Raw genomic sequence first — 115,343 nt, forward strand, 5'->3', positions numbered from 1 at the left:
GCAGCTGCAACCTGCCCCTGATCTGGTCATTATTGGTAATGCCATGTCACGTGGCAATCCGGCTGTGGAGTACACACTGGATCAGAATATTCCTTACAGCTCTGGCCCACAGTGGCTGGCTGAACAGGTATTGCATCAGCGTTGGGTGCTGGCTGTGTCTGGTACTCATGGCAAAACTACCACCAGTAGTATGCTGGCCTGGGTGCTGGAGTATGCGGGTTTAAAGCCTGGCTTTTTAATAGGTGGTATTCCGCAGAATTTTGATAGCTCAGCCCGTTTAGGTGACTCGCCGTTTTTTGTTATTGAAGCTGATGAATACGACACGGCTTTTTTTGATAAGCGTTCCAAGTTTGTGCACTACAGACCCCGCACTTTGGTGATTAATAATCTGGAATACGATCATGCCGATATTTTCCCGGACTTAGCCGCTATTCAGCGTCAGTTCCATCATTTGTTGCGTATGGTACCGGCCACTGGTCTGGTATTGAGCCCAGCCCATGTGGAAGCTGTGGATCAAACCTTAGCTATGGGCTGTTGGAGTGAGCAGCAGCGTTATGGCAAAGACTGGACTGTGGAATTAAAACAGCCGGATGGCAGTGTGTTTGAATTGTTTTACATGGCGGTATCACAAGGTACCTTACACTGGGATTTATGTGGCAACCATAATGTCGAAAACGCTGTGATGGCGATAGCTGCTGCCCGTCATGTTGGTGTGCCTGTGGCTGTGTCTATTGAAGCTTTAATGCAGTTTGTCGCGCCAAAACGCAGGATGGAACTCAAAGGCACAGTCAAAGGCATTGCTGTGTATGATGATTTTGCCCATCACCCAACAGCTATTGAAACCACCTTAGCGGGTTTAAGAGCCCGTGTAGGGGATGCAAAAATTTGGGCAGTGCTGGAGCCGAGATCCAATACTATGCGGATGGGCGTACATAAATCTGCTATCGCTGATTCGCTGCATGATGCTAATGACGTGCTGCTGTTTGAACCTGCTAATTCTGGCTGGTCCCTGGCAGCTGTGGCAGAACAAATGCCGGGCAGAGCGCAAGTGTTTCAATCTGTGGAATTAATAGTGGCGGCTTTGGTTGAAAAAGCGTCCGCAGGGGATCATATAGTGATTATGAGCAACGGCGGTTTTGGTGGTATACATCAGAAACTGCTGGACGCATTATCTGCAGCCCGTCGTACTTGAAGCTACAGCTTTGTTGGCTGCCTGTTCGCGCCCCAGTCACATAGGTTAACTATGCTCCTGGGGTCTTGAACACTTGCCGCCTCCCTGCAACTCCAATTACTTAGGGTTCGGATCAGCGGGAAAAATAAGTGTCATCATTTTATAAAGAGAACTCCATGACCCAAGAAGTCACTTTAGCTTTTACCGGCGCTTCAGGCGCTGGTTATGGCTGGCGTTTGCTGGAAAACTTGCTGGCGCAGCAGGTCAAAGTGCATCTGTTAATTTCCAGTGCTGCCCGCGTCGTATTTGCCACTGAATATGATTTAAAACTGCCGGGTGGTCCTGAAGCCTGTCGTGATTTTATTCTGAAAAAAAACGGTGCCACTAAAGAGCTGTTAGCCGTATATGGCAAAGATGACTGGTTTTCGCCTTGTGCTTCAGGCTCAGCTGCACCAAAACAGATGGTGATTTGCCCATGCTCCACTGGTACTGCAGCCGCTATTGCCCATGGCATGAGTGACAATCTGATTGAGCGCGCTGCGGATGTCGTATTGAAAGAACGCGGTCAGCTCATCATAGTGCCACGCGAAACTCCATTGAGTACCATTCATCTGGAAAACTTACTGGCCTTGTCCAAAGCTGGTGCTGTGGTCATGCCGGCAGCGCCTGGTTTTTATCATCAGCCTCAATCTGTCGATGACTTAATCGACTTTATGGTGGCGCGAATTCTTGACCATTTAGGTTTAAAGCAACAGTTAGTCAGCCGTTGGGGCTATGGAGATCAGCAGTGACCTTAGCGTTAGAAATTAAACAGTTACACAAAGTGTATAAAAGCGGCACCGTCGCTTTAACTGGTATTGATCTGGAAGTGCAGCAAGGCGATTTTTTTGCCTTATTGGGGCCGAATGGTGCTGGCAAAAGTACCAGCATCGGCATTATCAGTTCGCTGGTCAATAAAAGCAGTGGGACTGTCAAAGTCTTTGATTATGATCTGGACACCCACCTTGAAGATGCCAAAAGCCAATTAGGTTTAGTGCCACAGGAATTTAACTTCAACCAGTTTGAAACTGTGCTGCAAATTGTACTGAATCAGGCTGGTTATTATGGTGTGCCACGTTCTGTTGCCATAGTCCGTGCTGAAAAGTACTTAGGTCAGCTTGGCTTATGGGAAAAACGTCATGCCCGTTCGCGTGAACTCTCTGGTGGTATGAAACGCCGGCTGATGATAGCCCGTGCCTTAATGCATGAACCTAAGCTACTGATTTTAGATGAACCTACAGCCGGCGTTGATATTGAACTGCGCCGTTCTATGTGGGAGTTTCTCAAAGAAATTAACCAGCAGGGTGTGACTATTATTCTGACCACCCACTATCTGGAAGAAGCTGAGTCTTTGTGCCGCAACATCGCCATTATCGACAAAGGCCAGATAGTCGAAAACACCAGCATGAAAAACCTGCTGAGTAAGCTGAACAAAGAAACCTTTTTACTCGATATAGCGCCGACAGAAGCGGTGATCACATTGGAAGGTTATACATTCCGTCAGACAGACAGCCATAGTCTGGAAGTGGATGTGGTTAAAGCTCAGGGCTTAAATGGCGTATTCAGCGCTTTAACAGCGCAGGGCATTCAGGTGCTTTCAATGCGTAACAAAGCCAACCGTCTGGAAGAATTGTTTGTCAGTCTGGTCGAAAACGGACGCGGAGCCAAAGCATGAGTTCACGTAATTTAATAGCGCTACAAAGCATTCTCTATAAAGAAACCAACAGATTTATGCGTATTTGGGTGCAAACCCTGGTGCCGCCTGCCATTACCATGACGTTGTATTTTGTCATTTTTGGCGCTCTGGTTGGTTCGCGTATTGGTGATATGGGCGGCTTCAGTTATATGGAGTTTATTGTGCCTGGCCTGATTATGATGTCAGTGATTACGAACTCGTATTCGAATGTGGCTTCATCTTTTTTCAGCGCCAAGTTTCAACGTAATGTCGAAGAGCTACTGGTCGCTCCTGTGCCTAACTACATCATAGTGCTGGGTTATGTTGGTGGTGGCGTTGCGCGCGGTATTCTGGTTGGATTGATTGTCTCTTTGTTATCGCTGTTTTTTGTTGATATCAAAGTGCATCACTTGTTTATTCTGATGTCGACTGTGGTATTAACAGCTACTTTGTTTTCGTTAGCCGGTTTAATTAACGCCATTTACGCTAAGACTTTTGATGACATCAGCATTATTCCAACTTTTGTGCTGACGCCTTTAACCTATTTAGGTGGGGTATTTTATTCACTGAGTTTATTGCCACAATTCTGGCAATACGTGTCGCAAATCAACCCTATTGTGTATATGGTCAACGCCTTCCGCTACGGCTTTTTAGGCGTCAGTGACGTGAATCTGGTGTTTGCGTTTAGTGTGATTATTGGTTTTATTCTGGTGTTTTTTAGCTTTGCTATGTACCTGATTAATAAGGGCACTGGTCTTAGAAGCTAAACAGAAGCTCAAATTTAAGATGAATAAAAAAAGAGGCGCTTATATAGCGCCTCTTGTTTTTATACTGAGCCTCTTTCGTAGTAGCGCAGCGGTACTGGTGCCGCAGGGCCAAAATAGTAACCTTGCGCATAACTGATACCACAACGTTCCAACGCATCCAATGACTGTTTGCTTTCCACCATCTCAGCGATGATCAGTAACTGGGTTTGTTTGGCAAAAGAGCTGATATGTTCAATAAAGAGCTGAGCGTCAGGATCTGAGCTTATCAGCTCAATTAAACTGCCATGAATTTTTAATCCATCCACCCGCAACTGCAGCAAGTCGGCCATACCTACGCCACTGGCTACACCAAAATCATCCAGCAGTACTTTGGCTCCGGCTTTTTGCAAAGCGGCTATGGCGTCGCGGCAACGTTCAAACTGAGGTAATACTCCGGCTTCAGCCAGTTCAAAATACACCCGTTCAGGTTTGGGATAATGCTGCAGATAGTCGAGGAAAAACTGTTGTAAATCATCATCCAGTAAGTCACGGCAATTGACGTTAATAGACCAGCTGACTTCAGAAGCGGCAAACTGACTGGCACTTTTTATAAACATCATCTTGGTCAGCTCTGTATCCAAATGACTGCGGTTGATGATGCTTAAAAACTGATCCGGCGTCAGTATGCTGCCATCACTACGTAAAATACGGGCCAGACATTCGTACTGAAAAATCTCGCCAGTGCTGATTTGTACCAGGGGCTGGAAGTAGGGCACTATTTGTTCATGGCCTATGGCTTCGCGCACTTCTTTAGCCATTTTGATATTGGTATGCAGATGCTGTTTCAGTGCCAGTAAGTTGTCTGAATACACTACTAAAGATTGTTGCTGCAAACGTGCTGTGTTCACAGCCAGCATGGCATTTTCCAGCACTACAGCGGCAGGCGACAAGGCTACACCTAAAGTCACAGTAAAGAGTAAATAGGGGTCATTCAGCACAGGTTGAGTGAAATCAAAACTTTTGAGCTTGTCATGTAACTCGTTATCAGAAACGCTGGCCACACGACGTATCGCGAGTTTCTCAAAAGACAGGCGATATAAGCGGAAAGGACGGCCTAAATGCAGTTGCAACTGGCTGATAAATTGGTTGATGGCTTGTTCGGCTATCAGCGTGCCATACAAATGACTGATTTCCTCAAGATTGTTGACTTGTAAAATCGCCAACTGGCTGAGGCCACTTGTTTCATGACGAAGATGAGCTTCCAAAGCTAAGGCATTACGCCGACCTGAACTGCGATCTGTCGTCAGGTTGTGGCGCAGCACCATGGCGTAACTTAACGCCAGCAATAAAGCCAAACCAAAAAATATCGAGCCACTTAAAATGGATTGTTGCATGCTGGCCATCAGCCACTGATCCAGATCGGTAATAGCAATATCAGCGCCAGCTAAATACACAGTGCCATCGGCGCTTTGGTACGGAACCAATACAGACCGGAAATGGCCAAATTGATCAACAGACTCTTCAAATACCGGGGCTATGGAAGCAAAAGCTGCTTTGTTAGCTTCGGTCGCTTCGGGATAATAGTCGTAAAAGTAACTTAACTGTCCACGCAACAAGTCATCTTCTGTATAACTGGATGAGGTGAAGTGCACTTTGCCATCGACCTGGATCATGCTGTAGACATACTGCAATTTTAAATCTTTGGCATAAAGGCTGAGCTTTTTGGCCAGCTCCAGATACTCAGCGCGGGAAATATGTTGAGGGCCACTGATGTTGTTATGGTAATTCTCGCCAAGCAAATAAGGCACGGCTTTCACTGCATTGGTTAACTGCAGATCAACCTGTGCTAGTTTGGTCTGGTAGGTTTGCTGATACTGGTAATACACGTAGCCAGCTATGGCGAGCAAATACACCACTAGGCTTATCATAATAAAATGTGCTGAACGGATCCGTAGCATGCAATGACTCGTAAAAAGGAACCTGAAAACAATACGTTAATAGCTTAGCTGATTTAAATCAGGCTGGCAGCTAATACTTTAATCTGATTCAAAGACCCGCTATCCCGCAGATTTGTTGCAATCAGGTGGGGACATTCGGCAAAAATAGGCTGTTTATCCGGTTTTTACAGCATCTTTGCAGCAAGATGATCGACAGATGAATTTTTTTAAAGACATTTAAAGGTGCATTTAGTACAGTGACCTCCTTTTTGACTTACTGATTTTACGGCCTGAAAACACAAAATAAGAAGCCGAAATAGAGACGACGGTGAGACAGGATACGAATGACAGAATTAAACAAACGTCAGGCTACTGCTTCTGAAGAAGCCTTGTGGCGGATATTTACTGTACCAGAGGCTCCGGACTCGACTTTAAGTATCATCGAACAGAATATTTCGCAAAACCTGGCTGGTTTTTTACGCGAAAGTATTGTCGCTGTGGAAAAACCACTGTGGCAAATTGAACGCGATTTCCAGGCTCACCAAATTCCTTCTGAACCAAAATTTGTGTCGGACTATGCCGAACAGATGATGGAAAAGCTGGTGGCGCATTCAGTGCATACCGCAGCGCCAAGTTTTATTGGTCATATGACCTCGGCTTTGCCTTATTTTGTCTTACCGCTGTCAAAAATGATGGTGGGTTTAAACCAGAATCTGGTGAAAATCGAAACCTCCAAAGCTTTTACTCCGTTAGAGCGTCAGGTCATCGGCATGATGCATCATCTGGTGTATGGCGAAGGCGACAGCTTTTATAAAAAATGGATGCACAGCGCCAACCATTCCTTAGGTGCTTTTTGTTCTGGCGGCACCATTGCCAATATCACCGCACTCTGGATTGCCCGTAACCGTTTATTAAAAGCCGATGGTGACTTTAAAGGCGTGGCCAAAGAAGGTTTGTTCCGCGCTATGAAATATTATGGCTATGAAGGTTTAGCTATTTTAGTCTCAGAGCGTGGCCATTATTCGTTGGGCAAAGCGGCGGATATTTTAGGTATTGGCCGTGAGTTTTTAGTACCGGTCAAAACCGATGCCAATAACAAAGTGCAAAGCGATGAAATGCGTCGGGTCAGTCGTGAACTGAATGACAAAAACATCAAAGTGATGGCGATAGTGGGGGTGGCTGGTACTACAGAAACCGGTAACGTCGACCCACTGAATGATTTAGCCGATTTAGCTGCTGAACTGGGCTGCCATTTCCATGTCGATGCCGCCTGGGGTGGTGCAACCTTACTCTCTGATAAATACCGTCATTTGCTGAGTGGCGTAGAACGCGCTGATTCAGTGACCATTGATGCACATAAGCAAATGTATGTGCCTATGGGCGCCGGTATGGTGGTGTTTAAACATCCATCTTCGGCTCATGCGATAGAACATCACGCTGAGTATATTTTGCGTAAAGGCTCAAAAGATTTAGGTAGCCAGACATTGGAAGGTTCACGCCCTGGTATGGCCATGCTGGTGCATGCCTGTTTGCAGGTCATTGGCCGTCAGGGTTATGAAATTCTGATCAACCGCAGTCTGGATAAAGCCCGTTATTTTGCCGGTTTAATTAAGGATCACGCGGAGTTTGAGCTGATCACTGAACCTGAGCTGTGTTTATTAACCTATCGTTATGTGCCAGCCGAAGTTCAGCGTGCTATGGCGAAAGCTTCGCCCGACAAACTACATAAGTTTAATGAGCTGCTCAACGGTTTAACCCGCTTTATTCAGAAAACCCAAAGGGAAGAAGGCCGCTCTTTTGTCTCCCGTACCCGGATTAAACCTGAACGTTATCAGCGTCAGGACACAGTGGTGTTCCGTGTGGTATTGGCAAACCCTCTGACCACAGATCAGATTTTATTTGATGTGCTGGAAGAGCAGCAGCAAGTAGCCGCTTTGGATAAAGAGTTTTTACCTAAATTGCTGCAATTGGCAAAAGACAGCGCCGCCTGAATCTATTCTGTGAGGCCTGAAGCAGGTCCAGCGTCATTAAAAAGCCCAATCACAGCAGTGTGATTGGGCTTTTTTACAGAGCGATCAGTAGAAGCTTATTTAAGGTTCAATCGCCATGCCAAGCAGAGCCTGACCATCTGCCAAAGTCCCCAGCTTTTTGTTTTGTCCTGTTTGTAAATCCAGTTGATACAGAGTACTGGCAGGCACTGCTGTAGTGCTAACCGCAATAAAACTCAGATTACTTAAGTCAGAAATATCAAAGGCTATCTGTTGCAGCGATTGCAGTCCAAGGCTGCCTACGGTAAACAACTGTCCTGTATTAGGTGATACAGCTGGCGTGGTGCCTTCTTTACTGCCTTGTGTTACCAGTGTGCCATTGGTTTTATCTATGGCGTAGTTGGTCGTCAGCGTGCTGTCTTGCTGATTGTAGGTATAAGCTGCAGCCACTACAGTGGGTTTTTTGCCAAAGTTAGCGTCCTTGTCTGCGTATTTCAGTTCAGGGTCAACAGAAGCTAAAGCTGCGGTCTCTGGGTGTAATCTTAAGTTTTGACCATGCTCATTCACCACCCGGATCCTGTCAGCGACAGGATTAAAATCAAAGCCAAACTGGCCTTTTTTTAATGTGTCTGCAGGTAAAACCGGGCCTGTGGCAGTCACTTTTCCTGTGCCGGTATCTATGCTGTAGAGCTGGCCTTGGTCGGATAATGCAAATAAAACGCCGTAAGCAACGCGGTAATCTATGCCAACTAACGTCTCGCCTGTTGCCAGACCTGAAAGTGGCTTCTGTTCGACGATTTTATCCGGAGCTGCCACCTTCACCTTGATCAATTGATGCGCCTGATCAACTAGCCAAAGGGTTTCATTGCCTTTTAAAGTTGGCATAGTGGCCGCGCCAAGGTCGGTAGATAAGAGCCCTGCGGATAAAAGGCCAGTTAGAGTCAACAGGGTAGAGCCGAAAATCTGTTTTGTTATTTTCATACATCCTTTCCTTTATTACTTTCAACTGACCCTGTATCGGGCCTGCTTTATCATTAAAAGAGCCATAGCTCTGTTACTTGTAACCATAGTGCAGCCTCAAGGCTCTGGTAAGCATACGGTTCTGAACGAAATTCGATCAGTTTTGTCAGGCAAAGCAGATTTCAGCAAACTGAAGCCAAATATAGTTGCTTACATCTTCAGGCATTGCTTCATGTCTCGTGCAGGGTTACTTTAGAGTTCAGGTTTATTAAAGAGGGAAGTATGATGTCAGATAAAACCTTAGCTTTATCAAATGATAAAATGATCGCAGGAGTCTGTGGTGGTATAGCCGACTATTTTGGCTGGTCCAGCGGTGGTGTGCGTCTGGTGTATGTGTTGTTGTCAGTGTTATCAGCAGCTTTTCCCGGCTTATTTGTGTATCTGATTTTATGGCTGTTGATGCCAAGAAAAGACAGCCTGTAAGCGGCTGTCATTAAAAGAACGGATTTGTTATGTATTCAGGCCAATGCCTTTGTGGTGAAGTAAAAATTGAAATTTGTGGCGGTATTACTGACATTATTCATTGCCACTGTTCATTGTGCCGCAAATCCAGCGGCACGGCTTATGCTACCAATGGCTTTGTATCCAGTGCAGAATTCAGTGTGATTCAAGGCGAACAACTGCTCAAAGCCTTTTCGTTAAAACAAGGCAGGTTGCGGCATTTTTGCTCCAACTGCGGCAGTCCTGTGTACAGCTCAAGCGCTGCAGATCCAGGTCGGGTCCGCATTCGTTTGGGCATACTGGATTCAGAAATAGCCGAGCGTCCCATCAGCCATAACTTTGTCTCGTCAAAAGCCAGCTGGGACAATCTGGATGCAGACTTGCCCCGTTATGATAGCCATGAGCCTGGCCGAAGCTGAATCACTGCGGCTCTGAAGCTAAACACCAGACCAACTGATGGGGTTGAGCATCCAATGGTAGCTGCAAAATACCTTCGTTGTAATACATTGGGTCTGCAGCTATATCCTGATCGTCCAAAGTGACGGAAGCTGCAGGCTGATGTTGCAATAGCTCCAGTTGATAGTCAGTACCAGCCACAGACAGCTTGATGCTAAAGCCCGGCCATGCTGCTGGGATACAAGGTGCAAACTGCAGCCATTGGCCTTTGCGGCTTAACCCTAAAATAGCTTCAATACCAGAGCGGTACATCCATGCCGCAGCCCCGGTGTACCAACTCCAGCCACCGCGGCCGTTATGCGGCGCTACCGAATAAATATCAGCAGACACCACGTAAGGCTCAGTTTGATAACGAGCCACAGCGTCCGCGGTCAGCGCATGCTGAATGGGGTTGAGCATACTAAACAGCGCTGTGGCTTTTTCTGCCTGATCAAGCTTTGAAAAAGCAAAAATAGCCCACATGGCGGCGTGGCTGTATTGGCCACCATTTTCACGCAGCCCTGCCGGGTAACCTTTGATATAACCCGGATTGGGTTCGATAAACTCAAAAGGCGGGCTGAATAATAAGGCTAAACCTTGCTCTGGTTTAATCAGATGCTGGCTGACGGACGCCATAGCGGCTTTGGCTCTGTCCGGGCGGGCTGCTTCAGAGAGCACAGCCCATGACTGGGCGATAGAATCAATTTTGCATTCGGGTGATAGCGTGCTACCAAGCCAGCTGCCCTGGTCAAAAGTAGCTCTTTTATACCAGGCCCCATCCCATGCATACTGCTCCAGTGCCAGCGTTAATTTTTTCGCATACTGCTGCCAGCAATTGGCTCTGTCCTGCTCTTCTTCAGGCACAAAAGGCAAAAACAGTTGAATACTGGCAAGTACCAGCCAGCCTAACCAAACACTTTGACCTTTGCCTTCGGCTCCGACCAGGTCCATACCATCATTCCAGTCGCCCGATCCCATTAATGGCAAACCAAGCTCCCCTGTTTGGGCAATACACAGATCCAGCCCACGAGCGCAATGTTCAAATAACGAAGCACTATGATCGGACGGCATAGGCTGATAAAAAGCATCATGCTGGTCAGCCGTCAAAGCCGGACCTTGCAGAAACGGCAGTTGCTCTTGTAGTACAGCCAAATCACCAGAGCTTTGTATATAGCTGGCGCAAGCAAACACTAACCAGACTTTATCGTCCGAAATCCGGCTGCGCACACCGGCGCCGGAATGCGGCAGCCACCAATGTTGCACATCTCCTTCAATAAACTGCCGTCCTGCCGCTTTGAGTAAATGCTGGCGGGCAAAAGAGGGATCAGCAAAACTCAGCGCCATGCTGTCCTGCAACTGATCACGAAAACCATAAGCGCCACTGGCCTGATAAAAGGCGGCTCTGGCGTAAAGCCGGCAGACTATGGTTTGGTACAACAACCAGCCGTTCAGCATAATATTCATCGCTGCGTCAGGCGTTTGCACTTGCACAGCGGTCAGCTTTTGTAGCCAGAAATCTTTGACCTGCTGCAATACTTCATCTAAATCCGCTTGCTGATACTGTTGTACTAAAGCTGTTGCTTTGCTGCTGTCTGAAGTTTGACCCAATAAAAACACCAGCTCAGAGCTCTGGCCTGGCGCCAGAGTCAGTTTGAGCTGCATGGCAGTACAAGGGTCTAAACCTGCGCCACTGCGTTTGGCTAAAGGTGCTGTGCCTGTTAAAGCCAAAGGAGAAGCCAGATTGCCATTTCGACCAATAAAGCCGGTACGATCTGCAGTCCAGCCCGTTAAAGCGCAAACAGAGTTTTGCTCTTTATTGGTGTGGCTTAAGGCAGCAAAAGCGATACGACCAGCAAAAGCTGTATTCCATGGATTAGACACCAACATGGCCTGACTATCCTGATCCAGTATGGTTTGTAAAAAAGCGCTGCTGGCGCTGCGATCCCGACCCAGCACCCATTCAGCATAAGCTGTGACTGTGAAGTGCCTTGTTGTAGCCGAATGGTTGGTCAGGGTCAGACGTGATATTTTCACAGGATCGGCCACTGGCACATACTGTAGCAACTGCATGCCAAGATCGGCTGCCTGATGATCAAAACGACTATAACCAAAACCATGGCAGGCTTTGTAATGGCCGCCATCATTGATCGGTTGTGCTGTAGGGCTGAATAACTCTGATCTACCTTGCTCCTGCACATAAAAGACTTCAGCAGAAGGGTCGGTCACAGGATCGTTTGACCAGGGAGTTAATTGATTTTCTCTGCTATTTTCTGCCCAGCTAAAACCACTGCCTAAGGTCGACACCTGAAAGCCAAAATTCGGATTGGCGATGACATTGATCCAGGGCATAGGAGGGCGCTGATGCTGTTGCATATGAGTATGGTATTCACGACCATCTGCACTAAAACCACCTAAGCCATTAAAAAACTGCAGGTCAGGTTCTGCCGCCAGATCTGGTACAGGCAGTCTGACTGCTTTAGCCAGGTTGGCTTTCAAAGGCTCAGCTACAGGTACTGGCATCCGGCTTAACTGAGTGGCCAGACTGCCGCGGTTGGCATAAAGCACTACGCGAGCCACTGCGGCTAATAAAGCGCGGGATTCAACCGACATTAAATCTGCGCGCAAACAAAATACACTGCCACCAGCTAAGCGTAAGCCAAGGTTGGGTTTGCTTTGACTGCTACGAACCTGCACTTCAATAGCTGACTGTAAATCCTGCACATAAGACGCCGCTCTTTCATTGATAATGACCAAATCCACGGTCAGCTGTTTCATACGCCAGTATTCGTGAGCACGCAGCAGTTGCTGCACGACGGACAGGTCTTCTATATCGTCAATATGCAGCAGGACTATAGGCGCATCACCGGAAATGGCATGTTGCCATAAGCCGGATTGAGCGGCTGCTCCACGGCTGATGGCTGCTGCTGTCGCTCTGAAGCGCAGGTCGTTGTATAACAGCGGACTGGTCAGACGCTGAAAATCAGCGGCTTCCGCCACACTGATCGCCAGATGACGTAATTGCACCTGGGCCTGAGTCCAGGCCAAAGTGCAGGCTCTGTCATAGGCACTGCGTTCATTATGCTGATCAACCAGATCCAAAAGCTCTTGTCGTGATGAGGCCACTAAAGTCCAGAATGCGACACGGCAGACCTGGCCAGGTGCAATACGCACCGACTGACGCAAAGAGAAAATCGCATCCAGCACAGTACCGCTGCTGTTGCTCAGCGCTTTGCTTCGCATGGCCGCGGCATTACTCAGCTGATGACCCTGGCCAAAAAATAATGCGCGGTTGGTTTCGTATTGCAGTGGCGCACAAATTTCACCTTCCACTACAGTAAAATGGGCGACAAATACAGCTGCCTCAGTGGCTGAACGCAAACGACGGGTGGCAAACAAAGCGCCATACTCTGCAACAAATTCGGTCTGAACAAATAATTTGGCAAAAGCAGGGTGGGCATTGTCTGTACTGACCGGAGCCAATACCAGCTCAGCATAAGAGGTGAGTTCGATTTCACGGCTGAAGCTACTGTGATTAATCAGTGAAACCCGTCTGACTTCACCCTGATGTTCGGTGGATACCACCACTTCGACTGTGCAGGTTAAATCATGGTGCTGGCGGCTGAACTCAGCGTGATCTTCGCTGAAGATTGCCACTGGCGCAGTGTTTTTACTGAAGGCGGATTTTTCAGCCCTGCTGTTGGCTCGCCGCTCGGGTAGCTTAGGGTTTAGTGTACTCGACCAGACCTGCTCGCTGTGTTTATCCCGCAGCAATACAAAGGAACCCCATGGGTCAGTGCTGCTGTCTTCGCGCCAACGGGTAATAGCAATAGTGCCCCAGCGACTGTAGCCAGCTCCTGCTGCTGTGAGCATCACGGCATAACCACTATTGGATAGTAGATGGCTGCATGGCGGGCCTGAAGCTGCTGCGTCCAGCCTGCGTTCTGTCAGTGGTTGTACAGCACCAGAGTTGGCGGCAATACTGACTTCTTCCGCTTTCGGATGCGCTATAGCAACATAACGGGGCAGTCGCTCCTGCAGCAACAACTCACAGGCCTGGATCATGGGTTCACGGTGAAAGCGGTTGCGCATCACGCCTTGCTGCAGGGTATTGGCGATAGCGACTATGGTCATGCCCTGATGGTGTGCCATAAAACTTTGCACCAATGCCAGACTGCTGTCCTCCGGCAAGCGGCTTCGGGTATAGTCAATGGCCTCAAAAAAGCCGTAGTCGGCTAATGCACCGCAGGCTTTTAACCGTTCAAAGTTGGCACAGGCCGCTACCGGATTGACCATAGTGGCCAGCGCTGTCGCGTAAGGGGCTATGACTTTGTTTTCTGCCAGGCCACGTTTTAACCCCAAACCCGGCACTCCAAAGTTGGAATACTGGTAGGTAAACTCCAGATCTCTGGCATTGTAAGCGGATTCAGAAATGCCCCATGGGATCCCGAGTTGACGGCCGTAGCCAATTTGCCGCTCGACAATCAGCCTGTTGCTTTGCTCCAGTAAACTGCCTTCTGCTGCTCTCATCACTAAAGAGGGCATCAGGTACTCAAACATTGAACCTGACCAGGACAATAAAGCCGAACCATAACCTAAAGGGGTGGCGCTTCGGCCTAAACGAAACCAGTGTTTACTATCGGCGTCGCCTTTGGCTATAGCAAACAGACTGGCGAGCCTGGCTTCAGAGGCCAATAGATCGTAGCAGCTGGTATCTAAACGATTTTCCTCTACCGCATAACCTATGGACAATAAATTGCGTTCAGGGTCGATAAAAAAGGCAAAATTCATCGCCATGGCAAACTGGCGGCATTGGGTCGCCAATAGCTGTAATTGTAGGTGTTGATGCTGTTGTTCGGCTGCGCCTGAATTCAGCTGCAGATGGTGCTCTGCCAGAGTGGTCTGTAATGCCTGTAGATAAAACAGCAGGCTTTGCTGCGCGGATAGCTGCTGCTCTGTGTGGCGTGTAAAGGTTGTATTTTGGCGTGCACTGGCAATCTGCACGCCTTGCTCGCAAAGCTCTGTCAGTTGACTGTGCTGGTGCTGCAGGCATTGGTTTTGTTGGAGTAACTGATCCAACTGGCTCAGAATAGCCTGTAGTTGCAAACCACTTTGGCTTTGTAGCAACAGAGTCGGGGCTTGCTGCAGACTCAGTTGGGCCAAAGCCAGGTTATCACCTAAACCTTGCTGAGCCTGAGGGCTATAGAGCTGGTTTTGCCATTCATCACAGGTATTGGCCAGTGCAATTAAATGACCCGCCAGATTGCCGCTGTCGACGGATGAGACATAAACGGGTTCAAGCGGGCGTAAATCGCGGGTATCGTACCAGTTAAAAAAATGGCCATGGCAGGTGCGCAGTTGTCGCAAGGTTGCAAAAGTTGCCTGCAGCCTTTGTATGGCTGCGTTAGTCGACAGCCAGCCAAAATCGCGGGCTACAGCGACCGACAATAAATACATGCCAATATTAGTTGGTGAGGTCCGGTGCGCTATGGCTGGCTGAGGTTGTTGCTGGAAATTGTCCGGTGGCAGCATATGATCTTCAGCCGTGACAAAACGTTCGAAGTAGCGCCAGGTGCGTCTGGCGATTAGCCTCAGCTCAGTCGCCTGCAGCTCAGACAACTGCAACTCAGGTTGGATGCGAAAAGGCTTACTTAATGCCAATGCCATAGCAGGAGCTGCGTACCAGAGTAGCAACAAAGGTAACACCAAGGGCCAGTTGTCTGGGTTAAACCACAAGGCGATGCCAAAAACAGTAGATGCGAGCAGTAAAGCCGGACTCATCAGACTGTAATAACGGTACAAAGTTAAGCTTGAATCCCGCTGATTTTGTGCTGCAGTAGTCCATTGCAGAAGATGTGTTTTACTCAACAGCAGACGATACAAAGTCAGGCCAATAGCATGCAGCATACGCCAGCTATGGTCTGCCAGAAAAACCAGCTGCAGCACACCTGTGCTCAGAGCCAGCTTGAAATCTGCCAGCAGGTTATTCAGATGGGTATGCCATTGAATACCTTTATGGTGCGGCAATAGATTCAGGCTACAAGGCAATAAAGCGGGCAAAATCAGGCTGCTGCCAATCAATATAAAAATCCCAATGGCGACAGGGAGAGGCAGCAAAACGGACAGTAGCAGTAAGGCAAAGCAGGCGGGCTGCACTAAGGATCGGCGTAAATTATCGATCATTTTCCAGCGCCCAAGCAGAGGCAATTTCTGCGGTGCTTGTAACGAGTCTGGCGTTGTTTTCCAGCGCCCAAGCAGAGGCAATGTTTGCTGTATTTGTAACGAGTCAGACGTTGTTTTGATGCGGGCAAACAACCAGGGCAAGAGCTGCCAGTCGCCGCGGGTCCAGCGATGTTGCCGTTTGACGGCCACATCGTAACGGGCCGGGAAATCTTCAACCACCTCAATATCTGAGACTAACGCAGCGCGGGCCACTATGCCTTCAAACAAGTCGTGGCTAAGCATGCTGTTGTCAGCAACCCGACCCGCCATAGCGGCGCTAAAAGCATCGACATCATAAATACCTTTTCCGGTAAATGAGCCTTCAGCAAATAAGTCCTGATACAAATCGGATACAGCGGCAGCGTAAGGATCTAACCCAGCCGGACCTGAAAACAGTTGCTGGTAGGCCGAACCCTGTTGACCAGAGGCCAGAGCTGGAGTGACACGAGGTTGTAAGATGCCATAACCACTGGTCACCCTTTGCTCTGTCTGGCAAAACTGTGCCCGATTCAGCGGATGTGCCAGTTTACCTATTAGCCTTATCGCCGCATCCCGGGGTAACTGAGTGTCCGCATCTAACGTAATCACGTAACGTACATTGGCCGGAACCTGGCTCGACAGTAGCGGCAGCTCTGCAGATGCATGGATAAAACTGGTGTCCTTGCCGCCCCGCAGCAATTGATTTAGCTCGACCAGTTTGCCTCTTTTACGCTCCCAGCCCATCCATAACTGTTCTTTGTCATTCCATAAACGACGGCGATGCAAAAGTAAAAAGGGGGCACCTGCAGGGCCTTGCGGATAGCGTTGGTTGAGCTGGCTGATCAGAGTGCTGGCCAGCAACAATAAAGGCTGATCCGTTGGCTGTTCCTGCTCTGTTGCATCCACGCCGTCAGTTAACAGTGCAAAGGTTAAATCACCGCTGCCACAACAGAGGTAATGCACCTCCAGCCGTGACACTAATTCCTCGACTTCAGCTTCATGGCTTAGCATACAAGGCACAACAACCAGCGTGCGAAACTCAGCCGGAACTCCTGCGGTTAAATCCAGAGCTGGCAACAAGGAGGCACCCTGAGATCGGGTGATAAAACACTGCAGCAAAGCGCTTGCGAGCTCACTGGCTGGCAATACTGCCAGTAGCAATAACGCCAACCCCGGAACATAATCAGGCTGCTCCGGCAGCAAAATAACAGCCAGGCTTGTAAAAGCCAGAGTGAGTAAAGCCAATGCTGACAAATAACCAGCCAGCCCTGTTCTTGCCAGTGTTCTGTGTAGCATTAAGCGCCAACCAGGTTGAAAGCCAATTTGCTGCTCAAATGCCAATCGACCTTCACCAATCAGGTAAAAACCTGTGTCAGCTTCTACTGTTGTTTCTACTGAGCCGGATAAGCTATGGTCCGCTTTTAATGCAGCTTCTGTGGCAGCGCGGGCTATATCACATTCAGGTAATTCTGCCCCCCGTGCTAATTGCTCTATCGCACTGCGATACATATTTCTACTGGCAAAATCCATAGTGGCAAAAGCACTGTGCTTACATAAGAGTTTATCAACCGGGCTTATTTGCTCGAATAATTCAGTCCAGTCTATGGCCGAGATACGTCTCATGCTGGTCATCACATTACGCACGCTGACATTGGATGCACCCAGCCGCTGTTGTGCATACAGCACCACCAGCTCAATACTGCTGTGTTGGTGTAGCAGACGTTGTTCCAGCCATTGCAGGGCAGGAGTGGTATTAGGGTCTTGCCCGCGTAAACGTTTGGCCAGTTGGGCGGCAAAAGTATGGCTCAGGGCTTTGTCTGCCAGATGATTGATATAGGTCTGAAGTGCCTGCTGGCTGGCGCCTGGTTGCAGCAACTGATCGGCCAGCTTATCTGCTGCAGCCCTGTCGGTGAGTCCCAGGCTGATTTGGTCGGTTAAGCGGCGTAAGTTTTCAATCAACACTATGCGTAAGGTAATGGCGATAGCCCATAACTCACCAATAGTCAGTACATCCACTTGCTGATAAGCATTTAAAAAGCGCTGCAGTATAACGGGGTCAAAATGACTGTCGGTATGGGCGATAAAAGCCCAGGCTATGGCAAACACTCTGGGATAACCGACAAAAGGACCTTGTTGTAACTTGGGTAATTGGCGATAAAAACCTAAAGGCAGATCGTCATAAATTTCACGGATTTGTTGATCAACCAGATGGTAGTTGTCCAGTAACCATTCGGCGGCAGGCACTATGCTATGGCCAGCTGTAAGTTCTGCTGCACTGGCTCTGTAGGCAGCAAGCAGCACAGTGGCATTGCTGTCGAGCCTGGTATGCAGCGGGCTTTGCCAGTCACGCCAGCCGGAAGCATTTTGTTTTTTACCCGGGATTTGCTGCTCTGTTGCCAGGCTGAGTGCATGTTGTTCCAGGCGCTCAACACTAAAAAGCTCAGCGCGAACCGGGTTTTTGTCCTGCCAGACCAGCGCATTTTTTGCTGGCCAAAAAAGTTGGGCGTAACCTGAGGCTGTGTGCAGAAATGAATTCATAAAGCGAAAGCCTGCTTGAGGAGAAGGCTAACAGGCTAGAAGATCAGTTGGTTTTTCTCAGTTCGGTGTCGTACAGACCGGGTCAGAGCTTTGGCTCTGACCCACAGATCGTTCTTCTGAGAGTTAAACTTCGATATTATCAATCAGGCGGGTAGTGCCCAGATAAGCAGCTGCCAGTATCACTAAAGCTGCAGTGGAGTCAGACGCTGGCACTAAGGTTTGGCGATTGGATATATTGACGTAATCTGCTTTAAAACCTGCAGCATTCAGCTGATCTTTAGCTTGTTGCTCTAAAGCCCGTAAATCGCTGACGCCTTGATCTAACTGTTGTTTCATCCACTGTAAAGTGCGGTATAAAGCCGGCGCTGTGGTACGTTGTTCCGCTGTCAAATAACCATTGCGTGAACTTAAAGCCAAACCATCTTCAGCCCGGATTGTTGGCACTCCAATGATTTCAATCGGCATGGACAAGTCAGCCACCATCTGGCGGATAATAGCCAGTTGTTGATAGTCTTTCTGACCAAAGCAGGCGATATCAGGCTGAACCAGATTAAAGAGTTTAGTGACTATGGTCGATACACCACGAAAATGCCCGGCACGGCTGGCGCCGCAGTGATAATCACCTAACAGCGGCACTTCGACAAAAGTTTGTACATCCAGGCCACGAGGGTAAATTAGTTGTGGTGTTGGAGTGAATACCGCATCAGCGCCATGTTCGCTCAGTCCTTTACAGTCCTGCTCTAAAGTGCGTGGGTATTTGTCTAAGTCTTCATTGGCACCAAACTGCATTGGATTGACAAAAATACTGACAATAACCCGATCTGCTCTTTGTTTGGCTGTGTCGACTAACTGTAAATGGCCCTGATGTAAATTGCCCATGGTTGGCACAAATGCAACACGTTCACCTGCGCTGCGCCATTGACGTATTAACGCACGTAACTGGGCAATATCCTGAATCATTAACATAGGGATTGAACCTTAAAAGCTATGTTCTGGACCAGGGAACTGGCCTTGTTTAACGTCCTGAATGTATTTACCGATGGCTTGTTTAATTTCACCGGTTTCCTGCAGGAAGTTCTTGGAGAATTTTGGAATATAACCCGAGCTGATACCCAATAAATCATGCATCACTAAAATCTGACCATCGGTTTCTTTGCCTGCACCTATACCTATCACCGGAATAACCAGCGCTTTGGAAATACGTTCAGCCAAAGCAGATGGAATGCACTCAACAACCAAAAGCTGTGCACCGGCATCCTGCAATGCTATTGCCTGCTGCACCATTAAGTCAGCAGCTTGCTCATCGCGGCCCTGAACTTTAAAGCCACCAAACACATGCACAGACTGAGGGGTTAAACCTAAATGACCACAAACCGGAATACCACGTTCGGTTAAGGCTTTAATGGTGGGTAATAAGAAATCGCCCCCTTCGAGCTTCACCATATTGGCACCCGCCTGCATCAGCGGCGTAGCGTTTTGCATCGCTTGTTCTACTGTGGCGTAACTCATAAAAGGCATATCGGCAATAACAAAAGCCAAAGGCGCACCAGCACGAACGCAGCGGGTGTGGTAAGCAATTTCGGCCGTGGTGACAGGCAGCGTGTCGCTGTGGCCCTGTAACACCATACCCAAAGAGTCGCCAATCAGAATGACTTCAACACCGGCATCGGCAAACAATTTAGCGAAACTGGCATCGTAGGCCGTTAAGGCGGTAATTTTTTCGCCTTTTTGTTTCATATTCAGCAATTGAGCAGTGGTTATTTTTGCCATTTTTCTCTCATCCGACCACAAGGGAATAATTCGGGGCGCACCTTGGCATAAAAAAACGCCAACGGCAAGTTATCCATCTTCTATATAACCAAGTAACTTGGAGTTACAGGGCGGCGACAAGCCAGTGAGACCCCAGGAGCATAGTCAACCTATGTGACTGGGGCGAGACGGCGCAGTCAACAAAGCTGCAGCTTCAAGTACGACGGTTATAGACGACTCAAGCCGTTTAAAGGCACAGTTGTCAGTAACTCACTCAGCTTAGTGCCATCAGGTAATACAAGGTTTAAGTCTAGTTCTGCCAGCGGGTAAAGCACAAACTCTCGTACTTTCATGCCGTAATGCGGCACAGTCAAAGGTTCTGTCTGAATGACTTCATCACCAAACAGCAGAATATCTAAATCCAGGGTACGGGGGCCCCAGCGTTCATCTTTACGCTGCCGGCCTTGTTCAAGCTCGATTTGTTGCAGTTCCGTCAGCAAATCGTCCGCAGATAAACGGGTCGTAAGAGCTGCGACGGCGTTGACGTAATCCGGTTGGTCTTGTGGCCCCATAGGTTTGGAGCCATAGAAAGACGAGACCTGTACAAGTTCAGTGTCTTTGATACTCTGCAAAGCCACAACAGCACGTTCTAACTGTTGCACAGGCTGGGCTAAATTAGCGCCCAACCCTATGTATACAAGCGTATTAGCCATTGGCTGGGCCAGAGGGACGACGTTTGGTTGGCGGGCGACGACGGCGTGGACGGCGTTCAATGCCTTCTTTACCGAGGTTTTGTACTAAAATTTCACGGCCCGCTTCGTCATCGGACTGGAAACGTTGCCACCAGTTGGCCAGCTCCAGTAATTCGCCACCTTCGGCCTGAGCGCGCAATTGCAGGAAATCGTAAGCCCCACGGAATTTCACCTGTTCCATCAACTTAAAGGCGCGACGGCCAGCACGCTTGCTTAAGCGGCTTTGCAGGAACCAGATGTCTTTAATGGTCAGGCTAAAACGTTTTGGAATAGCGATAGAACGTTGCACTTCGTCTAACACTTCCATCATGGCAATGTTCAGCGCGTCCACTTCGTTTAAACCACTTTCAACCAGCAGTTTTTCCGCACGTTGTTCGACCGGATACCATAACAAAGCAGCAAAGGTAAAAGCCGGAGTCACAGGTTTATCAATGGCAACCCGCTGATCCGTATCCTGCATGGCTTTGGTGATCATGTTAAATACTTTGCCGCTACTATCCTGTTTTAATACTTTGGCCAGCTGAGGCAATAGCTGCTTAATAATGCCCAGATCATTGAGCATTACAAAGTTATCAAAGGCTTTGCCTGCCATAAATAACTTGAGGAATTCTTCAAATAAACGTGCGGCCGGAATGTTTTTCAAAAGCACTGCCAGCTCTTTAATCGGCTCTTTGCTTTCTGGTGCTATGTCCATATTCAGCTTGGTAGCAAAACGCACAGCACGCAGCATCCGCACTGGATCTTCACGGTAACGGGTTTCAGGATCGCCAATCAGCTCAATTTTACGCGCCGCTATGGCTTCAATACCGTTGGCAAAGTCGTAAATGGCGAAATCGGCCACTGAGTAGTACAAGGCGTTGATGCTAAAGTCGCGACGTTCAGCGTCTTCTTCAATAGTGCCGTAGACGTTGTCACGTAAAATCTGGCCTGCATCACTTTGGCTGGCTTTAGGGCTGGTTTCATCATCACCTGTATGGTGACCACGAAAGGTAGCGACTTCAATCACTTCACGGCCAAACACCACATGAGCCAAACGGAAACGGCGGCCAATCAGGCGGCTGTTTTTGAACACCTGACGCACTTGTTCCGGGTGCGCATTGGTCACCACATCAAAATCTTTTGGTTTTAAGCCAAGCAAAATGTCGCGGATACAACCACCGACCAGATAAGCTTCATAGCCCGCATCTTTTAAGCGGTATAACACCTTTAATGCATTAGGGCTGATGTCTTTGCGCGACACAGAATGGGCATCACGGGAGATTTTTTTCAGCTCTGGCAGAATGGACTGACGGCTTTTTTTGGGTTGAGCAACGCTCTCAACGCTTTTGCTGCCAAGGGTGCGGCGGCAAAAATCCAGGACTCGCGAAATAATGGCAGTACTCCTTGTGAGCTTAGCTAAATGAACTCGATGAAAAAAGCGGCTAATGATACCGCAGCGGCTGGAAAAATAGAACGTGCGGCCTTGTGCTTTATAAAAAATCTGCGGCTTTTTGTTCGTTTTGTGTCGGTATTTGTCTGATCTGCCACTCTGTACTGGCCCAGGCCAACAATTCTTTGGCATTTGCTCCTGTCAATTCTGGCGGTGGCGGGTGACCCAAAAAACGTAAAACTGCAGTTAAGGTCTCGCTGACAGGCCAGAATTCCACTGCCGGAGCGTGGTTTTGTTTACTGAGTTTAAAGCCAGGTTCAGTCACTGCCAGAGGCAAATGCAGGTAATCAGGTGGAGCTGCGCCAAGCAACTGAAACAGAGCTTGTTGTCTGGTGGTTAGATCTATTAAATCTGCACCACGTACGACTTCGGTAATGCCCTGATCCAGATCGTCGACTACCACCACCAACTGATAGGCAAATAAACCATCGCGACGTTTTAAAATATAATCTTCAGCAGCAAGAGCTACAGGAATATGCACTGCACCCACAAGCTGATCGGTAAACACTGTTGCTGTGGCCGGTGCTTTTAAGCGCCAGGCCAATGAGCCTTCAGTCAGCTGTTTATCGCGGCAAAAACCGTCATAACCGTGCGGCAGGCTTTGAATGCGGGATCTGTTGCAGTTGCAGGCATAGGTCAGTTGCTGCTGTTTTAACAGATCCAACACCTGTTGGTAACGCTCTAATCTGTGACTTTGCACCCAAACATCGCCATCCCATAACAATTGATAACGCTCTAAGGTACGTAAAATACCGTCAGCTGCACCAGCTTGCATACGGGGACTGTCGATGTCTTCCATCCGCACCAGCCATTGGCCTTGTTGGGATTTGGCTTGCAGATAGCTGCCCACAGCAGCAATGAGGGATCCAAAATGCAAAGGGCCGGATGGCGATGGCGCAAACCGGCCCCTGTAAGCAGGAGGGACAACAGGCATCATTAACCGCCCAGTTGTTTTTCCTTGATTTCAGCTAGCGTTTTACAGTCGATACACATATCGGCCGTAGGACGGGCTTCTAAACGTTTGATACCAATTTCGATACCACAGGTGTCGCAGTAACCAAAGTCTTCGTCTTCGATTTTTTGCAGAGTTTTTTCAATCTTTTTCAGTAATTTACGTTCGCGATCCCGAGCACGTAATTCCAGACTGAACTCTTCTTCCTGAGCAGCACGATCCACTGGATCCGGGAAGTTTGCTGCTTCATCGGCCATATGGTTTTTGGTGCGATCCACTTCTTCACGTAACTGTTGACGCCATGCGTCCAGAATGCGGCGGAAATGGTCCAGCTGTTTTGGGTTCATGTATTCTTCGCCCTGCGCAGCCTGATAAGGCTCTACGCCGGCAAGGGCTAACAGACCCAAGGTTTTTACGGTTTTGCCTTCTGGCATGATCATCTCCTGTAAAACAGTGCCAAGCAAAAAGTTGGCGGCTAGTGATAGCAGAAAAATATGACAGCTGCAATCACTATTAAAAAAGCCGCCGAAGTATACAGAGCAGAACTGCCTGCGTCACCTTTTTTCCTGTAGTCCACAAATTTGGTTGGTTTAAAAAAACAACACTCTAAACTGCAAAAAGCCAGCTTGGGAAGCATAGTTCTTGACTGTATCTGTTAACTTATTAAAAACAGAAGATATTTATCGCATTACTTTGTTAAAGTAATGCTCTTTTCGTGACGGAAAGGTGCTGATATGGCCATCGAATGGATTATTGCGTATTTGCTGCTGGGTGCAGCTGTAGGTTTTTTTGCCGGATTATTAGGCGTTGGCGGCGGAGGTATTATGGTGCCTGTGCTGACTGCTTTATTTTTAGCACAACAATTTCCGGCTGAATTATCTGTGCATATGGCGTTGGCCACTTCAATGGCGGCTATTATTGTCACGTCTTTTTCCAGTATGCGCAGTCACAAGCAGCATGGCGCCATTTTGTGGCCTGTGGTCTGGAAGTTAACACCGGCCATATTAATAGGCACTGTAGCTGCTGCTTATCTGGCGGCTGCTTTATCTTCTTTAGCTTTGGCGATATTTTTCTGCTGCTTTATGAGTTATGTCGCAGTGCAAATGTTGCTGAATATAAAACCTAAAGCCAGCCGACAACTGCCTGGGGCTGTTGGTTTAAGTGGTGTTGGGCTGGTGATAGGTGCCGTATCCGCCTTAGTCGCTATAGGTGGTGGTTCGCTAACCGTGCCTTTTTTAACCTGGTGTAACGTCAAAATTCAGCAGGCTATAGGCACCTCTGCCGCAGTCGGCTTACCTATTGCAATCAGCGGTACCTTAGGCTATTTCCTCGCCGGGGCTTCGACAGATGCGGTATTGCCAGAGTACAGTCTGGGTTATGTGTATTTACCCGCTATGCTGCTGATAGCTCTTGTCAGTTATTTTACTGCACCTCTTGGTGCTGCGTTAGCACACCGTTTACCTGTGGCCACCCTAAAGAAAGTATTCGCCGCATTGCTTATCGCATTAAGCGCGAAAATGTTACACAGCGTCTTAACCTCTTAAATCGCTGTGATACACTCGACTACATACTTTATCCACGCATTAAGAGATAAAACCTATGTCTGACCTGATTCAAATTCGTTTAAGCAGTGCTGCTGCAGAAACCAAATGGGGCAAAAATGTAGTGCTGACACCAGATGCTGCTGGCTACCAGTTGCATGTCAAAGCTGCAGATTTACGTGCGGTGCAAAAAGCCGGTCGCCAGCTGGATGCCTTAGGTATTCAACAGTTTCAACTGGCAGGCGACGGTTGGACAGTCGACAGTCAATGGGCTTTGTATCAGGGCTTTTGTACTGCTAAAAAACTAGGTGCTATCGGTTGGACAGGTACTGATGCTGAACAACAGCAATTACAACAGTTACACCAAACTTTTAGCTGGGCTAAAGCCATTATCAACCAAACCCCTGAAGATTTAGCCCCTGTCACTTTGGCTGAACAGGCAGCTGCTTTTATTCAGGCTGTAGCACCGGCAGGCACTGTATCCACTGAAATTATTGCAGGTTCTGCATTGTTGGAACAGGGCTGGATTGGCATTCATGCTGTAGGCCGAGGCAGTGAGCGTGACCCTGCGATGTTAGTACTGGATTACAACCCAACGGGCAAAGCGGATGCGCCAGTGTTTGCCGCTTTAGTGGGCAAAGGCATTACTTTTGATAGTGGTGGTTATTCGATTAAAGCCAGCGAAGGCATGGTCACGATGAAGTGCGATATGGGTGGTGCAGCCACTGTTACCGCCGCTTTAGCTTTGGCAATTTTGCAGGGCTTAAACAAAAGAGTGCAGCTGATTTTATGCTGTGCCGAAAACCTGATCTCAGGTGGTGCCTTTAAACTGGGTGATATTCTGACCTATAAAAATGGCGTCACTGTCGAAATCGTCAATACCGATGCTGAAGGCCGTTTAGTACTGGCTGATGGTCTGCAAAAAGCTGCAGAAGCTAAGCCAGAACTCATTATTGATGCCGCGACTTTAACAGGCGCTGCGATGAATGCTTTAGGTTCTGAATACAATGCAGTTTTTGCTTTGGATAAGGCCTTAGCACAACGTGTGTTAGGTTATGCCGAACAAGTGCAGGAAGGTGCCTGGCAATTACCGCTGGAAAAATGGCATCAGGGTCAGTGCCCTTCACCTTATGCTGATACAGCCAATAGCCGTCCTGTCAAAGGTGGTGGTACAGGTGGCGCCAGTAATGCGGCAGGTTTTTTAAGCCGTTTTGTGCCTAATGATGGCAAAGGTTGGGTCCATTTAGATTTAGCTGCAGCTTTCCATAATTCAGCCAATGGCTTTTGGGCTGCCGGTGCAACAGGTATGGGTATTCGTTTAGTGGCTCAAACTCTGACTCAGGAATAATCTTAGGCTAATTGCTGTTTAAGGCAGCAGTTAGTGGCATAAAGTTTGTTTCTGGCTTCGGTTCAACCGAAAAAGCAGCTAAGATAAGGCTGCTTTTTGTTTTTTGCGAGACCTGATTTGTTACCTGTTGCAGAGATTTGCCCAAGGCTGGTTCAGAGCCTGAAACAGCACAACAAAGTGATTTTATCTGCACCGCCCGGTGCTGGTAAATCAACCTACCTGCCGCTGTTTTTACTCAACCATGCCGATTTTTCCGGAAAAACTATCCTGTTGTTAGAACCGAGGCGATTGGCCGCAAAAAGTATTGCCAGTTATCTGGCCAGTCAGTTGAACGAAGCTGTAGGGCAGCAGGTGGGGTATCAAATCCGCCATGAAAAAAGTCACAGCAAAAACACTCGTTTGTTGATAGTCACCGAAGGGGTATTGATCCGGAAAATTCAGCAGGATCCTGAGCTTACAGGCATAGACCTGATTATCTTTGATGAATTCCATGAACGCTCCCTGCAGGCAGATTTGGCATTGGCTTTGGCATTAGAAGTTCAGCAACTGAACAGTGATTTGCAATTGCTGATTATGTCGGCCACTTTGGAACAGCAAAAACTAGCGTTAGCTTTGGACGCGCCTGTGCTTAGCAGCGAAGGCCGAAGTTATCCTGTGGATATTCTTTATCAAGCGCCTACAGCCGAACCTGTCTGGTTACAAAGTGCCAGATTAAGCCTGCAAGCCAGCCTTAAACATCAGGGCAGTATCCTTACTTTTTTACCAGGCCAACGTGAGATTAATCAGGCTAAAGACTGGCTAGTGGAGCAAAACAGAGACAGCCAGTTGGATATTTATGCATTATCTGGCGCTTTAACTTTGGCTGAGCAGCAACAGGCTATAGCACCGAGCCCCCAAGGGCGGCGCAAACTGGTGCTGACCACCAATATTGCTGAAACCAGTTTAACCATCGAAGGTATTGAAGTCGTAGTCGATTCCGGCTTCTGTCGTCAGGCTGTGTATCATCCCAAGCATGGGTTAACGCGGCTCGATACTGTTGCCATCAGTCAGGCCGCCGCTATTCAAAGAGCAGGGCGGGCGGGGCGTTTATCGGCCGGTATTTGTTATCGCCTTGATAGTGCTGAGCTGTGGCAACGTCGTAGTGCTTTTACCCCGGCATCGATACTGCAATCCGATTTAACCTCGTTGTTGTTGGAAATTTCAGCCTGGGGTTGCTCGCCAGAGCAATTATTCTGGTTGGATCAACCACCACAAGCCAACCTGAAATCGGCGGCCTGGGTGTTGTTGCAACTTAAAGCTATGAATGACAAAGGACAGATCACTGACTTTGGTCGGCAGTTGTTAGCCACTGGTACTGAGCCACGACTGGCCGCTTTAGTGCTGCATGGCAAACAACTGGAACATCTAGGTGAGCAAGGCGCGGCCTGGTTGGCTGTGGTGTTGGCCACTCTGCTGGAAAACCCAAACCGCAGCCGTGAGCAGGATATTGATCAGTTGCTGCAACAGCCTTTGTATGGCGCTTTATTACAGCAGGCAAAGCAACTGGCACAGCAGAATCAGATTAAAGTCAGCACTTATTTGCAGCAGCACTTAACCGCAGCCTTATTAAGCCGGGCTTTTCCGGACCGCATTGCGATTTTACGTGGCAAAGGTTATCTGCTGACGAACAATGCTGGTGCTTTGTTATTTCCGGACAGCCCTTTATCTGGCGCCGAAGTGCTGGTGATCTGTGATTTGTATTTTGGTCATAGCACGCAAATTAGCCTGGCGGCACGCTGGACCATGGCTGAACTGATGCAGGAATGGCAGGCTGATTTACAGAAGCAGCCTTATTTTGGTTTTGATGCGCAGCAGGGCCGTTTTATTGCGGAGCAGCGCTTAATGCTTGGCAGTTGTGTGCTTGAGCGTAAACCTCTGAATACTAAACTGACGGAAACAGAGCAGCAGCAAGCCTGGCTTGATTGGTTAAAACAACAGGGTTTACAGGCTTTGCCATGGACTGAACAGGCATTGCAACTGCGGCACAGGCTGCAATTGATGCAGCGTTATATGCCAGAACATCATTTGCCAAAAGCCGATGATGAAGGCTTGTGGGCAGATGCACAAAACTGGTTAGCCCCTGCTTTAGGCAGGTTTACAAAACTGAATGATTTGAATAAGTTAGACCTTTACACTTTATTGTGGCAACGTCTGACATACAAAGAGCAGCAGCTGATCAATAGCTGTGTGCCAGACAGTTGGCGTTCAGCTGTAGGATCTATGATCCCTGTTCACTACAGCGATGAAGGAGAAGCCATTTTGTCTGTTCGAATTCAGGAAATGTTTGGTCAGCTCGATACTCCAGCTGTGGCAAACGGGCGTTTAGCCATGAAAATTCATTTATTGTCGCCAGCGCGCCGCCCTTTACAGGTGACTCAGGATTTGGCCAGTTTCTGGGCCAATAGTTACACTGAAGTGAAAAAGGAAATGAAAGGCCGTTATCCAAAACATTATTGGCCCGAAAATCCTGCAGAGGCCATGCCGACTAATAAAACTAAAAAAGCTATGCAAAAATGACACAAAAACAAAGCCGTACTCCAAGAAAAAAACCAGCAGCCAAAAATGCCAAACGCCCGCAGTTTGCCCGACAAATGCTGTGGCTTGCACTGAAAATTGGGCTGGTGCTGCTGTTGACCTTATTTATTTATCTGATTTATCTGGACAGCAAAATTACGACCTTGTTTTCCAGTCATAAATGGCAATTTCCAGCTCAGGTTTATGCTCGTAGCCTCGAGTTAATTCCGGGCAAAAGCCTGACGCAAAAGCAGTTAGTCAGTGAACTGAATTTGTTGCAGTACAGGGCGGTCAATAAAATCAATGGCCCTGGTCAGTACAGCCAGAGTGGCGATAAAGTGACGGTGTTTCGCCGCGCTTTTCAGTTTGCCGATGGCTACGATCAGGAAGAAGCTTTTACTGTGTCTTTTGCAGGTCAAAGGGTGCACAACATTTATGACCATCAACTGAAAAAGTCGGTGCAAAAAGCCAGAATTGAACCACAACTGGTGCAGCATCTGGTGTCCTCAGAACAAGAAGACAGAGAAATGGTGACTCTGGCAGATATGCCGGATCATATTAAAGAAGCCTTACTGACCATAGAAGACCGTGACTTCTACCAGCACCATGGGGTGTCGGTCTGGTCTGTGGTTCGTGCTTTTTGGGCCAATCTGATGGCTGGACGCACTGTACAAGGCGGCTCAACCTTAACCCAGCAGTTGGCAAAAAACATGTACCTGACGGCGGATAAAACCATTATCCGTAAGGTGAATGAAGCACTGATCGCTCTAATTCTGGATTATCGTTACAGCAAGGATCAAATCCTTGAAGCCTATCTGAACGAAATTTTTATCGGCCAGTTCCATAATAATGCAGTACATGGTTTTGCTTTAGGCAGTAAGTTTTATTTTGGTAAACCTTTGGACGAGTTACTGCCAGAGGAATATGCGTTGTTGGTGGCTATAGTCAAAGGGCCTTCTTATTACGATCCACGGCGTTTTGGCGCACGAGCTAAAGATCGCCGTGATCTGGTGCTGAAAATGCTGCATAACGAGCAGTTATTGTCTGACGCCGACTATCAACGAGCGGTAAGCAAGCCATTAGCCGTGATCCCCATGGGCCATCATTTGAAAGGCCGTTCCCCTTCTTATCTGGACGCGGTAAAACGTGAGCTGAAAGAGTTAGTGACTGATACAGCTACTATTGAAGAGGGTATGAAAATTTTCACCTACATGGACCCTCAGGCGCAACTTGCTGCCGAACATAGCGTAAAACAACGCCTGTCCGAACTGGATAGTAAATTGGAAGCTGCTATGGTGGTAACCGATTATCAGGCAGGATCATACAAAGCTATAGTGGGTGGCAAAGCGGTACATTTTGCGGGTTATAACAGAGCCTTGGATGCCCGTCGTCAGATAGGCAGCATAGTAAAGCCAGTGCTTTATCTGCAGGCGCTGAGTAGGCCAAATCAGTTTAGTCTGGCGACTATGCTCGATGACAGTCCTATTCACCTGAAAGGCAATCAGGGGGGCTGGAGTCCGCAAAACTTTGATAAAAAATTCCGTGGGCAGGTGACCCTGATCCAGGCCTTATCTGAATCATTAAACGTTCCTACAGTGCGCTTAGGGTTAAAACTGGGTTTACCAGCATTGCAGGATGGTTTTAAACGACTGGGGCTTGAGCGTGAAGTGAAGCTGCAGCCATCAGCCTTTTTAGGTGCGGTAGAGCTGACACCAGCTGAAGTGGCGCAGCTGTATCAGGTGATTGCCAACAAAGGTCGTTACATAAAACTGGCTAGTATAGAGTCTATAACCAAGACTGACGGTACTATGCTGTATCAGCGTAGAAACATTGTGCAACAAAGAGTTACAGAAGATGCGGATTACCTGCTGCAATATGCCATGCAACAAAGCACTCGCAGCGGTACTTCAAAAACACTGGCGAATCAGTTTGCCGGCATAAGGTTTGCCGGAAAAACCGGAACATCCAGTGATCACAAAGACAGCTGGTTTACCGGCTTTGAGCATGAGTCTTCGGTTACGGTCTGGTTAGGCAGAGATGACAATAAACCCATAGGTTTAACGGGAGGCTCTGGTGCTTTAACTTTATTTAGCCAGTATTTCAGGATGGTTCCTCCGAACTCTTTGTTCAGAGCTATACCGCCTGATGTCACTTTAGGGCGTTTTTCCGCTATAACAGGCCGTGCTGTGGCCGATGATTGTGACGGAACGCTATTGTTGCCTAAAGTTGTTAGTGCGACCTTACTTACGGATTGCGAATAAACGGGAATTATTGACTTATGTCGTTCAGGCCAGAGAAGCAATTAAAAGTTGATGAGTGGTGGTATCTGCCACAGCTGGATAAGCTGGCAAAGCTCAACAGCAGAATGGAAGTCAGCGAGTTGGCTGATCTCGATCATTTGTGCCAAAGCGTACTCAATTTTTTCTTGTTAAATCCTGGCCGTTTAATCAGCAAAGAAGAGCTGCTTAAAGAAGTCTGGCAAATGACATCTGTCACTGATGGCCGTGTTGCGCGGGTGATCAGTATTTTGCGTGATGTGCTGGGTGATGACGTGAAGTCCCCACGTTATATCGAAACTATTCCAAAACGGGGTTACCGTTTTATTGCCAAAGTAATTGAGCAGGAACAACTGATTGCTCAGGCTTCCAATTCTCAGGATGAGCCTGCAAGTGCAGCGGAACGAAAGATCAATCGTATTTGGTGGGCAGGTTTAACAATAGCGACCCTGTTATTGGCTTTGTTAGCCAGCTGGTTATTTTGGCCTGCCAACTCAGTGGTCGAAGAGCAGGCTCCTTTTGTAAACTGGAGCCCGGTGTCGTCGTTAGATGGCTTTGAGTATTATCCGGCCATTTCCTACGATAAAAACTTTTTAGTCTACAGCTACCAAAAAAGTAAAAATCATTCCAACGTTTTAATGTTGCAGAACTTGCAGACCCATCAGACATTGCAGCTCACTGATAGCAATGCAGATGATTTTGGTGCCAGTTTTCGGCCTGATGGTAAAGCTATTGCCTATCAGCGTCTTAAGTATCGGGAATCCTGCGAAATTCGTTTATTAACTTTTACCGGCGAGCCAGGTCATTCTGCTACAGAAGATAAACTACTGACCTCTTGTGGTGGGGGAAGTACATCCACCCGCATATCCTGGGCTCCTGACGGTAAGTCTTTGTTATTTAGCAGTGACGAAAATAACGAACAACGTATGGCAATTTTTTCACTGGATATTGCGTCAGGTAATAAAACTCAGCTGGTGTTGCCAAGTAATTCTGGTATGGGAGATTTTACCGCTCGTTATTCCCATTCGGGCGATAAAATTGCTTTTTTAAGAGATGTTGCCAGCAACTCGGTACAAATTTGGCTGATGGATTTAAACAGCAGAGAAACTTCATTGTTACTGCATATTAAGCATAGTTATCCTGGCGATATAGCCTGGAGCCACGATGATGAGCATATTTATTATCCTGCCCGTAAGTGGAATATTGAAAGTGTTAACGTTAAATCTGGGGTACTTAAGACTGTTGCGCTGACCAATAACCAAGCTTATGAAGTTGCGCTGGGAGGGATCAATGAATTTTATGGCGTGATAGGCCGATATGGAAATTATTATATTAAGAAATTTAATAACCCTATCACTAACTTAAAGTCGTCTGAAGAAATTGTATTTAAATCCAATCGCAGCGAACGTTTGGTTGAAGCAAATCCTACTTTAGATGGGCCAATAGCCGCAGTTTCTATGCGTACAGGTCTGCCTCAGGTCTGGTTGTTTTATCCGAATGGTAAGCAAGAGATGATTAGCCAGTTTGAGAGCTCTGTGGTGATTTCCGATATGGAGTTTTCCGGAGATGGCAAACAGCTGTTGGTTTTGATTGATCAGGAAGTTTGGTTATTTGATTTAACAGGGCAGGCTAAAAGAATAAGTGCAAAAGGCGAAGTGGTGAAAAACCTTAGCTGGGGCCAGCAAACTAATAGTATTTTTTATACGATCAATAATAAAGGCAACTGGAAAGTAATGTCTTATCAGCTAGGTTCAGAAGCTTTGCCTGCTGTTTATTTAGATGGGATCGATTTATTTGTCCAGAGCAAAGGCAGTAACCACCAGCTAAAACGAAATGCGTTAACTGGCAAATACAGTATTTTAACTGAGCAGGGAGAAGAGCCTTTGAGTGAGGAGGTTCAGCGGTTAATCTTTGCCGAGTCTTCCACTTTTTTATTAAGGGAAAATGGCATTTATTTTTCTGCGACTAATGATCAGCTGCAAAGTCAGTTATTTTTTTACTCTTATCAGGATAAACGTCTGACACCATTGGCTTTGGTATCTGATTTACACTCATCCCGTTTTTCTCTCAGTCATGATGGCCAGTATATTTATATGGTGATAGGTGAAACTCAGGATTTAGATATAGCTAAATTAGAGCTAAAAACCATAAATTAATCATTAATTTATAATAATTTCATCAGTTTATGATTTTTTTTGTATCCGATACTGTTGTGGTCGAACTTAACCACTCTTATTGGAACTTACATTATGAAACTGATTAAATTTATTGCTGCTGCCGCCTTAGTTGCTTCAACTTCTTTAGTTTCAGGCGGTAACGCCGCCCCCGCTGGTGTGGCCCCACAAATTGCTGCGTGCTACAACTGGCCATACTGCCGTGACGTAGAAATTGCTGATCAGACTACTGAGCTGGAACAATATATTGCAGCATGCTACAACTGGCCATACTGCCGCGATGTAGAAGTCGCTGAGCAGACTCTGGATGTGAAACCACAGATGCAAATAGAAACAGTTAGTAAAGCAGTTTAACTCCTCCTCTCTACTTTTCGTCTGAATTGGTTATAATCCGCCTACCTGTTTATGTAGGCGGACCCTTATGCAACATACGGCAGACTACCTGACCTTTGGTCAATGGCGGTATCTGCGTACCATTGGACAACTACAGCCTCTGTCAGCTACAGCTGATCCGGAGGTACTGACGTTGGAACCACGGCTGCATAAGTTATTAAACTTCTTTCTGGATCATAAAGATTTAGTGGTGAGCCGCGAGCAGATATTATCTGGAGTCTGGGGTGAGGGCTTAGGTTCTGATGAGTCTTTAACCCGGGCCATAGCCGCCCTGCGACGTGCTTTACAAGACAGCAGGGTGGAACCTACCTACATTGCCACTTTGTCCAAAAAGGGATACTGCTGGCTGGCTCCTGTTGCTGAAGTTGATTTACCTCCTTTGACTGAAGAGTCTGAGTCGCAGGATTCTGCTGCACCTCTTGATCTAATCAGTACTCAAAAAGCTATAGAAAGCTGGCATAGCGGCAAAAAAAGTAAACTAAAACGTATTCGGTATATCTGGTTTAGTACACTGGTGCTGTTAGTTTGTAGTCTGAGTTTCGCTTTACTGGTCAGCAAGATGAATGAAAAGGCCACTTTACCCCGATACTTGCAAGTGACACCTGTCAGCGCTTTGGATGGTAAAGAGCAGACTCCGCTATTATCCGGTGATCAGTCTTTATTATTGTTTCAACACCAGCTACCAAATAAATCCGATTGGCGCTGGGTGATACAGCATTTACCTTCTATGCAGTCTTTGCATGATGATCAGGCTTACCAGCAGCTTTCGCAGCCGCATTGGTACAATTCTGAACAGGTTATCTTTCGTGCGCAACAACAGCAGGACTGTGTGTTTTGGCGCAAAAGGATAAAACCTGATTTTTCAGCTGCAACACCGCTGTTTTCCTGCCACCAATTTATTGCTGCAGGACAAGCGATCACTGCGGATGGTTTGTACTGGCTGGATTTAGACCCTGCCACAGGTCAAACCCAGCTCTGGTTGTGGCAACAGGATAACTCTCAACGTTTATTAATGCAGTTTCCTGTGCAGTGGCGTGGCATCAGCCATTTAATTGTCAAAGATAAAAAGGCTTATGCAATAGCGCAGAAAGGCTTTAGTTATTCTTCCTTAATAGAGCTGGATCTGACCGATCTGGACTGGCGTGTGATAGCAGACTTTGATTTTTCTGCCAACCAGCTGGCTTGGTGGGGAGAACATGACTTGTTGGTGAATAAATCAGAGCAGCAATTGCAGGTACTCTCCTTGCGTACAGGAAACAGCAGGGTTTTTGGTGAAATGACTTTTAACCTGGCCGATAGCTCGGTATGGCAACAATCATTATTAGCTGTTTACCCTGCGCAAGCTGTAACCGATTTACGACAATTGCAATGGCAGGAACATGACAATCGGATCCTCACTTTGCCTTTTGTCGAAAGCAACAGATCCGAGTTTTTGTTACTGGCGCAGAACGACCAGTATTATTTCGTATCAGACCGGTCAGGCTTGCCACAACTCTGGCGTTCACATGGGCAGAACACCCAACAAATCAGTCAGTTTAAGACACAGTTAGCGATCCGGCAGTTGCTCTGGTTTCACGGTAAATTGCTGGTGCTGATTGACAGGCAGTTGTATGAGTTTTCGGAAGAGGATGCACAGTTACGGCCCTTCACAGAAAAGCTGGCAGGCAGTGAACGCTTTGTGGTCTGTGATGATAAGTTGTACTGGACCTCCTATGACCAAAAAGGCTGGGTTTTAAATCGTTTTGAGCAAGGGAAAATTAAACAACTGCTGAAGGATGTGGTCAATGCGGAATGTGGGCCAGGACAAAGCCTGGTTTTACAACAGCAGGATTCGCATTATGTCAAACAATGGCAGCAAGGGCAGGCTATGACTTTGCCAGTGCAGATTAACTGGCGTAATACGGCAGCAGATGCCTGGGCAAGCACAGAAACTGGCTTGTACTGGTTATCTGGCGGCGGAACTCAGTTAAATTATTACGACTGGCAAAATCAACAACAGCAGCAGTGGCCTCTATCTCAGGCTGCGCTGTCTTTGATTTCAGGCCATGGGACTCTATTTGTACAACAATTCAGAGCTCAGGATACAGACATTGTCTGGTTGCATCCTGAGCCAGCTGAGTAAGATTTAAGCTTTGAGTTGAATAAAAGCCTTTTTGGCTGCGGCTATGGTGTAAGCCAAATCGTCATCGCTATGAGCTATAGACAAGAAACCCGCTTCATAGGCTGAAGGTGCCAGATAAACCCCTTGATCCAACATCAGATGGAAGAAACGTTTAAAGGCGGCGATATCGCACTGAGTTGCTTGCTGGTAGTTAGTGATGTTTGCTTCGTTGCTGAAAAACACACCAAACATACCGCCCACCTGAGTGGTTGCCAGTGGAATACCCACTTCCTTAGCCGCTGCCGCTAAACCTTCAATCAGCTGCGTGGTTTTGGCCGTTAATACATCATAAACACCAGGCTTACGGATTTCCGTCAAAGCCGCTAAACCTGCAGCCATAGCGATGGGGTTACCAGATAAAGTACCAGCCTGATAGACACCACCTAAAGGCGCTATATGCTGCATAATATCGCGACGGCCACCAAAAGCACCGACTGGCATACCGCCACCAATAATTTTGCCTAAAGTAGTCAGGTCTGGTTTGATGTTGTAATAGGCCTGAGCGCCACCTAAAGCAACACGGAAACCCGTCATCACTTCATCAAAAATCAGCACCGCACCGTATTCGTCACAAAGCGCACGTAAACCTTCTAAAAAGCCTGGTGCTGGTGGAATGCAGTTCATATTGCCTGCAACCGGCTCGACAATAATACAGGCCAGATCAGCACCTTGTTCGGCAAAAATCCCTTTGACCTGCTCCAGATTGTTAAATTCCGCTGTGAGCGTGTATTTAGCAAAATCAGCGGGCACACCAGGAGAATTCGGCACACCTAAAGTTAAAGCACCTGAGCCAGCTTTGACCAGCAAAGAGTCGGCGTGACCGTGGTAACAACCTTCAAATTTTAGAATGCTGTTACGACCGGTAAAACCCCGGGCTAAACGAATCGCACTCATGGTCGCTTCTGTGCCTGAGCTAACCATACGAACCATTTCCATGCTTGGCACTAATTCACAAATGGTTTCTGCCATGGTGATTTCAGCAGGGCAAGGCGCACCAAAACTTAAACCTTTTTCAGCGGCTTTAATCACAGCCTCACGGATTGAAGGATGGTTATGCCCTAGCAGCATTGGGCCCCAGGATCCGATGTAGTCGATGTATTTTTTGCCATCGACATCATATAAATAGGCGCCATTAGCGCTGTCGATAAATACCGGTGTACCACCTACGCTTTTAAAAGCACGGACAGGGGAATTAACGCCACCGGGAATGGTTTTTTGTGCTTGCTGAAATAACTGTTCTGACTTGGACATAGAAGATCCTTAAAACTAAACCTTTAAAAGAAGGCCGGGCACAAAGCCCGACTTAAAGATAATTTTGTTGTAGCTTACTTATTGCTGTACCAGGGCACTTCACGTTCGTATTTACTGACCAACTGATCCACACCTAAGGTTAAAGCAAACAACGCCATACGCACTAAAACACCATTGTCAGCCTGACGGAAAATAGCCAGGTTGGGGTTCAGGTTTAAGTCGTTATCCAGCTCATTGGCTTCGATACGGGAATCCCGTGGCAGCGGATGCATAATGACGGTATTGGATTTACAGTGTTTAGTGTAAATGTCCTGATTTAAGCGGAATTTACCGCGGTATTTATTGGCTTCTTCTTGTGACGGAAAACGCTCTTCCTGGATACGGGTTTGATAGACAATATCAGCATTTAAGTTGCCTGCCAGTTGATCCGTTACTGTCACTCTGTGGCCTGCATTTTCAATCAGCGAGACGATATCATCCGGCATCGCCAGTTCATTTGGCGCTATCAGTGTGAACTGAATGTTTTTATACAAAGCCAATAATTTAGATAACGAATGCACGGTACGGCCGAACTTTAAATCACCAATCATGGCGATATGCATACCGTCTATAGGTTGCTGCGAAGCGGCTAGCTCTTTTTCTATGGTGAACAAATCCAGCAAAGCCTGAGTTGGATGTTCGTTGGCACCATCACCGCCATTTAATACAGGAACGCGGCTGCCTTCAGCAAACTCAGCCACAGAACCTGCCTGAGGGTGGCGCATTGCAATGACATCACTGTAACTGCTGATCACCCTGGCTGTATCAAACAAGGATTCGCCTTTGGATAACGCTGAGGATTGCATACCTGTAGTTTCGCGAACTTCACCACCCAGTAAATTAAAAGCACAGCCAAAGCTGACGCGGGTTCTGGTGCTGGGTTCAAAAAACAGATTACCTAAAATAGCACCTTCAAGCACAGTAGTGCGCTTCTGTCGCTTGGCATAAGGTTCCATGCTGCGGGCAATATCAAAAACCTGCTGAATTTTGTCGCGGTCAAACTGTTTGACGGAGAGGATGTGTTCGCCTTTAAAGCTCATACTGGGTGCTCATCTGCTAGAGGTTGCGGGGGCGCCGAAACTGGCTGAAAATCGGCGCATAGCATAGCAAATAAGGTGCTTTAAATCAGCCTATACCGGCTTTAAAATCGCCAGAAAAATTATGGCAAACAACAGCAGCACAGGGAATTCGTTAAAGAAGCGGTAAAACTTGCTGCTTTTGCTGTTTTTACCCAGCTTAAAGTCGTTCAATAACTTAAAACAGTAGCCATGGTAGATATAAAGCAGTAGCACCAACAGCAGCTTGTAATGCAACCAATGACTGGCAGCAAACCAGGCCGCGCCATATAGATGAATCAACCAAAGGCCAAACACCAGCGTCAGCACAGCAAAAGGCGTGACAAAATAGAGTAAGCGCCTTTCCATCACTTTAAACTGCGCATCTACGGCCGGATCTTTAGTGTCAGCGTGATAGACAAAGAGCCGTGGCAGGTAAAAAATACCGGCAAACCAGGCCACCATAAAACTGACATGCAACGCTTTAATTACCAGTAATGTATTCATCAGATTAAATTATTCTGTTTAGTTAAAAGGGCACGGACCTGTTCCCAGCGGATCAGACCCAAAAGTTGTTCAGGCTGTTGTGGGTCATAAATATAGACCACGCCGCCTTTTTGTTCGTCCAGCAGAGTGTGCACTTCCGCCATAGATGCCTGATGGCTTAAGCCCTGCAGTGGCTGGCGCATTAAGGTGGATTGCCCTGTCATGGATGCATCCAGATCATAATCGATCAGCAGGAAAGGCTGCTCCGAATTGTCCGTCTTTTGGATCAGCAACTGATGGGCTGGTTTATCGGCCAGAATAGATTCAATTTTGTCGTCATCTGAAGCCGATACCACCAGATACTCTTTATCCAGCATGGCCAGCACGCCAACTTTTTGCAATACATCATCTGCTGGTGCTAATTTGTAGGGAAGTTGTTGCAGTTCCAACTGCAGGACAAAAATGGATTTGTTTTTAAATAGCTGCACAGTAGTGACATAAGCACAGGTAATGACCAGCATGGCTGGCACTATAATATCGGGGTTATAGGACAGCTCCATCACTGCGACCAAAGCGGCTAAAGGTGCGTGCAAGGTTGCGGCCATAAAACCCGCCATACCCAAAGTGGCGTAAGTACCTGATAAACTGGCATCGCCCGACACAAATACGGGTAAAAACGCCAATAAAGTACCAGCCAGAATGCCTATACCAAAGACCGGACCTATCACACCGCCTGGCACAGCCAAACCTACAGCCACAACAGTTAAAAGAAATTTTGCCAGCAAAATAGTCAGTAACAACCAAAATTCAGTGGAAGCGGTGACAGCATAAAATATAGCGCCTGTCTCAGCGCCCATGGCCTGAGGAACGACGTGACCCACTGCAGCAGTAATAGCTGCCGCCAAAAATAATTTCAGCGCTAAATGCCATTTCTGGAACCACTTTAAAATACGCCAGATACTTTGGTTAAAGACATAAGCTGCTGCGCCTATGGCAATACCACAAAGCACCAGGTAAGGCAGGTGCCAACCGCTAATGGAGACAATTTTCAGCGCTGCTAAATCATTGCCCATACCAAACACACCACGGGTCAGCAGGGCGCCAACCACTGATGCCAACATGACAGGCACAAACACATGAATTCGGTATTCCCGCAATACCACTTCCATTACAAAAATAACGGCGGCTAAAGGTGTGTTAAAAGAAGCTGAGATTGCAGCTGCTATACCACAACCGGCCAAAATACGAATACTGTTGTATGGCAGGTGTAAATATTGGCCAAGTAAGCCAGCACCAAAAGCGCCCAAATGCACTGAGGGACCTTCCCGACCCACAGAAAAACCGCTGGTCAGCGCTATGATGCCACCAAAAAACTGGTTAAAGGTATTCCAGAATGGCATTACCCCATATTGGGTTTTAATACGGTGGATCACATAGGCAATACCCATGCGATAATGGGCAAGCCCAACCAACATCGCCATGATGCTGATAAGCACAGCGGCAATAAAAGGCAAAGCCCAGCGATAGCCCTCAGCTATGCCCGAGAAATCATCAGTGCGTTCTAAAAAGAAACTTTGGATGCCAATAATAGTCAGACGGAATAGAAGGATCAGCAACGCGGCTAAAAAGCCCGCCACTATGGCCAACAGGCACAATTGTACTGACGTAAGAGGGAAAGCCAACCGAAGTCGTAATTTTGCTTGCCAGTCCGCTGGTAGTAACATGCTATAGTGTCTGAGTCCGCGATAGGCAAAGTGTAACATAACTATTTGAGTAGGTTGATGAATCGTATGCAGTTTTTGCTCTGGCTCAAAGGTAGCTGGAGACAGGTGTTGATCACCACAGGCCTGATTGGACTTGCAGCTTTGGCCGGGCAGTTATTTGGCAATTATTATTATGTGCAGCAGGTTAATGTGCTGTCATCCAAACTGGAAGAAAGTCAGAAAAAAACCAATAGTCTGACGGCTAATCTGAATGAGCAGTTAAAACAAAATGACTATCTTACGGCTGAGTTAGCAGTAGAAAAAAGTGCAGGTCAACTTATTCAGCAAGAGCTGAAAGCCGAACAGCAAAAGCTGTTTGATACCCGCAAAGATCTGGCTTTTTATCAGCGTATTATTTCCCCCGAATTACAGGCCGACAGTCTGATTATTGATAGTTTCAGCATAAGTCCAGGCGCTTCTACCAATAGCTACAGATTTAATCTGGTACTTATTCAGCAGGACAAACAACGCAATTTTGCTAAAGGCACAGTGGACTTGAAACTGCATGGTTTTGCCGGTGATAAACGCGATACGTTGGATTTATTGCAATTAGCCGGATTCAGCAAAAGTGACAAGGCGTTCAGCTTTAAATACTTTCAGATCATTGAAGGTGAATTTTCACTGCCAGAAGGTTTTAAACCAGAAAAAGTGGATGTGGCCTTAAAGGTGGCTGCTGCCCGCTCGGCCAAGTCGGCTAAGGTCGATAAGAACTTTTTTTGGCCAACAGTACAGCCCAGCGAAATACTTGAATAAATTAGTCAGGTATTAGATAATCCGCGCCCAGTTATACCGGAGGACACATGTCAGAGTTACAGATTCCTATTCAGTTTACCGACGCCGCCGCCAATAAAGTATTGGCCCTGGTCACCGAAGAGGAAAACCCTGAGTTAAAACTGCGGGTTTACATCACAGGTGGCGGTTGCTCAGGCTTCCAGTACGGTTTTACTTTTGATGAGAAAGTAAACGAAGGTGATCTGGTTGTCGAAAAAAATGGCGTGATCATGGTGGTCGACCCAATGAGCCTGCAGTATCTGGCAGGTGGTGTTGTGGATTACACTGACGGTCTGCAAGGTAGCCGTTTTACGGTGCAAAACCCGAACGCAACAACAACCTGTGGCTGCGGTTCCAGCTTCTCCGTTTAGTTCATTTGTAGTATCACCGCGATATAAAAAAGGCTTCTGCAGTGTAGAGGCCTTTTTGGTTTTTACAGTACAACAATCTTCGTTCAGCCCGCAGTCAGACCCTTTGTGGAAACATAGCTACACTAAGTTTGTATAGGTTGCGGTGTTGTAAGTAAAACTGTTCGTTCCTGTTATTCAGACCGGGCGGCAATTAGCCAAATTCTTGCGATAAGTGGCTACTTTTTCAACTCTGCAACTATACGCTCTGAACAACCTATGGTTTAATGAAATGCTTTTTTTGCTTATTGGGACATTCCCTAAGCTTTTGGATTTTTTTTGGCAGGAAGTTTAAGTCGTAAACAAGTAGGCGCTCGTGCGCCGGGAGAACAACAAATGAAAGGTACTAAAAGCGTTATTTCAGATGAAAATAAAAGATTGTGTGTATGGCTGAAGCGTCAGCGTCAGGAAAAAGGCCATACCATGCGTAGTTTGTCTGAAATTTTAGGCACTCCGCATTCTTTTATCGGTAAGGTTGAGAATCAGGAACGTCGTCTTGATGTTGTTGAATATGTTCGTTATTGCCAGGCTCTCGCCATAGATCCTATGGACGGGTTAAAGCAAGTTCTGATTGAAGCTTAATCTGCTTTCATCTGAAAAAAACGCCGCATTAGTGCGGCGTTTTTTTGATCAGTACTAAACAAAGTACAATAGCCGGTAAGCCCATCAAGGCGGTCATGATAAAAAACGCCTGATAATCCAATACCTCCACCCAACCACCAGAAAATCCGCCCAGGAATTTGGGCAATAACAGCATCAGTGAACTAAACAAAGCGTACTGTGTTGCGGTAAAGGCTAAGTTAACTAATGACGACAGGTATGCAATAAAAGCACTGGTGGCTATACCGGCGCTCAGATTATCGGCGGAAATCACAGCAATCAATAAAGGTATGTTGTGACCCTGGGTACTCAGGTAACAATAAAGTAAATTGGTACATGCACTGAGCAACGCGCCCAGCAATAATATCCGTAAAGTACCAAAGCTATTGATCAGCAAACCACCTAAAGCCGCACCAAGTAAGGTCATCAGTACGCCGAATATTTTGGAGACGCTGGCGACTTCTTCTTTACTAAATCCCATATCGACATAAAACACATTGGCCATCACTCCCATTACGACATCAGATACACGATAACAGGCGATTAAACTTAAAATCAGCAAAGCATTCAGACCATGGCGGGCAAAAAAATCAACAAAAGGGCCAACGACAGCCACTTTTAACCAGTTCATTAACTTTTGGCTGACAGAACTTTGAGCCGGGCTAATGTTGATCTGCTGCTCAACAATGGGTTCAGGAGAGAGTAGGGTGGTCAATAATCCTAAAGCCATACAAGCCGCCATTACCAGATAAGTGGATTGCCATGCTTGAAGATCATAACCAGTTTCAGTACTGCTAAATAAAGCTGCTATCCATAAAGTGCCGGCTGATGAGAAGATCATAGCCAGACGATAGCCTGCCAGATAAGCCGCTGCGAGCACTGCCTGCAAACGCTCTGGTGCAGCTTCAATACGATAAGCATCTATAGTGATGTCCTGAGTTGCCGACGCTATAGCCAGCAAGACAGCGCACAACGCCATCCATTTCAGTTCTGTTTGTGGGTCCATGCTGGCCATTAAAAGCACGGCCAGAATAATCAGGCTTTGTGACAAAATCAGCCAGCTGCGCCGACGCCCCAGCCACTGCTTCAGGCCTGGTAAGCTTAAATGATCTATCAGCGGCGACCAGATAAATTTAATGGCATAGACCATAATCACCCAGCTGAAATAGCCTATTTGTTCACGTGAGACCCCTGCTTCCCGGAGCCAGAATGACAATACTCCAAACACCAGCATTAACGGCAAGCCACCGGAAAAACCCAGAATAAAAATGGTCAGTACCCGACGCTGGCAATAGAGTTGTAGTGAAGAGAAAAAAGCAGCAATAGCAGACAAGACGGCAGTCCGTGCAGAAATTAATAAGACCAGCTTACAGCTTCAATAAATTAGATCAAGGTCTTACACCAACACAATAACAAGGCAGCTGACCATAACCATGTAAAAAGCTCAGGCAATACTGTAAGTCGCGGCGAACTTCGCTGTTTTGCTTCAGTTCAGGCTCTGACCAGTATTCAATCTGATACAACAAATGCCAGAACACCTGCTCGCGCAAGGTTTCAGGTCGCCAGCTTCTGACTCGCAACTGCGACCATTCTTCCAGCGTGTCCCAGACGAATAGATGCAGTTCTCTGTGTGGCAAACGACCACGCAGGAAGCGGGAAAGGTAGAAAATCAACTGTCGTGATTTTTGTTCAATAAAGGGCTCTAACATAGGTCTGATCCCTGTCAGAGCTGGCACCGCGCCAGCTCTGTGCGCTCAGGGCAAGTATAGTCGGGCTTTATTGTTCTGGCTGTAAAATCACTTGTTTTAAGATAATTGGCTGTTTAGGCACATTTTGCCAGCCGGTTTTTTCATCAGTATGGGTTTCCAGCAGCTTCATTTTTTCAAGTATTTCAAAGCCATCCTGGATTTGACCAAAAACGGTATAACCCCAGTTTTTACCGGGATCCAGACTTGGATTATCATTCAGATTAAAAAAGAACTGACTGGTTGCACTGTGAGGATCGTTGTTACGAGCCATAGCTATACTGCCAAACTGATTTTTTGCACCATTACCGGACTCGTTAAACACAGCCGGAAATTCGTCTACTGACGCCATATCAGCTTTATAACCACCACCTTGCACCACAAATTCAGGTTCCAGCCGATGAAACACTGTGTTGTCATAGGCCTTGATATTGACGTAACTTAAAAAGTTATTCACCGCCAAAGGCGCTTTGGTTCTGTCCAGTTCGACTATGATATCACCCACTGAAGTGACCAGTTTTACCTTAGGAAACAAGTTGTTTTGTTGTACAAATTTTCCTGTTGGTTTTTTCATATCAACAGCAGCGACAGTTGATACAGACATCAGCGCAAACAAAATTAAACTAATCAAACGCATAACTTAGCCCTTTACGTACGAGTGCCAGCTGCTGTCATTCAGTAACTCAGCCAGCACTTGCTCTGTTAATACCCGTAATTTCACTTCGGCCGCAGCGTTGTCTAACTTAAATGGACCAGAGAAGCTGCTTTTGCCTGCATAGACTTTATCAAAAGAGCCATTGCTGTTTTGAATAGCAATACGCAGTTCCACATCGTTTTTCACCACATGCTCTACTGTGCGTTGATCGGCATCTGCGGATAACTTCAAAATTTGAACCGTCATGGTGGTGACACTGCTGGAGGTCAATTTTGCACCTTGTGCTGTCATCGCGTCCGTTAAGGTGGATTCCAGCTGTTGAGCCAGATTATTGCTGGTTGGCAGGCTGGTGACTGCAGTGCCTTTGCGCAAAAACAGCGTCTGATCAGAGGGGCGTTGATCCACTACAGTTAAAACAAACTCAGCGCCTGCTAAAGTTTTACTTTGGTTCCAGAACACTTGTGGCGTGACTAAAAAAGAAGACGAAGTGCTGCTACAGGCGGCAAGAGCCAGGCTGAAAGCCACCAATACAGAGCGCTTAAGAGAGGACATAGTTATTTCCTTTTAGTTGATTCGAGGATCACAAATTTATTGTTACTGGCAATATGACGACAACCACCGAGCAGTACGGTCATTTTTTCGTAATAAGGCAAATGTCTGTTCGCAACTATACGTAACTTACCACCTGCTTTTAAACAACGTTTGGCATCGTTAAACATCTGCCAGGCAATATGTTCTGTCACAGCCTGCTGTTGATGAAAAGGTGGATTACAAACCACATAATCCAGACTCTGATCGGCCTGGCTGGCTAAACAGTCATCTGTTCTGAACTCGGCCTGAGACATTAGTTCAGGTATGTTGGCTTCAACTGAAGCTTTTGATGATGCCACAGCCATATATGAATCATCGGTAAAAATCACTTTAGCTTCAGGCTGTTGTTTTAATAAGGCGACGCCAAGCACGCCGTTACCACAACCTAAGTCGGCCACCAAAGCGCCTGCATCCAGCACCGGTAAATGTTCCATCAGGAAACGCGCACCTATGTCCAGTTGCTCTTTCGCAAATACATTGGCGTGATTAACCAGCTTCAGCTGATAATCAGGTAATTCCCATTGAATAGGATAAGTAAAGGCACGAGCTTCACCGCGAGGCGTACAATGAATAGTCCTGCATTTTTTCTGAGCCAATGAAGCCTGAGTTGGGCCTAATTCCTGCTCAAAAATAGCCAGTAAGTTTTTATGAATATCTTTGGCTTTGGCTGCTGCGATAATGACTGTATCAGGCCGAACCACCTGACTAAGCTGCTGCAACATAAAGCGCAGATAGCCGTGATTATTTGGTACTTTCAACAGCACCAGATCCAAATCAGCGGGCAAAGCCGTAACACTGTCGATAAAACTGACGCTATCTACAGATAAACCGTTTTGTTGTCTGTTATGTACTGTGGCTTGTTGGCTCAATACAGAATCGTTTTGTTGAATGTGTGGATAGTCACCCAATGCACAGGACAAAGCGCCAAACAAGTCGTGCATCACTACCACTTTTAAGCCAGCGCGTTCATTGAGCAAAGGCAAGGCCTGCTGCAACAGCAATTCATCGGCTGCATCCCAGGCTTGTAAGCTGCGATTACTTTGCCCCAGTGGTAATCTGTCCAGCTGCAGTTGCTTGTCAGCGACGGTAAAAATAGTATTCATGCCATTCAACTTAAAGAAAAGAAGGTTGTATTTTGACACGTGCACACCAGAGCGACAACCATGGATCGTTGCAACACTTTGTATTACCGCAAGCAGAGTTGTTGTTTTGGCCAAAGTGGCTCTCGCCAGAGCAGGCAGACCGCTGTTATCAGCAATTGGCACTGCAACTAAACTGGCAGCAGCCCGCGATAAAAATCTTTGGCAAAGCTGTGCTTATTCCAAGGCAGCAAGTCTGGATGGGAGATCCGCACTGTAGTTATAAATATTCAGGCGTATTATTTGAGCCAGAACCCTGGCATCCTTTGGTCTGGCAACTCACAGACCAGGTGAATCAGCTGTGTCAGACTCGCTTTAATTCGGTGTTGCTGAACTGGTACGCTGATGGTCAGCAGCATATGGGCTGGCATAGTGATGATGAACCTGAACTTGGAAATAATCCTCAGATAGCCTCGTTAAGCTTGGGGCAACAGAGGTTTTTTGATTTAAAACACAAGAACTTAGGTACACAACTTAAACTCGGGTTGGGTCATGGTTCTTTATTGCTTATGGCGGGTCAATGTCAGCAGTATTGGCAGCATAGAGTCCCGAAAATGGCCGCAGCAACAGAAGGGCGTATAAACCTGACTTTCCGTGAAATCAAGCAAAAAACAACTTAATTATATTTTCTCTATGGCAGCAGTCGCTTAGCGGATTTTCCTTCACTTTTGCAAAAAAGCGGGCTGACAAGGTGTAATGCCTTAACTAGAGTAGAGGTGAGGGAGCAATAAAGAGGTTCAGCTATGTTGGTTCATACCGCAATAGAACAGAAGTTATTGAGCGCATTTGATCCTGTGTTCCTTGACGTGGTCAATGAAAGCCATATGCACAATGTGGCACCGGGTTCGGAGTCACATTTTAAAGTCGTGATAGTGACAAATGCCTTTGATGGCATGAGATTGTTAAACCGCCACAGAGCAGTGAATGCAATAGTGGCCGAGGAATTAGCCGAAAAAATTCATGCTTTAGCCTTGCATACCTATACGCCGGGTGAATGGTACGAATATTACGCCGAAAAACCACCGGCATCGCCTAAATGTTTTGGTGGCAGTAAAAGAGAAAAAACTGCCTTACCGGAGTCCTGAGATCCTACTAAGTGAAAGCGTCGTAAGACGCTTTCACTTTATCCTCAGCTGTATTTTGTCTTGTTAATACTGCTCCATATGTGACTAAGTTCTTGTTTTTAAATCCTCAATGCTGCTATTTTTGCTGATCAGACCTGTTTTTTAAGCTAACGGCTTAAACTAGCTGACAATTTTCAACCAACAATAGGTTTTGTTATGGTTATCCAACCTAAAATTCGTGGTTTTATCTGCACTAACGCACATCCGGTCGGTTGTGCTGCCCATGTGCAAGAACAAATTGATTATGTCAAAGCCAAAGGCCCTGTAGCCGGTGGCCCCAAAAATGTATTAGTTATCGGCGCTTCCACAGGATATGGCCTGGCTTCCCGCATTACTTCTGCTTTTGCTTCAGGTGCTAAAACCTTAGGTATCTTTTTTGAAAAAGAACCTACCGAAGGCAAAACTGCTTCTGCGGGTTGGTACAACACTGTGGCTTTTGAACAAGCTGCAGCTGCGGAAGGTTTATGGAACAAACACTTGAACGGTGATGCCTTTACTGACGAATTAAAATCTCAGGCTATTGATTTAATCCGTCGTGAGATGGGCAAAATTGATCTGGTGGTGTACAGCCTGGCAGCGCCACGCCGTAAAGATCCTGTGACTGGTGAAGTGTACAGCTCTGTATTAAAGCCAATAGCCCAGGCTTATACAGCCAAGACCTTAAACACCAGTAAACGTGAAATTGAAAGTGTTTCGGTTGAACCTGCCTCTGACGAAGAAATCTTCAATACAGTGAAAGTAATGGGTGGGGAAGACTGGGAGCGTTGGTTAGATCAATTGCAGGCTGCTGGCGTGTTGGCCGAAGGGTGTCAAACCGTTGCTTACACTTACATTGGTAAAGAGCTGACCTGGCCAATTTATGGCAAAGCCACTATTGGCAAAGCCAAAGAAGATTTAGACCGCGCCGCTACTGCTATCACGCAAAAACTGGATTCGGTAAAAGGCCATGCTTATGTGGCTTCATTAAAAGCTTTAGTGACGCAAGCCAGTTCAGCTATTCCTATTATGCCGCTCTATATCTCTTTGCTATACCGTGTGATGAAAGAGGAAGGCACTCACGAAGGTTGCATCGAGCAGATTTATGGTTTGTTCCAGCAAGCGCTGTACAACAACAACCGTACCTTAGATGAAGGTGGTCGTTTGCGTATGGACGGCAAAGAATTGTCGGATCATATCCAGTCTGCGGTCAAAGATTTATGGGGTCAGGTGACCACAGAAAACATTGATGATCTGACGGACTACAAAGGCTATCACAATGAATTCCTGCGCTTATTCGGTTTTGGCTATAGCCATGTCGATTATGATGCCGATGTGCAGGCTTTATTGCCGCTGAAAAATCTGGTGCAGTAACTTTGAAAAGCCGCTTAATGCGGCTTTTTTTTCAAGAATTTTTGGTTTTTGGCTAATTTCACAGAATTTGAAACCATTGCAGCGACCGGTAAAAGGCAAAGTTAAAAATCTTGTCTACACTGAGCTCAAGTCGGCTGAAATGCCGGATAATTTTGTTGATTAACATAGATAGCACTTATGTTTAGTGCTAGAATCCGCGACTTTGGTACGTGTGTCCGCCACCTGCAACAGAGGTTAGGCTGTTGAGGTCCCGGATGCTACGCGCGGCGAGCAGCCGATTAAACCAGGCCCTGTTTCTTCCCGTTAAAAAGTGCAAGTACGTATGATAAAAATCAAAAAAGGATTGGACATTCCCCTTTCGGGCAGTCCCAAACAAGACATACATGATGGCCCGTCCATCAAACACGTTGCTGTACTAGGCGAAGAGTACGTCGGTATGCGTCCTACAATGCTGGTAGAGATTGGGGACCGTGTGAAAAAAGGTCAGGCTCTTTTTGAAGACAAAAAGAATCCAGGCGTATTTTTCACGGCGTCTGTTGCCGGTACAGTTAAAGAAATCAACCGCGGTGCTAAGCGTGTGTTGCAGTCTGTTGTGATTGAAGCTGAAGGTGACGAATCTGTCGCTTTTGATTCTTTTACCGCTGCAGAACTTGCTTCGTTAACTGTTGAACAAGTGAAGAAGAACTTAACAGGTTCAGGTTTATGGACTGCTTTACGCACCAGACCATTCAGCACTTCGCCAGCTGTTGACAGCACGGCTCGCGCTATTTTCGTCACTGCTATGGATACCAATCCACTGGCTGCTGATCCGACGGTAGTGATAGCACAACGCAGTGCAGACTTCAGCAATGGTTTAACTGTGTTATCCCGTTTGTCTGACAAAGTCTATCTGTGTAAAAAAGCTGGTGCGTCAGTGCCTTCAGTTCCTGCAGTGCAGGTTGAAGAGTTTGACGGTCCACACCCTGCTGGTTTACCAGGCACTCATATCCATTTCCTCGACCCTGTCAGCATTAAAAAAGTGGTTTGGCATATCAACTATCAGGACGTCATTGCGATCGGCGCACTCTTCACTTCAGGTCAACTGAATGCAGAACGTGTGATCTCTTTAGCCGGTCCTGTAGTGAAAAATCCACGTTTAGTGAAAACAGTGTTGGGTGCTTCTATTGCTGAACTGACTGCGGGTGAGCTGCAAGATGGTCAGAACCGTATCATTTCTGGTTCTGTATTATCAGGCGCTGCTGCAGGTGGTGTGCATGGCTATCTGGGACGTTTCCACAACCAGATTTCTGTGTTGGCAGAAGGTTATGACAAAGAGTTTTTAGGCTGGGCTATGCCTGGTTCTGACAAATTCTCTGTGACCCGTGCTTACTTATCTCATTTAAATCCTAAACGCCTGTTTAATATGACCACCAGCACTAATGGTTCGTCCCGTGCCATGGTACCCATTGGTAACTATGAACGTGTGATGCCGCTGGACATTCTGCCAACTCTGTTATTACGTGACCTGTTGGTTGGTGATACAGATGGCGCGGTCTCTTTAGGTTGTTTAGAGCTGGATGAAGAAGATTTGGCGTTATCTACCTTTGTATGCCCTGGTAAATATGACTATGGCGTAGCACTGCGTGATTGCCTGGCGACTATCCAGAAGGAAGGCTAAAAATGGGTTTAAAGCATTTTTTAGAAAGTATTGAGCCGCAATTCGAAAAAGGCGGTAAATACGAAAAGTGGTATGCTTTATACGAAGCTGCTGCAACAATTTTCTATACCCCAGGTCTGGTGACCAAAGCGGGTACTCATGTGCGTGACAGTATCGATCTGAAACGTATTATGATTTTTGTCTGGTTAATGTTATTCCCTGCTTTGTTTTTTGGTATGTTCAATATCGGTCATCAGGCGGTTATCGCGCTGCAGGCTGGTTTTGGTATGCCTGACACCTGGCAGGTGGGCTTGTTCCAGTTACTTGGCGGTGAATTGACTGCCGAATCGGGCTGGGGTAGCAAAATGTGGTACGGCGCCGTTTGGTTCCTGCCTATTTACGCAACTGTCTTTATTGTCGGCGGTTTCTGGGAAGTGTTGTTTGCTTCTGTGCGTAAGCATGAAATCAACGAAGGCTTCTTTGTAACTTCTATTCTGTTCGCCTTAATTCTTCCAGCTTCTATTCCACTATGGCAAGCCGCTTTAGGTATTACCTTTGGTGTGGTTGTAGCAAAAGAAGTCTTTGGTGGTACAGGCCGTAACTTCTTAAACCCTGCGTTAGCTGGTCGTGCTTTCCTGTTCTTTGCATACCCTGCACAGATTTCAGGTGACAAAGTATGGACAGTGGCTGATGGTTATTCAGGTGCAACCTGGTTATCTAAAGCCGTCAACGGTGAAATGTCTGACTGGTCGATTAATGCTCAGTGGTGGGACGCGTTTTATGGTTTTATCCCAGGTTCAGTGGGTGAAACCTCGTTCTTAGCGCTGATGATCGGTGGTTTAGCTTTAATTTACTTCCGTATCGCTTCATGGCGCATTGTGGCCGGTGTAATGGTGGGTACTATTATTTTTGCCAGCATGTTCAACATGATCGGCTCTGAAACAAACGCCATGTTTGCTATGCCTTGGTACTGGCATATTGTGTTAGGTGGCTTTGCTATCGGTATGTTCTTTATGGCAACCGACCCGGTATCTGCTTCTTTCACAAACCCAGGTAAATGGGCGTACGGTATCCTGATTGGTTTTATGGTGGTGATGATCCGTGTGGTTAACCCTGCTTACCCTGAAGGTATGATGTTAGCTATTTTGTTCGCTAACTTATTTGCACCATTGTTTGACTATATGGTGGCTCAGGCGAACATCAATCGGAGGCTTGCCCGTAATGTTTAGTAATAACGATAGTATCGGCAAAACCTTTTTTGTGGTTATTGCTTTATGTTTGGTTTGCGCCATTTTTGTGGCGACTTCAGCTGTTCAGCTGCGACCAAAACAAACTGAAAACAAACTGTTAGATGCCCAGAAAAACATTCTGGTAGCGACTGGCTTGTTATCAGGCGACAACGTCAAAGAGCTGTTCACCAAACATATTCAGGAACGTCTGGTTGATATGAATACCGGCGAGTTTGTGGATATGGACCCGGCTAAATACGATTACCGTAAAGCGATGAAAGCGCCTGAAACCAGTATCAAACTGGAAGGTGCTGACGACAAAGCTTCAATTAAATCACGTGCTAACATTGCGCCGGTTTATTTTGCTTATAACGACGGTATCGAGTCTGGCCAGTTGTCAGCTATTGTTCTGCCAATTCACGGTTATGGCTTATGGTCCACCATGCATGCGTTTTTAGCGTTAGACAAAGATGGCAACACCATCAAAGGTCTGAACTACTATGAGCATGCAGAGACTCCTGGTCTGGGTGGCGAAATCCAGAATCCAAAATGGGTTGCTCAGTTTGTAGGTAAGAAGTTATTTGATGAAGCTGGTAACCCTGCTATCAAAATTCTGAAACCGGGTAATGCGGTTGCAACTTCAGAGCATGATGTAGATGGTTTATCAGGCGCTACGTTAACCAGCAATGGCGTACAACATACGTTTGAGTTCTGGACTGGTGCCAAAGGCTTTGCGCCTTTCCTGACTAAGGTTCGTGATGGAGCATTAAACAATGGCTAGTGCAAAAGAAATTAAAAGCCTTGTCTTCGGACCAGTCTTTGCCAATAACCCTATCGCATTACAAGTATTAGGTATTTGTTCTGCTTTGGCTGTAACTACTAAGCTGGATAAAGCTTTAGTTATGGGTATAGCGCTGACTCTGGTTACGGCGTTCTCGAGCATGTTTATCTCGATGATCCGTAACCATATTCCATCAAGCGTTCGTATCATAGTTCAGATGACCATTATCGCGTCCCTGGTAATAGTGGTGGATCAGGTGTTGAAAGCTTTTGCTTACAACGTAGCTAAAGAGCTGTCGGTATTTGTTGGTTTGATTATCACCAACTGTATCGTTATGGGTCGTGCTGAAGCTTATGCCATGAAAAGCCCACCATTAATGAGCTTTTTAGATGGTATTGGTAACGGTTTAGGCTACACAGTGTTGCTGCTGATCGTTGCATTTATCCGTGAGTTGTTTGGTTCAGGTACTGTGTTTGGTGTAGAAATTCTGCCTCTGATCAGTGCCGGTGGTTGGTATCAGCCTATGGGTCTGTTACTGATGCCTCCAAGCGCTTTCTTTATCATCGGCTTGTTCATCTGGGTTCTGCGGACTTTCCGCCCAGAACAAGTTGAGAAGTAAGGGGACAGAAGATGGAACATTACATTAGTTTATTTGTTCGTGCGGTATTTATCGATAACCTGGCTTTATCGTTTTTCCTGGGGATGTGTACTTTTATCGCCATCTCTAAACAAGTAAAAACAGCTTTCAGTTTAGGTATTGCCGTCACAGTAGTACTGGGTTTATCAGTACCGCTGAACAACATTGTATTTAAGCAATTTTTGGCACCAGGTGCTTTAGACTGGGCTGGTTTTCCAGACACAGATTTAAGCTTCCTTGGCTTTATCGCTTACATCGGCGTAATCGCAGGTTTAGTACAAATCCTGGAAATGTTCCTCGATAAGTACGTACCTTCGTTATACAACGCTTTAGGTATTTTCCTGCCGTTAATCACAGTGAACTGCGCCATTTTTGGTGGTGTAGCTTTCATGGTTGAACGTGATTACAACTTAGCAGAAAGTGCGGTATTTGGTTTAGGCGGCGGTTTAGGTTGGACTCTGGCCATCACATTAATGGCAGCTGTGAGCGAAAAACTGAAGTATGCGGATATCCCTGCGGGTCTGCGTGGTTTAGGTTCTCGTTTTATCATGGTTGGTTTAATGGGGTTAGGCTTTATGTCTTTCTCTGGCGTGTCATTGTAAAAGTTGCTGTAAAAGGAAAAAACAATGCAAGAGATTTATCTTGGCGTTGGGATGTTCACCCTGCTGGTTGTCGCCTTAGTGATTATGATTTTAGTCGCTAAAGCCAAACTGGTATCTTCTGGTGACATCACCATTGGCGTTAATGGCGACCCTAAGTTGGCCATTCAGACAAAAGCCGGCGGCAAATTACTTGGCGCTTTAGCTGATAAAGGTATTTTCCTGTCGTCAGCTTGTGGTGGCGGTGGTTCTTGTGGTCAGTGCCGTGTTCATGTTCATGCAGGTGGCGGCGACGTTTTACCTGTAGAAATGGGCCACCTGACTAAAGGTGATCGTCGTGAAGGCTGTCGTTTAGCTTGTCAGGTCAGTGTAAAAACTGACATGGAAATCGAAGTTGAACCGGAAATCTTTGGTATCAAAAAATGGGAATGTACTGTTATCTCTAACGATAACAAAGCAACCTTTATCAAAGAATTGAAGCTGGCTATTCCAGATGGCGAATCAGTACCTTTCCGTGCTGGTGGTTACATCCAGATTGAAGCTCCGGCTCACCATGTGAAATACGCTGACTTCGATATCCCTGCAGAGTACCGTGGTGACTGGGAACGCTTTAAGTTCTTCACACTGGAGTCCAAAGTAGACGAAGAAACTATTCGTGCTTACTCTATGGCGAACTATCCGGAAGAAGAAGGCATTATCATGTTAAACGTGCGGATCGCGTCTCCGCCGCCAAATAACCTGAGCTTACCTTGCGGTAAAATGTCCTCGTACATCTGGAGCTTAAAAGCTGGCGATAAAGTGACGATTTCTGGTCCATTTGGTGAATTCTTCGCTAAACAAACTGAAGCAGAAATGGTATTCGTAGGTGGTGGTGCTGGTATGGCCCCAATGCGTTCGCATATTTTTGACCAGTTACGCCGTCTGAAATCCAAACGTAAGATGAGCTTCTGGTACGGTGCCCGTTCTAAGCGTGAAATGTTTTATGTTGAAGATTTCGACATGCTGCAAGCTGAAAACGAAAACTTTAAGTGGCACGTGGCCTTATCTGATCCACAGCCGGAAGATAACTGGACTGGCTACACAGGTTTTATTCACAACGTGTTGTTTGAAAATTACCTGAAAAACCACAAAGCTCCGGAAGACTGCGAGTTCTATATGTGTGGTCCACCGATGATGAACAAAGCGGTGATCAACATGCTGAAAGACTTAGGTGTAGAAGACGACAACATACTGTTGGATGACTTCGGCGGTTAAGCTAAAGCAAATTAAAAAATGGGGTCCCTGGGACCCCATTTTTATTTGTCTGCATTTTGTTTTTGCATAGGGATTGTTGCCGAAACTTGTTACAATAGCTGCCTGTAACGGGCAAGCAGGCAGACTGGTTGTTCAACGCTTCTAAGTTTGATGAGGTTGCTATGGAAGTCTTTATTTTTACTTTTATCATCCTGATAGTTGTAGTTGCTGCTATGGCTATAGGCTACATGGTGCAACGTAAAACCATAGCTGGTAGCTGTGGTGGCTTGGGTGCTTTAGGCATCGAGAAGGCCTGTGACTGCGATACCCCTTGTGAAAAACGTCAGCAACGCATGAAAAAAGAACAGGAATGGCAGCAGAATAAAATTATCTGATACTGCGTATTTTTGTTTTATCAACGCCCGTCAAGCCAGCTTTAGCTGGCTTGTCAGTTTTTAGCTACAGGGTTTAAATCTCGCATCCTTTTGTTCTATTGCCTCAAAGCGCCGCGTACTTAATAATGCAGCTCATTATTTTTTTGAGGCCACATTCATGTCTTATCCGCTTGCTATCGCTGTATCTTCTGTTCAGGCTGCACTGAATGACTCCCAATGGGATGCTCTGATTATTGTTGCATCCGATTTTACTGCCGTGACTGAATTACAGTCTGAAATTAATACTGCTGCGGTTATAGATAGCCGTATTGGCAAAGAAACTGTGTTGTTGTTATCAAGCAAAGTACCTGGACAACGTTTAGTGCTTTCACCTACTGGTCCATTGGACAGAGATTACGATGATGTCCGCAGTTTTTATGATGCCGCCAAACAAGGTATCAGTCAGGCCAAAGCCGCTGGTGCTAAATCTCCGGCTTTGTATGTAATAGCACCTGATTCAGATGCCTATCAGTATGCAGCGGAAGTGGCTTATTTAGGTGCCTGTCAGGCCTTGTGGCAACCGCTGGAGGGCCGTGAAGCTCGGGGTGAAGCAGTGATCGAACCTGTCACTCACATTGGCGTAGTCGGGGTCACAGAACATCAGGCGCGTTACATGGATGCTGTTGAGGCAGGCAAACGTGTCGCCCGTGATTTATGTGGTACTGAACCTGAGCGTATGGCACCACGCCGTTTTGCTGATTATTGTGTTGAAACTTTTGCCGGTACTGATGTACAGGTTTCAGTAGAGACCAAAGTGGATACCTTGCAAAAAGATTATCCATTGCTGATGGCTGTAGCCCGCTGCTCGTTGCAGGTTGACCGTCATAAACCTGCAGTGATCCGTCTTGAGTATCAGGGCGAAGGTGATATTGAACAAACTCTGTTATTTGCCGGTAAAGGCCTGGTGTATGACACGGGCGGCGCTGATTTAAAAACAGGTGGCGCTATGGCTGGTATGAGCCGTGATAAAGGTGGTGCTGCGGCAGTGGCTGGTTTTATCAAAACTGTCGCTTTGTTAAAAACCAAAGGCATACGCATCATCGCGGAAATTGGCGCTGTGCGTAACAGCATAGGTTCTGACGCTTTTGTGCCGGATGAAATTATTACCAGTCATGCTGGTGTGAGGGTACGTATTGGTAATACGGATGCTGAAGGTCGTCTGGTACTGGCAGATTTGTTATCGCATTTGCGTGAAGATGCCAAAACTGCGGTCAATCCTACCTTGTATTCTATTGCTACTTTGACAGGTCACGCGGCCCGTGCCGTAGGTCCATACAGTGCTCTGGTTGAAAATGGCGCTGCCCGTCGTCTTGGTTTATCTGCCGATTTAGCTATGGTGGGGGATTTATGGGCCGATCCAAGTGAAATATCCCGCAGTCGTCGTGAAGACTTTAGCTTTATCAAAGGCCGCAGTTCAGCCGATGACTTATTAAGCTGTAACAATGCGCCTTCTTCAGTCACTCCCCGTGGCCATCAGTTCCCTATGGCGTTTTTAGTCGCAGCTGCTGGTTTGGATCAACACGCATTAAATACTGAACAACCATTGCCTTATTGTCATATCGACATAGCTGGCAGTGGTGTGGATGGTGGTGACTGGCAACATGGCAAGCCATCAGCCGCACCAGTGGCAGCTTTGGCCGCTCATTATTGTTTATAGGCCAGAATTTACTTGGCTGTTGAAAGACCCGGGGCTATGCTTCGGGTTTTTGCATTTCTGCATCTGACAAACGGATCTGACCTGATGAAATTTATAGATCGTTATTTTGAGCTGGCTGCGCGCCAGACCAGTATCAAAAAAGAGCTGATTGCTGGTTTAACTACCTTTATGGCGATGAGTTATATCCTGTTTGTGAACCCCAGTATGCTGGCGCAAACCGGCATGGATCATGGGGCAGTGTTTGTCGCGACTTGTCTGGCGGCCGCCTTTGGCTCTATTGCTATGGGCATGCTGGCGAACCTGCCTGTGGCTTTGGCGCCTGGCATGGGCCTGAATGCATTTTTTACTTATGTCATAGTGCTGGAGCAAGGCCATAGCTGGCAGACGGCTTTAGCCGCCGTATTTTGCTCCGGTGTTTTGTTTTTACTGCTAAGTATTTTTAAAATTAGAGAGTGGATTATTCAGAGTATTCCTTTCGCGTTAAAGATGGGTATAGCTGCTGGTATAGGTATGTTTCTGGCGCTGATTGCATTAAAAACTGCCAATATCATAGTGGCCAGTCCAGCCACGCTGGTGACGTTGGGCGATTTGCACGACCCTAAAGTGTTGTTGGCCATAGCTGGTTTTTTCCTGATTTTTGCACTGGCGCATCGCAAACAACATGCAGCTGTCTTTATCAGTATTTTAGTGATCACTGCTATCGCCTGGTGGCGTGGTGACACCAGCTTTACTGGTGTTGTGGCTATGCCGCCTTCCTTAGCTGCTACTTTTTTACAACTGGATTTTGCCTCTGTGTTGCAATGGGCTATGGTGCCGGTGATTTTAAGTTTATTGTTTTTAGATTTATTTGATACCAGCGGTACCTTAGTTGCGGTTAGTCAAAGGGCGGGTTTATTAAAACCCAATGGTGAAATTCCCCGCTTAAAAGGCGCTTTATTGGCCGACAGTTCGGCGACCATTGCCGGTGCTTTAGTAGGCACCTCCACCACCACCAGTTATGTCGAAAGCACGGCCGGAGTCGCTGCAGGTGGCCGTACAGGCTTAACTGCTGTAGTAGTTGGGCTGGCTTTTTTAGCTGCGCTCTGGCTGTCGCCATTAGCTGCTATGGTGCCTGCTTATGCCACAGCCGGAGCCTTGCTTTATGTGGCGACTTTAATGCTTAGCAGCTTGCAGCATGTAGAGTGGAACGATTTGATCGAATCCGTGCCAGTAGTCGTAGTTCTGGTGATGATGCCGCTGACCTTTTCTATCGCTGATGGCATAGGTATGGGATTTATTACTTATGCTGTGCTTTGTTTAGTGACAGGGCGTTTGTCCAAAACGACATTAAGCGTTTGGGTATTAACCGCAGTTTTTGCTGCTAAATTTTTCTTTGCATAAGGGAAGGTATGAAAAAAGTTATAGTTTTATTGGCATTGATGTTATCCACTGCTGTTGTTGCAGAGGATAAAGTGCAGGTCATAAGCACTGAATTAGCCCCGCATTTGTATATGATTAAAGGGGCGGGCGGTAATATGGCTGCTGTAGTGGGCCCTGAAGGTGCGCTGGTGGTGGATTCGCAGTACGAACATATGGCACCTCAAATCAAGGCGGAGCTTGAAAGCAAACAAGCTGGTGTACAAATTAAAACGCTGATCAATACCCATTTTCACGGTGATCACGTCAATGGCAATGCCGCTTTAGCTTCTGGTGCTCAGATTATTGCCCATACTAATGTATTAACCCGATTAAAAGCTGACAGCAAATTCCCGGTGGCGGGTTTGCCGACAGAAACTTTTGTCGGTGAAAAAGCCCTTCATCTTAACGGCGTAAACCTAAAGCTGGTCACTATGCCAGTCAGCCATACTGATGGCGATTTAGTAGTCTGGTTTAAAGATGCCAATGTGTTGCATACGGGCGATTTGTTTTTTGCTGACCGTTTTCCTTTTATTGACCTAAAGAGTGGTGGTTCAGTGACGGGTTATATCAACAACGTCAAACTGCTGCTCAGTCAAATCGACGATAAAACGAAGTTAATCCCTGGCCATGGTGATTTAATGGATAAGGCGGGTTTACAGCGCTTTTTAACTATGATGGAACAAACACTGGCTGAAGTGAATGCGCTGAAAGCACAGGGAAAAACTGAAGATCAAATTGTCGCACAGGGGTTATCAGCACAGTGGAAAAGCTGGAGCTGGAACTTTATTACCGAAGAGCGTTGGATCCGCACGCTATTTAAAGCTTAGTCTTGTAGTTCGGGAGCGCTCTGGGTATGCTTTGGCATCGAACAGAGCGCTTTTAGGGTTTAAATCAGGATCTTCATGAGGTTACGTGAAACTTTAGTAGTCTACATGCTACCTATCCTGGTCCTGCCTTTGTTATGTCTGGGTTATTTGTCCTATCATTTTAGTGCCCGTTATTACGAACAGCAGCTGTTTTTGCAAATCAAAAATGAGTTGGTTCGGGCGCAGCAAGATATACGTCTGAAGTTATCCTCTTACCAACAAAGTTTAGCTATTTTATCTGCGCAGACTTCTGTCGAACGTTATGTAGCCGGAGAGCTTGGGTTACAGAGTGAGTTGGTCAGCGAGTTTGAATTGTATCGCAGCCAGCATCCCGAAATTGTGGCCATCAAGTTTATTCGTTTAAATGGCGACTATCAGCTGACTATTCCTCTGACAAAAAATGCGCCGGAAATTAGCAGGTTTCGAAATCAGTATTTTTCTGCGTTGCAAGCGATGATGGATGACAACGGCTTTTTTCTGTCCAGTGAACAAGGCGCAAGTAAGCTTAATTTGTATATAGCGCAAAAAGTCTACCTGTCAGGGCAGGCGTCCGGTGATATCAAACGACTCTGGGGTTATGTGGTTCTGGTGATAAAACCTGAACTGTTTCAACATGGGATCAGTCAATTAAAAGGTGAATTACGAGCGCCTTTAGTCGTCAGTCAGGCCGCAACCATAGTGTTTTCCGAAAACCCATTGCTGATGGGTAGTGTATTTTCACCTGTCAGTTTCACTGAAATTCAGGCCAGTGTTGACCAGCATGAATTTGTTCCGACTTTGCTGCTTGGGCAAGCTATGTTGGTCACTGGTGTGTCTTTAGCTGGCCCTTACCAGTTGGTGATGGGTGTACAACCGACGTTATTAGATCAAAGCATGGCTTATAAACCTTCACTGATTGCCTTGTTTTGCATTTTATTTTGTATAGGTTTACCTATGCTTATTTATCGGGTGCTGGCTCGTTTTGTATTGACACCAATCCGGGAGCTTACAGTAGCTAAAACAGCGGTTGGGCGGGGAGACTTGTCCACTGTGCTCACGGTCAGAAAGCAGGACGAATTAGGCGATATGTTTGCTGCTTTTAATGTGATGGTACGCCAGCTTCGGGTGTATCGTGAGCGTGAACGTGCCTATCAGCAGCAATTAGAAGATAAGGTAGCAGCCCGGACTCAGGATTTAGCCAATGCCAATCAACAACTGGAAGACGCCAATCAGCAACTGATTTTAGCCCGTGAAGTCGCAGAGCAGGCTAACCGTCTGAAAAGTGTGTTTTTGGCCAATATGAGCCATGAAATTCGTACGCCGTTAACGGCCATTATAGGTTTTAGTGAGCAGGCTATTCACGAGAATGATCCACACCGCCAGCTAGATTACTTAAGTCGTGTGCTTCGCAGTGGCGATCACTTATTGGCGCTGATCAACGATATTCTCGATTTATCAAAAATTGAAGCGGATAAGCTAGAACTGCTGACTGAGCAGGTGAACTTATTGGCAATGCTGGATGATATTTACCAGTTGACCAAACAGCAGGCAGAGCAGAAGGGGCTGCAGTGTTTGCTGGAGCTAAACTACCCCTTACCACAATTTATTTATACCGACACTCTACGTTTCCGTCAGGTGTTGCTGAATCTAACGTCGAATGCGGTCAAGTTCACCCAAAAAGGCAAAGTGGTGATCCATGTGTCGTATCAAACTCCTGAAGAAATCCTGCGGATCAAAATCAAGGATACCGGCATAGGTATTACCACAGTGGAGCTCAGTAAACTGTTTCAGCCTTTTGTGCAGGCTGATGCTGCAGTAACCCGTAACTTTGGTGGTTCAGGCCTGGGGCTTTGTATCTCGAAAAAGCTGATGGAGCAGATGCAAGGTGATATTCAGGTTGACAGTGTCAAAGGCATTGGCAGTTGTTTTGAAATAGTGATGAATTGTGAGCATCAGCATATTAGCCTGATCCATAGTTATCAGCGGCCTTCGCAAGAGGCTGTGATTGTTGAAGTCCCCACTGATTACCAGAGACTGAAGCTATTGGTTGCAGAAGATAACCCTGACAATCAGCTGCTGATCCAGGTGTTATTGCAGAAATTGGGCATTCAATCTGTGATTGTAGAAAATGGTCATAAAGCGGTAGAACGTGTCCTGCTGGAGCATTTTGATTTAGTCCTGATGGATATGCAGATGCCGGAAATGGGTGGGGAAGAGGCAACAGCCTTAATTCGTCATGCCGGGATGGACTTACCTATTATTGCTTTAACAGCCAATGTGATGAGTGAAGATCAAAGCCGTTACCTGAAGGCGGGCTGTCAGGCCGTTTTATCTAAACCTATAGTACAAAAAGATTTTTTAGCTGTGATACAAAAATTCTGTCAAACCGGCGCTACTCTGGATGACCAACTAGCGGCGCAGTTGGCTTCTGATCCTGTGATTATTCAGCTTAAGTACGATTTTAAACAGGCTCTGCCGTCCTTGCTCAGCGATTTCCAGCTCTGGTTGTCAGAAGCGAGCTGGGGCCGCTTACAGTATGAGGCTCATAGTGTGAAGGGCAGTGCTGGTAGTATGGGCTATCCAGAGTTAACAGAGCTGATGTCGGGTTTAGAACTGGCGGCGCAACAGGCGGATACTGAGCTTGCAACACAGCTTGTATCTCAGTTTGCGGCCTTAGTTGCCGCAGAGAACAGCACAGAACAGGAGAGAATAAATGAGCAATGATGTGTTTGAGCTGTCGCCTGAATTTGAGCGGGATAGTCTGTGGCTGGCAGACTGGCCTCTTTGCCAGTTACGCGTGCAAAACGATACGAATTACCCTTGGTTTATTTTGATCCCACGTCGGGTTGCTATGGTTGAAATTATTGACTTAACTGAGCAGGACAGGGCGCAGTTGTGGCGTGAAAGTGCACATTTATCTGTGTTTCTGAAAGAAGCATTTCAGGCTAAAAAACTAAATGTTGCTGCGCTTGGAAATATGGTGCCGCAACTGCACCTGCACCACATAGCGCGTTATGAACATGATATAGCCTGGCCAGCACCTGTATGGGGCAAAGCGCCTGCACAGCCTTATACTGAAACACAATGGCAGCAGTTAAAACAAAAGCTGGCATTATTAACCATTCCCTCATGACGGCATTGCGTGAAACGAGTAGAATTATCCTATTATTTGTCCTGTATCCAAGTTTGCAGAATTCTTTGATTGACTGAATTTTTTTGTTGTAAGGAATCTTGTTATGTCGGCTGAAAATGCCTTGTTAACCATTTTGGTTGAGAAGATCCGCACAGATATGCTGGTGCTGCCAACTTTACCTGAAATGGCTATTCGGGTTCGGAAAACAGCTGACGATCCAGACAGCAACCTGGTGATGATGACGGATGTTATCGCTCAGGACCCAGCCTTGGCAGCCCGTATGATTAAAGTTGCCAACAGTGCCTTTATGGGACGTTCAATTAAGGTGAATTCATTAAACCAGGCTATCACCCGTATTGGCTTGAGTCAGGTGAAAAATATTGCGACAGCTATGGCGATGGAGCAGCTTTTTGTTTCACAACATGAGCAGATCAAAGAGAGAATGGCTTTGGTATGGCGCGACAGTGTCAATGTCACCAGTATAGCTCTGGCCTGTTTAAAGCTATATATAGCGGAGAACAAGCACTGTAATCTCAATCTGGATGTGATGACGTTGGCTGGTTTAATGCATTTAATAGGTGCTTTACCTATTCTGACTGAAGCTGAGCGTTATCAGACTGTTTTTGGTGATCCGGAGTTTTTAGAAAACGCCATCAGCACTTTATCAGGCCAGATAGGCTCCAGCATTATGCGAGCCTGGGATTTTGCTGATACTTATGTACAGATTGTGCTGAACTGGAATAATTCGTCCTATCATACTGAGCAGGTTAGTTACATCGACTTTATCCGGCTTGGTGCTTTGGTCCAAAGCCCGTTAGAAGGCACAGCACGATTACAGGCGCTGCAACCTTATATCGAACGCAACATAGTGCCGGATACTAACTTTATGGAGATAGCGGAAATCCGTTTAATTTCTCAGGAAATCAAAGCGCTGTTAAGCTGATTAAGCCTGATAGAATAAAAAGGCCCGCTGATGTGCGGGCCTTGCTGTTTTGACGGTCAGTTTTTACTGAGCGCTGATATTGGCTTTTAATGGCAACAGTGCATGACGTAAAGCGTCTGTCATCAGTAATAAGTCGGCATCTAAACGGCCAATAACATCATCCCAGCCCATTTCTTCGTTAGAACCTGATAACAAGTCATGGAATTTCAGGCGTTTGATACTGCCATCTTCGCAGATCAAAAAGGTGACTTTTTCATCCTGCTCTAAGGCCAGTTTTGTCACCAGCTTATCCTGCAAATGGCTTTGCACTTCATCTGCACTTAACAAGTGGTTGATAAAGCGCACTTTGGCACCTTCTTCATCCGGAGCTTTTAATTCAGCTTCAGCACCTAATTGGAAGCCTTCCGGTAGTTCTTTGCCTTGTAACCAGAAATGCAGCTGCTGATTCAACTGATGGTTGTCCAACAGCGGCATTGCAGGTAAAGATCCAAAAGCTTTACGCAGCAAAGCCAGTAATTCTTCTGCTCTGCTGGCGCTGCTGGTATCAACCAGTAACCAGCCTTGTTGTTTGTCGTACAAAGCTGTGGTGACGCTGGATTTGCTGAAAGCGCGTGGTAACAGGGTCTGGATCAGTTCTTCTTTTAACGCCTGCTTTTCTTTGCGGCTTAAAGGGCGGCCTTTTTCCTGCTCCATTGCATCAATTTTTGGTGCCAGTTCTTCATTGACCACTGAACCTGGCAGAACTTTTTCCTGACGTTTTACCGCAAATAACATCACGTCATTGGTCTGGTGGCAATACTGCTTCAGACTTGGGTGCAAAGGGCTGGTGAAGCCCATTTTAATGGCTTCCTGCGAGGTGCAAGGGGTGAATTTGAATGCAGCTAAGGCCTGCTCTAATTGATCCTGATCGGTGTTCAGGTTTTCAGTAACCTGATATAAACGTAAATTTTTAAACCACATAGTTAACTACTCTGTCTATAAGAATTGCGGCTTAGTATACAGAGTTCAACCGTCAGATTTTGAGTTTTTCAGCGGAAAAAACCAAAGTGCAGTACGCTGCACTTTGTTGTTTAAGTTCAGGAATTCCGTTTTAAGTTTTTCGGGAAACGAATATGGTAACTCAGGCCATGGCCTGGTTCGCTGCTGACCTGAATTGAACCACCCAGCGTCTGACGTACCAGGTTATAGGTAATATGAGTACCTAAACCGCTGCCGCCTTGATCACGTTTTGTGGTGAAAAACGGATGGAAGAGTTTTTCCAACTGCTCCTGAGTCAGGCCACGGCCATTGTCAGAATAGGTAATATCAACCATCTGGCCTTCATCCAGCACAGTAATGCGGATATAACCCTCTTCCAGCTCTTCGAAACCATGAATTAACGAGTTCATTAAAAGGTTGGTAAAAATCTGCGATATGGCGCCGGCAGGACAGCTCAGCATCAGGCTTTCCGGACAATTCACATCAATATGATGGCGGGTCTTTTTGAAGTTTGGCTGCAAGGAGCGGATCACTTCGTGCAGGTATTCGGCCAAATTAATAGTGCGAATCGCATCACTGGTCTGATCGACGGCAATTTGTTTAAAGCTGGCAATCAATTCAGAAGCGCGCGTCAGATTCGACTGCAGCAAGGACGTGCTTTGTTTGGCTTCCTCAATAAAATGTTCCAGCACTTTAGGTGATAAGGTTTTATCTTTGTAGGCCGCATCTAAGGCAGTTAGTTTTTCAGCCAGGAAGCTGGTTGCTGTAACGCCAATACCTACAGGGGTATTCACTTCATGCGTGATACCAGCGACAAAGCCCCCTAAAGCAGCCATTTTTTCTGACTGCACTAAACGGTCCTGTGCCTGCTTTAAATCATCAACGGTTTTTTCCAGCTCGCTTTGTTTGCCACGTAACGCTTCTTCACTGTGGCGGCGACGTTCTATTTCTTCACGCAAGGCTTGTTGTTTAACTTCAAGTTCTTGTTTTTGCTGTTGTAAATCCATCATGGCCTGACTTAAGCCTGAGGTTTTTCTCGCAACTTCCTGCTCCAGCAGCAAGTTGTGCTGATCGAGTTTTTCATTCGAATGCAGCAGCTGCTTCTGGGTGCTTTCCAACTGAACTTTGTAATCCTGCACACGAGCAATCAAGCGGTTAAAAGCATCGGCCATCACGCTGAGTTCATTGGCTTCATCGTGGCGCACTTCAACTTTAGTGCCTTCCAGATGATCCAGCTCCAGATCTTCAATTTGTTGGGTCAGCTCGCTTAATGGCAAGGTCAGCTGACTACGGAAGGCCAGTAAAAACAGAATAATTAAAAAAGTGGTTTTTAATACCGCGTTCCCCACCAGAAAATAAATACCAATTTTAATTCGATCCAATACCACGGCGCGGCTGGAGAATAAAGTGACATCACCGACCTGAGTGGCGCGGCCAGAGAATTCAAAGATAAGCGGAAAGGTGTAGCCAAATAAACCGGAGTTTTGTTCTGTTAAACGAATACCTTCCTGTACCAGCTGGTTGCTGTAACGTTCACTGATGTCGATGTAACGACCTAATTGTGTAATAACGGCGCCACTATCGTCCCGTACTATGATGCCTTCAATAGCAGGAATGGCTAACAGGCCGTCTGCAATAATCAATGCTTGTTGGGTATTTAACTCCCAAATCGCACGGGTCAGACTGCCGGAAAAAGTTTGCTGTAACGTCGCTAACTCACCATTGATATGATCTTTGGTGTTGAAGTACTCGGCAACAATCTGGCCTAAAGTCACGACAAAGGTCAGGATAAAATATACTGACAAGACTTTAGTCAGCAGTTTACGCGATAAACTTTTCTGCTGCATGAAACAACCTTGTTTGGTTCGGCTTAATAATGAATCACCCTAAAACACTAACTTATAGAAGATCTGTTTAAATGAAAATACTATATGTAATAAATAACTTAGAGACTAGGCAACAAGAGCTGCTTTAGCAATATGGCTGCTATAAATTGTCAGATTGCAGCAAAAGCAGCATTTAATGGTGTTAAATTGCAACATCTTTCAGTATGGTAGCGATGTCTACTATTTGAACTACACGCACAGAAGCAAAAACAAATAAAGCAATAATAAAGAGGCTGTTTTAATGGCGTTACCTGTATTAATTTGTGACGACTCCTTACTGGCACGAAAACAAGTGCGTAAATCCTTACCTGAGTCATTTGATGCCGATATCCTCACTGCCGGTAATGGCGTGGAAGCATTGGCTATTTTGCGTAGTCAGGAGATCGGTTTAGTGTTTTTAGATCTGACCATGCCGGAGCTGGATGGCATAGGAGTGCTTGAAGCTATTAAGCAGGATGGTCTGGATTGTTTTGTCATTGTCATTTCTGCGGACATTCAGCCTGAAATGCAAAGAAGAGTGACAGAACTGGGCGCTCTGGCCTTTATCCATAAACCGGTCAATCCGGAAAAGCTTATCGTTATTTTGAAACAATATGGCCTGATATGAGTACAGTATTCTCTGAAGAACAAAGGGATTGTTTGCAGGAGCTGATTAATGTCGCCATGGGTCTGGCCAGCGACAAACTTGCCCGCTTTTTAAATACCTTTGTGCATTTACAGGTGCCAGCTATTGAGCTGGTCAGTTCGGCGCAAATTCCAGCTCAATTTGAAGCTCAGTACAGCAGTACAGATGCTGCTTTAGTCAGTCAGGGCTTTTTGGGCAATGATGGCCTGCGCGGCGAAGCTATAGTTTTGTATCAGCTGGATAACGCCCATCGAATTGCTGCTTTATTAGGCTATGACACAGACAGTGCGTCCGAGCTTGAGATGCTGACTGATATCAGCTCCATTTTAACCACCACTTTTTTAAATGGTCTGGCGGAGCAAATTGATAATAGTCTGTCCTACAGTGCGCCCCGGGTTTTGTCGTCGCGGCAGAATAATGTGACCGAAGCTCTGGTTGAAACGGCTTGTCACTGGGAGCTGGCGCTTAAAGTAGATATTAGTTACCAGTTAATTGATCATTCCTTTAACTGCGATATGTTGTTGTTGATCCCTGGTGAAGCTGTGTTAAATATCCAGCAAATTTTGGATCGGATAGTGGAAGAATATTGATGTCAGAAGACTGGTTAACCGGCCCTATACTGGAGCAACTCAACAGTGGCGTGTTGGTGGTAGATGAACAATTTCAACTGGTGTATCTGAATACCTTTTTACAGCGTCATAGTTCAGTACAGCTTGCTGAGGCAAAAGGCCAAAGTCTGTTTAAAGTCTTTAAAGATGTGCCGGAAGCCTGGCTCAGACGCAAATTTGCTTCAGTGCTTGAATTACAAAGCCCGTCGTTTAGCAGCTGGGAGCAACGTCAGTATGTGATTAAGTTGCCCCATTTGCGACCCGTCACCAGCAGCAGTCAGTATATGGCGCAAAACTGCACCATGTTGCCGTTGAGTGATCCGTCAGGTCGTCGTTATGTCTGTTTGCTGATTGAAGATGCCACAGATGCCTTTGTCTATCAGCAGCATTTACAGAGCACGATGCAAAAGCTGGAACTAAGCAATCGTATTGATGGCTTAACCAAGGCGTTAAACCGGCGTTATTGGGAAGAGCAACTAAAACTGGAAGTACAAAGGGCCCAGCGTTACAACCAACCTCTGTCCTTGTTATTGTTCGATTTAGATAAATTTAAGCAACTCAATGATCAGTACGGTCATTTAGGCGGAGATTGTGTACTGATTGAACTCACTGCACGGGTCCGGGCTTTATTGCGTGATACCGACTGGTTTGGTCGATACGGCGGTGAGGAGTTTGGCATAGTACTGACCAACACAGCGCTGGCGGGCGCCATGGATGTGGCTGAACGTATTTGTCTGGCGGTCAGCAGCACAGCTGTCACATTCCATGAGCAGTCTATAGAAACCTCTATCAGTATAGGTGTTGCGCAACTGGATGTGGCAGGCGAGCGAGCGCACGAATTGCTGATAGGTCAGGCTGATATGGCACTTTATAATGCCAAAAGAGATGGCCGCAATAGAGTTGTATCCTATAGCGCAGGCGAAACAGAATTTCAGCTAAAAGCAAATTAGCAGCCCGTTAAATTTAGAATAATCTAAACATTTAGATTGACAGACGTCTAAAACTTTGAGCATATAGACAGTATGAAAAAGACACAAATCCGCAATACACTCACCATTATTATTACCACCAACCCTGCGGGGTAGGAGGTCGGCGGCGTATTGTTTTCAAAAAGGCCCGTGACCTCCCCGTCACGGGCCTTTTTCGTTTAGCAAGGAGTAAAACATGAGGGTGCTTAAGTTTGGTGGTTCGTCTTTGGCGTCGGTAACCCGCTTCCTCGAGGTAGCGGATATAGTACAACAGCAAATTGGCAATCAGAGCGTAGGCTTGGTGTTGTCTGCGCCTCAGGGCGTCACCAACTTACTGGTGGAACTAACGGATCTGGCTTTTTTAGGTTCTGACTATCAACCTCTTTTGCTGCAGTGGAAGCAGCGCTTGGCTCAGTTGGTTTCAGAGGCTGCTTTGCGGGTGAGCTCTGAGCAATTAAGTGCAGTGCAGCAATTGGCTGACGAGCAGGAGCAAAAACTGACTGAACGCTTGCAAGGCATCAGTTTGTTAAGTTATTGCCCTGATCATATCAAGGCGCAAATTTTAGGTATGGGTGAGCAGTTCAGTGTTTGCCTGATGACGGCTCTGTTTAAATCCCGTCAGGTCAATGTGGCGCTGCTGGACTCTGTAGCTTTAGTAAAAAGCCAGGGCGATTACTTAAATGCCGTGGCAGATATTCCTGCCTCTGAACAAACATTTGCCGCGGCCTTAGCTAAACAATCGGCTCAGGTCTATGTCATGGCAGGTTTTGTCTCCAGTAATGCACAGGGCGAGCTGTGTTTATTGGGCCGCAATGGCTCTGACTACTCAGCCGCCATTGTCGCTGCTGCGGTCAAAGCTTCAGTCTGTGAAATTTGGACTGATGTGGATGGCGTCTACAGTGCTGATCCACGTCAGGTGAAACAAGCCAAGCTGATTGACCATTTATCCTATGATGAAGCCATGGAACTGTCGTATTTTGGTGCCAAAGTACTGCATCCAAAGACCATTGGGCCATTGGCGCGTTTTCAAATTCCTTGTTATATCAAAAACACCTTAAACCCTGCAGCACCCGGCACTTGTATTGATGCCGATAATAACGGTGACTCGCTGGTCAAAGGTATTTCCAGTCTGGAGCATCTGGCGCTAATCACCGTCTCTGGCCCTGGCCTCAAAGGTGTGGTGGGGATGGCCTCCCGTGTTTTTGCCACTATGGCGCGTGAACAGGTGTCGGTCAGTTTAATCACTCAGTCGTCTTCTGAATTTAGTATCAGCTTCTGTGTGGCTCAGCTGGATTTGGCTTCGGCGAAAAAAGCGCTGGAAGCTGAGTTTGAACTGGAGCTGCAAGGCAAGTTACTGCGGCCATTGCAAATTTTATCTGATATGGCCATTGTCAGTCTGGTCGGCGATGGCATGCGCCAGCACCGTGGTGTGGCGGCTAAGTTTTTCGCGTCTTTAGCGCAAGCCCGGGTCAACGTGGTGGCTATAGCGCAGGACAGCAGTGAACGTTCTATCTCCGCTGTAGTAGAACAAAAAGCCTGTCAGAACGCAGTGAAAGTGTGCCATGAAAACTTCTTCAGCCATATCCCAAGTATCGATGTATTTCTGGTGGGTTGTGGTGTGGTGGGCAGCGAGTTACTGGCGCAGTTCCAACGTCAGCAAGAGTTTTTACAGCAACGTAATGTCAAGCTGAAGGTGTATGGCATAGCCAATTCCAAAACTTTGTTACTGGATGAAAAAGGCATAGATTTAAGCCAGTGGCAGCAACAGATGCAGCAGGCCAAAGCTAAGTTTTCTGTGGCAGATTTAAGTCGCTTTGCTCAGGAGCAGCATTTAACTAATCCGGTTTTAATAGATTGCAGCAGTGCAGAACCTGTGGCCAATTTGTATGTCGATTTCTTAAAAGCCGGCTTCCATGTGGTCACTCCAAACAAAAAAGCCAATACGGGTTCGTTGGACTACTACCATCAGCTGCGTCAGGTGGCACAACAACATCGCCGTCGTTTCCTTTATGAAACTACGGTAGGCGCAGGCTTGCCGGTGATCGACACCTTACAGGGCTTGTTTAATGCTGGTGACCAGTTGGTGGCTTTTGAAGGCATTTTATCCGGCTCTTTATCCTATATTTTTGGTTTACTGGAGCAGGGGCAGTCTTTATCACAAGTGACCAGCAAAGCTCGGGAACTAGGCTTTACTGAGCCTGACCCACGTGATGATTTATCTGGTATGGATGTGGCGCGTAAGTTACTGATCATGGCGCGTGAGTCTGGCTTGATGCTGAACTTAGCCGATGTCGAAGTTGAAGGTGTGTTGCCTGCCGACTTTGCGCCTGGCACAGATGTACCGACTTTTATGCAGCAGTTACCAGAACTTGATAAGTCTTTTGCAGAACGTATCGCAGAGGCGAAAGCCAAAGGTCAGGTGCTGCGTTACATAGGTGAAATCAGCGAAGGTTGCTGCAAAGTCGCCATCAAAGCTTTGGATCTGGATCATCCATTGGCTAAAGTGAAAGATGGTGAAAATGCGCTGGCTATCCATACCCGGTATTACCAGCCAATACCTTTTGTCTTACGTGGTTATGGTGCTGGTGCTGCGGTAACAGCAGCAGGTGTGTTCAGTGATGTAATGCGGACTTTGTCCTGGCAGCAGGAGATGTAACATGAAGTCGTATTTTGCGCCTGCGTCCACGGGGAATTTTTCTGTTGGATTTGATTTATTAGGCGCTGCTTTTGAACCTGTCGATGGTTCTTTATTTGGCGATGAACTGCGTATTCATAGTGAACAGTCGGAGCTGGGTTTAACTTTGACTGGCCGTTATGTGCATCAGTTGCCGGGTGATACAGACGAAAACTTAGTGCTGAAGTGTTTTTATGCCTTTGAAAAGGCAATAGGCCGGACTTTGCCACGGCTGCAACTGGAGCTGGTGAAGAACCTGCCGGTTGGCAGTGGTTTGGGTTCCAGCGCCTGTTCTATTGTCGTGGCCTGTTATGCCTTTAATGATTATTTCGGTAAACCTTTAGATGACTATCAGCTGTTGCAGCTAATGGCGCAGTTGGAAGGTGGCGTCAGTGGTTCAGTGCATTACGATAACGTGGCTCCGTCTTTTTATGGTGGCTTATTGTTGATGTTGCCGGATAGCCCTTTGTTATGCCGGGCTTTGCCCTGGTTTGAACACTGGCAGGTCGTACTTTGTTATCCGGGTACTGTGCTGTCGACCAAAGAGGCCCGCGCCGTATTGCCACGACAATTGACGCTCAAACACAGCATAGCTTTTGCCGGCATGTTAAGCCGTTTTATCAGTGCTTTGTATGCCTGGGATGAAACAGAAGCTTTTGCGGCTTTGCAGGATTTAGTGGCTGAGCCTGCCCGTCAGCACTTGATGCCGGAACTTCTGCCTATTCGTGAAAAGTTAACAGCCCAGGGTATAGGCCATGTCGGTATCTCAGGCGCTGGCCCTACTATTTTTGCAGTCTGTCAAAACGATACTCAAGCCCAATTTGCCGCTGATTATTTACAACAGCATTACGCTAAAAACTCAGATGCCATCACGACAGTCTGTCGTCTGGCGAGACAAGGCGCACGTGCGCTGTAGGATGTAACAATGCAATTAACAAATACAAAAGTCGCTTCACAACAAGTTAGTTTTTTAGATGCAGTACGTATTGGTTTGGGTGAGCAGCAGGGCTTGTTTTTCCCAACCCAGTGGCCAACTCTGGATATTGACACTTTATTAGAGCTACCTTTTGTTGAGCGCAGCGCCAAAGTACTGCAAGCTTTAATTGGTGACGAGCTTTCCGCTGAACAAATCCATCAGATGGTAAGTAACGCTTTTCAGTTTCCGGCTCCTTTGGCGCAAGTGACAGAGGATGTCGCCTGTTTAGAGTTATTCCATGGCCCCACTTTAGCTTTTAAAGACTTTGGTGGCCGCTTTATGGCGCAGGCGTTAATTCAGGCGCAAAAGCAGCAGAATGTCAGCAAAACCACTATTGTCACTGCCACTTCGGGTGATACAGGAGCTGCTGTGGCTCATGCTTTTTATCAGCAAGCTGGTGTGGATGTAGTGATTTTATTTCCAAAAGGAAAAATCAGCCCATTACAAGAAAAGCTGTTTACTACCTTAGGTCATAACATCCATACGCTGGCAGTAGACGCCGATTTTGACCAGTGTCAGGCGCTGGTGAAAGAGGTATTTAACGACCGTGATTTAGTCAAACAGCTGAATATCAACTCAGCGAACTCTATTAATATCAGCCGTTTATTTGCACAAATTTGTTATTACTTTGAAGCTGTGGCTCAAGTGCCAAAAGATAAAAGAGATCAAATTGTCATTGCTGTGCCTAGTGGTAACTTCGGTAACCTGACAGCTGGTTTGATTGCCAAGGTGTTAGGTTTACCGATCAAACGTATGATAGCGGCCACTAACTTAAATGACACTGTGCCACGCTATTGGAAAGAGGGTCAGTGGACACCAAACAAAACAGTGGCAACCTTATCCAATGCGATGGACGTCAGCGCACCAAATAACTGGCCACGGGTTGAGGCTTTATTGGCGCAAGGTAAAATTTCCCGCGACGATTTAGAAGCTGTGATGGTGGACGAAGAAGATACCCAGGTATCGATGCGTCAGTTGGCACATTTAGGTTATGTCAGCGAACCTCATGCTGCTATAGCCTACAAAGCGTTAAAGCGCAGTTTGCAGGATGGCGAATTTGGTATTTTCTTAGGCACTGCTCATCCGGCTAAATTTAAAGAGCAGGTCGAAAATATCCTTGGCAGCCCTATTGCTCTGCCGCCGGAGTTAGCAGCAGTTGCATCAGAGGCAAGTTTAAGTGCAGATATGGCGCCGGATTTTGTACAATTACGCCAATTCTTACTGACTCTGGATAAATAAACTGTGTCTTTAAATTGGCAAGACGTGATTGGGGCTGAAAAAAATCAGCCCTATTTTCTGCAAACTATGGATTACTTAAAGCAACAACGTGCCGCAGGCCAGGTGATTTATCCACCTGAAACGCTGGTGTTTAATGCTTTTAAGCTAACGCCTTTTGCAGAGATGAAAGTGGTAGTGATAGGCCAGGACCCTTACCATGGTCCGAATCAGGCTCATGGCTTAAGTTTCTCTGTGCCTGCAGGAGTGGCTATTCCACCTTCGCTGCGCAATATCTACAAAGAGCTTGCGCTGGAATATGTTGATTTTCAGACCCCTAAACATGGGTGTCTGGAAAGCTGGGCACAGCAGGGGGTGTTGTTACTCAATACTGCCTTGACTGTGGTGGCGAACGAAGCCAACTCACACCGTCACTTAGGCTGGGAGCAGTTTACTGATCAAGTGATCCGGGCTATCAGTGCCAATGCAGAAGGTATAGTGTTTTTGTTATGGGGCAGTCATGCGATTAAAAAATCGCAGCTGATTGATAAAACGAAACACCATATTCTGACCGCACCTCATCCATCCCCTTTGTCAGCGCACCGCGGCTTTTTAGGCTGTGGACACTTTGCAAAGGCGAATGAGCTACTCGAACAGCAGGGTAAAACCCCTATCCGCTGGCAAGTATAAATAGACATAGAGCGGGCAGGGATAAATCCAGCCCCCGTATTCAGAGCCTGAATGACAGCCAAATAAAAAGCCCCGACATTGCTGCCGGGGCTCAATTTAACTTAATTCGATGTCTACTAATTCAGGTTCTATGGTCCAGTCTATATCTTCTAGTTCTCGTTTTAAGCGCTGGCGTTCTTTGACTGCTTCAATTTCGCGCCACTTGCGTTTGACTGCACGGCTCTTCGTCGCAGGACGCTCCAACATATTCAGTAAGTCTTCGAAGCTTTCCATGGTTGCCCCTCTGAGTTGTTGTTATTTTCAACAAATTAGTACCACACTTTGTCTAAAAATAAAATAACTCTTTGACACAAATATGAACGAAAAATGAATGTTTTTCGTTCATTCAACAGGTTAGCCTAAGTTCAACTGCTTAAATTTTGCGATAAGTGCCTCTGTGGACGCATCAAAGTTATTTTTTTGTTGATCAGATAACACCTGATAAATAGGCGTCGACAGCTGTTTACCCAGCTCAACACCCCACTGATCAAAAGAGTTGATATTCCACAAAACCCCCTGACAAAACACCTTCTGCTCATAAAGCGCTATTAAGGCGCCTAAGTAATAAGGTGATAATTCTGGCAGCAATAAAGTATTGCTTGGCTTATTACCAGGCGACACTTTATGTGGAGCCAAAGCAATAGCTTCTGCTTCTGATGCGCCACTTGCCAGTACTTCAGCTTTGGCTTCTTCAAAAGTTTTGCCTTGCATTAACGCCTGAGTTTGGGCAAAGCAGTGCGCTGCTAATCTGTGGTGATGATCTTTGAGCTCGTGACTGACTTTGGCGGGCAGAATAAAGTCTGACGGCACAGCCAATACACTTTGGTGCAATAACTGGTGGTAAGCATGTTGACCATTGGTACCTGCATCTCCCCAAATTACCGGAGCTGTGGCATCTGTTAATGGCTTGCCATCAAGATCCACCCCTTTACCATTACTTTCCATATCCAGTTGCTGCACGTATGAGGGCAGGAAACGTAAATAATGGCTGTATGGCAATAAAGCATGAGCCTGACAGCCTTTGGCATTGATGTACCAAACACCCAACAAAGCCAAAATCACCGGCATATTCTGCTCAAGCGGCGCATTGATAAAATGCTGGTCCATATCACGGGCACCTTTGAGCAGTTGTTGAAACTGCTCCATGCCCAACTGCAACGCTACCGGGAAGCCGATGGCAGACCATAACGAATAACGACCACCCACCCAGTCCCACATCGGCAGAATATGTTCAGCCACTATGCCAAATTCTGCTGCGGCTTTGATATTGGACGAAGTAGCCCAGAAATGCTGCGCTATAGCGGCTTTGTCTGCACCTTTGTCAGTAAACCACTGACGCACAGCCAAGGCGTTTTGTTTAGTTTCTTCAGTACCAAAAGACTTAGAGGCGACAAACACCAGCGTAGTGGCAGGGTTTAAAGCTTTGACTACATCAGAGACGACGGCACCATCTATATTGCCGGCAAAGTGAATACGCACAGGGCTTTTGTTAAAAGGCGCTAAAGCTTCACAGGCCATTTGTGGGCCCAGTAAAGAACCACCAATACCAATCCAAATCAGATCGGTAATGGCATCGCCCTGGTAGCCTTTGTAGCTGCCTTGATGCAACTGGCCAATCAGCTCTGCCATCTGAGCATGACAAGCCTGAATTTCTGGCTGTAAATCAACACCATCTAACACTAAAGGTGTGTTCGTATCGGCACGTAACGCCATATGCCAGACGGCACGTTGTTCAGTGTTGTTAATTTTGTCGCCATTGAGCATCTGCTGAGTTTTGCTTTGGATCTGGCTTTGTTTTGCCAGCTCCAGCAGCTTTTGCCAGATGCCATCTGTGATCAGGTTTTTGGCAAAATCCAGGTGAATACCACAGGCATTGACCTGAAATTTCTCAGCCCGCTTTGGGTCTGCAGCAAACTGCTGACGCAATGACAAAGGCTGTTGTGCCAGCTGTTTTAATTCAGCCCAAAGTGCAGACGACATCATATAAACTCCTGTAGTGATCCGATGGTGATAAAAATTAAGCCTTTGATTAGGCCTGTAGCTAAGCCTGTAACTGGGCCTGAATTAAAGATTCAAGCTTACGTTGGTCAACGGCAAATTTACGGATACCTTCCGATAGTTTTTCGGTGGCCATTGCGTCTTCATTCAACGCCCAGCGGAATTCTGCTTCAGTCAAAGCCGCAGTTTCTTTGGCGGTAGCACCTGTATCTTGCAGATGAACTGTTAAGCTGCCTTGCTGTTGGCTGAGTTCTTCCAGTAACCCAGGGCTGATGGTTAAGCGGTCGCAGCCTGCTAAAGCTAAAACTTCGCCGATATTGCGGAAGCTTGCACCCATCACCACAGTTTTATGGCCATAGGTTTTGAAGTAACGATAAATTTCACGCACTGAAACTACACCAGGATCGGTTTCTGCTGTGTAGTCTTGTTTGGTGTTGGCTTTGTACCAGTCCAGAATACGGCCAACAAAAGGAGAAATTAAGAATATGCCAGCTTCAGCACAAGCACGGGCTTGCGCCATATGGAACAGCAGCGTCAGGTTACACTGAATACCTTGTTGCTCAAGATGGCGGGCTGCCTGAATACCTTCCCAGGTTGAGGCTATCTTGATCAAAATGCGATCTTTGCTGATGCCATTTTCTTCATACAAAGCAACCAGTTGCAGCGCCTTGTTGATGCTGGCCTGGGTATCAAAAGATAAACGGGCATCGACTTCTGTAGAAACACGACCCGGCACTAACTTGCTGATCTGAGTGCCGATATCTACCGCAAACTTATCGCTGGCGATACTGACCTGAGTCGCCAGATCTGAGCTTTTGCTTTTGGCATAAGCTACAGCCTGAGCCAATAACGGCTTAGAAAACTCCAGTTGACTGGCGTTGAGTAACAAAGAAGGGTTTGTTGTAGCGTCTACAGGGCGGAATTGTTCAATGGCGCCTAAGTCACCACTGTCGACTACGACTGTAGTCACTGCTTTTAGCTGTTCAAGTAAAGTGCTCATATTGTTTTATTACCGTTTTTCTGATCACAAGTCAGTGATGTGGGGCTTAATACTAAATAAATGTAGGAAAATTACAACACAAAAACAGGCTTTTGCGGCAAGTTTCCGGCATTCGGAATTCTGTTTATTTTGCTACTCTTCGCCATACAGCATAAGGCTTTTATGTTAACCCGAGCTTACCATGAAAAAAAGTAAAAACCATGTCAAAGCCGCGCCCGTATTGAGTTTTGTTGTCGAGCTAAAGCTTTTAATTTGATATAGTTGTTTTACTAAGCAGTACAGGAAACCAAAACCCATGTTGATGGTGATATCACCCGCTAAAGATTTAGATTACCAAAGCCCGCTATCAGTTACCGCCTTTAGCCAACCCGCTTTGCTGGATCAAAGCCTTGAGTTGATGCCCTATTGCCGCGATCTGACACCAGTTCAACTCTCAGGTTTGATGCATATCAGTGACAAACTGGCTGGCTTGAATGCAGCACGTTTCGCACAATGGTCCACACCTTTTACGCCAGATAACGCCCGTCAGGCTGTCTTTGCTTTTAATGGGGATGTGTATCAGGGCTTACAAGCGTCCAGCCTGAAACAAAAAGAACTGGACTATGCCCAGCAACACTTACGCATTTTAAGTGGTTTGTATGGGGTGTTACGGCCTTTGGATCTGATGCAGCCTTACCGTCTTGAAATGGGCACTTCGTTAGAAAATGGCCGTGGTAAAAATTTATATCAGTTCTGGGGCGATCGGATCAGTACTGAACTGAATCAACAGCTGGAGCAGTTAAATTCACAGATGCTGCTGAACCTAGCTTCGCAGGAATATTTTAAAGCCGTGGATAAAAAAGCGCTGAAAGCCAAGGTGCTGAATGTGGAATTTAAAGATTTCAAAAATGGTCAGTATAAAATCATCAGCTTTTTCGCCAAAAAAGCCCGTGGCCTGATGGCTCGTTATGTCATTGAGCAACAGATTGATCAGGTGGATGGCTTAAAGCAATTTAACAGCGCTGGCTACCAGTTTAGTAGCGCAGAATCCAAAGCGGATAAGCTGGTGTTTACACGGATGCAACAGCCAGATTGATACTTCTTAGTCTTTGCGCTAAATAACCGAAAAAGCCGCAGAAAACTTGAAGTGACCCCCAATAGTTGGACATTCCAATTACTGGGGGTCTTTTTATGTCCAAACATCCAAGAGCATTTAAGCTTGAATTAGCAAAATGTGCTCAGTACGAAAGTTCACGCGAGCTCAGTCGCAGGTTCGATGTGTCAGGTGGGCAAATCCGCTACTGGTCATCCGTTTATCAACTTCATGGCTTAGATAGTTTTCTCCACAAAGACTATCCTTATACCTCTGATTTCAAACTTCAGGTCATCACCGCGATGCGTGAGAATCAGTGGTCGCTTGGGTTTACCAGCGCCTACTTTGACTTATCGACTCCAGGTATATTATTTCAGTGGCTAAAGCTTTATTCTTGCGAAGGACTATCCAGACTTACCCCAAAGAACAAAGGCCGACCTTGTATGACACACCACTCTTCTGAGCCCAAACCGTCATCGCAGATGACAGAAAAAGAATTAAGGGAAGAGTTGGATTATCTGCGTGCAGAGAATGCTGTTTTAAAAAAGTTAGAAGCCTTGGCTCAGGCAAAAAAGAACAAAGCAAAGAAAAGGCCCTAGTGGTCAATGAGCTCAAGGCGATATTTAGCTTACAGCATTTACTTAAAGCGACTGGATTAGCAAAAAGTGTCTATTACTACCATTGCAAGGTGTTAAGGCGGACGGCCCCTGATGAAGCACTGCAGTCGCAAATAGTGCATCTCTATCACGAGCATAAAGGGCGTTACGGCTACCGCAGGATAACCATGTCGTTGCGATTATCCGGGGTGAACATTAACCATAAACGCGTTCAACGATTGATGGGTGAGCTTGGCTTAAAATCAAAGGTAAGGCCCAAGCGGTACGCATCGTATAAAGGTGATGTGGGCAGGATAGCGCCCGATTTAGTCCAGAGAAAATTCACTGCAGACAAGCCAAACCAAAAGTGGGTCACCGATGTGACAGAGTTCAAAGTGGGTGAGCAGAAAGTGTACCTATCTCCTGTGATTGACCTCTTTAATCAGGAAGTCGTGAGCTACGAAGTCGGTACGTCGGTCAGGTTATCATTGGTCACCGACATGCTCAAAAAGGCGACGGCTAAACTTGGGCGACACGAAACTCCGATTGTTCACTCTGACCAAGGCTGGCAGTATCAAAACAGGAAGTATCAGCAGCAGCTGAAAGAGAAAGGTTTAAAGCAAAGCATGTCGAGGAAAGGAAACTGCTTAGATAACGCCATGGCTGAAAACTTCTTTGGCTTATTAAAAACAGAGATGTACCACAACGAAGTGTTTAAAAATGCAGATGAACTCATTGAGACCATCAAAGAGTACATCGACTATTACAACCACAAACGGATAAAGTTGAAATTAAAAGGCCTGAGTCCGATTGAGTATCGAAATCAGGCCTTGATAGCCGCTTAAAAATGAGTCCAACTTTATGGGGTCACTTCAACTGCGGCTTTTTAGTGCGCTTTTTTAATTGGCTTTTGCTAAAATGCGCGGCTCTATTGATCCGAGTGTTGCCCTATGAAATTCCCTGGTCGTCGTAAACTCAAACATTATTTTCCTGTGTCTCAGCCTAAGCTGACTTTACCCAGCTACGAAGTGCGGCCTGAACTGGACACTTATATTGTGGGTTTGGACCAAACCATAGTGGATGTGATTGCCAATGTCAGTGATGAATTTCTTGAAAAATACGGCATAGGCAAAGGCTTATCCAACTTAGTGGAGCATGGAAAAGCTGACCTGATTTATCAGGAACTGGTGGGTTCTAACGCTATTTCTGATCACTTTGCCGGCGGCACCATAGGCAATACAGTACATAACTACTCTGTACTGGCTGATGATAAATCCGTGTTATTGGGCGTGATGTCAGCCAATATTCAACTAGGTTCTCCTGCCTATCACTACTTATGCCATACCAGCAGCAAGGTGGATATGAACCACCTGCAGGGCGTGCCAGGTGATATAGGTCGCGGTATTACCATGATCACTCCGGATGGCGAACGCACTTTTGTGATAGACCCGGGTGATATGGACGAGTTAACTCCTGCTTATATCCCAACCGATATTATTGCCAAAGCTGCAGCTATAGTGGTCAGTGCTTATCCACTGCGCGCCACCGATCAGCCTATCCAGCAGGCTATGGTGAAAATGCTGTCCGATGCTAAAGCTGCAGATGTTCCTGTGGTGATGAGCTTAGGCACTAAACATTTAGTCGAAGAGCACAGAGAGCTTATTCAGCAAACTCTGTCGCAATATGTCAATGTGCTGGCGATGAATGAGCTGGAAGCTGAGGCTTTAACTGGTTTTGCTGATCCTTTGCTCGCGGCAGAAGCTGCGCTGGATTATGTCGATATGGTGCTGTTAACAGCTGGTCCTGAAGGTTTGTATTTATGTGGATACACAGACGCATCAGCCAAACGTGAAACGACCAATCCAATCAAATCCGGCGCTTTGGCTGATTACAACGAGTTTGAATTCAGCCGTCCTATGCAGAAAAAAGACTGCCAGCAGCCAGTAAAAGTTTACTCGCATATCGACCCTTATTTAGGTGGGCCTGAGCGGATTAAAAATACCAATGGCGCAGGCGATGGTGCTTTAGCTGCTATTTTGCATGACATAGCGGCCAATCATTTCCATCGTCAAACTTTGCCTTTATCCAGTAAACACGAACAACCTTATCTGGCTTATTCGTCTTTTGCTCAGATTTGTAAATACGCTAACCGCGTCAGTTACGCCATTCTGGTACAAAATGCGCCACGCTTGTCTAAAGGCTTACCGGAAAAAGAAGACTCTCTGGAAGAGAGTTACTGGGACAGGTAACTACCTGTTACAAATTCACTATAGAAGGCCGGTATTTCCGGCCTTCTTCTTTTGCATTTCTTTCTATATAGTGCCCCTGACTTTTTCTCCTGATGTACAAGGACTGTAAATGCTGCGCTGGTTTTTTCTGTTGGCTGCTCTGTTTTCTGCTAGTGCTCTGGCCGATATTCACATTCCTAAAACCACCGCCGCTATCAGCATTGATGGCGATTTATCTGACGCTGGCTGGACGCAAGCGAACAAAGTTCAGATCACCATCAACAGCTGGCCATCAGAAAATACGCCTGCTCCTGTTGCAACTGAAGTGCTGCTAATGGAAAACGGTGAGTATTTTTATCTGGCTTTTAAAGCCAAAGATCCCGATCCGTCCCAAATCCGTGCCTTTTTAAAAGACAGAGATGACGTCTGGGAAGACGATTTAGTCGGTATCAAAATTGATAGCTACAACGATCAAAAATTAGCTTATCAGTTTTTCAGTAACCCTTTGGGTGTGCAGGCAGATGCAATAGAAAATGAAGTCACAGGCGATGAAAGTGACGCATGGGACGGTATTTGGCAAAGTGTGGGTCAACTCACCCCTGATGGCTATCATGTCGAGATCGCTATTCCACTGCGTATCCTAAACTTTAATGACAGACTGGCACTGCAGCAATGGCGTATTGAGTTGGTACGGTTTTATCCACGCGATGTGAAACACCGCTTATCCAGCAATAAAATAGAGCGGGCGAACCCCTGCTGGATTTGTCAGATGCGTATCGCTACTGGCTTTTCCGGTGCTAAACAAGGCAGTCATTTTAGTGTGGTGCCGTCTTTGGTGACGGGGGCCAGTCAGCAACGTGATGTGACACCCGACGCGAAATCAGACTGGCAGACAGAACCCAATACCGAAGTCAGTCTGGATCTAAAATGGGGCATTACACCGGATATTAATCTCAATGCCACACTCAATCCTGACTTTTCTCAGGTCGAAGCTGATGTAGCGCAAGTGTCGATGAATGATACCTTCTCGTTATTCTTTGACGAAAAACGCGCTTTTTTCCTCGATAACCAGGATTACTTCAGTTCACCTCTGGATTTGGTTTACACCCGCAATATAGGTGCACCTGACATAGGCGCTAAGCTGACGGGTAAACAGCAGCAACATTCCTTTGCTTTCTTTGCGGCCAATGATGAAAAAACCACTTTTATAGTGCCAGGCAACCTGGGCTCTGACGTCGCCGTCTTGGACGAGGAAAGCACCAACGCTGTGCTTCGATATCGTTACGATCTGAATGCAGATGTATCTTTGGGTTGGATCAGTAGCGTGCGGCAAAGCGACAGCTATCACAATAATTTATCAGGCTTGGATCTGAAGTATAAAGTCACGGAGCAAGATGAGCTGGTGCTGCAGTACTTGTATGCCGACTCTACGTATTCAGAGCCGTTACGTCAAAGCTTTGGAGATTCTGAAGCTGGTTTACGTTTAGCGGATGATTTATCAGACCCAGCTTATTTTTTCATGTATGAACATGATGATGGTGCCTGGTTGTGGAATACCGAATATCTGGCGCTGGAAAAGGAGTTTCGGGCTGATATGGGTTATATGCCACAAACCGACTTTCATAAGTTTGTGCAGGGTTTGGGCTATCAGTGGTTTTCTGACAGCAGCTGGTGGAATAGGGCTATTCTGAGCGGCGATTGGGATATCAGTCATAACGCCAATAACGAGTTATTGGAAAAAGAAGCAGAGTTGTTTTTGGAGTTATGGGGACCACAACAAAGCTTCTTCTCTTTTAGTCTGACGGACAGAGATAAAACAGGCCCGCGTCTGAATAACAATTCTCTGGCTATTGATGGCAATACGCGGATCTTTAACGAAAAACGTTTTATTACTTTTGCCGAGTTCAGGCCTTTATCTGCGCTTTATGCCAATGCAGAAATTGAACTGGGTGATGCCATTGATTATCGTAATAACAGGCTGGGGGATTTACTGCAGGTCTCGCCTGAAGTCAGCTGGAATGCCAGTACTCATCTGCAAATTGAAGCTCGTCATACCTACAGATATTTAGAGGCGGACGGTGCTGAAGTCTTTACCGCCAACCTGACCGACTTACGTTTTAGCTATCAGTTTTCCGTGCGTAGTTTGTTGCGCCTGACTTTGATTTACAGCGATATTGAGCAGAATCCGCTGAATAATCCGGGACTTGAACAACAGCTGGAACGCAGCTTGGGTAGTCAACTATTGTATTCCTATAAACTCAATCCACAGACCTTGTTTTTTGCTGGTTACAGTGACAATGCTTATCAGGATGATGAACTGACCAGTTTGGAGCGGGACCAACGCTCTGTCTTTATGAAATTCAGCTATGCCTGGTTGCTTTAACAATTTATGACATTGTTGTAAAAGAAAAAGCTTTACAGCCCAAAGACTTCACTTTTATGCTGGCTTTATAGGGCATAGAGTTGGGTGGTCAGAAGTGGTGCGTTGGAAGCTTGTTTTTAAGATCACCATAGTACTTTGTTGTAGCCACCAGTTGCAGGCTAAATCACAGGATGTGCATTTTCAAAGTAAAATGCCAGCTAATTGGCTGACCACAACACCTGTAACTACTGAAAGTCTTGAGTTGAAATTAATGCGGCTGATTTTGGCGCAAAGCTCTGAACTCACTCCACATTTTCATCAGGTGAATTTCACTAAAGCCAGCGAACTCACCCGTACTCAAGCAGACAGCTGCATGGCCAGCATATTAAAAAATCCAAAACGTCAGGCTGAATTTATTTTCAGCCGACCACTTTCGGCTATTGAAGGTTTAAAACTCTATTTACCCAAGGACAGTAAGCTGCATACCAAACTGCAATCCAAACTGAAGCTATGGGGTGGTCAAGTCCGATTACGTGAGTTGTTGTTGACTGAACCTGACTTTGTAGTGGGGCTGGATCTGGAACGTTCTTATGGTGCAGATTTGGATCTGTTATTAAAAGAAAAGGTGATCAGACGTAGTTTGTATTTTAAGCAAAGCGGTGCTCAGATTGCACAGCTTTGGCCTATGCTGCAGCAACATCGTGTTTCAGCCGTACTGGAATACCCTTTTATGCTGGCCACTACGGATGCAACGCTACTGCAAGGGTACGGAGTTGCCGAAGCTGAGCCTTTGCAGCTGGCTTATTTTGCCTGCAATAAAAGCGAAACTGGCCAGGCTATTATCGATAAACTAAATCAAAGCATCGCAGCTTTGGCCGGCACTCAGGCCTATCTGGATTTACATTTAGAAGCAGTGCCAGCTGAGCGGCGGCAGGAGTTTATACAAAATTACAATAAGTTGATGCTGGGCAAGATAAATTAAACCAGAACTGCCCAACCCGACATAGTTCGCTTTGTGATACAGCGGAATATACCCGTCGTCCTTGAAGCTGCAGCTTCGTTGACTGCGCCCTCTCGCCCCAGTCACATAGGTTAACTATGCTCCTGGGGTCTCACTGGCTTGTCGCCTCGCCGCAACTTCAAGTTACTTGGGTATATAACGGGTCAGGGTAAAGAATTAACCTTTGGCTTTAGCTGCTTTTTTCAGCGCTTTTTTCTTGGCTGCTGTTTTAGGTTTTTTCTGCTTGGTTGGCGCTTTGGCTTCTTTGTGTTTAGGGCGCATACCTTCAATAAAGCGGCGTTTTAACGGCTGCTCTGTATAACGCTCTACTTTGCCAACCACGCCAATATCGTGAGCTTCCACTAATGAAATTGCTGTGCCTTTTTTACCGGCACGGCCGGTACGGCCAATACGGTGCACATAAACATCGGCAGTGCGTGGCATATCGTAGTTAATGACATGAGTGATGTCGTCAATATCCAGACCACGGGCCGCTATGTCGGTTGCCACCAGAATACGCACCTGATTGTTACTGAAACGGGCCAAAGCAGTCTGACGTTTGTCCTGCGCCATTTCACCCTGTAACCAGCAACATTTTAAACCTGCGGCTTCCAGCTGACCTGTTAAGGTGGCTAAACGCTCACGGGTTTTCACAAAGACGATGACTTTGCTGACATCTTCTTGTTTCAGAATATGAATAAGCAGCGCCAGTTTATGATCGGCGTCGTCAGCAGCGTGCATCCACTGCAGGATCTTCGCTTTTTCACGACGTGGTGGTGTGGCTTCAACCAGCACTGGCTCACGTAAAGCACGCTCTGAAAACTTGTTGACGCCATTGCCCTCTAAAGTGGCGGAGAACAACATGGTCTGACGACGACGTTTAGCTTCCAGAATAATGCGGTTCATTTCACCAACAAAACCCATATCCAGCATACGGTCGGCTTCGTCGAGGATCAGTACTTCCACTTCGTCTGCATGGAAACTTTCGTTATCCAGATATTCAATTAAACGACCTGGTGTAGCCACCAGAATATCGTTATTTTTTTCTAAAGTTTCTTTGTGACTGCCGTAGTTGATACCGCCGGTGATTACACCAGCGTGCAGGTCGGTCAGCATAATCAGCTGTTGTACCTGTTCAAAAATCTGATAGGCCAGTTCACGGGTCGGCGTCATGATCAATACACGGGCAAAACCCGGGTCACGGCGCGGAAAATCCAGCAGGTACTGAATAGCTGGCAATAAAAACGCCAGGGTTTTGCCTGTGCCTGTAGGCGCACTGGCCAGTATGTCGCGGCCTTCCAAAGCCACAGGAATAGCCAGTTTCTGAATGCTGGTCGCTTCTTTAAAACCCGCTTTACTCAGGGTTTTTTCTAAGCTCTCATCCAGTTGAAACTCAGCAAAGGTCATTTTTTCCTGTGCAGTGTTAATTTCGCTCACGCTGTTTATACCTTCTGTTTAAATCGTCTGGGATATACCCGTCGTACTTAAAGCCGCAGCTTTGTTAACTTCACGTTTTCGCCCAGTCACATAGGTGCACTATGCTCCTCGGGTCTTAAACGCTTGTTGCCTCTCTGCAACTCCAATTACTTAGGGTATAGGTAATTCTCTACTGACACACAAAACAGCTTCTTATACACTGCCACTCTTTTGACCTTAGTAAGTAAGGACAGTGGTGAGCGGCTTTTGGTGTAAAGAATTTTTTGTTGGCCACGACCGCTGTGCGATGAAAGTCAGCACGGACGCCTTGCTGTTGGGCGCCTGGGCAACTTTACCCAAGGCTGGCACAGCACTGGATATAGGAGCTGGTAGTGGCATTTTGTCTCTGATGCTGGCGCAGCGACTGCAAAAATCTGGGCTGAACCCATTGGTTTATGCAATAGAACTGGACCAGGATGCTGCCTTACAGGCACAGGATAATGTGGCGGCCAGTCGCTGGGCTGCACAAATCCAAGTCATTCAGGCCGATATTCTAACCTATGCGGCGACGGATAACCAACCGGAGCTTGGATTTGAGCTGATTATCAGCAATCCACCCTATTTTCAGCTGAGTTTAGGCGCTTCAGATCCAAAACGGCATCAGGCCCGCCATACCGATACTTTATCTTTTTTTGATTTGACTGTTGTTGCCAAAAAGCTTGCGACAGCTGATGCACATTTTTGTTTAGTGTTGCCTGCTGATGTAGATTTTATCTCTATTGCAGAACAGACTGGCTGGACTTTACAGCGCCGTTGCCTGGTCAAAACCGCTGCGCATAAAGCAGCTAAATTGCAGCTGCTTGATTTTAGTGCCGGTGCCGTAACCAGCCAGGTTGAACAGACAGAACTCTTGATACAACAAAGCCCGGGCCAGTACAGTGATGACTATCGAACCCTTCTGGCCGATTTTTATTTAAGGTTTTAAGTTATGACTTTGTCCTGTCCCTTTAGCCCAAAAGAGTTACGCCAGTTGGTGTTACAGCACCAGGGGTTACTTCAACCAGCGTCCGGCAAAAAAGCTGTGGCAGAGGTTCTGAAGCAAATTAGCTATGTGCAGTTGGATTCTATTTATGTGGTGGAGCGGGCACATCATCATGTGTTGTATAACAGAGTAAAAAACTACCAGCCAAAGCTGTTGGATAAAGCGCTGGAGCAAAAACAAAGTTTTGAATACTGGTCGCACGCCGCTGCATTTTTACCAGCCGAAGATTATCGTTTTAGTTTGCAGCGAAAGCTCTTGCTGCAAAATGGCAACAACCACTGGTTTAACCCAGAGCAGCAACTGATGAATGAAGTGCTGGCCCGTATTGAAGCCGAAGGACCACTAAAGGCGAGTGACTTTGCTGGTGATACTGGAAATTCTGGCCAGAAAAACGGTGCCTGGTGGGACTGGCAACCGGCCAAGCAGGCACTGGAACAGCTGTTTATGCAGGGCAAGCTGATGGTGGCCAAAAGAGATAAATTCCAGAAGGTCTATGATCTGGCGGAACGGGTTTGGCCTGATCATCATCAACACCAGCCACCTACAGATGCTGAGTTTGCTGAATATTTAATTGAGCGTTGCCTGCAAAGTCAGGCGGTAGCGACAGTGCAGCAAATTGGGTATCTGCGTAAAAATATGCAGTTGGTATTAAAGCAGCAGCTAAAACAACAGCTGGAGCAGGGCAGGGTGTTGAGTTTTCTGCTGGATGGAAAGACGTATTACCACAGGCCCCAGTTAGTGCTTACTAACGATCTGCCTCCAAAAGTGCCCAATAAAGTCTGGCTGTTATCGCCTTTTGATAACTTAGTGATCCAGCGCGATCGGCTAAAGCAGCTGTTTAATTTTGATTACCAGATTGAAGTTTATGTACCTGCCGCCAAACGTCAGATAGGTTATTACAGCCTGCCTGTGTTGTATAAAGACCAGTTTATCGGTCAGGTCGATGTCAAAGCAGACAGAGCCAGCAAGACATTATTGTTGCAGCATCTAGTGCTTGATGAGCAGGTAAAACTGACTGACGCATTAAAAGCGGCGCTACTAAAAGCTGTGCTGGACTACGCCAGTTTTAATGGCTGCGAGACCTGGCAACTGGTAAAAACCAGTGCCAGAATTCGCGACTGGCTTGTAAGTTAAAGTTCAATTAAAGCTTGGTTCGGTAGACGTACTGAGCCAGAGGATGTTGTTGCTTGTGTAAGTCTTGCACAAACAGCTGGGCAACTTTTGAAGCGCCTTGCACCGACAAATGGGTGTTGTCGGTTTTGCCATCCGGGAATTTCTGATACAAAGCAGCAGGCACCTGAATAAAATACGGCTGACTGCCATCAGGGCCTAACTCTTGCCATAAATCGCAGCTTTGCTGCTGCAAATCAAAAAAGTCGATCTGAGCCAATGCGGCCTGCTGTTTGGCTTGAGCTGCATAAGCTGCTAAATCCCGCTCTAAAGTTCTTCCTTTAAAATTACGCCTGCAAATCGAGCTGGCAAGCATCGGAATAGCGGCTTTGGCTTTGACCTCGCGGATAAACTGCTGCAGCAACTCCGGGTAACGCGTATTCACCTCTGCGTAACGCTTAGGGTCGTCTTGTTTTTGATCGTTATGACCAAACTGGATCAGCACATAATCACCGGCCTGCAGCTCATCGAGCAGCATTTGCCAGCGACCTTCGTTTAAAAAACGTAAAGTGCTGCGGCCATTGGCCGCTAAATTGACGACTTGTAACTGCGGCAACATAAATTCAGGCAATAACTGACCCCAGCCACGCTCCGGATAAGCCAGGTTGGTTTTATCCGACATAGTGGAATCACCGACCAAATAGAGTTTGGCAGGCATAGGTTGGGGTTTAGCTTTTAACCAGCTGCGGATGGTTTTTAACAACTGTTCTGGTTGCCACTGGCCCTGATAGACCCAGTCTGCATTGATTGTTGATGTGTTTTTGGGCCAGTTATCTTGCAACCAGCTGTAAGTGGCGCCACTGGAATCGCTAAAATAACTACGCTCGCCCCATAAGTTGGCTCTGTCGCGGCTGGGTTCATCCGGATAGGTTTTACGGAATATAGGTTTATCTGCCATCAAAGGTGAATACTGATTATTCTGCAGGTAAAACTGGGCGTCATAATGGCGGCGGCCGAGTAAAAAGCCCTGAATACCGGATAGCTTCGAGTCTGTGACCACTAACTTCGCGTTTTGATCTAATTCACCGTCATGCCAAAGTGACGCTTCAGTCGCCTGACTATAAAACTGGCTTTGTTTAATCCAGGCTGTACCCCGTGGGCAAACATAATCGACATGGCCTTCAAAGTAACAGTTGCTGTGGTAATACATCCCCTTTTTATTCCATAAACTTAAACTGTCGGCGCCACCCGCTATCACGCGGCATTGGTCGGTGATGATACGGCTGGCTTGTTCAAAACCTCGAATAGCAAACTGATGGTCGTGATCGCCATATACAGCGCCGTAGCTGTTAAATACGGTTAAATCCAGCAGCACTATATCCGAGGCTTTGATATTGACCACTGCAGAGCCCCAATCATCAGGCTGCTGTTTTAAATGGTTTTTACGAAGTTCAGCGAATTCAATAGTGGTGCTGGTTTTACCGCTGCCAGCCAAAATGACTTTGTCGCGGCTCAGGTAGAGTTTTTCTTTATAAATACCAGGGCCAATTTCAATCAAAGCCCATTGTTTGGTTGAAGGTAAGGACTCCAGCGCTTGTTGAATGGAGCTAAAAGGCGCGGAGCCATCTAAAGCAACCTGCAAGCGAAGTGGCTGCTCACTGGCGTGCAGGTTCAGGCAAAATAGGCTGAACACAAGTGCACTCAGCCTTATAAACAGGGACCACATTCGTTAATCCTTTAACAACTGTGCCATTTGCACACCAGCCATAATAAAAGGCCCTGTGCCTTTGCTGTCGTTGCGGTAGATAGGCTCACTCATGTAATAGTGATAACTGCCATCCCGACCTGCGCCTAAACCTGCGACCTGCACCATAGTGGTCAGGCTGATGCTGCCATCCGGATGCACCAGTACGAATTCATTGAGCAGGCCTTGCCAGGCTTTTTTACTGATATCCAGATACTGCTGTTTTGGCAAATAGCCTTTATTGATGGCTTTGGCATAAAAGTAGACAAACATGCTGCTGCCACTCGACTCCAGATAATTACCACGCTCGCCGGCTTTATCCATAATCTGATACCAGACACCAGTTTCAGGGTCCTGATACCTGGCTAAATCTGCAGCCAGCTCAGTGATCATATTCAGTAAAGGCTGACGTAATTCGGTGTTATCCGCTGGGATATAATCTAATACATCCACCAGCGCCATACCCAACCAGCCAATAGCACGGCCCCAGAAATAAGCAGAACGGCCTGTGGTTTTATCGGCCCAGTCCATCTGTTTTGACTCATCCCAGGCATGGAAATACAAGCCGGTTTTGTCATCACGTAACTGTTCACGGGTCACCACAAACTCGTGCACCACCTGCTCCAGACTGGCACCTTGCTCAAATAGACTGCTGTAATAAGCTAAAAACGGCATGCCCATATAAACCCCATCCAACCACAGCTGGTTCGGATAAATCTGTTTATGCCAGAAAGCGCCGTTTGAGGTTTTTGGGTGATGTTTTAACTGGTCGCGTAACTTCTGAACTGCTAATTGATATTTGGGTTCTTTGGTCTGTTCAAATACCCTCAGCAGCAGATTGCCGCTGTTAATACTGTCGATATTAAATTTGCTGGCGTCGTAGCTATGAATAGTGCCGTCGGTCGCGACAAAGCTGTCGGCCATTTTGTCGATCACGGCCTGATAAGCAGGGTTAGCAGCATATTTATCTAAGTCATCAAAAGCCTGTATCAATAAACCTGTGGTGTATTCAAAGGCGACAGGGCGGTCACGCTCGGTATCCCAGCCCCCCCAATAATACTGGCCAGCCTGGCGGTTGAGTTCAGAGTTGGCTAATTGCTGACTCCAGTATAAAGCGCGTTCGCTGGTCAGTGCTTGACTGGTTTGTGCTTTGGTTAATTCTGTTTTTAATCGCAGGCGTGGCGTCAGAGTTAAACGTTCCACTTCCTGCTGCAAATACTCAACAAATTGCTGCTCGTTGGTAATACCATTCAGTTCATGTTGCCATGCACCGAGCAGGTAATAGTCCAGATGCTGGCCTGATACATTCATCACTGCAACATGGTTATGTTCGTCTGTGGTTAACTTTTCAAGCTTGCCACGTTTAAATAAAATCGCCATGCCAAGGTTGGCACCATCCAGGCTTTGTTTGCCATAAGTCGCAAGGTAAGTGTAAGTATGACCACTGCTTTCCAATGTGCCGGTCAGCAGTTGAGTGTCAGGGAGTTTTACTATACCAAGCGCCAGATTATCCAGCGGCTGGCTTAAGGTCAGGCGGTTTTGTAATAAACGGCTGCCAGCTGTCATCGACAAATGGGCTTTCACATCCAAAGTTTTACCGGCAATTTGCCAGTTTTTGTAGTCTATGGTCAGGGCCGAATACAAAGGACCATTTTCAATAATAGTGGCTGTATGGCCGTCCAGTTTAGACACTCGCTCTACTTTGCTGCCATCCCAGTAGCCAAAACCACCGGCGCCCACAGCTTTGCCAACTTTGAGCACATCTGTGCCCCATGGCAACATTTCATGATAGGAGCTGTAACCATCCTGGCCTATTTGATCCAGCACAGGCTTGCCGGTTTTATTGCCAAAAATATCAAAGCCATTGCGCCAGTCCAGATAAATACGGTACGCCACTTTATCGGATTCGATACCGGGACCTTCGTAACGGATAAATTCACTGTGATCTGTGTACTGAGCTGGAGGAGTCAGGCTGCTGACATTCTCAAAATGGCCACCGACGTACTTTTTGTCTTGCCACTGGCCGCCGGTTTTTTGCGAAATTTCGGCCTGAGTTTGTTTGGGCAATTCTGCGGCTGTGCCTGCAGTAATTTGTAGTTCTAAGGTTTCGCCAGCACTCAGAGTGGAGCTGATGAGTAAGGTATCCTTTTGACCATCGGCGTTGCGGTCAATCCACTGTGAAGGCAATTGGCCTTTGGTGCTGGTGGCAATAAATGCGGAATTCTGTACTTCAGTTGCTGCCAGACCTAAGTCGGCAGCAGGAATATAAATAGGTTCTTGTGAACGCAAGAAATCAGAGGGGTTATGAATGCTCAATGTAGCAACAGATGATGCTGTAGTTGGCTGAACACTTTGTTGTTCAGTTGGTTCTGGCGCTGGAGCTGGTTTACTGCAAGCGGCTAAAAAACTTAAGGTGAGGCTGGAGATCAGCAATGGGCGTTTAAACATCGAAGTCACGGCTATTACCTGTTGATAAATAAAAACAAAATCGTGACCTGCGATAACAAATAACAGGTCACGCCAAAGCCGCCATCCATGGCTAAGCAATGAGGGAGATTAAAACTTGTATTGCGCGCCGATATAATACTGACGACCAGTTTCATGGTAATAAGTCAGGCGGTTACCGGCTGAATCTACCCATTGGTCATCCACTTCGTCGGTCAGGTTCAGTGCTTCAAAACTGATTTTCCAATTGTCGTTTAACGCGTAGGAAACCGATGCATCCACGTTAGTGGTGGCGTTGGTGCCTTCCATATCGTTGTTATCACGGCCCACTGCTGTGGTCAGGTATTTACCACGTTTCGCCATAGAGACACGAGCGTTTAAGGCTTCATGTTCGTAGTAAATAGTGGCGGCAGAGGTATTTTTTGACAGACCGTTTAAGTCCCGGGTTGCTTGTACTTCACCCGCTGCATTGACATAGTCCATTTGGGCATCGACATAAGTGTAGTTACCGATAAAACCAAATCTGTTCCAGAATTCAGGCAAGAAGGTGAAAGGCAACTGATAGCTGACTTCCATACCTTTTAAATCACCACCAGGGCCATTCAACGGCGTAGTCACCTGCCAATCCACGTTTTCATTACAGTCGGCGTTGTAACCAGGACCAGCTGTACAGGCGTCAATTGCCGCCTGAATGGGTAAGCCAGTTGCGGTAAAGGCTTTGGTTTCACGTAAGGTTTGTACATGGCTGTCGATATCTTTGAAGAAAAACGCCACACCTAACATGGATTCGTCAGAGAAATAGAATTCAAAACCTAAATCGTAGGTCTGAGCTTTAGTCGGCTCCAGTTGAGGGTTGCCACCAGAAACAGCGCGGCTGCCGCCAGAAACAGAAACTGATACATCAGGACGAATCGCACCTAAACCAGCGCGTGCCATCACTTCTGCTGCACCAAAACGTACTATCACATCTTCCCATGGCTCCAATGCCAGATTGATTGACGGTAATAATTCGTTGTAGTCATGCTCAGCAGTAATTTGAGTTGGAGTACTGGCGAAAGTAGCCCAGGCCGTAGATGTTTGGTCTGACTTCACGTGCCGCACACCGACGTTACCGCGCAGTGGCATATCCGCAACATCAGTATCAAAACCCAGTTGCAGATAAGCACCTAAAGTTTCTTCATTAGCGGAGTAGTTGTCAGGACGACGATTGTCTGCACTGACGGCAAATTCGCCTGTGTTGCTATAAATATCATACTGGGCATCAATGGCCGCAAAATCAGGAACTAACCAGACAGGCTGGCTGCCTAAACCTGAATTGTGTTGCATCAGCAGGTCAGGAGTGTAAACAATACCAGCGCCGTTTTCAGACTTGCGACGGGCTTCGTAGGTTTCAAAGCTAAAGTCTTTATAATGCAAACCCGCTTTTAACGTCATATTGTCGCTTAGCAGGTAGGTAAAATTCAGTTCCGCTGTATCAAAGGTGTTTTCTGCTCCCAATGGACGTAAACGCACGCTGTTGGAGGTCCAGCCATTTGGATCAAATACACCAGCGCCGTAGGTCAGAGCAGGGTTTTCTCTGTTGCCACCGCGATAATCATAAGCAAATTCAACACCACGCTTTTCTGCCACTAAAGTAGTCTGCACCGGGTTATCAAACTCTGATTTGGCGGTACCAATCATGGCATCCATACTCAGATCATCAGTCAGATGCTGCTTTAACGACAGGTTGTATTGCAAGAATTCTGTGCTGAGTTCGTCAAAGCGGTTTTCGGCACGAATAGTGGCATTTTCAAAACTGCCATAGGTCATGGTGTTGGTATCATCGATAAAATAATCAACGACATTCATCACGCCTGTATTACCTGAGGCTGCAGTTGCACTGGTCGGTCTGTTTGCACCGGCATTTAAAATGCCCTGCAAAAAGACTTCATTACGACTGGCATCCGTTTTGGCGTATAAGATATCTAAATCAATTTTTGTATCTTCAGTTGGTCTGAACTGGAAAGATGAACTTAAACCTAATCGATCCATATCGTGAGTGTAAGAGTCGTAACGTGGTAAACGTGGGCGGAATGCATTGTTTATTTCGTCCAGTTCAGGCGCAGCGTTGTCACCCTGATAAGAGCCAAAATCGTTGACGTTATTCCAGCGCACTGTACTGGCGCCTTGATCTTTAAGCTGACGTTCTGAATAAGAGGCTGAAAATAAAGCGCCAATTTTACCGTCGGCAAAAATATTGCTGACTAAAAATGAGGTTTTAGGATCAGACTTTTCAGATAAATCGTTGTAACCCATCTGGCCTGAAGCTGCGAATGTAAAGCCATCATAATCAAAAGGCTGGGCTGCTTTTAAGTCGACAGTGGCGCCTAATGAACCTTCTTCCACATCAGCTGATGCGGTTTTACGCACAGTTAAAGAACTGAATAAGTCAGAAGAGAAAGTATTGAAGTCAAAACCACGGCCGCGGTTTGCGCCACCTATTTGGTCAGTACCACCGCTGGTCGATACCGCTTCCATACCGTTGATACGAACACGGGTAAATTCAGGGCCTAAACCCCGCACTGAAATCTGACGGCCTTCACCTGCGGCACGTGAAATGGCAATACCAGGAATACGTTGTAACGATTCTGCCAGGTTTAAATCCGGGAAGTCGGCAATATCTTCCGCCAGAATAGCGTCGATCGCGCCATCGGATTGGCGTTTTTGATTTAAAGCATTAGATAACGAATCGCGGAAACTACCTTTCACTTCGATCACTTCAATTTTTTCGTCCAGCTTTTTCGTTTCGGTAGTTTCTTGTGCTGATACAGAAAATAGTGAAGTACAACCTGCGATAGCTAAAGCTAGCGCAACTTTATTCGGGTGAAATGGCGTGTTGGATTTTGCCATGATATCTACCTCGTCCTGTCTGGTTCAAAGCGTTCAGCTAGTACATGCCAGCTGTATTTTTAATAATGGAAGACGCTTTGTGCGACTCCCTGTTGATTTTGTCTACCGGTGGCAAAAAATGCTTGCAATTTTGTGCCACCGATGGCAAAAAGCTAACACCAAGCTTAGATTACTGTCAAACGTCGCACAAAAAAAAATCAGTCATGTCTCAGGGTTTTATTTGGTGTTGATGGTTAACTTGTTGTTTTGTATTGATAATGTTGCACATTTGGCCGCCAGATAAAATAGGTTTTGTTCCAGATGTGAAATTAATTCTGATTGGGCTGAACTTCACAGCTGTTTTGAGCATTAAATGTATCGTGAATGTGCTCTGATGTCGTAAGAGTAAGCTGCAGTGAATCAGGCAAAAAAGGAGTCAAAAAATGTCGGCTTTATTTTCGTTAAAAGGGCAAAGGGCATTAGTCACTGGTGCCAGCCGTGGTTTAGGTAAAGCCATTGCGCAGGCGCTGGCACAAGCCGGAGCTTCAGTGATCTGCTGCAGCTCTCAGTTAGATGGCGCCAGCAAAACTGCAGCTGAAATTGAGGCGCAAGGTGGTCAGGCTTATGCCTTGGCTGCTGACTTATCTGATTTAGACCAGGTGCGTTCTTTAGCTCAAAGTGCTTTGGCATTGGGCGACGTGCATATTCTGGTCAATTGCGGCGGCACTATTTTCCGTGCGCCTGCAGTGGATTATCCAATGCAAGAGTGGCAAAACGTAATGCGGGTGAATCTGGATTCAGCATTTTTATTAAGCCAGTTGCTCGGAGCTGAAATGCTTAAACGGCGTCAGGGCAAAATTATCAATATTGCATCTATGTTGTCCTACAGCGGTGGTATTACCGTGCCAGCTTATACCGCAAGCAAACATGCTATCACTGGTTTAACCAAAGCTTTGGCTAATGAATGGGCTGCTTCCGGCTTAAATATCAATGCGATAGCCCCTGGTTATTTCCGTACAGACAATACCTTTGCTTTGCAGCAGGACCAGGCTCGTAATCAGGCTATTCTGGCGCGGATCCCGTCAGGTCGCTGGGGAGAACCGGAAGATTTAGCAGGCGCAGCTGTGTTTTTGGCAAGCAGCGCCAGTAATTATGTCAATGGCCATGTGTTGGCCGTAGATGGAGGCTGGCTGGCCCGTTAAGGCTAATTTATGCCAGTGAACTCAGGAGAATAAAATGAATGTAATTTTTGAAAACCGTTTTGCCACAGCACCGTTGGATGTCAAACACTACGACACCGAAAAGCTGCGGCAGAACTTTCTGATCGACAACCTGATGCAGGCCGATCAGTTGGTGCTGTGTTACACCCACTATGAACGTTTGATTGTTGGCAGTGCCGTACCAGTGAAAGCGCCAGTTGTATTACAAACAGTCGATGCGCTCAAGGCTGAGTTTTTTCTGCAGCGTCGTGAACTGGGTGTGATCAATGTCGGTGGCACGGGTTTCGTTGAAGTGGATGGCAACAAATACGAGCTGGCGAACAAAGAAGCGCTGTACGTCGGTATGGGCTGTAAAAACGTCAGCTTTCATAGCTTAAACGCGCAGGAACCTGCGAAGTTTTATTTAAATTCTACTCCTGCTCATCACGCTTATCCGGTTCAACATGTGCGGATGAATGATTGTAAAAAGCTGGAGATGGGCGCTTTAGCCACCAGCAATGAGCGCATTATTTACCAGTTGATGATTAAAGAAGTAGTGCAAACCTGTCAGTTACAAATGGGCTTAACGGTACTGAGTCAGGGCAGTGTTTGGAACACCATGCCAGCGCATCAGCATGACAGGCGGATGGAAGCGTATTTCTATTTTGATCTGACACCAGGTCAGGCTGTGTGTCACTTTATGGGCGAACCCAGGGAAACCCGCCATTTGTGGATGGGCAATGAGCAGGCGGTGGTGTCTCCGCCATGGTCCATTCACAGTGGTGTAGGCACTGGCAGTTATGCTTTTATCTGGGGTATGGCTGGTGAAAATCTGGATTATCACGACATGGATAAATTTGGCCCTGATCAATTGAGATAAAGGGCACGGAGCTCTGGGGAGAGATCCGTTTAATAACAGTTTAGTAAAACAGGGCGTAATTGCTGCAACAGACAGTAGCCCTTCGACAGCGCCAGCCGTACGAGCGCTGATTCATAATAAAGAGACATCCCCTAAGTAATTGGAGTTGCAGTGAGGCGACGAGTGCTTGAGTCCCCATGAACATAGTAGCCCTATGTGATTGGGGCGAGAGAACTTCGTCAACAAAGCTGCGGTTTCAAGTACGACGGGGAAAGCAACAGGTAGGTTAGACGATGAAATCTTTTTCACTGCGCGGCGTGCTGCTGTGCTGCGGTTTAGCGACTCTGCTATTCACCACAGGCTGTCAGCGCCAGCAAGATCAGATCACCTTACGTATGGGCCATTCGTTGGATCAGGAGCATGTGGTTCACAAAGCTATGGTCTATATGGCAGAACGGCTGGAGCATTATTCCAAAGGCCAGATGCATATTCAGATTTACAGTGGTGGTCAGCTTGGCTCAGAGCGCGAACTGATTGAACTGCTGCAAATTGGCAGTCTGGCTTTAACCAAAGTGTCCGCCAGTCCGCTGGAAGGTTTTGTGCCTAAGATGCAGGTGTTTAGTGTGCCATATGTGTTCAGAGACAGTGCACATTTATGGGCTGTCTTAAACGGTGCTATAGGCCAGGATTTACTCAACTCGATGCACAATGCCCGTTTACATGGTTTAGGTTATTACGATGCGGGCAGTCGCAGTTTTTACACCACAAACAAAGCCATACGTCAGCCTGCTGATTTAAAAGGGTTAAAGTTTCGGGTACCTAACAGCCAGACTTCAGTGCAGATGGTACAAACCTTAGGTGGTGCGGCCACTCCGGTCGATTGGGGCGAACTCTACACTGCTCTGCAGCAAGGCGTGGTGGATGGTGCAGAAAATAACCCGCCAAGTTTCTATTTATCCCGTCATTACGAACTGTCCAAATACTACAGTCTGGACGAACACACCGCTGTGCCGGACGTAATTTTGATGAGTTTACCTGTCTGGAAAAGCCTGACGACAGAGCAGCAGGGTTGGCTGGAACTGGCGATGAAAGACTCGGTACGTTTCCAACGCGATTTATGGCAAAAAGCCAGTGACGATGCGCTTGCCAAAGTAAAAGCTGCAGGCGTTGAAGTGATTTATCCGGATAAAGCCGCTTTTGCTGCTGCTGTTCAACCACTGCATCAATCTCTGCAGGGCACTGAAGTAGGCGATCTGATGGCCGAAATTGCTTTGATTCAGGCTGAAACAGCGGAGGTGTCCAATGACTAAATTAGTGCTGTTCGTCGATTGGGTGTTGAAGCGCAGCCTTATGCTGCTGATGGCAGCCATAGTGCTGGTGGTGTGCTGGCAGGTGTTATCACGTTTTGTGCTGACTAATCCAAGTTCAATGACTGAAGAAATCGCCCGTTGTTTATTACTCTGGATTGCGATGTTAGGCGCAGCTTATGCCTATCGCACCGGCCAGCATTTAGGCTTGGATATAGTGACCAGCCGTATGCCAGCTGTATGGCAATACCGTATTGCTTTTGTGCTGACTGCCGCTGTGGTGGTGTTTTCTTCCATAGTGATGGTCTGGGGCGGTGGTGAACTGGTGTGGCTCACCTTCGAGCTGAATCAAATGTCCGCAGCTTTAGGTATTCGTATGGCTTATATCTATCTGGTCTTGCCTTTAGCCGGTGTGTTGATCGCTTTTTATGGTCTGTGTCAGCTGCGCTGTCTGGCGGCAAAAATTCAATTAGTCCCGGCAGAGGAGTCTGAATAATGGAATGGTCTGCACTTATTTTAATTACTGTATTTTTTGTGTTGTTATTACTGAACGTGCCTATTTCCTTTTGTATTGGTTTAGCCACTTTGTGCACCATGTTGCTGTCGATGGATCTATTGCCTGCAGTAACGACGTTGGCGCAGCGTATGGCGGGTGGCTTAAATAGCTTTGCCTTGTTGGCTATTCCGTTTTTTGTGCTGTCAGGACTTCTGATGGGGCGGGGCGGTATTGCCAAACGTTTAATTGAAGCTGCTATGGCTCTGGTAGGAAGTTTGCCAGGTGGTTTGGCGCTGGTGAATGTGCTGTCTTGTATGTTATTTGGCGCCATTTCGGGTTCTGCGGTCGCAGCTACTTCTGCCATTGGCAGTTTTATGGTGCCGGAAATGAAAAAACAAGGTTATGACGTTAACTACAGCGCTGCGGTAACAGCGGCGGCAGCGACCACTGGTATGCTGATCCCACCCAGTAATATTATGATTGTCTACGCTATCGCCAGTGGTGGAGTATCTATTGCGGCCTTGTTTGTTGCAGGTTATTTACCGGGCATTTTGTTAGGTATTGGATTGATGGTGGTTTGTGCCGGTTACGCCAAAATGAAAGGTTATCCACTGGCCGCCCGCCTGCCGTTGTCTTTAACTTTCAAAAAAATGGCGGCAGCTATTCCAAGCCTGTTGATGATAGTTCTGGTGATAGGCGGCATTATCAGTGGTGCTTTTACAGCGACAGAAGCTGGTGCTATTGCAGTGGTGTACTCCTTTATTCTGGCGGTTTGTGTCTATCGCGAAGTTAAAGTGAAAGAACTGCCTGCCATTTTGCTGAAATCCGCAGAAACCACAGCCATAGTGATGGCTTTAATTGCCACTTCTGCTGCAATGTCCTGGATTTTATCTTACGAAAACATCCCACAAACTGTCAGTCAGGGACTGTTGACCTTAAGTGAAAACCCGCTGCTGATTTTGTTATTGATCAACATTATTTTGCTGATCGTAGGTGCTTTTATGGATATGACGCCTGCAGTGCTGATTTTCACCCCTATCTTCCTGCCTGTTGCTGTTGAACTGGGAATGAGCCCTTTGCATTTTGGTATCATGATGATTCTGAACCTGTCTATTGGTTTAGTGTCACCTCCAGTCGGTAGTGTATTGTTTGTCGCCTGTGCTGTAGCCAAAACCAAGCTGGAGTCTTTAATTAAGCCGCTGTTGCCTATGTATGCAGCTATGGTGGTGGTGTTATTGCTGGTGACTTATGTGCCTGCTATCAGTGAGTTTTTGCCTAACTTGTTTGGGCTCTAGGAGCTGCCATGACCAGTTATTTAATTCCGAACCTGGCCAATGCTTGTCGCATGATGGAGTTAGTTGCTGCCTCAGGTTCAGGTTTAACTTTATCCCAGCTTGAGCAGCAACTACAGGTACCCAGAACCAGCGCTTTTCGTATTTTACAAACCCTTTGTCAGCAACAAATGCTGTACAAAGAAGGCAAAAAGTATCGGGTGGGCAGCAGTTTATACAAGATGGGGCTGGATCTATTACAGCACCATCATTTACATCAACTGGCTGTGCCTGTACTGCATAAGCTAACGATAAGCAGCGGCCTCACCAGTCATCTGGCATTGCCCAGGCCAGATGGCGCTTTAATTGCTGAAGTCTGTGATAGTCCTAATCCGAGTCATCTGGCTGCACGGCCTGGTTTTTTAGCTGACTTGCACTGTTCTGCTGGCGGTAAGGTGTTTTTGGCTTTCAACTACTTTGATCAACTGGCTACTTTGCCTGGTTTGCAGCAAATGCCAGCGAGGACACCACAAAGCATTACCGATCTGGCTTGCTTGCGGGTAGAATTGCAGAGTGTTTTAGGCCGGGGTTATGCACTGGACGATCAGGAATATCAGGCCAATGTACGTTGTATTGCAGTGCCTATACGTAATGCGCAGGGCATAGTGGTGGCTTCTGTTGGAGTCACAGGTTTGACTAGTATTTTATGCAAACAACGTTTACCTGAATTGGTTGCTGCCGTAAAACAAGCTGCTATTGAAATCAGTCTGGCATGCTACAGACCTGCTTTGCTGGCTAACGATAAATAATAGGAAAAGTGGATGATACAAAAAAGTTCGACCATTAATGATGTCGCCCGTCTGGCTGGTGTGTCGAAACGCACTGTGTCGCGGGTGATCAATGGCTCTTTGAGTGTGGGTGACAGCACCAGAGTCCGGGTTGAAAAAATCATCGCTGAACTGAATTATTCGCCAAACACTCAAGCCCGTGGTTTGGCTTCGAGTCGTTCTTATCTGTTAGGACTGATTTACGATAACCCGGATGCGTTGTACTTAGATGACGTACAACGTGGGGTGCTGGAGATATGCTCCACCCTGGGTTATGAGTTGGTGGTGCACCCTTGTCGTTATCGCAGTGAAACCCTGGTGCAGGACTGTCTGAACTTTATCAACAGATCCAAGCTGGATGGTGTGATAGTGCTACCTCCTGTGTCTGAATTGGAGTCTTTGGCTGAAGCACTGAAAAATGCCGGACGGCCTTATGTGCGATTGACCTCTGTCGCTATTGATGAACCTCAACATATAGTGGTGTCGGATGATCGATCGGCAGCCGCAGAAATGGCTCGTTATTTTGCACAGTTAGGTCATCAGGACATTGCTTTTATCAGCGGTCCACAACGCTATAAATCATCCACAGAGCGGATGGAGGGATTTAAATTAGGTTTATCGGCCTACGGTATTACTCTTAAAGCTGAGCGCATTATGGAAGGTAATAATACCTACGAAACCGGCATTGAATGCGCCCGTAGCCTTTTGAGCCAAACACCTTTGCCTACAGCAATTTTTGCCAACAACGATCAGATGGCAGCTGGTGTGCTAAAAGTAGCGCATCAAATGGGCATTGCCATTCCAGATCAGTTGTCTGTTGCTGGTTTTGATGACAACTTACTGGCATCCAGAGTCATACCTGCTTTAACTACTATTCGTCGTCCTGTTCGACAAATGGCGCAGCTGGCGACCACTAAGATGATTATGGTGATTGAGCAAAATGATAAAGCTGCACAACAAGTTGCAGCAAAAGTGGCTCCAACTCTGGTGGTGCGCGAGTCTACTGCTCAGGCCACTAAAGCGGCGGCATCCTAGCGTCACAGCGTATTTTAGTTTTCCCGGTTTCAAAAATAGAGTATGGTGGTGTTATTAGAAAAAATGAAACCATCTGCTGACTGGGATGGCGCTGATGTTAATTTTTATCAAATCTATCAAATCATCTGGCAAAAAAAGTAGCGGGGTCGTGTTCGCGCTGCTTTTACTGCAGTTATTTTTAGCCTTTCCTTTTTCTGCTTCTGCTGCCACAGCAGTCCTGACTGATTACTTCCGTGAAAGCTGGAGTACTCGTCAGGGGCTACCTCATAACACCATAAACAGCATTAGCCAGACTCCGGATGGTTACCTTTGGTTTGCAACCTGGGAAGGTGTGGCCCGCTACAATGGTCGCGAATTTAAAGTCTTTGGCCGTGAACAACAAACAGGCTTACCGGATTCCGGCATCAGAGCTTTGCATTTGGATCCCAAAGGCCGTTTGTTATTAGGTGGCTCCCGTGGTGGTATGGCGCTGTTGCAGGATCAACAATGGCGGCCTGTCGATCCTGTGTCTTCATTAGTCAATGAAGTACGGGGTGACGCCAAGGGGCAGCTTTGGGTGGGCACTGAAGGGGGCGGTTTATTCTGTTTGCAAACAGACGGTTCCCGTCAGCAATGGACCCGGCATCATGGCTTACCCAGCAACACTATCTATAGTCTGTTACATGATAAGCAAGGTGGGCTTTGGGTAGGAACAGCTGAAGGTTTGGCCTACTTGCATGATGGCAAATTAACTAAGGTAGCAAACAGCCCTAAATCACCTGTTTTTGCTTTAACTTTTTACAAAAATCAGTTGTATATGGCCACGGAGCGTGGCTTGTTTCAGCAGCAAGGTGAAGGCTTTGTTTTAGTACAGCCTGAACTGCAGCACACAGCTATTTCCAGATTATTGGTCGATCACCATGGTGATTTATGGATAGGCACTGTTGAGGAGGGCATTTTTCGCTTAAGTAATTACGGCTTAGAACAGCTAACCGCTAAACAGGGTATGCCGAACAACAGAGTACTCACCATTTATGAAGACAACGAGCACAGCATTTGGCTTGGCACCAATGGTGGTTTATTCCGTTTGCGTGATGCTCCTTTTGCGACTTTAAGCACAGAGCAGGGTCTGCCTGACAACTTTGTCCGTACTGTATTGCAACATTCAGATGGCAGTATCTGGATTGGTACAGCGCGCGGCGTGGCGCGTTACCTGAATGGGAAGCTGCTGACAGAGCAAAACCTGCTGCCAGAACAATCAGTGTTGAGCCTGGCCGAAACCGCAACAGGTGATGTGCTGGTTGGCACTTACTCTTCCGGAGTCTTTCAATACAGCGAGGGTAAGCTGACAAAACTGCTGGACCGCAGTTCAGGTTTATTATCCAACGAAGTTCGGGCTATTTTGCCTTTGCAGGATGGTTCTATCTGGCTGGGTACAGCACAAGGCCTGAATCATTATCAGGCTCAGCAGATGCAGAGTTACACCACAAGGGAAGGCTTAACGGCTGACTTCGTGGTGGCTTTGCATAAGATTGGTGATGTGCTCTGGATAGGCACAGGCACAGGTGTAACCCGTCTTGTGAACGGCAAGTTTGAGCCTTTGCCGTTGTCGCAGCTCGATCAAACTGAATATGCCTTTGATTTTTTCGAACAAGCTGAACAAAAGCTGCTGTGGTTGGCTACAGATCGTGGTTTAGTGCGTTATCGGTTAGATACGGCTGAGTTGTCTCTGATCGGCCGTAAGGCAGGTATTCCTTTTGATAAAATTTTTCAGGTGCAGGCCGATTTACATGGCAATCTTTGGCTGAGCAGTAACAGGGGCATTTTACGCATCAGTCAGCAAGATGCGAATGCAGTGGCTGATGGCACTGCAACCAGTATTGCTTATGAGCTCTATGGCGAAAGCGACGGTATGCTCAGTGCTCAGGCTAATGGCGGTTCAAACCCTGCCGCTATATTGGCCCAGGATGGTGCTTTATGGTTCGCTACAGCATCCGGTGTCAGCAGAGTTCAGCCTGATCGTTTGGCTGTGTTTGCGGAAGCAACACCTCCTGTGGTGTTAGAAGAACTGCTGGTGAATGGTGTAGCGCAAAAAATCGATGACAGTATTGAATTACCGCCAGACAGCGACAGGGTGGAATTACATTTTGCAGGTTTAGGTTATGTGATGCCTGGCCGTATCCAGTACCGCAGTCAACTGATTGGTTTTGATGCGAACTGGCTGGACAGAGGCCAACAGAACTTTGCCGAATATACCAATCTGGCGCCGGGCCGTTATGAATTTCAGGTGCAGGCAGCAAATCCCGGCGGAAAATGGAGTGAAACAGCCCGCATCGAACTGATTAAACAGCCGTATTGGTGGCAAACCCGCAACTTTCAGTGGTTAAGCGCTTTATCTTCGATAGCTCTGTTGTTGTTATTGGTGTACTGGCGTATGTCCAGCTTGCGCCATTCAGAGCAGCGTTTAAAGCGTCAGGTGGCGGAAAAAACCGCAGAGCTGCAACAAAAAGCCAATAGCCTGCAAGCGGCAGATGAAGAGAAATCCGCTTTGTTGGCTCAGTTACATCAGCAGACTTTAGCCCTGGAATTACAAGCCAGGCAGGATGGTTTAACTGGCCTTGCTAATCGCCGCGCTTTTGATGAGGTGTTAAGTAAAGAATTTATGCGTTCACAACGTTTAAAGCAGTCTATGGCTTTGGCTTTTATAGATATAGACCATTTTAAAAAGATCAACGATACCTGGTCGCATAATGCCGGTGATTTGGCATTGGTGGCTATAGCTGAAAAAATCCGTCAGCATTCCCGCTCAGTCGATTGTGCCGCCCGTTGGGGTGGCGAAGAGTTTGCCTTATTAATGCCCTCTACCAGCCTGGAACAAGCGCAGTTGGTTTGCGAACGCCTGCGCGAGGAGATCATGTTATTAGACTGGCTGGATATTGCAGATGGGATATGCATTACCGTCAGTATTGGTATTGCGATCAGTGATGAATTAAATGACGCCAAACAACTGCTGTTTTTAGCGGATCAGGCTTTGTATCAGGCCAAACAACAAGGTCGCAACAGAGTCTGCGCTGCCTGATCTTTAGACGGATTCGCTGCATTTTAATTTCAATAATGGAATCTTCTTTCCGAACTTCTCTGACCAGTTGCTATCGGTGGCAAAATTTTATGTCAATCTATTGCTACCGGTGGCAAATGCGTTATTATGCTGTTTAAACAGGCATAAAGCAGACGAGTTCCAATGGCTTTGTGCAGATAAAACAAAGATGGAATAATGGATGCTACTACCTGATCTGAAAAAACGTTTTTTACTCAAAGCTGGTATCGCTACTGCAGCGTTGCAGCCTTTGCTTAGTTTTCAGGTCACGGCAGCGGCCGCCAAAGTTGTAGATCCAATCTGGACTGTTGCAGACCACATACTAAGGGATTTAAAACTTACTTCTTTTCCAGACCGTGATTTTGTCATCACAGCCTTTGGTGCTGAAAAAAATCAACGCTGTGATGCTGCGATAACCAAAGCCATAGCGGCTTGTCACGACGCCGGTGGTGGCCGGGTGGTTGTGCCTGAAGGTGTCTGGTCTACTGGTTCTGTGCATTTAAAATCCAACGTCAATTTGCATCTGCAAAAAAACGCTGTTTTATCTTTTGTCACCGATCCACAGGCATATTTACCTCTTGTATTCACCCGCTGGGAAGGGGTGGAGCTGATGGGCTTTTCGCCATTAATTTACGCGTATCAGCAGCAGAATATTGCGATAACAGGTGAAGGTATTCTGGAAGGTAATGCCAGTGGCGACAATTGGTGGCCCTGGAAAGGGGTATGGAAACATACGCCCTGGAAACTTGACCCTGCAACTGATCAAAAGCCTGGCCGTGATCAGCTGTTTGCTATGGCGGAAGCTGGTGTGCCGGTCGAAAAACGCATTCTGGACAATAACAGATTAAGGCCACCTTTTATTCAGCCATACCAGTGCGAGCGAGTGTTGATTGAAGGCGTGACTATCCGTAATTCGCCGTTTTGGCTGATTAATCCTGTGCTTTGTAAAGACGTAGTGATACGTGGAGTGAATTGTGTCAGTCATGGTCCAAATTCCGATGGCTGCGACCCTGAATCCTGTCAGCGGGTACTGATTGAACATTGCCTGTTTGATACAGGGGATGACTGCATCGCGTTAAAGTCTGGCCGCAATGCGGATGGTCGCCGTTTGGCTACTCCGGTTCAGCAAGTGGTGATCCAGGATTGCCTGATGAAATCCGGTCATGGTGGTGTAGTGATCGGCAGTGAAATCTCAGGCGGTGCCAGGCAAATATTTGCCCGCCGTTGTCGTATGAGCAGCCCTGATCTGGAACGGGGTTTACGTATTAAAACCAATTCAGTGCGAGGCGGTTTAATTGAGCAAGTTGCAGTCGATGATATTGAGATTGGTGAAGTAAAAGACGCTATTGTTATTAACTTCTACTACGAAGAAGGGGATGCAGGTCAATTTTTACCTCAAGTCAAAGATCTGAGTATCAGTAACTTTAGAGTAAAAAAGGCCCAACGTGCTTTTGAAATTCGTGGTTTACCCCGAGCCGGTATCAGCGGTATCCGGATGACGGATGTCAGCTTTGGCCAAGCGAGCTTAGGTGTATTGGAACATACCAGTGATTTTAAACTGGAAAATGTCAGCCTGAATGGGAAAGCACTCACTACGGCTCAGCTCAAACAAAGCGGTTAGTATTTTTTTAACTTAATTTTGCCACCGATAGACAAGCTATGTAGCAGGTTGAAAATGACAGAACAAACAAAAGGTTGTAGCCCATATATTGCCGACCCTTCAGCTATTCAGCTGAGCCTGTTGCAGGTGCATCCACGCGATAATGTACTGGTGGTATTGCAACCTTTGTCTGCAGGCCAGCCATTAATTGAACCCTGGCAAGAGGTGCAGGCCAAAGAGGATATTCAGCCAGGCCATAAAGTGGCGTTGAAGCTGATTAAAAAAGGCGAAGCTGTGATCAAATATGGTTACGCCATAGGAGTCGCAAAGGACGATATTCCCTCTGGTAGCTGGGTGCATTCACATAATCTGAAAACCTTATTGTCTGATCAGATTGAATACCAGTATCAGGGCTGCAAGGCTGATGATTTAGCTTTCCCAACCGAATTACCCACACATTTTATGGGTTATCGCCGTGCCAATGGCAGAGTAGGTACCCGCAACGAGTTATGGATTGTAAATACAGTAGGCTGTGTCAATCGTGCTGCAATGAAAATAGCCGAAAAAGCCAATCAACAATTTGCCGGTTTAACAGATGGTGTCTTTGCGTACACTCATCCATTTGGTTGTTCTCAGTTAGGTGATGATTTAAACCATACCCGCGCTGTATTGGCTGGCCTGATGCAAAACCCGAATGCAGGTGCTGTGCTGGTGCTGGGTTTAGGCTGCGAAAACAATCAACTGGCGGCTTTACTTAAAGCCTGCCCTGAACTGGATCAAAGCCGTTTACGCTCTTTTAATGCCCAGCAAGTGGAAGACGAACTAGAACAAGGCCTCGAGGCTGCAGCAGAACTTATTCAACAGATGCAGCAGGACCAACGTACAGCCTGTCCTGTATCCGATTTAGTGGTCGGTATGAAATGTGGTGGCTCCGACGGCTTAAGTGGGTTAACGGCAAATCCCCTGGTGGGCCGTATTGCCGATTTAGTCTGTGCTGCAGGCGGCAAAGTAGTGCTGACCGAAACTCCGGAGATGTTTGGTGCCGAACAAGTGTTGATGAGCCGTGCTATCAACGAAACCGTGTTTTCCGACATAGTCACTTTGGTCAACGACTTTAAACAGTACTTTATCGATAACAAACAGCCTGTTTACGAAAACCCAAGCCCGGGTAATAAAGCCGGTGGTTTAACTACATTGGAAGAGAAATCCTTAGGCGCCATTCAAAAAGGCGGCTCTGCCAAAGTGACACAAGTGATCCCTTATGGCGCTTTAGTGCAGCAACAAGGCTTAACTTTGTTGCAAGGTCCTGGCAACGACGCTGTGTCATCTACAGCTTTAGCTGCCAGTGGCGCGACCATGCTGCTGTTTACCACGGGTCGTGGCACACCGCTGGGTTTCCCTGTGCCTACGGTTAAAATTTCGTCCAACAGCGATTTAGCCAAACGTAAACCCCAATGGATAGATTTTGATGCCGGCGCTTTGTTGCAACAAGGCCAGAATGCTAAGGATTTTTCCTACCAGTTTTTCCGCTACCTGATCGATATCGCCTCAGGCAAGCAGACCCAAAACGAATTATCAGACAACAAAGAAATAGCCATTTGGAAAAATGGCGTGACCCTGTAAGGAATTTATATGGCCAACTTTAAACCTTTAGTACTTGATCAAGACAGATTATTTCCGGCCGATCCAACAGTTCGCGCCATAGCCAGACGTTTGTATGCCGGCATTAAAGACTTACCTATTGTCAGCCCGCACGGTCATACCGACCCAAGCTGGTTTGCCAGCAATGCCAATTTTGATAATGCCACCAGCTTACTGCTGCTGCCGGATCATTATGTGTTCCGCATGCTGTACAGTCAGGGGATTTCACTGGAATCTTTAGGGATCCGCACTAAAGACGGCACACCGGTTGAAACGGATTACCGCAAAATTTTCCACACTTTTGCCAAAAATTATCACTTGTTCCGTGGCACGCCTTCACGCATTTGGCTCGACAGTGTATTTCATGATGTCTTTGGTTTAGAGCATGCATTAAGTTCAGATACCGCTGATTTGTATTACGACAGCATCAACGAGCAGTTGGTCAAACCTGAATTTAAGCCCCGTGCTTTGCTGGATAAATTTAATATCGAACTGATTGCGACGACCGAAGGCGCAGTGAATTCGTTAAAACACCATGCAGCTTTAAAAGGCACAGGTTATGAAAAACGGGTGATCACCACCTTTAGACCAGACGATGTGATAGACGCCGATCGGGCTGATTTTCTTGCCAATATCAAAAAACTGGCAGAGCAAACAGGTCAGGATACCCATAGCTGGCATGGTTATTTACAGGCCCTGCGTATTCGTCGACAGTTTTTCCGCGACCACGGCGCTACAGCCACGGATCACGGTCACCCCACAGCCAAAACGGCCAATTTATCTGAGCATGAAGCAAGCAGCCTGTTTCAGCTCTGTTTATCCGGTACTGCCAGTAAAGAGCAAACCGAGTTATTCCGTGGCCAAATGCTGACCGAAATGGCTGGTATGAGTATTGAAGATGGCATGACGATGCAAATTCACCCTGGTGCCTTTCGTAACCATAACCCGTCGATTTTTGAGCGTTTTGGTGCCGACAAAGGCGCGGATATTCCAAGTCCGACTGAATTTGTCAGCAACTTAAAACCCCTGCTGGATAAATACGGCAACAATGCCGCTTTGAAAATTATTCTGTTCACCCTGGATGAAACTACCTATGCCCGTGAACTGGCGCCTTTGGCTGGTCATTATCCGGCTTTAAAACTGGGTCCAGCCTGGTGGTTCCATGACAGCCCTGAAGGTATGTTGCGTTTCCGTCATCAGGTCACTGAAACCGCAGGTTTTTACAACACAGTAGGGTTTAACGACGATACCCGGGCTTTCTTGTCTATTCCGGCCCGTCATGATGTGGCTCGTCGTATTGATTGTCGCTTTTTAGCAGGTTTGGTGGCTGAACATCGCTTAAACGAAGACGAAGCGCATGAACTGGCACAGCAACTGACTTATCAGCTGGTAAAACAAGCCTATCAGCTGGATTAAAAGGACAAGCCATGAGTATTGATATTCCTCGTTTACAGCCAGCGTTACTGGAACAGCTGCAAGGCAAACTGAAATTGCCAGCCTATGACCCTTCCGCCACAGGCATAGGCATAGTGCATATTGGCCCTGGCGCGTTTTTTCGGGCGCATCAGGCCTGGTACACAGATCTCGCGCTGAAGTACGGCGGTGACTGGGGCATTTCCGTGGTATCGATGCGCTCCAACGATTTAGCCAAAGCTTTAACACCGCAGCAAGGTTTATACAGTCTGGTATTGCTGGATAAAAAAACAGAGTACCAAGTGGTCGGCTCTATTCGTGAATTGCTGGTCGCTGCAGAGCAATACGAGCAGGTGTTGCAGCGTTTAGCAGCACCCACCAGCTTTTATGTGACTTTAACCATCACAGAAAAAGGCTACTGCTTAAATACCTTGGGTGAGCTGGATTTAACCCATGCCGATATTCAGCACGATTTAGAAACTAACGTGAAAGCCCGTTCAGCTATAGGTTTGTTAGTGCAGGCATTGGCTTTGAGATTCGCCGCCAATGTGCCACCTTTTGTCGTGCTGAGCTGCGATAACCTGACCGACAATGGTCATAAATTGCGTAATGCCTTGCTTACCTTTGCACGACAAAAGCAACCCGCTTTAGCCAACTGGCTGGAACAGCAACTGTTATGCCCTTGTACCATGGTAGACAGCATTACGCCTGCCACAGATGAAATGTTACCAAAACAGCTGGTGGCAGAACTGGGGTATCAGGACAACTGGCCTATTAAACGCGAAAAATTCTGTCAGTGGGTGATTGAAGATATTCTGCCAGCCCACAGACCTGCCTGGCATCAGGTCGGGGCTACTTACACTCAGGACGTCAAAGCTTTTGAAAAAGCCAAACTGCGGTTATTAAACGCGCCACATTCGGCTTTGGCTTATTTAGGTTCTTTGTGTGGTTTGGAAACTGTGTTTGATGCGATGCAGCAAACACAGCTACGCAACTTTGTGCAGAAACTAGCCCAGGAAGAGATTATCGGCTCTTTCCATGCGCCGGCTGAATTAAGCCCTGCAGAGTACAGCTCTGATATTTTCCAGCGTTTTGATAATCCGGCTATCCGGCATTTGCTGGCTCAAATTGCATGGGATGGCTCGCAAAAGCTGCCGATGCGGGTCTTTCCAATTATTCTGGATAATTTAGCCAGTGGTCGTTCCATTCAATTATTAAGTCTGGTGGTTGCCAGCTGGCTGCTGTTTATCCGACTGCGTTATCAGCAACAACCAGATACAGCGTTAGTCGACCCGTTATCAGCAACCTTATTGGATTGTGCTGCTGCTTGCACTGGTGAGGCACAGACTGACACCAGATTGTTTTTAGCCTTAGGTCAGGTATTTCCTCCGGCTTTGCAGCAGTCAGACAGCTTTAAAGCAGAATTGTCTGCAGCTTACCAACAGCTTTGCCCATTATTTTTAGCACCCCAAGGCACAGATATTGCCGCTTTTTTACAGGATATCCTTGAATGACCTCTTTATCTTCCTTACTCAAAGGTGGTTTGTTGCTGCCTATTATTCAGGCCGAGCAACCAGCCCAGGCTGTGGCTATCGCTAAAGCCATGCAACAAGGTGGAGTTACAGCAGTGGAAGTGGTGTTGCGCACAGCTGCGGCTTTAGATTGCATCAGTGCTATTCGTGCTGAAGTGCCGGAGCTTTTAACTGGCGCAGGTACTATTTTATCGGCCAAAGATGCAGTGAATGCCAAAGCGGCTGGCGCTCAGTTTTTGGTCAGCCCTGCCAGTACGCCGGATTTACTCAAAGCCATGATCAATACCGAACTTGCATTAGCACCGGGTGTGGCTACACCCTCTGAAATGGCGATGGCATTGGAAATGGGGTTAACAGAGCTGAAGTTTTTCCCTGCGCACTTAGCAGGCGGTATTGAAATGCTGAAAGCCCTGGCAGGCATATTTCAGCAAGTTAAATTTTGCCCGACTGGTGGTGTACATTTAAATAATCTGGCAGATTTTTTAGCCTTACCTAATGTGTTTGTCGCTGGTGGTTCCTGGTTGTCTCCTAAAGATCTGGTGTTACAACAAAACTGGGCTGCTATTACTGAATTAACCCGTCAGTCTGTTGCCATAGCTGAACAAAGCCGGGTGCGGCATAGTCAGGTTGCCTGAAGCTGAACTTAAGGATCCATCCATGAAACAAGTCATTATTTTTGGCGAATGTATGGTCGAGTTATTCCAGCTCGTGGATAACGTCTACCATCAGGCTTTTGCCGGGGATGTTTATAACACTGCTGTGTACTGTAAACGCAGTGCGCCGCAGCAGCTGAATCTGAAGTTTTTATCTGCAGTGGGTACAGATTTAGTCAGCGACAAACTGATCGCTCAACTGGAACAGGAAAAACTCGACAGCTCCCTGGTGCTTCGCACAAAAACAGCCCGGCCTGGTTTATATATGATCAACACCGACTGTTTTGGTGAGCGCAGTTTTGTCTACTGGCGTGACAGCTCTGCTGCTAAACAAAGTCTTGCGCTGTTCCGTCAGCACAACACTATTGCCGACTTGTTGCCTGCGGATCTGTTTTATTTCTCTGGGATCAGTCTGGCTATTTTGTCGCCAGAGGATCGCAGCTATTTGTTTGAAATAATTAAAGAGTTAAAACAAAACGGCGTGCAGATCGTCTTTGATCCTAATTACAGACCCGCACTTTGGCCCGATGCCGAAATTTGCCGGGCTAATTTTGATCAGGCTTATGCCTTGTCTGATATAGCTTTGCCTGGGCTGGACGACCATAAAGTGCTTTACGGCAGTACCTCTGCAGCCGATGTTTTGGCGCAACTGCAGAAGCTGGGTGTCAAAGAGATTATCGTCAAAAATGGCCCTGCTGGGGTGCTGGGTTATAGCGATGGCAAAAGTTTCCAGAGTCCGGCTGTGCCTGTGAAAAAAGTGGTAGATACCACAGCAGCTGGGGACTCCTTTAATGGCGGCTATCTTTCCGGACGATTGAATGGTTTATCGCCATTAGCTTCGTGCCAGTACGCCGCGGCTTTAGCCAGTTTTGTGGTAGAACACACCGGAGCTATAGTTACTAAAGAACAATTCCGTAGTTTTTCTGGTCGTTTTAATTTGAACACATTTAGCTAAAAGGAAATTTGTCATGTCTGCTGATCTGTCTTTGTATTTTCCAACCCAGGCTGAAATACCGGCCCAGTGGCAACTCACAGGTCCGATAGAGCAGCGTGACTATTTACTCAACGGCAAACTCTGTCAGTGGCAGGGCGATTTAGCTCCTGTCTATAGCCCGGTAGCGCTTAGAAATAGTGCTGGTGAACTGACTCCAACTTTATTAGGTGCTACGCCTTTAATGGACGAAACTGCCGCCAAAGCCGCTTTGGATGCAGCCCTCAAAGCTTATGATTTAGGCCGTGGTGTCTGGCCCTCTATGGCGGTGATGGAAAGGGTGGTGGCAGTAGAGAAATTCCTTGCGGCTATGCTGCTGCAACGTGATGCTGTGATCCGTTTATTGATGTGGGAAATTGGTAAACCTTTGCCTGATGCAGCCAAAGAGTTCGACCGCACCTGTGATTATATCCGCGATACGATACAAGCCTTAAAACAGCAAGACCGCAGTGCCAGCCATTTTGTGATAGAGCAGGGCACTTTAGGCAAAATACGCCGGGTTGCTGTGGGTGTCGCACTTTGTATGGGGCCTTTTAACTACCCGCTCAATGAAACCTTTACCACTCTGATCCCTGCTTTGATCATGGGCAACACTGTTATTTTTAAACCCGCCAAATATGGTGTTTTGCTGATCCAACCTCTATTAAAAGCCTTTGCTGAATCCTTTCCGCCGGGCGTTATTAACGTGATTTACGGTCGTGGCCGTGAAACTGTTGGTGCCTTAATGGAAAGTGGCAGTGTGGATTTATTTGCTTTTATCGGCACCAACAAAGGCGCCAGCGATTTAAAAAAACTGCATCCGCGGCCACATCGTTTGCGTGCTGTGCTTGGGCTTGATGCCAAAAATCCAGCCATAGTGTTGCCGGACGCCGATTTAAATCTAACGGTCAAAGAAGCTGTGATGGGGGCTTTGTCCTTTAATGGCCAGCGCTGCACTGCGTTAAAAATCTTTTTTGTGCAGCGTTCAGTCGCCGATGCTTTTGTGCAAAAACTGTCAGAGGCCATCAGTGCTTTGCAGTTGGGTTTACCCTGGACTGACAAAGTGCAAATTACGCCTTTGCCTGAACCTGGCAAAGTAGACTTTTTAAAGGGCTTAATCGCCAATGCCATAGAGCATGGCGCTAAAGTGATGAACCCTGAAGGTGGCCAAAGTGCGGGCTCGTTAATGCGTCCTGCTTTGCTCTATCCGGTCAATAGTCAGATGAGGTTGTATCAGGAAGAGCAGTTTGGCCCTTTAGTGCCAGTGGTGCCTTACGACGATATCAGCGAAGTGATCCATTATGTGATCCACTCAGACTACGGTCAGCAACTGAGTATTTTTGGCCAGGACGCGCAGCAAATAGGTGAACTGGTGGATATGTTCGCTAATCAGGTGGGCCGCATTAACATCAATAGCCAATGCCAGCGCAGTCCGGATAGTTTCCCTTTTACCGGCCGGAAAAACTCAGCTGAAGGCACTTTGTCGGTGGAAGATGCCTTATTGCAGTTTTCTATCCCCACTCTGGTGGCCTGTAAATACAACCCTGAACAAATAGCGCTGATGAAAGAGATGATCAAACAAGGTTCATCCCAGTTTTTAGCCACAGATTTTCTGTTTTAGCCCGATGGGAAAAGCAGCATGAGATTTGAGCATCTGGCGTTAAATGTCGCTGAACCTAAAGCTATGGCTGCCTGGTACTGTCAGCATTTAGGGCTACGTGTCAGGCGTGCTTTACCGGATCAGGCTCAGACGCATTTTCTGGTCGATGACAGCGACCAGATGATGCTGGAGATTTATTGCAATCCGGCCGATCAGGTGCCGGATTATCCGAACATGCACCCCTTGTTATTGCATTTGGCCCTGGTCAGCGTCGACCCTTATGCCGACAGCAAAAGGTTGCAACAGGCAGGTGCACAGCAGGTCGATGAAGTGAATTTAGCTGATGGCTCTTTGCTGGTGATGCTGCGTGACCCCTGGGGGCTGGCAATACAGCTGTGCCGACGTGGTGCCGCTTTGAATCAGGCTTAAGATGTTAGCGCTGCGTGCAGCTTTATGGTCTCTGAGTCTTGTCGCAGCTACTTCTGCTGCAGAGCCACTCACCCTATCCTGGCGGCAGCAGTTGGTATTGGATCCAGAGTGGCAGCAGTATTTTTCACGTTCAGAGTATTTACGCCAGTTAGATCAACAGCAACTACAGCAAGAATTGACCCAGCTGCACCAACACGCTCCGACCTTGCCTGCCAAAGATATGAAGTTTGGTTTTCCGCTCCAACCCAACCCTGCCTTCTGGTTATCTGCTGAAGCCAACCGTATTGCTAAAGTGATTTTGTCTTTTCAGACCCCTTCAGGTGGCTGGAGCAAAAGAACTGATATGGCAAGTCAACCTCGCCAGTCAGGCCAGCTGTACGGCACTGAAGTGGACTATATTCCTACCTTCGATAATGATGCCACCAGTACACAAATTCTCTGGCTGACCGCCTTTTTACCTTATGCCAGTGAGGCAATGAAGCCAGAGCTGCAACAAGCTATTAAACGCGCTATTGGTTTTGTGTTGGCCGCTCAATACCCCAATGGTGGTTTTGCTCAAAGCTACCCGCTGCGTGGTGGCTATCATGATGCAATCACTCTGAATGATCATGTGATGACGGAACTGCTGAAGTTATTAAACAAAGTCGCAACAGAGCCGCAGTTTGCTTTTGTAGAAAGCTCCATCAGGCAGCAAGCGAAGCAGCAGTTTTTACGCGGCATAAAGCTGCTGTTAACAGCTCAAATCAGGTTGAACGGAGAGCTGACTGTTTGGGCGGCGCAACATCATCCAGTAACACTTGAGGCAGTAAAAGCCAGAGCTTATGAATTACCAGCTTTGGTCAGTAGCGAGAGTGCTGAAGTGACTTTGTTGTTGATGC

92 protein-coding genes (2 of these 92 only partly in view) are annotated in these 115,343 nt (G+C 46.7%); 65 read left to right on the forward strand and 27 right to left on the reverse strand.

The features are described from left to right. The 4 genes from mpl to LSG34_RS05220 form a co-directional block, all read left to right on the forward strand. A protein-coding gene (gene mpl / locus LSG34_RS05205) for a UDP-N-acetylmuramate:L-alanyl-gamma-D-glutamyl-meso-diaminopimelate ligase (protein WP_233007755.1) crosses the window boundary here: on the forward strand, positions 1 to 1,192 show its 3' portion. Its footprint begins 167 nt before the window's first position; only the last 1,192 of its 1,359 coding nucleotides appear in the window; its start codon lies off the left edge, out of view; the stop codon is at positions 1,190 to 1,192. Positions 1,193 to 1,347: 155 nt separating this feature from the next. Continuing rightward, positions 1,348 to 1,962: a flavin prenyltransferase UbiX gene (locus LSG34_RS05210; RefSeq protein WP_233007756.1), complete on the forward strand. Its 615-nt coding sequence runs from the start codon at positions 1,348 to 1,350 to the stop codon at positions 1,960 to 1,962. After that, a complete protein-coding gene (locus tag LSG34_RS05215; RefSeq protein WP_233007757.1) occupies positions 1,959 to 2,885 on the forward strand; it encodes an ABC transporter ATP-binding protein in 927 nt (308 codons plus the stop codon). The genes LSG34_RS05210 and LSG34_RS05215 overlap by 4 nt, the downstream gene beginning before the upstream one ends. Next, positions 2,882 to 3,652 carry an ABC transporter permease gene (locus LSG34_RS05220; protein ID WP_233007758.1) on the forward strand — a complete coding sequence of 257 codons (771 nt, stop codon included), beginning with the start codon at positions 2,882 to 2,884 and terminating at the stop codon, positions 3,650 to 3,652. Before LSG34_RS05215 ends, LSG34_RS05220 begins: the two co-directional genes overlap by 4 nt. A gap of 59 nt (positions 3,653 to 3,711) precedes the next feature. Here the strand turns inward: LSG34_RS05220 and LSG34_RS05225 are convergent, their stop codons facing one another. Next, positions 3,712 to 5,559, reverse strand: a complete 1,848-nt coding sequence (locus LSG34_RS05225) for an EAL domain-containing protein (protein WP_233007760.1) — start codon at positions 5,557 to 5,559, stop codon at positions 3,712 to 3,714. 353 nt (positions 5,560 to 5,912) lie between these two features. Here LSG34_RS05225 and panP point away from each other — a divergent pair, with 353 nt between their 5' ends. Then, positions 5,913 to 7,559 (forward strand): pyridoxal-dependent aspartate 1-decarboxylase PanP, encoded by a 1,647-nt coding sequence (gene panP, locus LSG34_RS05230; RefSeq protein WP_233007762.1) that lies wholly within the window; start codon positions 5,913 to 5,915, stop codon positions 7,557 to 7,559. Between the two features lie 99 nt (positions 7,560 to 7,658). Here the strand turns inward: panP and LSG34_RS05235 are convergent, their stop codons facing one another. Then, the gene (locus tag LSG34_RS05235; RefSeq protein WP_233007763.1) at positions 7,659 to 8,537 is read right to left on the reverse strand and encodes a DUF4394 domain-containing protein; all 879 of its coding nucleotides are present in this window, start codon (positions 8,535 to 8,537) and stop codon (positions 7,659 to 7,661) included. A 261-nt stretch (positions 8,538 to 8,798) separates the two neighbouring features. Between LSG34_RS05235 and LSG34_RS05240 the strand changes: the two genes are divergently transcribed. Then, positions 8,799 to 8,999: a PspC domain-containing protein gene (locus LSG34_RS05240; protein ID WP_233007765.1), complete on the forward strand. Its 201-nt coding sequence runs from the start codon at positions 8,799 to 8,801 to the stop codon at positions 8,997 to 8,999. Between the two features lie 29 nt (positions 9,000 to 9,028). Further along, positions 9,029 to 9,436, forward strand: coding sequence for a GFA family protein (locus tag LSG34_RS05245; protein ID WP_233007767.1), 408 nt, complete (start codon positions 9,029 to 9,031; stop codon positions 9,434 to 9,436). A 1-nt stretch (position 9,437) separates the two neighbouring features. Here the strand turns inward: LSG34_RS05245 and LSG34_RS05250 are convergent, their stop codons facing one another. From LSG34_RS05250 to dksA, 7 genes are all read right to left on the reverse strand, one after another. Beyond that, positions 9,438 to 18,188: a GH36-type glycosyl hydrolase domain-containing protein gene (locus tag LSG34_RS05250; protein WP_233007768.1), complete on the reverse strand. Its 8,751-nt coding sequence runs from the start codon at positions 18,186 to 18,188 to the stop codon at positions 9,438 to 9,440. 123 nt (positions 18,189 to 18,311) lie between these two features. Further along, a complete protein-coding gene (gene panC / locus LSG34_RS05255) occupies positions 18,312 to 19,154 on the reverse strand; it encodes a pantoate--beta-alanine ligase (protein ID WP_233007770.1) in 843 nt (280 codons plus the stop codon). 12 nt (positions 19,155 to 19,166) lie between these two features. Continuing rightward, a complete protein-coding gene (gene panB / locus LSG34_RS05260; protein WP_233007772.1) occupies positions 19,167 to 19,958 on the reverse strand; it encodes a 3-methyl-2-oxobutanoate hydroxymethyltransferase in 792 nt (263 codons plus the stop codon). A 206-nt stretch (positions 19,959 to 20,164) separates the two neighbouring features. Further along, the gene (gene folK, locus LSG34_RS05265) at positions 20,165 to 20,650 is read right to left on the reverse strand and encodes a 2-amino-4-hydroxy-6-hydroxymethyldihydropteridine diphosphokinase (protein WP_233007774.1); all 486 of its coding nucleotides are present in this window, start codon (positions 20,648 to 20,650) and stop codon (positions 20,165 to 20,167) included. Beyond that, positions 20,643 to 22,118 (reverse strand): polynucleotide adenylyltransferase PcnB, encoded by a 1,476-nt coding sequence (gene pcnB / locus LSG34_RS05270; RefSeq protein WP_408636158.1) that lies wholly within the window; start codon positions 22,116 to 22,118, stop codon positions 20,643 to 20,645. Before pcnB ends, folK begins: the two co-directional genes overlap by 8 nt. A 40-nt stretch (positions 22,119 to 22,158) precedes the next feature. Continuing rightward, positions 22,159 to 23,055 (reverse strand): tRNA glutamyl-Q(34) synthetase GluQRS, encoded by an 897-nt coding sequence (gluQRS, locus tag LSG34_RS05275; RefSeq protein WP_233007778.1) that lies wholly within the window; start codon positions 23,053 to 23,055, stop codon positions 22,159 to 22,161. Then, complete coding sequence (dksA, locus tag LSG34_RS05280; protein WP_008897238.1) at positions 23,055 to 23,504, reverse strand: RNA polymerase-binding protein DksA; 450 nt, start codon at positions 23,502 to 23,504, stop codon at positions 23,055 to 23,057. The genes gluQRS and dksA overlap by 1 nt, the downstream gene beginning before the upstream one ends. Before the next feature lie 300 nt (positions 23,505 to 23,804). On the opposite strand from dksA, the gene LSG34_RS05285 reads away from it, so the two are divergent. From LSG34_RS05285 to LSG34_RS05315, 7 genes are all read left to right on the forward strand, one after another. Beyond that, entirely contained in the window at positions 23,805 to 24,614 is an 810-nt protein-coding gene (locus tag LSG34_RS05285; protein ID WP_233007787.1) for a sulfite exporter TauE/SafE family protein, read from the forward strand. A gap of 55 nt (positions 24,615 to 24,669) precedes the next feature. Next, entirely contained in the window at positions 24,670 to 25,959 is a 1,290-nt protein-coding gene (pepB, locus tag LSG34_RS05290; RefSeq protein ID WP_233007789.1) for an aminopeptidase PepB, read from the forward strand. 96 nt (positions 25,960 to 26,055) lie between these two features. Beyond that, on the forward strand, positions 26,056 to 28,515 hold the full coding sequence (gene hrpB / locus LSG34_RS05295; protein WP_233007792.1) for an ATP-dependent helicase HrpB: 2,460 nt from the start codon (positions 26,056 to 26,058) through the stop codon (positions 28,513 to 28,515). Then, complete coding sequence (mrcB, locus tag LSG34_RS05300; RefSeq protein ID WP_233007793.1) at positions 28,512 to 30,773, forward strand: penicillin-binding protein 1B; 2,262 nt, start codon at positions 28,512 to 28,514, stop codon at positions 30,771 to 30,773. Before hrpB ends, mrcB begins: the two co-directional genes overlap by 4 nt. A 17-nt stretch (positions 30,774 to 30,790) precedes the next feature. Continuing rightward, a complete protein-coding gene (locus LSG34_RS05305; protein WP_233007794.1) occupies positions 30,791 to 32,944 on the forward strand; it encodes a winged helix-turn-helix domain-containing protein in 2,154 nt (717 codons plus the stop codon). A gap of 93 nt (positions 32,945 to 33,037) precedes the next feature. After that, entirely contained in the window at positions 33,038 to 33,316 is a 279-nt protein-coding gene (locus LSG34_RS05310) for a hypothetical protein (RefSeq protein ID WP_233007795.1), read from the forward strand. A 67-nt stretch (positions 33,317 to 33,383) separates the two neighbouring features. Continuing rightward, positions 33,384 to 35,477 carry a winged helix-turn-helix domain-containing protein gene (locus LSG34_RS05315; protein WP_233007796.1) on the forward strand — a complete coding sequence of 698 codons (2,094 nt, stop codon included), beginning with the start codon at positions 33,384 to 33,386 and terminating at the stop codon, positions 35,475 to 35,477. Between the two features lie 3 nt (positions 35,478 to 35,480). Here the strand turns inward: LSG34_RS05315 and hemL are convergent, their stop codons facing one another. From hemL to LSG34_RS05335, 4 genes are all read right to left on the reverse strand, one after another. Further along, the gene (gene hemL, locus LSG34_RS05320) at positions 35,481 to 36,767 is read right to left on the reverse strand and encodes a glutamate-1-semialdehyde 2,1-aminomutase (protein ID WP_233007797.1); all 1,287 of its coding nucleotides are present in this window, start codon (positions 36,765 to 36,767) and stop codon (positions 35,481 to 35,483) included. 74 nt (positions 36,768 to 36,841) lie between these two features. After that, positions 36,842 to 37,846 (reverse strand): aspartate carbamoyltransferase, encoded by a 1,005-nt coding sequence (locus LSG34_RS05325; RefSeq protein ID WP_233007798.1) that lies wholly within the window; start codon positions 37,844 to 37,846, stop codon positions 36,842 to 36,844. A gap of 90 nt (positions 37,847 to 37,936) precedes the next feature. Next, entirely contained in the window at positions 37,937 to 38,368 is a 432-nt protein-coding gene (locus tag LSG34_RS05330; RefSeq protein WP_233007799.1) for a CopD family protein, read from the reverse strand. Next, complete coding sequence (locus tag LSG34_RS05335; RefSeq protein WP_233007800.1) at positions 38,368 to 40,071, reverse strand: chloride channel protein; 1,704 nt, start codon at positions 40,069 to 40,071, stop codon at positions 38,368 to 38,370. The genes LSG34_RS05330 and LSG34_RS05335 overlap by 1 nt, the downstream gene beginning before the upstream one ends. A 57-nt stretch (positions 40,072 to 40,128) precedes the next feature. Between LSG34_RS05335 and LSG34_RS05340 the strand changes: the two genes are divergently transcribed. From LSG34_RS05340 to LSG34_RS05350, 3 genes are all read left to right on the forward strand, one after another. Then, entirely contained in the window at positions 40,129 to 40,863 is a 735-nt protein-coding gene (locus LSG34_RS05340) for a DUF6776 family protein (protein WP_233007801.1), read from the forward strand. Between the two features lie 47 nt (positions 40,864 to 40,910). After that, positions 40,911 to 41,252: an iron-sulfur cluster insertion protein ErpA gene (gene erpA / locus LSG34_RS05345; protein WP_233007802.1), complete on the forward strand. Its 342-nt coding sequence runs from the start codon at positions 40,911 to 40,913 to the stop codon at positions 41,250 to 41,252. A gap of 372 nt (positions 41,253 to 41,624) precedes the next feature. Next, entirely contained in the window at positions 41,625 to 41,870 is a 246-nt protein-coding gene (locus tag LSG34_RS05350; RefSeq protein WP_008897260.1) for a helix-turn-helix domain-containing protein, read from the forward strand. Between the two features lie 28 nt (positions 41,871 to 41,898). Here the strand turns inward: LSG34_RS05350 and LSG34_RS05355 are convergent, their stop codons facing one another. The 5 genes from LSG34_RS05355 to LSG34_RS05375 form a co-directional block, all read right to left on the reverse strand. Next, positions 41,899 to 43,221 (reverse strand): AmpG family muropeptide MFS transporter, encoded by a 1,323-nt coding sequence (locus tag LSG34_RS05355; RefSeq protein ID WP_233007803.1) that lies wholly within the window; start codon positions 43,219 to 43,221, stop codon positions 41,899 to 41,901. A gap of 55 nt (positions 43,222 to 43,276) precedes the next feature. After that, positions 43,277 to 43,597: a hypothetical protein gene (locus LSG34_RS05360; RefSeq protein WP_233007804.1), complete on the reverse strand. Its 321-nt coding sequence runs from the start codon at positions 43,595 to 43,597 to the stop codon at positions 43,277 to 43,279. Positions 43,598 to 43,664: 67 nt separating this feature from the next. Then, positions 43,665 to 44,270 carry a peptidylprolyl isomerase gene (locus tag LSG34_RS05365; RefSeq protein ID WP_233007805.1) on the reverse strand — a complete coding sequence of 202 codons (606 nt, stop codon included), beginning with the start codon at positions 44,268 to 44,270 and terminating at the stop codon, positions 43,665 to 43,667. A 3-nt stretch (positions 44,271 to 44,273) separates the two neighbouring features. Continuing rightward, a complete protein-coding gene (locus tag LSG34_RS05370; RefSeq protein ID WP_233007806.1) occupies positions 44,274 to 44,840 on the reverse strand; it encodes a YajG family lipoprotein in 567 nt (188 codons plus the stop codon). Between the two features lie 2 nt (positions 44,841 to 44,842). Further along, positions 44,843 to 45,982, reverse strand: a complete 1,140-nt coding sequence (locus LSG34_RS05375; RefSeq protein WP_233007807.1) for a methyltransferase — start codon at positions 45,980 to 45,982, stop codon at positions 44,843 to 44,845. A 32-nt stretch (positions 45,983 to 46,014) separates the two neighbouring features. Here LSG34_RS05375 and LSG34_RS05380 point away from each other — a divergent pair, with 32 nt between their 5' ends. The 16 genes from LSG34_RS05380 to LSG34_RS05455 all read left to right on the forward strand — a co-directional run bounded on the left by LSG34_RS05380 (position 46,015) and on the right by LSG34_RS05455 (position 63,017). After that, the gene (locus tag LSG34_RS05380; protein WP_233007808.1) at positions 46,015 to 46,638 is read left to right on the forward strand and encodes an alpha-ketoglutarate-dependent dioxygenase AlkB family protein; all 624 of its coding nucleotides are present in this window, start codon (positions 46,015 to 46,017) and stop codon (positions 46,636 to 46,638) included. A gap of 123 nt (positions 46,639 to 46,761) precedes the next feature. After that, positions 46,762 to 47,103 carry a BolA family protein gene (locus LSG34_RS05385; RefSeq protein WP_233007809.1) on the forward strand — a complete coding sequence of 114 codons (342 nt, stop codon included), beginning with the start codon at positions 46,762 to 46,764 and terminating at the stop codon, positions 47,101 to 47,103. 195 nt (positions 47,104 to 47,298) lie between these two features. Then, positions 47,299 to 48,492 carry an enoyl-ACP reductase FabV gene (gene fabV, locus LSG34_RS05390; RefSeq protein ID WP_233007810.1) on the forward strand — a complete coding sequence of 398 codons (1,194 nt, stop codon included), beginning with the start codon at positions 47,299 to 47,301 and terminating at the stop codon, positions 48,490 to 48,492. A gap of 322 nt (positions 48,493 to 48,814) precedes the next feature. Further along, on the forward strand, positions 48,815 to 50,149 hold the full coding sequence (locus LSG34_RS05395; protein ID WP_233007811.1) for a Na(+)-translocating NADH-quinone reductase subunit A: 1,335 nt from the start codon (positions 48,815 to 48,817) through the stop codon (positions 50,147 to 50,149). 2 nt (positions 50,150 to 50,151) lie between these two features. Then, positions 50,152 to 51,357, forward strand: a complete 1,206-nt coding sequence (locus LSG34_RS05400) for an NADH:ubiquinone reductase (Na(+)-transporting) subunit B (RefSeq protein ID WP_233007812.1) — start codon at positions 50,152 to 50,154, stop codon at positions 51,355 to 51,357. Beyond that, positions 51,350 to 52,138: a Na(+)-translocating NADH-quinone reductase subunit C gene (locus LSG34_RS05405; RefSeq protein ID WP_233007813.1), complete on the forward strand. Its 789-nt coding sequence runs from the start codon at positions 51,350 to 51,352 to the stop codon at positions 52,136 to 52,138. The genes LSG34_RS05400 and LSG34_RS05405 overlap by 8 nt, the downstream gene beginning before the upstream one ends. After that, the gene (locus tag LSG34_RS05410; RefSeq protein WP_053425651.1) at positions 52,131 to 52,757 is read left to right on the forward strand and encodes an NADH:ubiquinone reductase (Na(+)-transporting) subunit D; all 627 of its coding nucleotides are present in this window, start codon (positions 52,131 to 52,133) and stop codon (positions 52,755 to 52,757) included. The genes LSG34_RS05405 and LSG34_RS05410 overlap by 8 nt, the downstream gene beginning before the upstream one ends. A gap of 11 nt (positions 52,758 to 52,768) precedes the next feature. Continuing rightward, on the forward strand, positions 52,769 to 53,377 hold the full coding sequence (gene nqrE, locus LSG34_RS05415) for an NADH:ubiquinone reductase (Na(+)-transporting) subunit E (RefSeq protein WP_233007814.1): 609 nt from the start codon (positions 52,769 to 52,771) through the stop codon (positions 53,375 to 53,377). 24 nt (positions 53,378 to 53,401) lie between these two features. Further along, the gene (gene nqrF, locus LSG34_RS05420; RefSeq protein ID WP_233007815.1) at positions 53,402 to 54,628 is read left to right on the forward strand and encodes an NADH:ubiquinone reductase (Na(+)-transporting) subunit F; all 1,227 of its coding nucleotides are present in this window, start codon (positions 53,402 to 53,404) and stop codon (positions 54,626 to 54,628) included. 128 nt (positions 54,629 to 54,756) lie between these two features. After that, positions 54,757 to 55,002 (forward strand): (Na+)-NQR maturation NqrM, encoded by a 246-nt coding sequence (nqrM, locus tag LSG34_RS05425; RefSeq protein ID WP_233007816.1) that lies wholly within the window; start codon positions 54,757 to 54,759, stop codon positions 55,000 to 55,002. Between the two features lie 157 nt (positions 55,003 to 55,159). Continuing rightward, the gene (locus tag LSG34_RS05430; RefSeq protein WP_233007817.1) at positions 55,160 to 56,698 is read left to right on the forward strand and encodes a M17 family metallopeptidase; all 1,539 of its coding nucleotides are present in this window, start codon (positions 55,160 to 55,162) and stop codon (positions 56,696 to 56,698) included. Positions 56,699 to 56,782: 84 nt separating this feature from the next. After that, positions 56,783 to 58,078, forward strand: a complete 1,296-nt coding sequence (locus LSG34_RS05435; protein WP_233007818.1) for an NCS2 family permease — start codon at positions 56,783 to 56,785, stop codon at positions 58,076 to 58,078. Between the two features lie 8 nt (positions 58,079 to 58,086). Further along, positions 58,087 to 58,923 carry an MBL fold metallo-hydrolase gene (locus tag LSG34_RS05440; RefSeq protein WP_233007819.1) on the forward strand — a complete coding sequence of 279 codons (837 nt, stop codon included), beginning with the start codon at positions 58,087 to 58,089 and terminating at the stop codon, positions 58,921 to 58,923. Positions 58,924 to 58,998: 75 nt separating this feature from the next. After that, positions 58,999 to 61,665 (forward strand): ATP-binding protein, encoded by a 2,667-nt coding sequence (locus LSG34_RS05445; RefSeq protein ID WP_233007820.1) that lies wholly within the window; start codon positions 58,999 to 59,001, stop codon positions 61,663 to 61,665. Beyond that, the gene (locus tag LSG34_RS05450) at positions 61,655 to 62,074 is read left to right on the forward strand and encodes an HIT domain-containing protein (RefSeq protein ID WP_233007821.1); all 420 of its coding nucleotides are present in this window, start codon (positions 61,655 to 61,657) and stop codon (positions 62,072 to 62,074) included. Before LSG34_RS05445 ends, LSG34_RS05450 begins: the two co-directional genes overlap by 11 nt. Before the next feature lie 103 nt (positions 62,075 to 62,177). Next, positions 62,178 to 63,017 (forward strand): HDOD domain-containing protein, encoded by an 840-nt coding sequence (locus LSG34_RS05455; protein WP_233007822.1) that lies wholly within the window; start codon positions 62,178 to 62,180, stop codon positions 63,015 to 63,017. Between the two features lie 63 nt (positions 63,018 to 63,080). On the opposite strand, the gene rdgC is transcribed toward LSG34_RS05455, so the two are convergent. Further along, a complete protein-coding gene (rdgC, locus tag LSG34_RS05460) occupies positions 63,081 to 63,977 on the reverse strand; it encodes a recombination-associated protein RdgC (RefSeq protein WP_233007823.1) in 897 nt (298 codons plus the stop codon). A 116-nt stretch (positions 63,978 to 64,093) separates the two neighbouring features. Beyond that, positions 64,094 to 65,842, reverse strand: coding sequence for a sensor histidine kinase (locus LSG34_RS05465; RefSeq protein ID WP_233007824.1), 1,749 nt, complete (start codon positions 65,840 to 65,842; stop codon positions 64,094 to 64,096). Positions 65,843 to 66,122: 280 nt separating this feature from the next. Here LSG34_RS05465 and LSG34_RS05470 point away from each other — a divergent pair, with 280 nt between their 5' ends. The 7 genes from LSG34_RS05470 (at position 66,123) to ung (ending at position 73,637) form a co-directional block, all read left to right on the forward strand. After that, entirely contained in the window at positions 66,123 to 66,488 is a 366-nt protein-coding gene (locus LSG34_RS05470) for a response regulator (RefSeq protein WP_233007825.1), read from the forward strand. After that, positions 66,485 to 67,096, forward strand: a complete 612-nt coding sequence (locus LSG34_RS05475; RefSeq protein WP_233007826.1) for a chemotaxis protein — start codon at positions 66,485 to 66,487, stop codon at positions 67,094 to 67,096. Before LSG34_RS05470 ends, LSG34_RS05475 begins: the two co-directional genes overlap by 4 nt. Further along, on the forward strand, positions 67,096 to 68,064 hold the full coding sequence (locus tag LSG34_RS05480) for a sensor domain-containing diguanylate cyclase (protein WP_233007827.1): 969 nt from the start codon (positions 67,096 to 67,098) through the stop codon (positions 68,062 to 68,064). Before LSG34_RS05475 ends, LSG34_RS05480 begins: the two co-directional genes overlap by 1 nt. Positions 68,065 to 68,278: 214 nt before the next feature. Beyond that, the gene (gene thrA, locus LSG34_RS05485; protein WP_233007828.1) at positions 68,279 to 70,738 is read left to right on the forward strand and encodes a bifunctional aspartate kinase/homoserine dehydrogenase I; all 2,460 of its coding nucleotides are present in this window, start codon (positions 68,279 to 68,281) and stop codon (positions 70,736 to 70,738) included. Position 70,739: 1 nt separating this feature from the next. Next, positions 70,740 to 71,672, forward strand: a complete 933-nt coding sequence (gene thrB, locus LSG34_RS05490; protein WP_233007829.1) for a homoserine kinase — start codon at positions 70,740 to 70,742, stop codon at positions 71,670 to 71,672. A gap of 9 nt (positions 71,673 to 71,681) precedes the next feature. Next, positions 71,682 to 72,971, forward strand: a complete 1,290-nt coding sequence (gene thrC / locus LSG34_RS05495) for a threonine synthase (protein WP_233007830.1) — start codon at positions 71,682 to 71,684, stop codon at positions 72,969 to 72,971. A 3-nt stretch (positions 72,972 to 72,974) separates the two neighbouring features. Beyond that, positions 72,975 to 73,637: a uracil-DNA glycosylase gene (gene ung / locus LSG34_RS05500; protein ID WP_233007831.1), complete on the forward strand. Its 663-nt coding sequence runs from the start codon at positions 72,975 to 72,977 to the stop codon at positions 73,635 to 73,637. 96 nt (positions 73,638 to 73,733) lie between these two features. Here the strand turns inward: ung and LSG34_RS05505 are convergent, their stop codons facing one another. From LSG34_RS05505 to tal, 3 genes are all read right to left on the reverse strand, one after another. Beyond that, positions 73,734 to 73,910: a DUF3545 family protein gene (locus LSG34_RS05505; RefSeq protein WP_008897291.1), complete on the reverse strand. Its 177-nt coding sequence runs from the start codon at positions 73,908 to 73,910 to the stop codon at positions 73,734 to 73,736. Positions 73,911 to 74,030: 120 nt separating this feature from the next. Continuing rightward, positions 74,031 to 75,659, reverse strand: a complete 1,629-nt coding sequence (gene pgi / locus LSG34_RS05510) for a glucose-6-phosphate isomerase (RefSeq protein WP_233007832.1) — start codon at positions 75,657 to 75,659, stop codon at positions 74,031 to 74,033. Positions 75,660 to 75,717: 58 nt separating this feature from the next. After that, positions 75,718 to 76,674, reverse strand: coding sequence for a transaldolase (gene tal, locus LSG34_RS05515; protein ID WP_127020448.1), 957 nt, complete (start codon positions 76,672 to 76,674; stop codon positions 75,718 to 75,720). A gap of 295 nt (positions 76,675 to 76,969) precedes the next feature. Between tal and yaaA the strand changes: the two genes are divergently transcribed. The 6 genes from yaaA to LSG34_RS05545 all read left to right on the forward strand — a co-directional run bounded on the left by yaaA (position 76,970) and on the right by LSG34_RS05545 (position 83,914). Continuing rightward, a complete protein-coding gene (gene yaaA, locus LSG34_RS05520; RefSeq protein ID WP_233007833.1) occupies positions 76,970 to 77,749 on the forward strand; it encodes a peroxide stress protein YaaA in 780 nt (259 codons plus the stop codon). 95 nt (positions 77,750 to 77,844) lie between these two features. Next, a complete protein-coding gene (locus LSG34_RS05525) occupies positions 77,845 to 78,345 on the forward strand; it encodes a hypothetical protein (RefSeq protein WP_233007834.1) in 501 nt (166 codons plus the stop codon). Further along, positions 78,243 to 79,187 carry an IS3 family transposase gene (locus LSG34_RS05530; protein ID WP_233007980.1) on the forward strand — a complete coding sequence of 315 codons (945 nt, stop codon included), beginning with the start codon at positions 78,243 to 78,245 and terminating at the stop codon, positions 79,185 to 79,187. Before LSG34_RS05525 ends, LSG34_RS05530 begins: the two co-directional genes overlap by 103 nt. Before the next feature lie 105 nt (positions 79,188 to 79,292). Then, positions 79,293 to 80,591: an inosine/guanosine kinase gene (locus tag LSG34_RS05535; RefSeq protein WP_233007835.1), complete on the forward strand. Its 1,299-nt coding sequence runs from the start codon at positions 79,293 to 79,295 to the stop codon at positions 80,589 to 80,591. A gap of 109 nt (positions 80,592 to 80,700) precedes the next feature. Then, entirely contained in the window at positions 80,701 to 82,953 is a 2,253-nt protein-coding gene (locus LSG34_RS05540) for a carbohydrate binding family 9 domain-containing protein (RefSeq protein ID WP_233007836.1), read from the forward strand. 97 nt (positions 82,954 to 83,050) lie between these two features. Next, positions 83,051 to 83,914 (forward strand): hypothetical protein, encoded by an 864-nt coding sequence (locus LSG34_RS05545; RefSeq protein ID WP_233007837.1) that lies wholly within the window; start codon positions 83,051 to 83,053, stop codon positions 83,912 to 83,914. 195 nt (positions 83,915 to 84,109) lie between these two features. On the opposite strand, the gene srmB is transcribed toward LSG34_RS05545, so the two are convergent. After that, entirely contained in the window at positions 84,110 to 85,369 is a 1,260-nt protein-coding gene (srmB, locus tag LSG34_RS05550) for an ATP-dependent RNA helicase SrmB (RefSeq protein WP_233007838.1), read from the reverse strand. Positions 85,370 to 85,604: 235 nt separating this feature from the next. Here srmB and LSG34_RS05555 point away from each other — a divergent pair, with 235 nt between their 5' ends. After that, the gene (locus LSG34_RS05555) at positions 85,605 to 86,333 is read left to right on the forward strand and encodes a tRNA1(Val) (adenine(37)-N6)-methyltransferase (protein ID WP_233007839.1); all 729 of its coding nucleotides are present in this window, start codon (positions 85,605 to 85,607) and stop codon (positions 86,331 to 86,333) included. Between the two features lie 3 nt (positions 86,334 to 86,336). Next, a complete protein-coding gene (locus tag LSG34_RS05560) occupies positions 86,337 to 87,524 on the forward strand; it encodes a winged helix-turn-helix domain-containing protein (protein ID WP_233007840.1) in 1,188 nt (395 codons plus the stop codon). Positions 87,525 to 87,531: 7 nt separating this feature from the next. Here the strand turns inward: LSG34_RS05560 and LSG34_RS05565 are convergent, their stop codons facing one another. The 3 genes from LSG34_RS05565 to LSG34_RS05575 all read right to left on the reverse strand — a co-directional run bounded on the left by LSG34_RS05565 (position 87,532) and on the right by LSG34_RS05575 (position 94,578). Beyond that, positions 87,532 to 89,226, reverse strand: a complete 1,695-nt coding sequence (locus LSG34_RS05565; protein ID WP_233007841.1) for a pectinesterase family protein — start codon at positions 89,224 to 89,226, stop codon at positions 87,532 to 87,534. A 3-nt stretch (positions 89,227 to 89,229) separates the two neighbouring features. Continuing rightward, positions 89,230 to 91,692 (reverse strand): DUF4861 family protein, encoded by a 2,463-nt coding sequence (locus tag LSG34_RS05570; RefSeq protein ID WP_233007981.1) that lies wholly within the window; start codon positions 91,690 to 91,692, stop codon positions 89,230 to 89,232. Between the two features lie 108 nt (positions 91,693 to 91,800). After that, a complete protein-coding gene (locus LSG34_RS05575) occupies positions 91,801 to 94,578 on the reverse strand; it encodes a TonB-dependent receptor (protein ID WP_233007842.1) in 2,778 nt (925 codons plus the stop codon). A 422-nt stretch (positions 94,579 to 95,000) separates the two neighbouring features. On the opposite strand from LSG34_RS05575, the gene LSG34_RS05580 reads away from it, so the two are divergent. From LSG34_RS05580 to pelA, 17 genes are all read left to right on the forward strand, one after another. Then, on the forward strand, positions 95,001 to 95,759 hold the full coding sequence (locus LSG34_RS05580; RefSeq protein WP_233007843.1) for an SDR family oxidoreductase: 759 nt from the start codon (positions 95,001 to 95,003) through the stop codon (positions 95,757 to 95,759). Positions 95,760 to 95,793: 34 nt separating this feature from the next. Beyond that, entirely contained in the window at positions 95,794 to 96,636 is an 843-nt protein-coding gene (kduI, locus tag LSG34_RS05585) for a 5-dehydro-4-deoxy-D-glucuronate isomerase (RefSeq protein WP_233007844.1), read from the forward strand. A 272-nt stretch (positions 96,637 to 96,908) separates the two neighbouring features. Further along, positions 96,909 to 97,925 carry a TRAP transporter substrate-binding protein gene (locus tag LSG34_RS05590; protein ID WP_233007845.1) on the forward strand — a complete coding sequence of 339 codons (1,017 nt, stop codon included), beginning with the start codon at positions 96,909 to 96,911 and terminating at the stop codon, positions 97,923 to 97,925. Continuing rightward, positions 97,918 to 98,418 carry a TRAP transporter small permease gene (locus tag LSG34_RS05595; RefSeq protein WP_233007846.1) on the forward strand — a complete coding sequence of 167 codons (501 nt, stop codon included), beginning with the start codon at positions 97,918 to 97,920 and terminating at the stop codon, positions 98,416 to 98,418. The genes LSG34_RS05590 and LSG34_RS05595 overlap by 8 nt, the downstream gene beginning before the upstream one ends. Beyond that, on the forward strand, positions 98,418 to 99,713 hold the full coding sequence (locus LSG34_RS05600) for a TRAP transporter large permease (RefSeq protein WP_233007847.1): 1,296 nt from the start codon (positions 98,418 to 98,420) through the stop codon (positions 99,711 to 99,713). Before LSG34_RS05595 ends, LSG34_RS05600 begins: the two co-directional genes overlap by 1 nt. A gap of 8 nt (positions 99,714 to 99,721) precedes the next feature. Continuing rightward, positions 99,722 to 100,498 (forward strand): IclR family transcriptional regulator, encoded by a 777-nt coding sequence (locus LSG34_RS05605; protein WP_233007848.1) that lies wholly within the window; start codon positions 99,722 to 99,724, stop codon positions 100,496 to 100,498. 12 nt (positions 100,499 to 100,510) lie between these two features. Next, positions 100,511 to 101,551, forward strand: coding sequence for a LacI family DNA-binding transcriptional regulator (locus LSG34_RS05610; protein WP_233007849.1), 1,041 nt, complete (start codon positions 100,511 to 100,513; stop codon positions 101,549 to 101,551). A 148-nt stretch (positions 101,552 to 101,699) separates the two neighbouring features. Then, positions 101,700 to 104,609, forward strand: coding sequence for a ligand-binding sensor domain-containing diguanylate cyclase (locus LSG34_RS05615; protein ID WP_233007850.1), 2,910 nt, complete (start codon positions 101,700 to 101,702; stop codon positions 104,607 to 104,609). Between the two features lie 199 nt (positions 104,610 to 104,808). Beyond that, entirely contained in the window at positions 104,809 to 106,248 is a 1,440-nt protein-coding gene (locus LSG34_RS05620) for a glycoside hydrolase family 28 protein (RefSeq protein WP_233007851.1), read from the forward strand. Positions 106,249 to 106,302: 54 nt separating this feature from the next. Continuing rightward, on the forward strand, positions 106,303 to 107,850 hold the full coding sequence (locus LSG34_RS05625; protein WP_233007852.1) for a UxaA family hydrolase: 1,548 nt from the start codon (positions 106,303 to 106,305) through the stop codon (positions 107,848 to 107,850). Positions 107,851 to 107,859: 9 nt separating this feature from the next. Next, positions 107,860 to 109,284, forward strand: a complete 1,425-nt coding sequence (uxaC, locus tag LSG34_RS05630) for a glucuronate isomerase (RefSeq protein WP_233007853.1) — start codon at positions 107,860 to 107,862, stop codon at positions 109,282 to 109,284. A gap of 11 nt (positions 109,285 to 109,295) precedes the next feature. Next, a complete protein-coding gene (locus LSG34_RS05635; protein WP_233007854.1) occupies positions 109,296 to 110,795 on the forward strand; it encodes a mannitol dehydrogenase family protein in 1,500 nt (499 codons plus the stop codon). Next, positions 110,792 to 111,448, forward strand: coding sequence for a bifunctional 4-hydroxy-2-oxoglutarate aldolase/2-dehydro-3-deoxy-phosphogluconate aldolase (gene eda, locus LSG34_RS05640; RefSeq protein WP_233007855.1), 657 nt, complete (start codon positions 110,792 to 110,794; stop codon positions 111,446 to 111,448). The genes LSG34_RS05635 and eda overlap by 4 nt, the downstream gene beginning before the upstream one ends. Before the next feature lie 22 nt (positions 111,449 to 111,470). Further along, positions 111,471 to 112,421, forward strand: coding sequence for a sugar kinase (locus LSG34_RS05645; RefSeq protein WP_233007856.1), 951 nt, complete (start codon positions 111,471 to 111,473; stop codon positions 112,419 to 112,421). Positions 112,422 to 112,434: 13 nt separating this feature from the next. Further along, complete coding sequence (locus LSG34_RS05650; protein ID WP_233007857.1) at positions 112,435 to 114,057, forward strand: NADP-dependent glyceraldehyde-3-phosphate dehydrogenase; 1,623 nt, start codon at positions 112,435 to 112,437, stop codon at positions 114,055 to 114,057. Between the two features lie 18 nt (positions 114,058 to 114,075). Further along, positions 114,076 to 114,465 (forward strand): VOC family protein, encoded by a 390-nt coding sequence (locus LSG34_RS05655; RefSeq protein WP_233007858.1) that lies wholly within the window; start codon positions 114,076 to 114,078, stop codon positions 114,463 to 114,465. Position 114,466: 1 nt separating this feature from the next. Further along, positions 114,467 to 115,343, forward strand: the 5' portion of a protein-coding gene (gene pelA / locus LSG34_RS05660; RefSeq protein WP_233007859.1) for a pectate lyase. The gene runs 329 nt beyond the window's last position; only the first 877 of its 1,206 coding nucleotides appear in the window; its start codon is at positions 114,467 to 114,469; the stop codon falls past the right edge of the window.

The organism is Rheinheimera faecalis, from assembly GCF_021290965.1.
Lineage (GTDB): Bacteria > Pseudomonadota > Gammaproteobacteria > Enterobacterales > Alteromonadaceae > Pararheinheimera > Pararheinheimera faecalis.

Excerpts from the sequence above, each read along its gene's own strand:
- LSG34_RS05605 (WP_233007848.1), top strand. The coding sequence starts at position 99,722 with ATGACCAGTTATTTAATTCCGAACCTGGCCAATGCTTGTCGCATGATG.
- LSG34_RS05465 (WP_233007824.1), bottom strand. The coding sequence starts at position 65,842 with ATGCAGCAGAAAAGTTTATCGCGTAAACTGCTGACTAAAGTCTTGTCA.
- LSG34_RS05330 (WP_233007799.1), bottom strand. The coding sequence starts at position 38,368 with ATGAATACATTACTGGTAATTAAAGCGTTGCATGTCAGTTTTATGGTG.
- LSG34_RS05395 (WP_233007811.1), top strand. The coding sequence starts at position 48,815 with ATGATAAAAATCAAAAAAGGATTGGACATTCCCCTTTCGGGCAGTCCC.
- LSG34_RS05285 (WP_233007787.1), top strand. The coding sequence starts at position 23,805 with ATGGCCATCGAATGGATTATTGCGTATTTGCTGCTGGGTGCAGCTGTA.
- LSG34_RS05505 (WP_008897291.1), bottom strand. The coding sequence starts at position 73,910 with ATGGAAAGCTTCGAAGACTTACTGAATATGTTGGAGCGTCCTGCGACG.
- LSG34_RS05480 (WP_233007827.1), top strand. The coding sequence starts at position 67,096 with ATGTCAGAAGACTGGTTAACCGGCCCTATACTGGAGCAACTCAACAGT.
- kduI (WP_233007844.1), top strand. The coding sequence starts at position 95,794 with ATGAATGTAATTTTTGAAAACCGTTTTGCCACAGCACCGTTGGATGTC.
- LSG34_RS05475 (WP_233007826.1), top strand. The coding sequence starts at position 66,485 with ATGAGTACAGTATTCTCTGAAGAACAAAGGGATTGTTTGCAGGAGCTG.
- LSG34_RS05645 (WP_233007856.1), top strand. The coding sequence starts at position 111,471 with ATGAAACAAGTCATTATTTTTGGCGAATGTATGGTCGAGTTATTCCAG.
- LSG34_RS05600 (WP_233007847.1), top strand. The coding sequence starts at position 98,418 with ATGGAATGGTCTGCACTTATTTTAATTACTGTATTTTTTGTGTTGTTA.
- LSG34_RS05570 (WP_233007981.1), bottom strand. The coding sequence starts at position 91,692 with ATGTTTAAACGCCCATTGCTGATCTCCAGCCTCACCTTAAGTTTTTTA.
- LSG34_RS05245 (WP_233007767.1), top strand. The coding sequence starts at position 9,029 with ATGTATTCAGGCCAATGCCTTTGTGGTGAAGTAAAAATTGAAATTTGT.
- LSG34_RS05470 (WP_233007825.1), top strand. The coding sequence starts at position 66,123 with ATGGCGTTACCTGTATTAATTTGTGACGACTCCTTACTGGCACGAAAA.
- LSG34_RS05225 (WP_233007760.1), bottom strand. The coding sequence starts at position 5,559 with ATGATAAGCCTAGTGGTGTATTTGCTCGCCATAGCTGGCTACGTGTAT.
- LSG34_RS05565 (WP_233007841.1), bottom strand. The coding sequence starts at position 89,226 with ATGTGGTCCCTGTTTATAAGGCTGAGTGCACTTGTGTTCAGCCTATTT.
- LSG34_RS05590 (WP_233007845.1), top strand. The coding sequence starts at position 96,909 with ATGAAATCTTTTTCACTGCGCGGCGTGCTGCTGTGCTGCGGTTTAGCG.
- thrB (WP_233007829.1), top strand. The coding sequence starts at position 70,740 with ATGAAGTCGTATTTTGCGCCTGCGTCCACGGGGAATTTTTCTGTTGGA.
- LSG34_RS05360 (WP_233007804.1), bottom strand. The coding sequence starts at position 43,597 with ATGTTAGAGCCCTTTATTGAACAAAAATCACGACAGTTGATTTTCTAC.
- LSG34_RS05370 (WP_233007806.1), bottom strand. The coding sequence starts at position 44,840 with ATGTCCTCTCTTAAGCGCTCTGTATTGGTGGCTTTCAGCCTGGCTCTT.
- mrcB (WP_233007793.1), top strand. The coding sequence starts at position 28,512 with ATGACACAAAAACAAAGCCGTACTCCAAGAAAAAAACCAGCAGCCAAA.
- thrC (WP_233007830.1), top strand. The coding sequence starts at position 71,682 with ATGCAATTAACAAATACAAAAGTCGCTTCACAACAAGTTAGTTTTTTA.
- LSG34_RS05400 (WP_233007812.1), top strand. The coding sequence starts at position 50,152 with ATGGGTTTAAAGCATTTTTTAGAAAGTATTGAGCCGCAATTCGAAAAA.
- panB (WP_233007772.1), bottom strand. The coding sequence starts at position 19,958 with ATGGCAAAAATAACCACTGCTCAATTGCTGAATATGAAACAAAAAGGC.
- LSG34_RS05435 (WP_233007818.1), top strand. The coding sequence starts at position 56,783 with ATGAAATTTATAGATCGTTATTTTGAGCTGGCTGCGCGCCAGACCAGT.
- LSG34_RS05650 (WP_233007857.1), top strand. The coding sequence starts at position 112,435 with ATGTCTGCTGATCTGTCTTTGTATTTTCCAACCCAGGCTGAAATACCG.
- LSG34_RS05335 (WP_233007800.1), bottom strand. The coding sequence starts at position 40,071 with ATGTTACTACCAGCGGACTGGCAAGCAAAATTACGACTTCGGTTGGCT.
- LSG34_RS05535 (WP_233007835.1), top strand. The coding sequence starts at position 79,293 with ATGAAATTCCCTGGTCGTCGTAAACTCAAACATTATTTTCCTGTGTCT.
- LSG34_RS05340 (WP_233007801.1), top strand. The coding sequence starts at position 40,129 with ATGAATCGTATGCAGTTTTTGCTCTGGCTCAAAGGTAGCTGGAGACAG.
- LSG34_RS05410 (WP_053425651.1), top strand. The coding sequence starts at position 52,131 with ATGGCTAGTGCAAAAGAAATTAAAAGCCTTGTCTTCGGACCAGTCTTT.
- LSG34_RS05350 (WP_008897260.1), top strand. The coding sequence starts at position 41,625 with ATGAAAGGTACTAAAAGCGTTATTTCAGATGAAAATAAAAGATTGTGT.
- LSG34_RS05450 (WP_233007821.1), top strand. The coding sequence starts at position 61,655 with ATGAGCAATGATGTGTTTGAGCTGTCGCCTGAATTTGAGCGGGATAGT.
- LSG34_RS05250 (WP_233007768.1), bottom strand. The coding sequence starts at position 18,188 with ATGAATTCATTTCTGCACACAGCCTCAGGTTACGCCCAACTTTTTTGG.
- rdgC (WP_233007823.1), bottom strand. The coding sequence starts at position 63,977 with ATGTGGTTTAAAAATTTACGTTTATATCAGGTTACTGAAAACCTGAAC.
- pepB (WP_233007789.1), top strand. The coding sequence starts at position 24,670 with ATGTCTGACCTGATTCAAATTCGTTTAAGCAGTGCTGCTGCAGAAACC.
- LSG34_RS05310 (WP_233007795.1), top strand. The coding sequence starts at position 33,038 with ATGAAACTGATTAAATTTATTGCTGCTGCCGCCTTAGTTGCTTCAACT.
- LSG34_RS05525 (WP_233007834.1), top strand. The coding sequence starts at position 77,845 with ATGTCCAAACATCCAAGAGCATTTAAGCTTGAATTAGCAAAATGTGCT.
- LSG34_RS05635 (WP_233007854.1), top strand. The coding sequence starts at position 109,296 with ATGAGTATTGATATTCCTCGTTTACAGCCAGCGTTACTGGAACAGCTG.
- thrA (WP_233007828.1), top strand. The coding sequence starts at position 68,279 with ATGAGGGTGCTTAAGTTTGGTGGTTCGTCTTTGGCGTCGGTAACCCGC.
- fabV (WP_233007810.1), top strand. The coding sequence starts at position 47,299 with ATGGTTATCCAACCTAAAATTCGTGGTTTTATCTGCACTAACGCACAT.
- LSG34_RS05210 (WP_233007756.1), top strand. The coding sequence starts at position 1,348 with ATGACCCAAGAAGTCACTTTAGCTTTTACCGGCGCTTCAGGCGCTGGT.
- LSG34_RS05610 (WP_233007849.1), top strand. The coding sequence starts at position 100,511 with ATGATACAAAAAAGTTCGACCATTAATGATGTCGCCCGTCTGGCTGGT.
- eda (WP_233007855.1), top strand. The coding sequence starts at position 110,792 with ATGACCTCTTTATCTTCCTTACTCAAAGGTGGTTTGTTGCTGCCTATT.
- gluQRS (WP_233007778.1), bottom strand. The coding sequence starts at position 23,055 with ATGATGCCTGTTGTCCCTCCTGCTTACAGGGGCCGGTTTGCGCCATCG.
- folK (WP_233007774.1), bottom strand. The coding sequence starts at position 20,650 with ATGGCTAATACGCTTGTATACATAGGGTTGGGCGCTAATTTAGCCCAG.
- uxaC (WP_233007853.1), top strand. The coding sequence starts at position 107,860 with ATGGCCAACTTTAAACCTTTAGTACTTGATCAAGACAGATTATTTCCG.
- LSG34_RS05405 (WP_233007813.1), top strand. The coding sequence starts at position 51,350 with ATGTTTAGTAATAACGATAGTATCGGCAAAACCTTTTTTGTGGTTATT.
- LSG34_RS05595 (WP_233007846.1), top strand. The coding sequence starts at position 97,918 with ATGACTAAATTAGTGCTGTTCGTCGATTGGGTGTTGAAGCGCAGCCTT.
- LSG34_RS05655 (WP_233007858.1), top strand. The coding sequence starts at position 114,076 with ATGAGATTTGAGCATCTGGCGTTAAATGTCGCTGAACCTAAAGCTATG.
- LSG34_RS05445 (WP_233007820.1), top strand. The coding sequence starts at position 58,999 with ATGAGGTTACGTGAAACTTTAGTAGTCTACATGCTACCTATCCTGGTC.
- LSG34_RS05235 (WP_233007763.1), bottom strand. The coding sequence starts at position 8,537 with ATGAAAATAACAAAACAGATTTTCGGCTCTACCCTGTTGACTCTAACT.
- LSG34_RS05240 (WP_233007765.1), top strand. The coding sequence starts at position 8,799 with ATGATGTCAGATAAAACCTTAGCTTTATCAAATGATAAAATGATCGCA.
- LSG34_RS05455 (WP_233007822.1), top strand. The coding sequence starts at position 62,178 with ATGTCGGCTGAAAATGCCTTGTTAACCATTTTGGTTGAGAAGATCCGC.
- LSG34_RS05625 (WP_233007852.1), top strand. The coding sequence starts at position 106,303 with ATGACAGAACAAACAAAAGGTTGTAGCCCATATATTGCCGACCCTTCA.
- pgi (WP_233007832.1), bottom strand. The coding sequence starts at position 75,659 with ATGATGTCGTCTGCACTTTGGGCTGAATTAAAACAGCTGGCACAACAG.
- LSG34_RS05315 (WP_233007796.1), top strand. The coding sequence starts at position 33,384 with ATGCAACATACGGCAGACTACCTGACCTTTGGTCAATGGCGGTATCTG.
- LSG34_RS05325 (WP_233007798.1), bottom strand. The coding sequence starts at position 37,846 with ATGAGCTTTAAAGGCGAACACATCCTCTCCGTCAAACAGTTTGACCGC.
- yaaA (WP_233007833.1), top strand. The coding sequence starts at position 76,970 with ATGTTGATGGTGATATCACCCGCTAAAGATTTAGATTACCAAAGCCCG.
- LSG34_RS05385 (WP_233007809.1), top strand. The coding sequence starts at position 46,762 with ATGTTGGTTCATACCGCAATAGAACAGAAGTTATTGAGCGCATTTGAT.
- erpA (WP_233007802.1), top strand. The coding sequence starts at position 40,911 with ATGTCAGAGTTACAGATTCCTATTCAGTTTACCGACGCCGCCGCCAAT.
- LSG34_RS05430 (WP_233007817.1), top strand. The coding sequence starts at position 55,160 with ATGTCTTATCCGCTTGCTATCGCTGTATCTTCTGTTCAGGCTGCACTG.
- hemL (WP_233007797.1), bottom strand. The coding sequence starts at position 36,767 with ATGTCCAAGTCAGAACAGTTATTTCAGCAAGCACAAAAAACCATTCCC.
- LSG34_RS05365 (WP_233007805.1), bottom strand. The coding sequence starts at position 44,270 with ATGCGTTTGATTAGTTTAATTTTGTTTGCGCTGATGTCTGTATCAACT.
- LSG34_RS05220 (WP_233007758.1), top strand. The coding sequence starts at position 2,882 with ATGAGTTCACGTAATTTAATAGCGCTACAAAGCATTCTCTATAAAGAA.
- LSG34_RS05305 (WP_233007794.1), top strand. The coding sequence starts at position 30,791 with ATGTCGTTCAGGCCAGAGAAGCAATTAAAAGTTGATGAGTGGTGGTAT.
- LSG34_RS05540 (WP_233007836.1), top strand. The coding sequence starts at position 80,701 with ATGCTGCGCTGGTTTTTTCTGTTGGCTGCTCTGTTTTCTGCTAGTGCT.
- LSG34_RS05620 (WP_233007851.1), top strand. The coding sequence starts at position 104,809 with ATGCTACTACCTGATCTGAAAAAACGTTTTTTACTCAAAGCTGGTATC.
- tal (WP_127020448.1), bottom strand. The coding sequence starts at position 76,674 with ATGAGCACTTTACTTGAACAGCTAAAAGCAGTGACTACAGTCGTAGTC.
- LSG34_RS05575 (WP_233007842.1), bottom strand. The coding sequence starts at position 94,578 with ATGGCAAAATCCAACACGCCATTTCACCCGAATAAAGTTGCGCTAGCT.
- LSG34_RS05375 (WP_233007807.1), bottom strand. The coding sequence starts at position 45,982 with ATGAATACTATTTTTACCGTCGCTGACAAGCAACTGCAGCTGGACAGA.
- LSG34_RS05440 (WP_233007819.1), top strand. The coding sequence starts at position 58,087 with ATGAAAAAAGTTATAGTTTTATTGGCATTGATGTTATCCACTGCTGTT.
- panC (WP_233007770.1), bottom strand. The coding sequence starts at position 19,154 with ATGTTAATGATTCAGGATATTGCCCAGTTACGTGCGTTAATACGTCAA.
- LSG34_RS05580 (WP_233007843.1), top strand. The coding sequence starts at position 95,001 with ATGTCGGCTTTATTTTCGTTAAAAGGGCAAAGGGCATTAGTCACTGGT.
- panP (WP_233007762.1), top strand. The coding sequence starts at position 5,913 with ATGACAGAATTAAACAAACGTCAGGCTACTGCTTCTGAAGAAGCCTTG.
- LSG34_RS05560 (WP_233007840.1), top strand. The coding sequence starts at position 86,337 with ATGACTTTGTCCTGTCCCTTTAGCCCAAAAGAGTTACGCCAGTTGGTG.
- dksA (WP_008897238.1), bottom strand. The coding sequence starts at position 23,504 with ATGCCAGAAGGCAAAACCGTAAAAACCTTGGGTCTGTTAGCCCTTGCC.
- nqrF (WP_233007815.1), top strand. The coding sequence starts at position 53,402 with ATGCAAGAGATTTATCTTGGCGTTGGGATGTTCACCCTGCTGGTTGTC.
- nqrE (WP_233007814.1), top strand. The coding sequence starts at position 52,769 with ATGGAACATTACATTAGTTTATTTGTTCGTGCGGTATTTATCGATAAC.